The sequence below is a fragment of the Streptomyces sp. NPDC088124 genome (genome assembly GCF_040685895.1).
Lineage (GTDB): Bacteria > Actinomycetota > Actinomycetes > Streptomycetales > Streptomycetaceae > Streptomyces.
Genome location: NZ_JBFBJB010000036.1, coordinates 1 through 96,246 on the forward strand (window position 1 = coordinate 1; position 96,246 = coordinate 96,246).

Annotated in this window: 81 protein-coding genes and 6 pseudogenes; 33 read left to right on the forward strand and 54 right to left on the reverse strand. The window is 69.4% G+C overall.

Going from position 1 to position 96,246, the window contains the following annotated elements:
• Positions 1 to 138 precede the first annotated feature (138 nt).
• The 4 genes from AB0P17_RS27175 to AB0P17_RS27190 form a co-directional block, all read right to left on the reverse strand.
• Positions 139 to 318, reverse strand: a complete 180-nt coding sequence (locus tag AB0P17_RS27175; RefSeq protein WP_365814555.1) for a hypothetical protein — start codon at positions 316 to 318, stop codon at positions 139 to 141.
• 233 nt (positions 319 to 551) lie between these two features.
• A complete protein-coding gene (locus tag AB0P17_RS27180) occupies positions 552 to 794 on the reverse strand; it encodes a hypothetical protein (protein WP_365814556.1) in 243 nt (80 codons plus the stop codon).
• A 281-nt stretch (positions 795 to 1,075) separates the two neighbouring features.
• Positions 1,076 to 2,722 carry a glycoside hydrolase family 13 protein gene (locus AB0P17_RS27185; protein WP_365814557.1) on the reverse strand — a complete coding sequence of 549 codons (1,647 nt, stop codon included), beginning with the start codon at positions 2,720 to 2,722 and terminating at the stop codon, positions 1,076 to 1,078.
• A gap of 53 nt (positions 2,723 to 2,775) precedes the next feature.
• Positions 2,776 to 5,115 carry a hypothetical protein gene (locus tag AB0P17_RS27190; protein ID WP_365814558.1) on the reverse strand — a complete coding sequence of 780 codons (2,340 nt, stop codon included), beginning with the start codon at positions 5,113 to 5,115 and terminating at the stop codon, positions 2,776 to 2,778.
• Between the two features lie 176 nt (positions 5,116 to 5,291).
• Between AB0P17_RS27190 and AB0P17_RS27195 the strand changes: the two genes are divergently transcribed.
• The 9 genes and pseudogenes from AB0P17_RS27195 to AB0P17_RS27235 all read left to right on the forward strand — a co-directional run bounded on the left by AB0P17_RS27195 (position 5,292) and on the right by AB0P17_RS27235 (position 13,982).
• On the forward strand, positions 5,292 to 6,341 hold the full coding sequence (locus AB0P17_RS27195) for a LacI family DNA-binding transcriptional regulator (RefSeq protein ID WP_365814559.1): 1,050 nt from the start codon (positions 5,292 to 5,294) through the stop codon (positions 6,339 to 6,341).
• On the forward strand, positions 6,338 to 7,936 hold the full coding sequence (locus AB0P17_RS27200; RefSeq protein WP_365814560.1) for an FAD-dependent oxidoreductase: 1,599 nt from the start codon (positions 6,338 to 6,340) through the stop codon (positions 7,934 to 7,936). The genes AB0P17_RS27195 and AB0P17_RS27200 overlap by 4 nt, the downstream gene beginning before the upstream one ends.
• A 71-nt stretch (positions 7,937 to 8,007) precedes the next feature.
• Positions 8,008 to 9,279, forward strand: coding sequence for a sugar ABC transporter substrate-binding protein (locus AB0P17_RS27205; RefSeq protein ID WP_365814561.1), 1,272 nt, complete (start codon positions 8,008 to 8,010; stop codon positions 9,277 to 9,279).
• 2 nt (positions 9,280 to 9,281) lie between these two features.
• Positions 9,282 to 10,247: a sugar ABC transporter permease gene (locus tag AB0P17_RS27210; RefSeq protein WP_365814562.1), complete on the forward strand. Its 966-nt coding sequence runs from the start codon at positions 9,282 to 9,284 to the stop codon at positions 10,245 to 10,247.
• Positions 10,237 to 11,079: a carbohydrate ABC transporter permease gene (locus tag AB0P17_RS27215; protein WP_365814563.1), complete on the forward strand. Its 843-nt coding sequence runs from the start codon at positions 10,237 to 10,239 to the stop codon at positions 11,077 to 11,079. Before AB0P17_RS27210 ends, AB0P17_RS27215 begins: the two co-directional genes overlap by 11 nt.
• 163 nt (positions 11,080 to 11,242) lie before the next feature.
• Positions 11,243 to 12,328 (forward strand): annotated as a pseudogene (locus AB0P17_RS27220) (DUF3592 domain-containing protein); the annotation flags it as partial.
• A 73-nt stretch (positions 12,329 to 12,401) separates the two neighbouring features.
• The gene (locus tag AB0P17_RS27225; RefSeq protein WP_365814564.1) at positions 12,402 to 13,265 is read left to right on the forward strand and encodes a DUF3592 domain-containing protein; all 864 of its coding nucleotides are present in this window, start codon (positions 12,402 to 12,404) and stop codon (positions 13,263 to 13,265) included.
• A 41-nt stretch (positions 13,266 to 13,306) separates the two neighbouring features.
• On the forward strand, positions 13,307 to 13,633 hold the full coding sequence (locus AB0P17_RS27230; protein WP_365814565.1) for a hypothetical protein: 327 nt from the start codon (positions 13,307 to 13,309) through the stop codon (positions 13,631 to 13,633).
• A 1-nt stretch (position 13,634) separates the two neighbouring features.
• The gene (locus AB0P17_RS27235; RefSeq protein WP_365814670.1) at positions 13,635 to 13,982 is read left to right on the forward strand and encodes a hypothetical protein; all 348 of its coding nucleotides are present in this window, start codon (positions 13,635 to 13,637) and stop codon (positions 13,980 to 13,982) included.
• Positions 13,983 to 14,228: 246 nt separating this feature from the next.
• Here AB0P17_RS27235 and AB0P17_RS27240 read toward each other — a convergent pair.
• The 3 genes and pseudogenes from AB0P17_RS27240 to AB0P17_RS27250 form a co-directional block, all read right to left on the reverse strand.
• Positions 14,229 to 14,636: pseudogene (locus AB0P17_RS27240) on the reverse strand (Tn3 family transposase); the annotation flags it as partial.
• A gap of 100 nt (positions 14,637 to 14,736) precedes the next feature.
• A complete protein-coding gene (locus tag AB0P17_RS27245; RefSeq protein ID WP_365814566.1) occupies positions 14,737 to 15,162 on the reverse strand; it encodes a hypothetical protein in 426 nt (141 codons plus the stop codon).
• Positions 15,163 to 15,426: 264 nt separating this feature from the next.
• Positions 15,427 to 15,618 (reverse strand): tyrosine-type recombinase/integrase, encoded by a 192-nt coding sequence (locus tag AB0P17_RS27250; RefSeq protein WP_365814567.1) that lies wholly within the window; start codon positions 15,616 to 15,618, stop codon positions 15,427 to 15,429.
• 268 nt (positions 15,619 to 15,886) lie between these two features.
• Here AB0P17_RS27250 and AB0P17_RS27255 point away from each other — a divergent pair, with 268 nt between their 5' ends.
• Complete coding sequence (locus tag AB0P17_RS27255; RefSeq protein WP_365814568.1) at positions 15,887 to 16,657, forward strand: hypothetical protein; 771 nt, start codon at positions 15,887 to 15,889, stop codon at positions 16,655 to 16,657.
• Here AB0P17_RS27255 and arr read toward each other — a convergent pair.
• The 5 genes from arr to AB0P17_RS27280 all read right to left on the reverse strand — a co-directional run bounded on the left by arr (position 16,654) and on the right by AB0P17_RS27280 (position 18,566).
• On the reverse strand, positions 16,654 to 17,067 hold the full coding sequence (gene arr / locus AB0P17_RS27260; protein WP_365814569.1) for an NAD(+)--rifampin ADP-ribosyltransferase: 414 nt from the start codon (positions 17,065 to 17,067) through the stop codon (positions 16,654 to 16,656). The two genes, AB0P17_RS27255 and arr, sit on opposite strands and share 4 nt — an antisense overlap.
• A 99-nt stretch (positions 17,068 to 17,166) precedes the next feature.
• The gene (locus AB0P17_RS27265; protein ID WP_365814570.1) at positions 17,167 to 17,310 is read right to left on the reverse strand and encodes a hypothetical protein; all 144 of its coding nucleotides are present in this window, start codon (positions 17,308 to 17,310) and stop codon (positions 17,167 to 17,169) included.
• Positions 17,311 to 17,496: 186 nt separating this feature from the next.
• On the reverse strand, positions 17,497 to 17,685 hold the full coding sequence (locus AB0P17_RS27270; RefSeq protein ID WP_365814571.1) for a hypothetical protein: 189 nt from the start codon (positions 17,683 to 17,685) through the stop codon (positions 17,497 to 17,499).
• A gap of 93 nt (positions 17,686 to 17,778) precedes the next feature.
• Positions 17,779 to 17,928, reverse strand: coding sequence for a hypothetical protein (locus tag AB0P17_RS27275; RefSeq protein ID WP_365814572.1), 150 nt, complete (start codon positions 17,926 to 17,928; stop codon positions 17,779 to 17,781).
• A 200-nt stretch (positions 17,929 to 18,128) separates the two neighbouring features.
• Positions 18,129 to 18,566: a VOC family protein gene (locus AB0P17_RS27280; protein WP_365814661.1), complete on the reverse strand. Its 438-nt coding sequence runs from the start codon at positions 18,564 to 18,566 to the stop codon at positions 18,129 to 18,131.
• Positions 18,567 to 19,373: 807 nt separating this feature from the next.
• Between AB0P17_RS27280 and AB0P17_RS27285 the strand changes: the two genes are divergently transcribed.
• Both AB0P17_RS27285 and AB0P17_RS27290 read left to right on the forward strand, forming a co-directional pair.
• Positions 19,374 to 19,706: a non-heme iron oxygenase ferredoxin subunit gene (locus AB0P17_RS27285; protein WP_365814573.1), complete on the forward strand. Its 333-nt coding sequence runs from the start codon at positions 19,374 to 19,376 to the stop codon at positions 19,704 to 19,706.
• A complete protein-coding gene (locus tag AB0P17_RS27290; RefSeq protein ID WP_365814574.1) occupies positions 19,703 to 20,305 on the forward strand; it encodes a helix-turn-helix domain-containing protein in 603 nt (200 codons plus the stop codon). The genes AB0P17_RS27285 and AB0P17_RS27290 overlap by 4 nt, the downstream gene beginning before the upstream one ends.
• 28 nt (positions 20,306 to 20,333) lie before the next feature.
• Here AB0P17_RS27290 and AB0P17_RS27295 read toward each other — a convergent pair whose 3' ends face one another.
• Both AB0P17_RS27295 and AB0P17_RS27300 read right to left on the reverse strand, forming a co-directional pair.
• The gene (locus tag AB0P17_RS27295; protein WP_365814575.1) at positions 20,334 to 20,900 is read right to left on the reverse strand and encodes a hypothetical protein; all 567 of its coding nucleotides are present in this window, start codon (positions 20,898 to 20,900) and stop codon (positions 20,334 to 20,336) included.
• A gap of 83 nt (positions 20,901 to 20,983) precedes the next feature.
• Positions 20,984 to 21,472 carry a hypothetical protein gene (locus AB0P17_RS27300; protein WP_365814576.1) on the reverse strand — a complete coding sequence of 163 codons (489 nt, stop codon included), beginning with the start codon at positions 21,470 to 21,472 and terminating at the stop codon, positions 20,984 to 20,986.
• Positions 21,473 to 23,054: 1,582 nt separating this feature from the next.
• Here AB0P17_RS27300 and AB0P17_RS27305 point away from each other — a divergent pair.
• On the forward strand, positions 23,055 to 23,258 hold the full coding sequence (locus AB0P17_RS27305; RefSeq protein ID WP_365814577.1) for a hypothetical protein: 204 nt from the start codon (positions 23,055 to 23,057) through the stop codon (positions 23,256 to 23,258).
• 15 nt (positions 23,259 to 23,273) lie between these two features.
• Here AB0P17_RS27305 and AB0P17_RS27310 read toward each other — a convergent pair whose 3' ends face one another.
• Positions 23,274 to 26,732, reverse strand: coding sequence for a glycosyl hydrolase (locus AB0P17_RS27310; protein ID WP_365814578.1), 3,459 nt, complete (start codon positions 26,730 to 26,732; stop codon positions 23,274 to 23,276).
• A 253-nt stretch (positions 26,733 to 26,985) separates the two neighbouring features.
• On the opposite strand from AB0P17_RS27310, the pseudogene AB0P17_RS27315 reads away from it, so the two are divergent.
• Positions 26,986 to 27,573 (forward strand): annotated as a pseudogene (locus AB0P17_RS27315) (PQQ-dependent sugar dehydrogenase); the annotation flags it as partial.
• 349 nt (positions 27,574 to 27,922) lie between these two features.
• On the opposite strand, the gene AB0P17_RS27320 reads toward AB0P17_RS27315, so the two are convergent.
• The 5 genes and pseudogenes from AB0P17_RS27320 to AB0P17_RS27340 form a co-directional block, all read right to left on the reverse strand.
• A complete protein-coding gene (locus AB0P17_RS27320; RefSeq protein ID WP_365814579.1) occupies positions 27,923 to 28,303 on the reverse strand; it encodes a helix-turn-helix transcriptional regulator in 381 nt (126 codons plus the stop codon).
• Between the two features lie 131 nt (positions 28,304 to 28,434).
• Positions 28,435 to 28,844 (reverse strand): annotated as a pseudogene (locus tag AB0P17_RS27325) (transposase); the annotation flags it as partial.
• Between the two features lie 77 nt (positions 28,845 to 28,921).
• Positions 28,922 to 29,158 carry a hypothetical protein gene (locus AB0P17_RS27330; protein ID WP_365814580.1) on the reverse strand — a complete coding sequence of 79 codons (237 nt, stop codon included), beginning with the start codon at positions 29,156 to 29,158 and terminating at the stop codon, positions 28,922 to 28,924.
• 139 nt (positions 29,159 to 29,297) lie between these two features.
• Positions 29,298 to 31,385 carry an ATP-binding protein gene (locus AB0P17_RS27335; protein WP_365814581.1) on the reverse strand — a complete coding sequence of 696 codons (2,088 nt, stop codon included), beginning with the start codon at positions 31,383 to 31,385 and terminating at the stop codon, positions 29,298 to 29,300.
• Between the two features lie 16 nt (positions 31,386 to 31,401).
• Entirely contained in the window at positions 31,402 to 34,452 is a 3,051-nt protein-coding gene (locus AB0P17_RS27340; protein ID WP_365814582.1) for a BTAD domain-containing putative transcriptional regulator, read from the reverse strand.
• Between the two features lie 348 nt (positions 34,453 to 34,800).
• Here AB0P17_RS27340 and AB0P17_RS27345 point away from each other — a divergent pair, with 348 nt between their 5' ends.
• Positions 34,801 to 35,232: a nuclear transport factor 2 family protein gene (locus AB0P17_RS27345; RefSeq protein ID WP_365814583.1), complete on the forward strand. Its 432-nt coding sequence runs from the start codon at positions 34,801 to 34,803 to the stop codon at positions 35,230 to 35,232.
• 41 nt (positions 35,233 to 35,273) lie between these two features.
• Here the strand turns inward: AB0P17_RS27345 and AB0P17_RS27350 are convergent, their stop codons facing one another.
• Positions 35,274 to 35,651 carry a hypothetical protein gene (locus tag AB0P17_RS27350; protein ID WP_365814584.1) on the reverse strand — a complete coding sequence of 126 codons (378 nt, stop codon included), beginning with the start codon at positions 35,649 to 35,651 and terminating at the stop codon, positions 35,274 to 35,276.
• Positions 35,652 to 35,809: 158 nt separating this feature from the next.
• Here AB0P17_RS27350 and AB0P17_RS27355 point away from each other — a divergent pair.
• Positions 35,810 to 36,289 (forward strand): annotated as a pseudogene (locus tag AB0P17_RS27355) (transposase family protein); the annotation flags it as partial.
• Positions 36,290 to 36,400: 111 nt separating this feature from the next.
• Here the strand turns inward: AB0P17_RS27355 and AB0P17_RS27360 are convergent.
• The 4 genes from AB0P17_RS27360 to AB0P17_RS27375 are packed head-to-tail and all read right to left on the reverse strand — an operon-like array spanning position 36,401 to position 40,689.
• A complete protein-coding gene (locus AB0P17_RS27360; protein ID WP_329826747.1) occupies positions 36,401 to 37,402 on the reverse strand; it encodes an aldo/keto reductase family protein in 1,002 nt (333 codons plus the stop codon).
• A 13-nt stretch (positions 37,403 to 37,415) separates the two neighbouring features.
• Positions 37,416 to 38,045 (reverse strand): 2OG-Fe(II) oxygenase, encoded by a 630-nt coding sequence (locus tag AB0P17_RS27365; RefSeq protein WP_365814585.1) that lies wholly within the window; start codon positions 38,043 to 38,045, stop codon positions 37,416 to 37,418.
• Positions 38,046 to 38,059: 14 nt separating this feature from the next.
• Complete coding sequence (locus AB0P17_RS27370; protein ID WP_365814586.1) at positions 38,060 to 39,718, reverse strand: MBL fold metallo-hydrolase; 1,659 nt, start codon at positions 39,716 to 39,718, stop codon at positions 38,060 to 38,062.
• Entirely contained in the window at positions 39,715 to 40,689 is a 975-nt protein-coding gene (locus tag AB0P17_RS27375; RefSeq protein ID WP_365814587.1) for a class I SAM-dependent methyltransferase, read from the reverse strand. The genes AB0P17_RS27370 and AB0P17_RS27375 overlap by 4 nt, the downstream gene beginning before the upstream one ends.
• A 144-nt stretch (positions 40,690 to 40,833) precedes the next feature.
• On the opposite strand from AB0P17_RS27375, the gene AB0P17_RS27380 reads away from it, so the two are divergent.
• A complete protein-coding gene (locus AB0P17_RS27380) occupies positions 40,834 to 41,397 on the forward strand; it encodes a histidine phosphatase family protein (protein ID WP_365814588.1) in 564 nt (187 codons plus the stop codon).
• Positions 41,398 to 41,642: 245 nt separating this feature from the next.
• On the opposite strand, the gene AB0P17_RS27385 is transcribed toward AB0P17_RS27380, so the two are convergent.
• The 12 genes from AB0P17_RS27385 to AB0P17_RS27440 form a co-directional block, all read right to left on the reverse strand.
• On the reverse strand, positions 41,643 to 42,824 hold the full coding sequence (locus AB0P17_RS27385) for a phosphotransferase (protein WP_365814589.1): 1,182 nt from the start codon (positions 42,822 to 42,824) through the stop codon (positions 41,643 to 41,645).
• Positions 42,821 to 43,801 (reverse strand): HEXXH motif-containing putative peptide modification protein, encoded by a 981-nt coding sequence (locus tag AB0P17_RS27390; protein WP_365814590.1) that lies wholly within the window; start codon positions 43,799 to 43,801, stop codon positions 42,821 to 42,823. The genes AB0P17_RS27385 and AB0P17_RS27390 overlap by 4 nt, the downstream gene beginning before the upstream one ends.
• A 29-nt stretch (positions 43,802 to 43,830) precedes the next feature.
• Complete coding sequence (locus AB0P17_RS27395) at positions 43,831 to 44,796, reverse strand: hypothetical protein (RefSeq protein WP_365814591.1); 966 nt, start codon at positions 44,794 to 44,796, stop codon at positions 43,831 to 43,833.
• A 13-nt stretch (positions 44,797 to 44,809) separates the two neighbouring features.
• Positions 44,810 to 45,922 carry a radical SAM protein gene (locus AB0P17_RS27400; RefSeq protein WP_365814592.1) on the reverse strand — a complete coding sequence of 371 codons (1,113 nt, stop codon included), beginning with the start codon at positions 45,920 to 45,922 and terminating at the stop codon, positions 44,810 to 44,812.
• A 148-nt stretch (positions 45,923 to 46,070) separates the two neighbouring features.
• Positions 46,071 to 47,066, reverse strand: a complete 996-nt coding sequence (locus tag AB0P17_RS27405) for an NAD-dependent epimerase/dehydratase family protein (RefSeq protein WP_365814593.1) — start codon at positions 47,064 to 47,066, stop codon at positions 46,071 to 46,073.
• Positions 47,067 to 47,154: 88 nt separating this feature from the next.
• Complete coding sequence (locus AB0P17_RS27410; protein WP_365814594.1) at positions 47,155 to 48,177, reverse strand: aminoglycoside phosphotransferase family protein; 1,023 nt, start codon at positions 48,175 to 48,177, stop codon at positions 47,155 to 47,157.
• Positions 48,155 to 49,309 (reverse strand): hypothetical protein, encoded by a 1,155-nt coding sequence (locus tag AB0P17_RS27415; protein ID WP_365814595.1) that lies wholly within the window; start codon positions 49,307 to 49,309, stop codon positions 48,155 to 48,157. Before AB0P17_RS27415 ends, AB0P17_RS27410 begins: the two co-directional genes overlap by 23 nt.
• Complete coding sequence (locus tag AB0P17_RS27420; protein WP_365814596.1) at positions 49,306 to 50,190, reverse strand: glycosyltransferase family 2 protein; 885 nt, start codon at positions 50,188 to 50,190, stop codon at positions 49,306 to 49,308. Before AB0P17_RS27420 ends, AB0P17_RS27415 begins: the two co-directional genes overlap by 4 nt.
• Positions 50,187 to 50,858: an AAA family ATPase gene (locus AB0P17_RS27425; RefSeq protein WP_365814597.1), complete on the reverse strand. Its 672-nt coding sequence runs from the start codon at positions 50,856 to 50,858 to the stop codon at positions 50,187 to 50,189. The genes AB0P17_RS27420 and AB0P17_RS27425 overlap by 4 nt, the downstream gene beginning before the upstream one ends.
• Before the next feature lie 27 nt (positions 50,859 to 50,885).
• Positions 50,886 to 52,250 carry an FAD-dependent oxidoreductase gene (locus tag AB0P17_RS27430; protein WP_365814598.1) on the reverse strand — a complete coding sequence of 455 codons (1,365 nt, stop codon included), beginning with the start codon at positions 52,248 to 52,250 and terminating at the stop codon, positions 50,886 to 50,888.
• 111 nt (positions 52,251 to 52,361) lie between these two features.
• On the reverse strand, positions 52,362 to 52,517 hold the full coding sequence (locus tag AB0P17_RS27435) for a hypothetical protein (protein WP_365814600.1): 156 nt from the start codon (positions 52,515 to 52,517) through the stop codon (positions 52,362 to 52,364).
• 192 nt (positions 52,518 to 52,709) lie between these two features.
• A complete protein-coding gene (locus tag AB0P17_RS27440) occupies positions 52,710 to 53,966 on the reverse strand; it encodes a nucleotide sugar dehydrogenase (RefSeq protein ID WP_365814601.1) in 1,257 nt (418 codons plus the stop codon).
• A 267-nt stretch (positions 53,967 to 54,233) separates the two neighbouring features.
• Between AB0P17_RS27440 and AB0P17_RS27445 the strand changes: the two genes are divergently transcribed.
• On the forward strand, positions 54,234 to 54,782 hold the full coding sequence (locus AB0P17_RS27445; RefSeq protein WP_365814602.1) for a hypothetical protein: 549 nt from the start codon (positions 54,234 to 54,236) through the stop codon (positions 54,780 to 54,782).
• An 11-nt stretch (positions 54,783 to 54,793) separates the two neighbouring features.
• On the opposite strand, the gene AB0P17_RS27450 is transcribed toward AB0P17_RS27445, so the two are convergent.
• From AB0P17_RS27450 to AB0P17_RS27485, 8 genes are all read right to left on the reverse strand, one after another.
• Complete coding sequence (locus AB0P17_RS27450; protein WP_365814604.1) at positions 54,794 to 55,090, reverse strand: hypothetical protein; 297 nt, start codon at positions 55,088 to 55,090, stop codon at positions 54,794 to 54,796.
• A 92-nt stretch (positions 55,091 to 55,182) separates the two neighbouring features.
• Complete coding sequence (locus tag AB0P17_RS27455; RefSeq protein ID WP_365814663.1) at positions 55,183 to 55,383, reverse strand: transposase; 201 nt, start codon at positions 55,381 to 55,383, stop codon at positions 55,183 to 55,185.
• A 243-nt stretch (positions 55,384 to 55,626) separates the two neighbouring features.
• A complete protein-coding gene (locus AB0P17_RS27460) occupies positions 55,627 to 57,654 on the reverse strand; it encodes a condensation domain-containing protein (protein WP_365814606.1) in 2,028 nt (675 codons plus the stop codon).
• 346 nt (positions 57,655 to 58,000) lie between these two features.
• A complete protein-coding gene (locus tag AB0P17_RS27465) occupies positions 58,001 to 59,146 on the reverse strand; it encodes a glycosyltransferase (RefSeq protein WP_365814609.1) in 1,146 nt (381 codons plus the stop codon).
• Between the two features lie 432 nt (positions 59,147 to 59,578).
• Complete coding sequence (locus AB0P17_RS27470; protein ID WP_365814611.1) at positions 59,579 to 60,691, reverse strand: nucleotidyltransferase family protein; 1,113 nt, start codon at positions 60,689 to 60,691, stop codon at positions 59,579 to 59,581.
• Between the two features lie 58 nt (positions 60,692 to 60,749).
• On the reverse strand, positions 60,750 to 61,928 hold the full coding sequence (locus tag AB0P17_RS27475) for an acyl-CoA dehydrogenase family protein (RefSeq protein WP_365814613.1): 1,179 nt from the start codon (positions 61,926 to 61,928) through the stop codon (positions 60,750 to 60,752).
• Complete coding sequence (locus AB0P17_RS27480) at positions 61,921 to 63,210, reverse strand: type III PLP-dependent enzyme (RefSeq protein WP_365814615.1); 1,290 nt, start codon at positions 63,208 to 63,210, stop codon at positions 61,921 to 61,923. Before AB0P17_RS27480 ends, AB0P17_RS27475 begins: the two co-directional genes overlap by 8 nt.
• The gene (locus AB0P17_RS27485) at positions 63,207 to 64,730 is read right to left on the reverse strand and encodes an AMP-binding protein (protein ID WP_365814617.1); all 1,524 of its coding nucleotides are present in this window, start codon (positions 64,728 to 64,730) and stop codon (positions 63,207 to 63,209) included. Before AB0P17_RS27485 ends, AB0P17_RS27480 begins: the two co-directional genes overlap by 4 nt.
• Before the next feature lie 356 nt (positions 64,731 to 65,086).
• Here AB0P17_RS27485 and AB0P17_RS27490 point away from each other — a divergent pair, with 356 nt between their 5' ends.
• The 4 genes from AB0P17_RS27490 to AB0P17_RS27505 all read left to right on the forward strand — a co-directional run bounded on the left by AB0P17_RS27490 (position 65,087) and on the right by AB0P17_RS27505 (position 71,938).
• Entirely contained in the window at positions 65,087 to 65,332 is a 246-nt protein-coding gene (locus tag AB0P17_RS27490) for an acyl carrier protein (protein ID WP_365814619.1), read from the forward strand.
• A 535-nt stretch (positions 65,333 to 65,867) separates the two neighbouring features.
• Positions 65,868 to 67,613 (forward strand): ABC transporter ATP-binding protein, encoded by a 1,746-nt coding sequence (locus AB0P17_RS27495; RefSeq protein ID WP_365814621.1) that lies wholly within the window; start codon positions 65,868 to 65,870, stop codon positions 67,611 to 67,613.
• Positions 67,610 to 69,463 carry an ABC transporter ATP-binding protein gene (locus tag AB0P17_RS27500; protein WP_365814623.1) on the forward strand — a complete coding sequence of 618 codons (1,854 nt, stop codon included), beginning with the start codon at positions 67,610 to 67,612 and terminating at the stop codon, positions 69,461 to 69,463. Before AB0P17_RS27495 ends, AB0P17_RS27500 begins: the two co-directional genes overlap by 4 nt.
• 1,062 nt (positions 69,464 to 70,525) lie before the next feature.
• A complete protein-coding gene (locus tag AB0P17_RS27505) occupies positions 70,526 to 71,938 on the forward strand; it encodes an MFS transporter (protein ID WP_365814625.1) in 1,413 nt (470 codons plus the stop codon).
• A gap of 12 nt (positions 71,939 to 71,950) precedes the next feature.
• Here the strand turns inward: AB0P17_RS27505 and AB0P17_RS27510 are convergent, their stop codons facing one another.
• From AB0P17_RS27510 to AB0P17_RS27525, 4 genes are all read right to left on the reverse strand, one after another.
• Entirely contained in the window at positions 71,951 to 73,882 is a 1,932-nt protein-coding gene (locus AB0P17_RS27510; RefSeq protein ID WP_365814627.1) for a GAF domain-containing protein, read from the reverse strand.
• A gap of 135 nt (positions 73,883 to 74,017) precedes the next feature.
• Positions 74,018 to 74,914, reverse strand: coding sequence for a 3-hydroxybutyrate dehydrogenase (locus tag AB0P17_RS27515; protein ID WP_365814629.1), 897 nt, complete (start codon positions 74,912 to 74,914; stop codon positions 74,018 to 74,020).
• A gap of 187 nt (positions 74,915 to 75,101) precedes the next feature.
• Positions 75,102 to 75,716, reverse strand: a complete 615-nt coding sequence (locus tag AB0P17_RS27520) for a dihydrofolate reductase family protein (protein ID WP_365814631.1) — start codon at positions 75,714 to 75,716, stop codon at positions 75,102 to 75,104.
• A 30-nt stretch (positions 75,717 to 75,746) separates the two neighbouring features.
• Entirely contained in the window at positions 75,747 to 76,085 is a 339-nt protein-coding gene (locus AB0P17_RS27525; RefSeq protein ID WP_365814633.1) for a cupin domain-containing protein, read from the reverse strand.
• A 225-nt stretch (positions 76,086 to 76,310) separates the two neighbouring features.
• On the opposite strand from AB0P17_RS27525, the gene AB0P17_RS27530 reads away from it, so the two are divergent.
• The 5 genes from AB0P17_RS27530 (at position 76,311) to AB0P17_RS27550 (ending at position 83,452) form a co-directional block, all read left to right on the forward strand.
• A complete protein-coding gene (locus AB0P17_RS27530) occupies positions 76,311 to 77,792 on the forward strand; it encodes an NCS1 family nucleobase:cation symporter-1 (RefSeq protein ID WP_365814635.1) in 1,482 nt (493 codons plus the stop codon).
• A 26-nt stretch (positions 77,793 to 77,818) separates the two neighbouring features.
• Complete coding sequence (locus AB0P17_RS27535) at positions 77,819 to 78,544, forward strand: aspartate/glutamate racemase family protein (RefSeq protein ID WP_365814637.1); 726 nt, start codon at positions 77,819 to 77,821, stop codon at positions 78,542 to 78,544.
• Between the two features lie 97 nt (positions 78,545 to 78,641).
• Positions 78,642 to 80,360: an enoyl-CoA hydratase-related protein gene (locus AB0P17_RS27540; RefSeq protein ID WP_365814639.1), complete on the forward strand. Its 1,719-nt coding sequence runs from the start codon at positions 78,642 to 78,644 to the stop codon at positions 80,358 to 80,360.
• 194 nt (positions 80,361 to 80,554) lie between these two features.
• Positions 80,555 to 82,084: a glycine betaine/L-proline transporter ProP gene (gene proP, locus AB0P17_RS27545; protein WP_365814665.1), complete on the forward strand. Its 1,530-nt coding sequence runs from the start codon at positions 80,555 to 80,557 to the stop codon at positions 82,082 to 82,084.
• A gap of 177 nt (positions 82,085 to 82,261) precedes the next feature.
• Positions 82,262 to 83,452, forward strand: a complete 1,191-nt coding sequence (locus AB0P17_RS27550; protein WP_365814641.1) for an alginate lyase family protein — start codon at positions 82,262 to 82,264, stop codon at positions 83,450 to 83,452.
• Positions 83,453 to 83,552: 100 nt separating this feature from the next.
• On the opposite strand, the gene AB0P17_RS27555 is transcribed toward AB0P17_RS27550, so the two are convergent.
• The 3 genes and pseudogenes from AB0P17_RS27555 to AB0P17_RS27565 all read right to left on the reverse strand — a co-directional run.
• Positions 83,553 to 84,401 (reverse strand): aminoglycoside phosphotransferase family protein, encoded by an 849-nt coding sequence (locus AB0P17_RS27555; RefSeq protein ID WP_365814643.1) that lies wholly within the window; start codon positions 84,399 to 84,401, stop codon positions 83,553 to 83,555.
• Positions 84,402 to 84,735: 334 nt separating this feature from the next.
• Entirely contained in the window at positions 84,736 to 85,704 is a 969-nt protein-coding gene (locus AB0P17_RS27560; RefSeq protein ID WP_365814668.1) for a recombinase family protein, read from the reverse strand.
• Positions 85,678 to 86,049: pseudogene (locus AB0P17_RS27565) on the reverse strand (recombinase family protein); the annotation flags it as partial. The pseudogene AB0P17_RS27565 and the gene AB0P17_RS27560, both read right to left, overlap by 27 nt.
• A 128-nt stretch (positions 86,050 to 86,177) precedes the next feature.
• Here AB0P17_RS27565 and AB0P17_RS27570 point away from each other — a divergent pair.
• Positions 86,178 to 86,510 carry an antibiotic biosynthesis monooxygenase gene (locus AB0P17_RS27570; RefSeq protein ID WP_365814645.1) on the forward strand — a complete coding sequence of 111 codons (333 nt, stop codon included), beginning with the start codon at positions 86,178 to 86,180 and terminating at the stop codon, positions 86,508 to 86,510.
• An 85-nt stretch (positions 86,511 to 86,595) separates the two neighbouring features.
• Here AB0P17_RS27570 and AB0P17_RS27575 read toward each other — a convergent pair whose 3' ends face one another.
• Positions 86,596 to 88,824, reverse strand: coding sequence for a 2Fe-2S iron-sulfur cluster-binding protein (locus tag AB0P17_RS27575; protein ID WP_365814647.1), 2,229 nt, complete (start codon positions 88,822 to 88,824; stop codon positions 86,596 to 86,598).
• 111 nt (positions 88,825 to 88,935) lie between these two features.
• Between AB0P17_RS27575 and AB0P17_RS27580 the strand changes: the two genes are divergently transcribed.
• From AB0P17_RS27580 to AB0P17_RS27590, 3 genes are all read left to right on the forward strand, one after another.
• Positions 88,936 to 89,556, forward strand: coding sequence for a TetR/AcrR family transcriptional regulator (locus tag AB0P17_RS27580; RefSeq protein WP_365814649.1), 621 nt, complete (start codon positions 88,936 to 88,938; stop codon positions 89,554 to 89,556).
• A 127-nt stretch (positions 89,557 to 89,683) separates the two neighbouring features.
• On the forward strand, positions 89,684 to 90,064 hold the full coding sequence (locus AB0P17_RS27585; RefSeq protein WP_365814651.1) for a hypothetical protein: 381 nt from the start codon (positions 89,684 to 89,686) through the stop codon (positions 90,062 to 90,064).
• A gap of 5 nt (positions 90,065 to 90,069) precedes the next feature.
• Positions 90,070 to 91,413 carry a caspase family protein gene (locus AB0P17_RS27590; RefSeq protein WP_365814653.1) on the forward strand — a complete coding sequence of 448 codons (1,344 nt, stop codon included), beginning with the start codon at positions 90,070 to 90,072 and terminating at the stop codon, positions 91,411 to 91,413.
• Between the two features lie 63 nt (positions 91,414 to 91,476).
• Here the strand turns inward: AB0P17_RS27590 and AB0P17_RS27595 are convergent, their stop codons facing one another.
• Positions 91,477 to 92,793 carry an MFS transporter gene (locus tag AB0P17_RS27595; RefSeq protein ID WP_365814655.1) on the reverse strand — a complete coding sequence of 439 codons (1,317 nt, stop codon included), beginning with the start codon at positions 92,791 to 92,793 and terminating at the stop codon, positions 91,477 to 91,479.
• Positions 92,794 to 93,125: 332 nt separating this feature from the next.
• Between AB0P17_RS27595 and lanL the strand changes: the two genes are divergently transcribed.
• Positions 93,126 to 95,867, forward strand: coding sequence for a class IV lanthionine synthetase LanL (gene lanL / locus AB0P17_RS27600; protein ID WP_365814657.1), 2,742 nt, complete (start codon positions 93,126 to 93,128; stop codon positions 95,865 to 95,867).
• Between the two features lie 10 nt (positions 95,868 to 95,877).
• Complete coding sequence (locus tag AB0P17_RS27605) at positions 95,878 to 96,033, forward strand: VenA family class IV lanthipeptide (RefSeq protein WP_365814659.1); 156 nt, start codon at positions 95,878 to 95,880, stop codon at positions 96,031 to 96,033.
• Positions 96,034 to 96,246 lie beyond the last annotated feature (213 nt).

Genomic DNA, 96,246 nt, shown 5'->3' on the forward strand with positions numbered 1-96,246 from the left:
GCGTGGCCCGCCGTCGTCCTGGCCGCCACCTTCCTCGTCAACATCGTCAGGGCCTCCCAGCCCGGCGTCTACTCCAGCGACATAGCGAGTGCAGGGCGCGGACGTTCGCGCCCTGCACTCGCTCGTTGGCCGCGGCGATCAGCTCCGGTGCGCTCGGTGCAGCTTCGCGGCACAGGCCGGAACGTCGGGAACGACGTCGAGGCGGCCGGTGTCCGCGTCGAACGCCACGGCCCTGGCACGCCCGGCGAGTTCGGGCACGGCCGCGGCGAGGATGCTTCCGCCGGCGGCCGGGGCGACCATGCCGCGCTCAGTGATCATCCGGCTGATCACAGCACCGAGTCCGAGCGGCTCGCGGCCGTCCCGTCCCACGGCGACGCCCGCGCGCCGCTTCGGCTTCGTGAGGCGGGCGCCGTCCTGCTCAGGATCCCGGGGTCGGGTGGGAACTCTTCGTTGTGCGGTCCGGACCAGTAAGTCCGCCGCGTGCGCGGAAGGGGTATCTCCACCAGCTTGCCGTCGTGGATCATCCACAGCGCAGACAGTCGTCCTCCTCGTCATGGATCAGAACCTGCACCGTCTCCGGCCGGGGGCCACGGCAAGGACTCCAGGTGTTTCAACAGCCCGGATCTACCGCGTATCCGCACGAACTCCGCACCCCAGCCGAACCCCCAGTTCCCGCCGGGCCGCATCTCGAAGAACTCCCTGTTCCAGGTGCGCGTGTCGTCGCGCCGCGTCAGTGGCTCCATGACCTCATCAGCGTCCTGCGCCAGCACGATGACCTCAGCAATTCTGCTCATGCCGGGATACGACCGTGAACCACGGATGTACCCGCAACTGAGATCTGCTGCGGGCGGAAATCTCGTACTGGGTGGGAGAGGAGGCCGTGCTCGATCTGCCTGGCGCCAGCGTCCGGCCTGTGCGGCTCCTGCCGACCGCAAGCGCCGGGCCCGTACGACCACTGTCAACCGGGTATCGCGGTTCGCGCGGACAGGATCCGCTCGGCACGAGTTCGTCAGGGCCTGTCCGGATGGCGGGGCGTGCGGCCGGACAGGCCCTGGGGATTTCGGGGTGTGGCTCGCTACACGGTGAGCCAGGCTGTCTGGTCCGGGGCCAGTCGGTTGTCTTCGACGGGACCGCTCGTCAGCAGGGTCGATGCGTGTTCGGGCAGCTGGTAGGGCTCGGTCGAGAGGTTGACGACGCACAGGAAGCCGGGCGTGCGGTGGAAGGCGAGGACTCCGGCGGGGGTGTCGTCCAGCCAGGTCAGGGGGGAGTCGCCGAGGGCCGGGTGTTCGCGGCGCAGGCGGAGGGCGGCGCGGTAGAGCTCCAGCATGGAGTCCGGGTCGCCGTTCTGGGCCTCCACGGTGCGCGGCGCCCAGTCGGCGGGCTGTGGCAGCCAGGGCGCGGCGATGGCGTCTTCCGCGCCCGCGGGGGCCTGGGGGCTGAACCCGTACGGTGTGGCCCGTCCGGACCAGGGGATCGGGACGCGGCAGCCGTCGCGGCCTCGGTCGGTGTGGCCGGAGCGTTCCCAGACGGGGTCCTGGAGGACGGATTCGGGCAGGTCCTCCACCTCGGGCAGGCCCAGTTCCTCGCCCTGGTAGACGTAGGCGCCGCCCGGCAGGGCAAGTGTGAGCAGGGCTGCCGCGCGGGCGCGCCGGGTGCCCAGTTCGAGGTCGGCGGGGCCGGCGGGGACGTAGGACTCGTTGGCAACCCACTTCTTCGCGGCCTTGCGGCCGTAGCGGCTGGCGTGGCGCATGACGTCGTGGTTGGACATGACCCAGGTGGCCGGGGCGCCGACGATGCCGAGTGTCGTGAGGGTGGTGTCGATGACGGCGCGCAGGTCCCTGGCGTCCCACTCCGTCATGAGGAAGTCGAAGTTGAAGGCGGTGTGCAGGCCGTCCTCGCGGACGTAGGCGGCGAGCCGTTCGGGGGTGTCCGTCCATGCCTCGGCGACGAAGGCGCGGTCGCCGGAGTACTCGTCGGCCACCTTGCGCCAGGCGCGGTAGATGTCGTGGACCTCGTCCCGGTCCCAGAAGGGGTGCACGCCGCCTTCGTGGTCGGCCAGGTCCGGCAGTCCGGGGTCCTTGACGAGGCCGTGTGCCACGTCGATGCGGAAGCCGTCCACTCCACGGTCGAACCAGAAGCGCAGCACGGACTCGAACTCGGCGTGGACGTCGGGGTGTTGCCAGTTGAGGTCCGGCTGCTGCGGGGTGAAGAGATGGAGGTACCACTCGCCGTCGGGCACCCGGGTCCAGGCCGGGCCGCCGAAGCGGGAGTCCCAGTCGTTGGGCGGCAGAGCGCCGTCCGGGCCGCGTCCGGGGCGGAAGATGTAGCGCGCGCGTTCCGGGCTGCCGGGGCCTGCCGCCAGCGCGTCCTGGAACCAGGCGTGCCGGTCGGAGGAGTGGTTGGGGACGAGGTCCGCGATGATGCGGATCCCGTGCGCGTGCGCCTCCTCGATGAGTCGCTCCGCCTCCGCGATCGTGCCGAACAGCGGGTCGATCTCGCGGTAGTCGGCCACATCGTAACCGTGGTCAGCCATCGGGGACTTGTACCACGGGTTGATCCAGAGTGCGTCCACGCCGAGAGACTTGAGGTAGGGCAGCCGGGAGCGGATGCCGGCGATGTCGCCGACGCCGTCGCCGTCGCCGTCGGCGAAGCTGCGGATGTAGACCTGGTAGATGACGGCGTCGTGCCACCAGGGAGTGGTGGCGGTGGTGGTGGCGGGCACAGTGTTGTCGCTCCTTGGTCGATTCGTGTCGGACTCGGACCTGTCGGTGTGTCTCAGGCGGACGTCGGCAGGCGGTGGTGACCCTGGCTGTCCGTGCTCGGTGCGAGGCCGTGGTAGATTCGGGGCGCGCCGTCGAGTGTCAGCGTCGCGCTGCCGTCGGTGACCGGGATCCGGGTGGCCTGTCCGATCGAGTCCACCTGCCGTACAGCGGTCGTGGCGGCGACAACGAGCGGGGTCTTGGTCGGCCAGGGGTCGGTCCACACCTCGGGGGCGGGGAAATGCCAGTCGGTGCGCCGGCCGGCAGTGTTCAGCAGGTAGCCGTCGGCCCGGTTCCACAGCACGACTGCGGGGCCGTCGGGCGTGTCGAACCACAGGCCGAACGTCTGCGGGTCGGTGAAGGTCAGCCAGCCCCGGAAGGTGGCCCGGTCGAACGTGCGGGCCGCGGTCGCGTAGGCCAGGAGCGACGGCTTCGGGCTGAGGTCGCGGTTCATCAGGCCGTAGTGGTACTCGACGTTGTCCGGGTCGGCGACCTGCGGCATACCGAGCACGCTGTCGTGGAACTGGTACCAGCACACGCCCCGGATCCCCTCGGCCTTGGCCAGGGCGAGGGTGAGCAGCACATTCTCGGCGGCGTGCCGGTAGGTGTCGTGCCACCAGCTGTTGGGCTTGGTGGGCGCGTATGCCTCGGTCAGCCAGATCTCCTTCTCGCCGTGCTCGGCCATCAGCGCCTTCAGCTGTCGCAGGCCGCCGTAGAAGTTCCAGTAGGTGCCTTCGGCACCGGTGGTCCAGTCGTCGCCCGGCGGTATGTGGTCCGGGGTGAAGTTGCCGCGTCCCGGGTGGTAGGCGAAGGCGTCGATCAGGTCCCAGCCGCCGGCGGCGATGAAGTTCTCCACCCAGGGCTTGTCCATGCCTGCCAGTCCGTTGTTCATCAGCTTGACGGTGTCGCCGGTGGCCGCCCGCCGGTCGTAGACCGGCTGCAGTGCCTTGTCCAGGTACGTCTGCGCGGCGTCGCCGCTGTTGAAGGGTCTGTTCAGCTCGTTGCCGACCTCGAAGTAGCCGGCGCCGGCAGCGACCGCCACCGCCAGTTTGTCCGCGGCCCAGGTGGCTGCCTCGGTGTCGGTGGCGTCCAGGGACGGCTGGAGTTCGATGTTGTGGCGCATTCCGCGGGCGTCGAAGGCGGCGGGCGGCAGCCCGGGGCCGCCGTCGTAGGAGATCCGGACCAGGCTGATGCCTGCCTTCTGCCACAGGTCCAGTACGGCGTCGGCGCTCGGCCGCTGCAGCCACGGGTAGTTGGCCACGGCGAACATGCTGTCCGTGCCGGCCTGGTAGTCGAAGGCGGGCAGTACCGCGAGGTTGGTCCGGGCGAACGCCTCGTCGTCGCCCGATCTGACGACCACTTCGGCCAGAGCGATCCCGCCGGCCGGCGCGGTCAGGGTGAAGGTGTGCTGCCAGGTGCCGGCCGCGGCGACGCTGCCCGGCACGGTGGTGGCGGCCAGCGTCGCGCCGTCGAAGTCGCGCACCCACAGCTCCAGGTCGACCGACTTGGCCGCGCCGCCGTTGGCCACCAGGGCGGTGAGTTCCATCTGCTCGCCGGCCGACTCGTACAGGTTGAAATCGCGGTTCGTGGTGAGTTCGAGGCCCAGCTCGCGGCCCCGGCCTATGGTGGCGGTGGCGGACGGGCGGGTCTCGGAGAAGAAGAAGTCGGCCCGGCTGGTCCAGCCGCCGGCCGCGTCGACCGCGCCCGGCGCGTGCACCCAGGTCGCGTTCGTCCATGCCTGGCGGGACCGGTCCAACAGGAACAGGCCGTGCAGCGCGGTTGACCAGGTGGAGGTGTGGGCGACGCCGAGGGTGTCCTCGTACGGGATGCCGCCGCCCGTGTCCCGGACCCATTCGGTGATCGGAATGTAGTCGTCGGGCGCGGTCGGCGCCTGGATCGCCCGGCTGAACAGGAAGCCGTCCGGGAGCAGCGTGTCCGCCCCGGTGACGTGCCACTCCAGCGCGGCATGGGAGGTGGTGACGCTGAACCAGCCGGTGACGGCGGTCGATCCGGCAGCGGCGTCGAAGGTGTAGTCCATGCGGATCGCCGGCGTTCCGTCCGCGAGCGCGCTCAGGGTCGGGGTGCCGCCGGTGGACACGTGGATGCCGGTGACACTGTCCTTGACCTGGAACTTCGACCCCGCCGACCGGGTGACGCCAGCTGCGTCGCGGATGGCGAGCCTGCCGCCCACACTGGCCAGGAGGCTGATGCCGCCGGCGGCCAGGGTGACGTCACCGCCGGCGGCGTGCGCCGCGATGGGGGTCGACTCGGCGACGAGCACGACGCCGGCGGCGAGGGCCGCGCCGAGGAAGCCCCGGCGGTTGAGGGGGGTTCGGGAGAAGGCTTCGGAGTTCATGGTCTGCTCCTGTCCAGCGCTGGGCTGCGCACGCTGATAATGCCTATCTTCAACTTGATGAACGCCACGTTTCCAGGCCGCTACCTCGGTGTCAACAGACGCTTGTCTGTGCGATCCCTCGTGCGTTACGGTCATCGCCAGCAGATGAAGTTAGGCATTATCACAATGGAGGAGCGATGTCGTCGAGACCTCGCCGTGTCACGCAACGCGAGATCGCGGAGCTGGCGGGCGTCAGTCAGACCACCGTGTCGGTGGTGCTGAACGACCGCGACGGCTCGAACGTGCGGGTCCCCGAGGCCACCCGGGCGCGGGTCAGGCGGGCCATCGAGCAGCTCTCCTATGTCGCGGACCCCGCGGCCCGCCGGCTCGCCGGGCTGGACAACCAGATCATCGGCGTCTTCACGTATGAGGCCGCGTTGTCCCCCGAGAGCATGGACTTCTACGGTCCGCTGCTGAACGGGATCGAGCGGGCCGCCGAGCAGATCGGGTGGGACCTGCTGTTCTTCACCTCTTCGCCGGTCGAGAAGGGCACCCGGAGCCTCTTCCACCCCAAGACCCGGCTGCGGCTGACCGACGGCTGTGTGCTGCTCGGCCAGCAGATGGCCGCGTCCGAGCTGGAACGACTGGTCGCCGAGCAGTTCCCGTTCGTCGCGATCGGCCGCCGGGACGAGACCGCCGCCACGGTGCCGTACGTGGCGATCGACTACACCACCCCGGCCACCGCGCTGATCGACCGGGCGGCGGCAGGCGGGCACCAGCAGGCGCTGTACGTCCACCGCGGCCGCGACACCCCGACCGCGCGGGACCGGCGCGGCGCCGTCGAGGGCGCCTCGACGGCGGGCACGCTGGCCTTCCTGCTGGTCGGTGAGGAGAGAATCGCCGACCTGCCCCGACTGGCGCGGGCGACCGGCGCGACCTTGATCATCGCGGAGGACGCGTTCCTGGCGGAGGACGTCGCGCACGCACTGTCCGGTGCCGGGGTCGCCGTACCGGACGAGGTCTCGCTCGCCGCGCTCGGAGAGGTGCGCGGCCATCGGGTGGACGGCCGGACCTTGGCGGGCTTCCACGTGCCCAGACCACAGCTGGCGGCCGAGGCACTCGATCTCCTCCAGCTCCTGATCGGCACGGACCCGCAGGAGTGGGCCGCTCTGGACCGCGAACGGCTGCTGGTCGCCGAGGTCGAGCCGGGGGACACGATCGTCACACGAACGGAGTCTCCGTCATGACCGACCGGATCACGGCCGAGGTGGCGATCATCGGCGGTGGACTCGGCTCCGTCGCCGCGGCGCTGGCGCTGCTGCAACGCGGCCGCCGCGTGGTGATGACCGAGGAGTACGCCTGGCTCGGCGGACAGCTCACCTCTCAGGCTGTCCCGCCCGACGAGCACATCTGGGTGGAGCAGTTCGGCGTCACCGCGCGCTACCGGGCGCTGCGGGAGGGCATCCGCCGCTACTACCGCAACCACTACCCGCTGACAGCCGCCGCCCGCACCGACCCGGAACTCAATCCGGGCCGTGGCCGGGTGAGCAAGTTGTGCCACGAACCGCGGGTGGCCCACGCGGTGATCACCGCCCTGCTGGCGCCGTACCGGTCGGCCGGGCGGCTCACCGTCCTGCAGCCCGCGGTGCCCGTCGCGGCCGAGGTGCGCGACGCGGTGGTCCGTACCGTCACCGTCGCGGACCCGCGCACCGGCGCCGAGACCGTGATCACCGCCGAGTATGTCCTCGACGGGACCGAGACCGGCGATCTGCTGCCGCTGACCGGGACCGAGTACGTCGTCGGCGCCGAGGCGCGGTCCGACACCGGTGAGCCGAGCGCTCCCGAGGCCGCGGATCCGGGCAATGTGCAGTCGATCGCATGGTGCTTCGTCTTCGATCACGTCGCCGGTGACCACACCATCGCCCGACCGGACGACTACGACTTCTGGCGCTCCCTCGAACTGCCCTTCTGGGGCGCGCCGATGCTCTCCTTCACCGCGCCGAACCCCCGGACCCTGGTGCCGGAGGACCGGACGATGAACGTCAACCCGGTCGGCGATGCCACCGGGGACCCCCGGTTCGACGCCGGCGACCGGGATCTGTGGCAGTTCCGGCGGATCGCCGCCCGGCAGAACTTCGCCGACGGCTTCTACGACAGTGACATCGTGCTGGCCAACTGGCCCCAACTGGACTACGTGAGCGGCTCGATCATCGACACCGACGACCGCCGGCTCCACCTGGACGCGGCGAAGGCGCAGTCCCGTGCCTACGTGTACTGGCTGCAGACCGAGGCGCCCCGCCCGGACGGCGGTCGCGGCTGGCCAGGGCTGCGGCTGCGCGGTGACCTGGTCGGCACCGCCGACGGGTTCGCGCAGGCGCCGTACATCCGCGAGTCCCGGCGGATCAGGGCGCTCACCACCGTGCGCGAGCAGGACATCTCGGTCAAGGCCCGGGGGGACGCCCGACCGGCCCGGTTCGAGGGCTCGGTCGGGGTGGGGATGTACCGGATCGACCTGCATCCCTCCACGGGCGGCGACAACTACATCGACGTCGAGTGCGCGCCGTTCGAGATACCGCTGGGCGCGTTGGTCCCGGTGACCACCCAGAACCTGGTGCCGGCCGCCAAGAACATCGGTACCACCCACATCACCAACGGCGCCTACCGACTGCATCCGGTCGAGTGGAACGTCGGTGAGTCGGCCGGGGAGTTGGTGGCGTACTGCCTCGAACTCGGCCTGAGCCCACGGCAGATCGCGACGGACGACCATCTCGTCGACCGGCTCCAGAGCAGGTTGACCGCGGCCGGGATCGAACTCCACTGGCCGCAGATCGCCGGCTACTGATCCCCCTCCCGGCAAGCTCTGCCCCAACCCGCAGGCGCGGCCACGCGCCGAGAACACGAAAGACGCACACCATGAGCAGAACGAGAAAGCTGGTCGGCGCTCTCGCGCTGACGACGGCCCTGACACTGACGGCGGCCTGCGGCTCTTCCACCGGCGGGTCCGGGGGTTCCGATGCCAAGAACGTCAAGCTGCGCATGACGGTCTGGACCTCGAACCAGGACCAGCTCAAGCTGTTCGACACGATCGCCGCCGCCTACCGCGCCAAGCACCCCGAGGTCTCCTCGATCACGTTCGAGAGCCTGCCCTTCGAGGACTACAACACCACCCTCACCACCCAGATCGCCGGTGGCAACGCGCCCGACCTGGCCTGGATGGGCGACCTGTCGAGGGACCTGATGGCCTCCGACGCGCTGGTCGGCCTGACCGACAAGCTGAAGGCGACCCCCGGTTGGCGGTACGACGACCTGGAGGCAAGCGCGACCAAGGAGTTCAGCCGGAACGGCACGCTGTACGCGTACCCGTTCTCGACCTCGCCGTACGCGCTGTACGTCAACACCGACCTGCTGGCGAGGGCCGGGCAGAAGACCGACCCGAAGAATCTGACCTGGGACCAGGTCGCCGCCGCCGGCGCGGCCGTCCACGCGGACACCGGCAAGGCCGGATTCGTCGTCCGGGACTTCGACTACACGTCGTGGAACATGCTCGCCACGGTGTGGACCGGCTTCGGCGCGTCCGCCTGGAGCGAGGACGGCAGGACCTGCGAGTTCACCAGCCCCGAGATGCAGAAGGCGTTCACCTTCCTGCACGACGCCGCGTTCAGGACCCAGGCCATGCCCGGCCCCGGTACGACGGCCGACTTCTTCGCCGGCGACGCCGCCTTCACCGTGGCCCAGGTCTCCCGCTCCTCTCTGCTCACCGACACGTTCAAGTACGCGCTGTACCCGCTCCCGGCAGGACCGGCCGGCGAGTACTCCGTCATCGGCCAGGCCGGCGTGGGCGTCCTCGCCGCGGGCAAGCACAAGACCCAGGCCACCGACTTCCTCGCCTACCTGACGAATCCGGCGAACTCCGAGAAGCTGGCGCAGTTCTTCCCGCCGCCGCGCACGTCGATGCTCACCGGTGAGAAGCTCGCCGCGAACAACAAGGTCCTGACCACCGCGCAACTCCAGGCCGCCGTGGTCGACCAGCTACCGAACGCCGTCACCCTGCCCAACCACACCAACCCGGCCGAGATCGCCCAGAAGGGCAAGACCGCGCTGGACGCCATGTGGAAGGCCGACGCGGACGTCCCCGCCGTCCTGAAGTCGGTCTGCTCCGCGATCGACCCGCTCCTGGCCAAGTGACCATGGCCGGCCTCACGAAGACCCGCACGAGGGCACCGGACACCTCCCGGACGCCGGCCACGGCCGGGAACACCTCCGGACCGCCGTTCTGGACGTCCCGGCGCCGGGACGTGCTCGCGGGCTACCTGTTCATCGCGCCGCAGCTCGCCGGGGTCCTGCTGTTCGTACTGATCCCGGTCGGGCTGGCGATCTGGTACAGCCTCAACGACTGGAACGTCTTCTCCGGCGAGCAGACCTTCGTCGGAGTCGACAACTACAAGGCCCTGGCCGACGATCCGCAGCTCCCTTCGGCACTGCGGGCGACCGCCGTCTTCTGCGGCGGGGTCGTGGCCCTGAACATCGGCCTGGGCCTGCTGCTCGCCGTACTGCTGAACCGGCGGTTCCGCGGCGCGACCTTCTTCCGCACCCTGTTCTTCTCCCCGGTCGTCGTCTCCGTGGTCGCCTGGACCCTGGTCTGGGGTTTCCTGCTCCAGGACAACGGCGGTATCAACGGAGTTCTCGGCGCGGTCGGCATCGACGGCCCGAACTGGCTCCAGCGCGGCGACACCGCGATGCTGTCGGTGATCGTCACTCAGGTGGTCCGCAGCGTCGGCGTCAACATGGTGCTCTTCCTGGCCGCCTTGCAGGGCGTGCCGGCGCAACTGTACGAAGCCGCCCGGCTCGACGGCGCGGGAAGCCGGGCGATCTTCACCCGGATCACCCTGCCACTGATCTCCCCCACGGTGCTGCTGACCGCGATCATCACCGTCGTCGGAGCCTTGCAGTCTTTCGCGCAGATCGCGGTACTGACCAGCGGTGGCCCGGAGTTGAGCACCACCGTGCTCGTGTACTACGTCTTCCAGCAGGCGTTCGAGTTCAACCACATCGGTTACGGCTCGACGCTGGCCCTGATGCTGTTGTCCTTCGTCATGCTGCTGACGCTGGTGCAGTGGCAGTTGCGCCGTAAGTGGGTGTTCCATGAGGAGTGAGCCGCGTCCCGTCCTCCGGCGGGTGTTCCTGCTGACCGCGCTCGGTGTCCTGGCGATCCCGTTCATGGTGCCGACCGTCTGGATGGTGGCGGCCTCGGTGAAGCCGCTGCCGGAGATCTTCAAGTCCCCGCCGTCACTGTGGACCAGCGACCCGACCCTGTCCGCGTACAGCGAGGCGTTCAGCTTCCAGCCGTTCGCCCGGCAGTACGTGAACAGCGTCTACATCGCCGTCCTGGTCACTCTGATCACACTTCTGGTCTCCAGCCTCGCCGGGTACGCGTTCGCCCGGATCCGCTTCCCCGGCGCGAACGCCCTCTTCCTGGTGGTGCTGGTCGGCCTCCTGGTGCCCAGCGAGGTGACGATCGTGCCGTTGTTCCAGATGTTCAAACAAGCCGGGGTGATCAACACGCACTGGCCGCTGATCCTGGTCACCGCGCTGGCGGGACCGTGTGTCCTGGCCACCTTCATCATGCGGCAGTTCTTCATCGCCCTTCCGGCCGAACTGGAGGAGGCGGGCCGGCTGGACGGTCTCGGCCGCCCCGCGATCTGGTGGCGGATCTGCCTGCCGCTGGCCAGGCCCGCGCTGTCCGCGGTCGCGATCCTGACGTTCCTCACCTCGTGGAACCTCTACCTGGAACCCACCGTCTACCTCACCTCGCCGGAGCTGTTCACACTGCCGCAGGCCCTCACCCGGTTCACCGACTCTTACGGCGCCGAGATGTGGAACACCCAACTGGCCGCCGCCACCATGACCGTCCTGCCGGTCCTGACCGTCTTCGTCATCGCCCAACGCCAGTTCGTCGAGGGCCTGGCCCACTCCGGCCTCAAATGAGTCCGGAACGGCCCCTGCCCAGGCACCGGCCCCTGCCCAGGCACCGGGCCCGGACCCCGGCGCCGGGCCCGCCCACTCGCTGCGTGGGGTCGTTCCCAGCAACCCCGGAGGCAGACACTTGGAGATCCGTCGGCCGTCACCCGACCCCGACACCGTCACCCCCATGACGGTCACCACTGGCGCCGCGCCCCCCGCACGGAACACACCCCTCGCCCTCGCCCGAGGGGTCCTGACGGGTGGTGTGATCGGGGCGTCACTGGCCGCTCTCGTCGTCGGCGCCATCATCGAGAAGTGGCCGCTGTTCGTCACCGGACTGGCTCTGCCCGCGACCTACGGCCTGGTCATATTTCTCGCCGGTGTGCCGAGACGGGCCCGGGAGGCGGCGATCGTGCCCCGTACGGCGCTCGCGGTGGTCGAGAGCGTGGAAGCCGTCGGAGGCGAGGCGACCAGCGACGTGGCGGTGCGGTTCGTCTCGACGGTCGCGCCGGACGACGCACCCGCGTACCGCGTCGCGTTCACACAGAGCATCAACCTCGCGGACCTGCCCGACTACCGGGCGGGCGCCGTCGTAGTGGTCCGGTACCCGCCGGACCGGCCGTGGCGGGCGAGGATCGTGAAGCGGCCGACGCCCCAGTGGGAGGAGCGGGCGGCCGGAGCCCGCCTCGACCCGGCGCCCGGGCCGGTCCTGGTGAGCGAGCACCCCGAGAGCCGCGCCGTCGGCTTCGTCACGCTGCTCGCCCTTTTGCTCGCCGCGGCCGGTGTGGTCCTGCTCTTCCGCGCCGACCTGTTCGACGAGAACGCCTCCGCACAGCCGCCGTCCTCCACCCGGCCGTCGGTCTCCTCCTCTTCGTCGACCACGGTGGAGTCGTCGGCCTCCGGCACGGTCGCCCTCGGCCCGCACCAGTCGTTCCTCGACAAGGGCGAGCTGCGCGAGGCCGCCGGCTCGCTCACCCAGGGCGCAGACGGACGCGCGGCGCTCACCGTCGTCGTACAGGACCGGCTGCTGTCGGTCGTGTACGTGCCCACCGGCTCAAAGACCCCGGCGTTCGACCCCGGCTCCCTGCCCTACGACCGCTTCCCCGCCCTCGTCAAGGAAGCGCAAAGCAGCCTGGGCGCGGGCTCGCCGGGGACCTGGCAGCTCACCGTCGAACGCCTCACCGGCTCCCTCACCATCAGGGTCAGTGTGACAGGCACCGGCGGAACGGCCTCATTGGAGGCAAACGGGGACGGCAAGGTGACCCGGCGCGCTGACGGACGCCGCGCCGGCCGCATCTCACCGAGGAAGCGATCTCACCGAGGAAAGGGAAGAAAAGGGAAGCCGCATGGGCCTGCAGGGATATCTGGCGCCGTGGTGCGCGGTGTTCGGCACCGTCGCACTGGTCGGCTACGTCCGGTCGCTGGCCGGAGTGACCGCGGCCCAGCGGGCGGTCCGGGTCCTGGGGCGGATCGAGCGGGTCCGCGAACCCAGGCACGGAAGCTCGCAACGCGACGGGATACCCGTGGTCGTCTCCTTCCAGGACCCCTCCAGCGGTGAGGAGTTCACCGTGACGAACGACGATGACCACGGGGAGAGCATCACGGCGGCCTGGACGGGCCGGGAGATCGGAGTTCGCTACCCGCGTGGAAGACCGCACGCCTACCAGTTCTTCACCGGCGACCTCGGGGCGGGCCGACGCGGCCTCGGGTGGCCGAACTTCGCGCTCTTCCTGATCTACGTCGGACTGGTGGTCTTCGCCGCGATCGACTGGAGCTGGCCATGGGCCCTGATCGGCTTCGGCGTGCCCTGGACCCTGTCCGGCGTGTGGTACATGCCCCAGAGCGCACGCGCCGTACGCCGCCGTATCGACGCGCTGACCTCCCAGCCCCCCGTTCCGGGCCGAGTCATCGCCGTACTCACGGACACCAGCACCGACAGCGAGGGCGGCACCGTCACCAGCCACACGCCGGTCATCGCCTTCACCACCCACCAGGGCACGGCTGTCACCGCCTACTGCCCCCGCGACCTGCCCGACCCCACCAACTCCCACGGCCGCCAGGTCACGATCCACTACGACCCCGACGACCCCGCCGTCTTCACCCCGAACCTCGCGGCCGAAGACCGTTCCCGCCTGCTCGACATCACCTGCGGCACCGTGGCGTTGCTCCTCGGCGTGGCGGCGACCGTCGTCGGGGCGGCGCTGTTGTGACACCCGACGAGCGATGGAACGCACCGGAGGACTCTTTCCCCATGGATCCCCTCACGTTCGACTACGAGAACCTGCATGTGCGCGTGGACCGAGGGGTGTTCGAACTTTTCCGGCCGCACAACCTGGAGACCACGCTACGGATCCCGCTGCCGTGGCTCGGGGTACTGGTGTACTACAGGAAGCCGGGCAAGCCCGGCGAGCTGATCTTCGGCGGTGTACGCGATCCGCGCGCCGCCCTCTACGGCACCCACCTGGCCTCCTTCGGGTACCGCTCCACCGAGGCGGTCCGGGTTCCCCGCAGTGACGAGCCGTTGTTCCGCGCGTACTTCACCGAAGTGGCCGCTCTCGCCGACCGGCCGGTGATCTGACATGGAACCACTGGTACTCGAACACGGCGATGTGCGTCTGCGGGTCGATCACGGCCTCTTCGAGGTGTTCCGGCGGGGCCGCACCACCGGCTCCTACCGGGCTCCGTCGAGCTGGCTCAAGGTCCGCAGCGCGGCCCGCAAGAGTGGCGTGACCCGGCTGCACTTCGGCAACATCGCGCACATCGACGAACCGCTCTACGCGCCCGAGACTCAGCCCGGACAACTGCTCGCGACCATCGAGATCCCGAACACCGACGAGCCCCTCGACCGCGCAGGACGTAGACGTAGGCGGCCTCCAGCAGTTCCTCCCGGCGGGGAGGGGGAGGGGTTTGTCTGGTCGTACTGCTGACGGATCAGGCCCCAGTCGATCGTCTTGGTCAACAGCACCGGAGCCAGGTTCGGCCACTTCTCGTCCTCCCCGGCCGCCGGCCGGTACAGGCGCGCCGAGCCGACGTTTCCTCAGCCAGGGCAGCAGGTGGAACCCGGGCATGTGAGAAGGAACCCGACGATGGAGGCGCCGTGCGTGTCGGTGTACCCGTCGGTCGATCTCCACGTCTGTGGGGTGCCGCAGCACACCCTCGATCATCGCGGCGACCTCGGAGGCCGAGCAGGATTTGAGCTGGCTGTGGACGCACAGTGACTTCCTCACGACGTGCCAGTAGATGAGCACGCCGGGGCCGCGGTGCCGCTGATGCCACTCGATCATGAAGTTGCCGGACCAGGAGCCGAACTTCTTGGAGTCGCTCGCACACACGGTGCCCTCGCCCCACCACGCCGCATCGCGGGCGGCGAAGGCGGCGTTGACCAGCCGCACCGGCGCCACGCGGAGATTGGTCCGGTTGACGAACAGGTGCCGCACCCTGCGCGGGACGGCCTCGCTCTCACCGTGCTTGCCGCTGACCGCGACCCGCTTGATGCCCATGTTCGTCCTCAGCGCGAACGGCACCAGCCGCAGTCGGCGCCACAGCACCGCCTTCGGCACGGCTTCCCTGGTGGCGACCAAGGTGAACTCGTCGGTGAAGCCGGTGGCGAACTCGGCCTCCTTGAGGATGTCGATCAGGTCGATGGTGCCTTCTCTGAACTGCGATGGAGAGCAGGATCAGTCAGTAGTGCCCCTGCTCGCGGGTGAGTTCGCGGTAGCCGCGGAAGTCGAAGAAGCGCAGACCCTCGATCACTGCTCCAGACACGATTTCCGGCAGGGTCCACGGGTGGGCGGTGTAGTCGTCCGTCGCCACGCCTCCGCGTTCAAGCAGCAGCGCGATCAGCTGGTGAACCTCTGCGGTGCCGTCGATCCGCCCGGAGATATCGACCTGCACCGCCCACGTGGGGTGATGCCCGACGGCCGCTTCGAGAATCGTCATATCCTCGGGATCCCAGTCGGAGAAGAGGCAGCCGGTCTGCTCGTCGTCGATGTCGATGTAGAGGTTGCCGTCCAGAGTCCACGGATCGCGCTGCTGAGGCAGGTGCCGATCGAGTGCGGCGATGGTCTCGGCCCTCTCACCTGCGGGGAACACGAACACTGTGCGCATGAGCTGGAGCGTAGGCAGTGCAGCCTTGCGGAGGCCATGGATTTTCAGCGATGGTGCCGGCTCGTCGATGTGGTGGTGTGGTTGGAGATGTACGACAATCATCTGATCAGAGCTACGATCTGCGGTTTTGCCGCCATTGGCCCTCCGAAGTCGCACCGAACCAGCACCGGGAAATCTCGTGCCGGGTGAGATACGAGGCCGCGCTCGATCTGCCTGGCTGTGGGGCGTGATGACAGGTACCAGAGATCGTCACTCACCGTAGCGCTACCCGCGCCACCAGCGCCACTGGGTGATCCGGGGGTCGTGATGCCCCAACCACTCAGCCATGTCCGTCACCGGAACACCCTTCGACAAGCCGGCGGAGGCGAAAAGACGGCGAAGCCAGTGTGTCGCGATCCTCCGCGAGATGCTCGCCGCCTTCTTCGCGTTACACCACAGCCGGTCGACGGGGAGCACATGAGGATGTCGGTGCGCCGCGCAGGACGGTCATGACGGTGGGGGTGCGGTGGCTCTGAACCTGGCTGGCATCCTCGGCCGTCGGGATCGATCACGGGCCGGTCGCGGTGCGGCCGTGCGCTCCGGAAAGAAGGGCAATCCTGACGGGAAAAAGGGCAGACCCATGTCAACGCCTCGTAAAACATGATGAGTTGAAAGAGACCTATGCGACGATGTCGTCTCCGCCAGTCGCTGCGAAAATGTCGGCACGTCACAAACGGAGTTTTCCATGCAGAAGGTCATCGACTACATCGAAGAACATCGGAAAACGTACGAGAACCACGCATTCTTCACTCGCCTGCTCACCGACGAGTCGCTCCCCGGAGAAAAGCGTCTGGCGTGGGGGCCCAGCGTGGTTCCCTTCATCATGGGCTACTCCGACCTGAACAAGTACGTCTTCCGCAAAGACGAAGGCAATGCCCGGCCCGATCAGCTGCAGGCCCTTCTGAATGCGCACACGTACGAAGAGGACTTCCACTGGCAGTGGATGCTGACCGACCTGGAGAATCTGGGGGCGGACAGCAGCATGTCCCTGTCGGACGCCACGCGGGTCCTGTGGAGTGCAGACTTCAGCCACTCTCGACGTCTCTGCCTGGAACTGGCCGCGCTCGCCGCGGGCGCCCCCACGTACGCCGTTTTCGCGATGGTCGAGTCCATCGAGGCTGTCTCCATCACGATCTTCACCCACTGCCGGGGAATCGCCCTGCGGGACGGTCGCGAATGCGAGTTTTTCGGCACCAAGCACTACCTGGCGGAGGCGTCACACAGCATAAAGTCGCCCGAGGTGGAAGAGAAAAGCCTGCCGTCCCTCGACGACGCACAGCGCGAGGAAGCCAAGCGAGTGGTGGACCGCACGTTCTCGCTCTTCGACAACTGGTCCGGCTCGCTCCTGCACTTCGCTCTCGAAAGCGGGGACCACGAGCGCACGTACGAGAGAGTGATCCAGGAGAGCAAGGACCTGCTGCCGGAAGCCGAGGCGGTGGCCGCAGCCGCCTTCTAGTAGTTGATGATTTCGGCGCTGTCATCCATGCGGATTGCAGCCAGCCGGTCTCGCCACACCTGGAGAGCTTCGGGTGTCTGTCGCGTCCAGTCGGTGACCTCACCAACGATCCGGAGCGGTTCCCTGCTGCGATAGGAGCGGGTGGGGTTGCCAGGGAACTTCTTGTCGGTGACGTTGGGATCGTTCTCGAACTCCCCGGCCGGTTCGACGACGTACACTCGCGGGGCTCCGTCGCCTGCGGCGAGTTCGGCGGCGAGACCCGCGCCGTCGCGCAACGCGGTGAAGTAGATGTGGTTCATCACGATTTCGGGCCGGTAGTTGGAACGGAAACCGGCGGTGAGGTGATCTCCGACCCGCAGCTCGGCCTTTGTGCCGTGAAAGAACGGCCCCTCGTCCAATACCTCGTCCATCGCCACAGGTTATCAACTCAGGCAGTCGTGACGGCCAGCCGTCCAGGACGGCTCGGACACCGTGATCACACCAGCCACAGCAAGATCATTTAACCCTGGTCAGTAGTTACGGGACAGCCCTTGCCGGTCGGCCCGCGCCGCCAGCCGTTCGATGTTCCGCAGGGACTGGTGCAGGTCGACGACTGCGAAGGGGGCTGGATCGGCCAGTGTCCGCACGGTGGCCGGGGGCAGGGCTGTGTTCACAGGGTTGGGTCCCGCATCCGGGCCTCCAACATGCGTGTGTTGGCCGGCCCGGCCCAAAACCAGCGGCAGCACGGACGAGTGGAGCCGCGACCGGGCGGCGCAACTCGGGTCACAGCAACTGCCCGTTTCTGCCAGAGGCCTCCAAGTCCGAAACGACACGAAGCGAGAGAGGGACCCAGCGCCGTCCTAGGAGTCGTCGCTCAGCAGTTTGGAACACAGACCGTGCCGGCTGCCCCGGGCCGCCCGGGCGCGTTTCGGGGCGCCCGAACGCAGAGACTCCAACCGTGCCGTTGCCTCGGCGGCTTCCAGGGATGCCTCGCCGTCGATGCTGAACAGTTCCTTCAGCCCTACGCCCTTGGTCTTCTCGGCGACCACCAAGAGCTTCCGGCCGTAGACACGCTCAGACTGTGCCGGGTCCAGCAGCCCGATATTGTCCCCGTAGTCCTTCCGCGCCTTGTAGGCGTCCGTTCAGGACTCGCGTGAGATGGAGTCCGGATCGATCTTCGCGGCCAGCTCGTCGCAGTTTGTCACGCCGAAGAGGGCAAGCAGGGCTACCAGCCGGACGGACTCCGGCACCTGGCGGCCACCGGAATCCCCCGCGAACTGTTCTGCGCGCACGACCGGGGTAGACCCGGATGGCGAGACGCCGAAGCGGCCGTGCAGGTACCAAGAACCGCGTTCGAGCGGGTCACTCGGCACGCCGGGCTCGCGCGGGAGGTTCGCCTGCCCTGCCGGAGAGGCCGGCACCGGCCGCCGGGCCCCAGCACACGGAGAGACCCGAAGGACAGGGCCGGCCTCTTGCCAACTGGGTGGACCCGTCAGGGACGCGAGGGGTCTGCCGCCTTGTCGGGGGATGTCAGGGCGGCGAGGAATTCGTCGGTGTAGGTGACGGTGAGGAATTCCATGTAGTGGCCGTCAGGGTCGTGGACGTAGACGCCGCGGCCCCCTGCCAAATGGTTGACAGCCTGCGGCTGCTTGTGCTGCGGATCGGCCCAGTAGGGCAGGTCACGTTCCTGGATCCGGCCGAAGATGGCGTCGAATTCTTCTTCGGTGACACGGAAGGCATAATGGCTGGGGACCCACTCCTTGCCCGTCACGAGGTGTTCTGCGTAGTCCAGGGAAATCCCGTTGTCGAGGCGGACGACAGCGAACGGACCGAATGCCTTGGGCTCAGGTGTTCCCAGCAGGTCGGCTATGAAGCGGGCACCGGCAAAGCGATCGGAGCTGTGGACGATGGTGTGATCAAGCTGGGGCATGGCATTCCCTTTCTTTTTCGGGCAGGAAGTCGTTCTGGTTTTCCAGTCACCGAAAACGGTCGAATTCCACAGAGGGACGGCAGGGCAACGGTTGGCCGCCATTTCCGGCGCGTGGCACAGTTCCATCGTCCCATCCAGCGCGCTGAGACCATCCTTCTTGCCGGAAGTTTTTTCTCATACTTTTGGAGGAGGTCTCAGGTAGTACGTGCTTGACCGAAGGTATTACGTAGCACTCCAGCACGGTTTTGTGATCTGTCCAGCAGGTTCATCGAGGGCCACGTGGCGGCGGTGCTGGTGTACTGCCACTGCACCCCGCCGAGTCGGCTCAACTCGGTCGAACCGTCCCGCGATCCGGGCCATGACCAGGTCGGACGTGACCCGCCGGCGGACAGCCCGGACGGGCCGTTCTGTCACCCGTGCGGTCGGGGCAAGGGCTCCGTCCAGATGATCCCCGGGTGGCCCTCCTTTTTTCGTTACCGCTCTGGAGCCAGTAATCGGCACCACCCACTACGGAATGTTCGAGCAGACGTCGGGGTGGACCGCCCCGAACTCCGCGAGCCGGCCGGCGCCGACCGCTGGACCTGGCTCGCCATTGCCGCCCACAGCCCACGGTAGCCGTCATGACCAGCAGAGCTGCACTGTCTTTCCGGCCTCGAAATACCTTCGGTGCCGGCCCGCCCTCGTGGCGTCCTAGGACCATGTGCCGAGTGCGATTCGGGCCGGGGGCCGGTACCGGCAGTGGTCCGGGACATTAGCTTGGGTGATCAGCCTGGTCACCCCCGATCCTGGATGTATCCGAGGAGTTCGATGTCCATCAGCGGCTACACGTACCTCTGCCGGTTCGATGTGCTGGAGGAGGGTCTTCCCTGGCGGTTCGAGGTGGAGGGCGTGCCCGTCTCTCTGATCCTGAGCGAGAAGGAGATCTTCGCGATCCACGATGTGTGCTCGCACAGTGCCGTTTCGCTCTCGGAGGGCGAGGTGGAGGGGTGCACCGTCGAGTACTGGCTGCACGGCTCCCGCTTCGACCTGCGCAGCGGAAAGCCCCTCGATCCGCCGGCGACCCGGCCCGTCCCGGTGTATCCCGTGCAGGTCGAGGACGGATGCGTATACGTCGATGTCGTTACGCGGAATGATCGGTGACCGAGTCGCCGGACGGCCTCCCGGGCGAGCGGGCCGATGCCGCACGCAACCGGGTCCGGCTGCTGGAGGCGGCTGCCTGGCTGGTGGCCGAGCGGGGTGCCGAACACGTGACGATGCAGAAGGTCGCGCTGGTGGCCGGGGTCGGGAAGGGCACTCTTTTTCGCCGGTTCGGTGACCGCAACGGTCTGTTGCTCGCCTTGCTGAACGACGTCGAGGCGGAGTTTTACGAGGCCTACACCTGCGGGCCTCCGCCGCTGGGGCCGGGGGCGCCCGCGAGCGACCGGCTGACCGCGTTCGGATGCGCCCTGATCGAGCGCGTCGCCGACGAGACCGACCCGGGCCCGGCGCTGGGCCGCCAGGTTCCGAGCGAGCGGCGGCAGACCTCGTACTACGGCCGGGCGTTCCGCCACCACGTCCGGTCGCTGCTGCGGGAGGCAGGCGTCGTGGGCGATCACACCATGCTCGCCCAGGCCCTGCTCGCCTTCGTCGACCTGGAGACCCTGGATAACCTGCGCAATGACGACCAGGTCACCACCGAGCGCCTGCAGAGGACGTGGACGGATCTGGTAGGGCGGGTGACCGGAGCCGGCGAACGGTGAACGGACGCCCGTCTCCAGGGCACCGTTCTCACGCGGGGAGGACGCTCACGGCGTTCGTCCCGCCCATGGCCTCCGCCTCTGCGGTGTCCCGGGCTGTCCGGTGGATCACGACGTTGCCGAGATCCCGGGACAGGCGGGAGACGAGGGCGGCGAGCCCGTCGTGCCAGTCTGCCCGGGCGGTCGGCGGAGGGACGACGATCAACTCCAGTACGTCCGCCGAATGTGTGGCCGTTCCCTCGATGACGGCGCCGGTCAGGATCAAGTGGTCCGGTGCGGGGTGGAGGCGGGCCTGGGCCTCCTCGTGGACGTGGGCGATGACTGCGTCGCGCAGGTCCGACAGCTGATGCAGGGCTGCCCAGACGATGTGGCCGGGGACAAGACGTACGGCCTCGCCTTTGCGTCTGGGGGCGATGAGGCCGAGCAGGCCGAGGCGGAAGAGCGCCGCTTCCAGCTGGGTCGACGTCACCGCGGCGTTCTTGGACAGGTCCTCCAGTGCCAGCGGCCTGTCGGCGGCGGTGTGATGATCGACGAGGGCGGTGAGGAGCCGACCCGACGTTCCGGGAAACAGAGCGGACAGCGGGGTCCGGAAATTCATGTCCCGTCCTGGGTGAGGGTTCTCGCCGGCTTCGCAGGTGGTGGCATCGACGACGAAGCCGACGAGAGACTTGGAATTCTGAATTACCGGTGCTCGGTGATGTCGTAGATCCACTCGTCCGCGAGCGCAGCGGCGGCCTCGTGGAACTCCCCGAGCACATCGAGGAATCCGGTCCGCCCCCACAGGGCCTGCCCCAGAACAGTGACGCCCACGGCGGTGATGTGCACGGCCCCGGCAGGATCCCGACACGACGCCGCGCGCATCGCCGACGTATCTCCGCGGGCCCAGGCCCGCGTCGCCTCGGACACTGCGAACTCGTAGTGCGGCGGAGCCGAGACGGCGACCTCGTCGGCCCGCCGCACCAGGTCGTCCTGCCGCCACGGCCTGCCGGTCAGCTCCATGACGCTGATGGTGGAGCGCAACAGGCCGTTCAGGATGGTGTACACCTCCAGCGAGCCGCCTGTGTCCAGACCGTCCAGGGCCTCTCGGACCGCGACGGCGTCGTGCCCCACGTAGCCCCGGACAATGTCCAGAGCCCGGTCGCGGGAGGTCTTGTGCACTGTGCTGCTCATGTGAATCACCCTAGTGACGCCCGGAGGGGAAGGAATCGGTCTCCCGGCCCAGCAGACCTCGGAAGAAAGCACTAAGACCACCGGCAGTACGCACCGTCTCCCGGCGCGAGACGGTGCGTCCGTCTCGTCGCGGCTCCCTGCGGGCTGGCCGCCAGGCGCTCGTGGTCTGCCACGCCGAGCCCGGTAGTCCGTCCGCCGAGGCCCTCGCTCTGCTCGGCAGCGCTGTCGCCACCACCGGGGCGACGGCGGGTGACGCACTCGTGCCGCGGACCACTGACGAGCAGCGCCGAGGAGACGGCCGGCGGTTGACCCACCTGCCGACCGGGGCACCCACACGCCGGGGGCGGTGCAGGGGCTCCCGGGCTTCGCTTGAGGCGAGCCGGGCGAGCCCCAGGAACTCGCGGGCGGAACCGACGGCACTGACGGCGCCACAGCCACTGCGGCAGCCTGAGCTTGAGGGCGCTTCCCGCGCGAGCGTGGGTGAACCGCAGGCCGTGCTTGTCCCACGGCCAGCGGATGACGGGTCTCCTGCACGCCTCCATACAAGCACCCGGAACAGAGGGTCGGTAACTGCTACTTGAAGGCGCAATCACCTCCAACCGATCCAAATGATGGAACAGTTGAGCCCAATCAGCTCGTGTCGCCCGGGCAGGCACCCAGGAACTCAATCCGCTCACCCAAGCTCAGATGCAGACGCGCGGACAGCGGTGACGACCGGGACGTGCCAGCTGGTGTCTCCAGAGTCGCGGTGGCTGCGGTTCGTGAACTCCCGCTGGGGCCAGATGTTCCCCCCACGTGCCAAGGCAGGTTCGACAACCACTGGATCGTCGACTCCACGCCGGTGGCATACGAGCGCTCGCGCCCAACCGTGAAGCGGTCGGACATGGCCGACTGGGTTCGCTGGGTTGCGCCCACCAACTCAATCAGACCAAGATCCGGACCATTCCGAGTTCAACGGAGCGTAGTCAGCACCAAATCAGCACGGGAGTCAGCACCGCACCGTCACATCACCCTGAACTACGCGTCCCGGACGGCACTCGTTTCGACCACCACCGATCCCCCGAGCCGCCTCTCCACGAGTCGGCATGGTGGCTGCACGCATAGCTGCCCCTCGAACTGTGTTGCCCCGCCACATGTGCGCCTGACCTGCGGATTCCTACGGTGTGGCGACACGCAAACGTCCCCGTCACACCCCAGGAAGTGATGCCGATGTCGTCGCCCGCAGCCGCTCCACCAGCTCCGAACAAACTGAAGCGCATCGTCGCCGCCAGCCTCATCGGCACGACCATCGAGTGGTACGACAACTCATCCGATCAGAGCTACGAGCTGCGGTTTTGCCGTCGTTGGCCCTCCGAGGTCAGCACCAAACCAGCACCGGGAAGTCTCGTGCTGGGTGAGAGACGAGGCCGCGCTCGACCCGCCTTGCTGTAGGGCCTGATGACAGGTACCAGAGATGCCCGCGAACCAGGACAGTTCAGCCCCGTCCGCCAACGACGGGTACGGAAAACGGAGCGGACGGTCCGATCGGGGTCTATGGCGGTGGCCAGTGCGTAGGCGGCGTGGAGACCCCGACCAGCACCGAGTGGAACGAGTTCGAGCAACACTTCGACGCCAGGTCGGGGTCGCCGAGAAGGGGCTGCAGGAGGGCGGTAATCTCACGGACCTGGCCCTGGCCGACAACATAGAACTCGGGGTGGTCCTGCGCGATCCCACGTTGGTCAGGTCGCTCGTCGAGCACTTCCGCCGGCTCATCGCACCTGAGAACGCCCTCGTGCGCCTGGCCTGAGCTGACCGGGCCGCCTCAGAGCCTGTTGGGAGCGCGGGTGAGGGGGACCTCGACGCGGCGTTCGGGGTGCAGGGTCACCGGGCCCAGGAGGCCCGAGGCGGCCGTTTCGCCGCGGGCGTTGGCGCCCGTATTGGTGACCCGTACGCGTACGGAGTTGGTGCCCGCGCGCAGGGCGGTGGTGACGTCCGCGCGGTAGGGCGCCCACAGGCGGACGGGGAGCCGCACGCCGTTGACGGTGATCTCGGCCACGTCGCGCACCTCCCCGAGGTCCAGGTGCCAGAGGCGGCCGGACAGGGTGCGGGCTTCGAGGGTGACGTGGCGTTCGTACACGGCGGAACCCGAGTAGGAGGGGCGCAGGTCCGTCCAGGTGGCGAGTGGGCGGCTGGTGGGCTGTTCGCCGTCGCGGTCGAAGCGGAGGCTCCAGTCGCCGTCCAGCGGTATGGGGGTCAGCGGGTCGGTGACGGTGAGGGTTCCGGCGTACCGGCGCTCGCCGTGCCGGGCCTCGACCCGGACCGTCGCCGTCGTCGCGTGGGAGACGCGTACGGTGGCGGTCCCGCGGGCGGGGCCGTCGATCGTCACGTTCTCCACCGGTGCGCTCGACTCGACCGCGTGCGGGGGTGGTGTGGTGCGGGTAGGCGGGCGGAAGACCACGGCGAGCGTCGCCTTCGGTTCGAGCGTCAGGGGTACGTCCGTACCGGTCCCCGATCGCGTCGGCGCCGTGCGCCAGACGCCCGCCGTGGCGGTCTCCCCGGTGTCCGGGTCCCAGATCTCCGGTACGCCCAGGGCCGGGAACGTCGCGGTGAGCCGTACCGCCTCCGGCCGCTCGTTGTGCAGGAGGAACGCCTGCCGGCCCCCGCGTTCCAGACGCAGCACCCGGATGTCGGGGGTGGCGGGCACCAGTGTGGCGGCGGCCCCTCCCGACGCCGCCACTGTCGCCGCCGCCTCCGCCGGGTCCTTCGCGCGGTGTGTCCGGGAGGCCCGAACGCCGGAGAAGAGCCGGGCCAGAGCCCGTGTCAACTGTTCTTCCCTGCCGTCCGGTTCGCGCCGCGGCAGTTCGCCGATCGCCACCAGCACACCGCCGCCCTCGACGAAGGCGGTGAGTGACTCCACTGCTCCTACCGACAGCACGGGCGTGTGTGGCAGGACGACGATGCCGTACTCCTGGCGTCCGACCACCAGCCGGGAGCCTCGCGGCCGGGCGTGTTCGATCAGTGCCGGGTCCCGGTCCAGCGCGCCCTCGTCCAGGAAGTCGAAGTCGATCTGCACGTCCTCCAGGGCGTGGACGGCGGCTGTGAACTCCTCGTCGACGCGGCTCTGTTCGGGGCGGTCCTGGAGCGACTCCGCCGCCCGCTGCGGCTGAACGAGCGCGGTGCGGGCCCCGGCCGTGGCCCGGGCCGTCTCGACCAGCCGGCCGATCCACTCGTTGAGCGGCCGGGAGAGCTCCCACCACGGGTTGGCCGGCTGGAACGGCGGCGGGAAGACGATGTCGTTCCGGTCGGAGAACCGGGCGTGCAGCAGGACCTTGTTGACTCCGCGGACGACGAACGCCCCGATGATCTCGCGGGTCAGGGCCGGTGTCACGCTCCACCCCGTACCGCCCATGGCCTCCAGGTAGACGCGGGTGCGCCCCGTCTGATGGGCCGCGCTCGCGGGCCAGCGCGGCAGGATCCGGTGGTACCCGCGCCGGTAGTGGTCGAAGATCAGGTCGGTGCCCGGCACCTGCGCCCACTGGTGTGCGGTGTTGAGGTTGCCGGTGCTCTTGATCTGCTCGGCCGGGCCGTACTCGTCCCACAGCGGGTTGGAGATGACATCGAGCCCGCGCTCGCCCATCCACGCGCCGAGACGCCGGTAGTAGGCGGCGGAGAACCGGTTGGAGACCGCGCGCCAGAAAACGCCGCGCAGCCGGTCCCCCTGGTCGCCGAGGTCGTCGAGGACGGCGGACAGCACGATCCCGAGGCCCGCCTTCGGGGCCAGCCCGCTGATTTCGGCGGGAAGGCCCGAGGACCAGGGAGGCTGTCCCCAGCCGGCGTCCGCGGACGCCACGAAGGGCTCGTCGTCGGCGAATCCGCGTAGGACACCGCCCACGGCCCACGGGAATCTGCGCAGGTACTCGCCGGGCACGATGTCCATGAAGAGGTCCACGGCCTCGTCGTCGAGGAGGTCGAGGTAGTTCCGCCGGCTGCCGGTGGCGTCGGCGAGCGGCCGGGAGGTGTGGATGTCGACCTGCCACCGGCCGGCGGGGGCGGTCCAGACGCCGCCGGCGTGTACGGCGGCGGTGAGGTCGATCATCCTCGGGACCGTGTCGCTCCCGGTGGCTCCGGCGGGGCGGGCCGCCGCGGCGACCACCTCGCCGAGGGCGGTCGGCGTCTCGAACTCGCCTACCGCGGACTGGTCTTCGAAGGTCTGGGCGTAGAGGGAGGCGTCGGCCGGGTCGGTGACGGTGAGGCTGCCCCAGGAGGAGCGCTGGGTGGCGGCGGCTCGTACGCCGACGGTGCCGGTGGCGTACGTCGTGTCGCTCACCGGCGGGCGGGCGGCACCGTCCAGCGACGGTGTGATGACCGGGCCACGCAGGGAGAGTCGGAGTATGTGGTCGGCCGTGGCGTCGAACCCCGGCGTGGCGTCACCCCGGTGCAGCAGGGTGAATCCGCCGTCCCGCTGCCGCCAGATGTCGAGGCCGCCATCCGCGCGCAGGTCGGCCAGGTAGCCGTTGAGGTCGTCGGAGCAGCGCACCAGCAGACCGGCGGTGGCCCGCTCGACACGGACGGTGGCGGTGACCGTGCAGTCGGCCCAGTCGGCGCCCTCCTTCAGGACGCGGACACCGTCGTACGCGGCGGCGTCCGCGATCAGCCGTCCGCCGGCGACGGACAGCGCGCGGGCGGCCAGTGGGACGACCGTCCCGCCGGTGACCTCGACACTGCTCCGGACCAGGTTCTTGGCCCGCAGGTCCGGGCGCGGCGGGTGGACGCGGTCGCCGACCCGGCCGCCGTTCACCACGAACCCGCCCGCCCGGCCGCTCGGGAAGAAGTCGTCGTCGAACAGCCACAGTCGCATGTGGTGGCGGTCGGCCTCGCGGAGCGTGTGCTCGATGATGTCGAACCATGCCTCGGTGAAAAACCTGGGGCGCAGGGCCGGGGTGTCGAAGGGGAAGACCAGGACTTCGGTCACTCCCTTGTCCCGCATGTCCGCGAGGTCGCTGTCCACGAGGGCGGGGGTCACCGTGCCGTTCCAGAACCAGAGGATCAGCGGCATGCTGTCCGTACCGGGGTGCGCGAACCGGGCGGGCGAGTAGGCGCCGGGGCGGTCGGAGGTGCCTGGCCGGTCGGCGGCGTCAGGGACGGTGGAAAGGTCCGCCGGACCGCCCGGCTCGGCGGCGTGCGCGGACCCCCAGGAGGTGGCCGCACCGGTCGCCGCGGCCGCCGCTGCCGCAGCGCCGAGTTGGAGAACGTGTCTGCGGCTGTGCGGGCCGTCGTTCATCGAGTCTCCCTCGGCCGACCGCGTCCCGGCGGTTGCTGAAAGGTTTCAATGCTTCCGGGGACGCTAGGGCAGCCTTCCGCCCAGCGTCAATGACGTGGACGGCTGGATGGGAGACGTGTTCCAAGCCAAACCACCCCTGCCCCCCTATCCCCGTCCATGGCCAGTGGCACCAATCACCCCACCCAGATTGCGTGCGACTCGGGCGACACCCGCACAACTCCGCCCGAGCAGCCGCGGGCCACCTCTCCATCCGCTGCCCCAGGAGGGCCACGTACACGTTCGCACCAGAAGCTCGGCGATCATCGGCACCATCTGTCCCGTCGCTTCGGCCCTGACCACGGCGTCCGCCGACGAGCGGGCAGCCCCACGCGGTGCGGCGGAGGTCGTGCTGAAGGAAGTGGCCACGGCCCAGAACCCCGTCGCCGGTGCCGCCGGACCCGGCGGCACGGTCTGGGTGGCCGAACACGCGGGCACCGTACGGGTTCTGGACGATCAGGGGCTCGGCGAGCCCGTCCTCGACCTATCCGACGAGACCACCACCGACGGCGAACGCGGCCTGCTGGGCGTTGCGTTCGACAAGGGGTTCGCGCACTTCTACATCTCGTTCACGAACCTCGAAGGCACCAGCACCGTGGACGAGTTCGCCGTGCGGGACGGCGAACTCCAGCCGGACACCCGGCGCACCGTCCTCACCCAGACCCAGCCGTACGCCAACCACAACGGCGGCGACATCCGGTTCGGCCCCGACGGCTACCTCTACATCGCGTTCGGCGACGGCGGCGCGGGCAGCGACCCGCACGACAACGGGCAGAACCTCGACACGCTGCTGCGCATCGACCCGTTCGCCGCCCGCGGCCGGCTGCTCCAGGGTCTGGCCAGATGCATCCATTACGGCCTTTTGAACACAGCGTCCGTGCGGATGGCATACGTGCCTCCGAAGGTGCCGGGCCATTTCCCATGAAGGCCGAATACCCTTCGCCGGAAAGGAGACCCTGCACGACGTCATGTGCCGCCTTTTCAAGGTTATTGGCCGACAACGGCGCGGTCAGTGCGACATAGGCCCGGATGAACCAAGGGGCCTGGTCGAAGATGCCGGTAAGGACGAGCCCCGGGGGTCACGCAGACGGTGAGGCCGTGTGACATCGTTGTCGGTGGCTGATCGGATCTCCGGGCCACGACCGCCGCGAGGCCTACACACCGGCCTCGCGGCGGGCCGACGGCATCGGGACGCCGAACTCGGGCATCGGCTCGCCCGACAACGGGACGGGCCGGGGCGGGTGGTTCGGCCGGTCGGGCACGCGCATCCTGCTGCCGATGGCCACCCCCAACTGGAAGCGGTTGTCCACCCCCAGTCTGTCCATGAGCGAGCGGAGGATGTTCGTCACCGTGCGGGGACTGACGCCGAGCCGGCCGGCCGCGCTCGCGTCCGTGTGCCCGGCGAGCAGCAGTGCCACCAGCTTGCGCTGGCGCTCGTCCAGGGGCATGCCGGCGGCGAGCCTCTCCTCCAGAGTCGGCCGTACCGGGACGGACCGCTGTTCGCCGCCGGGCATCCGGAGGCTACTGCGGCGCACAGGTGTGGGGTTCGTTGGGCTACGCACGAGGCTCCTCTGGTCGGTGTGGTCGGATGGGGTGCAGCGGCCGGGCGCCGCCGTTGTCCGGTGAGTGGAAGCTGACCGAGAAGGTGACCGGAAGATGGCTGCTGTCAATAGTTGGCTCTCGACGGAGGGTCACTGGGAGCGAGAGGACGTTCACCTTTGCCGTCGCGGGGCATCGCGAACAGCACGTTGATCCGTTGTCGGGCCAGGCGGAGAAGCGCCTGCGTGGGGTTCTTCCCTCGGGTCCGGCCTTTGTCGTGATAAGTGCGGGAGGCGGGGTCGTGCAGGGCAGCGAACGCACACAGGCACATTGCGCGTTTGAGCTGCCGGTTGCCGCCGCGTGGTGCGTGTTCGCCGTGGATCGAGGTCCCCGACGACTTCGTGGTCGGGGCGACGCCGGCGTAGGCGGCGAGGTGGGCGGGGGTAGGGAAGCTCGTGCCAAGCCGACGGCGACCAGCAGCGTGGGGGCGGTCCTGACCGCGACCTCTGACATCGAGGTCAGGCCCCTGGCAAGAGGGCGGAGGAAGCAGTTCCTCCGCTTTGCGCCTTACTGTCCGACGTCGAAGCCGTCAGCGGTGTCACATCCGCCCTGAACTATGCGGACACGGTAGAAGGGTCCGCGACCTGTCGACGATCGTCTGTCTGGGGAAGTGTCTGCAGGCGCTGGCGGGTCCAGGGGTTGGTGTCGTCCATGATGCCGTCCGTGGCCGTCTGGGCGGCCGTGGCGGTGCGGAGGTGGGTGGCGGCCTCGGTGGGGGCCAGGACTACAAGGGCCGCGCCGATGGCGATGATGGCGGCGAGCTTCTTGGCGCGTACGTCGGTGTTCCTCATAGTGGCCTGCTGCCTCTTCCTGGAGTCCCTCGGGCGGTGTCGATTTCTGAGGGGAAAGTTAGAGGCCGCTGTAATCCCGCCGCTTTGACGGCGCTATCTCTGCCCGATAGGCCCCGGACATGCCGCCCCCTGCCAACGGCTACCAGGTCGTCGCAGGTCCGGAGGTGTTGAAGTGGGATACCGCGGCTTGTGCCCTGTAGGTCACCTCCTGTTCCCACAGATGCCAACACGCCCTCTCGATTCCTCGTTTCAGATAGCGGCGATAGGTGCTGAAGGACAGGGAGAACTCGCGGGCCACGGCCTGCTGAGTACTGCCGCCCTTCACGTACGTGGCCCAGACGACGGCTCGCTGCATCTTCGCCTTAGGGTCCTTGTCGATCGCCTCGATGGCCCCCACGATGAGTCGGCGCAGGTTCTCCTGGTCGCCGGGGCGGCTGGCGACGAAGGAGGCGTGCAGCAGCGGGTTGGTGGCCAGCCGTTCCCGCTGATGCCAGTCACGCAGCGCGTCGTGTACGGCGCGGTCGAAGGACGCCCGGGACAGCACACTGGTGCTCGGCAGGCTGGCGACTCCGGGCGTCCGCAGCCCGAAAAACATCCGGTCGTCCAGCAGGTCACTCCATTCGTCGCCCCGGTGAGTGCCCCAGTCGTGGGCGAAGAGACGCACCCGCTGCTCCGCGAGCAGGGGTCCGCGCGGGAGTTGGCGGAAGTCGGCGAACTCCAGGAGCCGCGCAGACTGCTCGTCCACGTCATTGACGGCGAGCATCGTCCACTCCAACTGTTGGTGTCTGAGTAATTTCCAGGTGACACGGGCGGCCATCCTGGCTGAGGTGGCGGTCAGTTCGGGTGCCCGCCTGCTGGCCAGAGCGAAGCGCACCAGGTGCACCTGTTGTCCGGGGCGCAGCTCGCGGCTCGCCGCGATGTGATCACGTGCGGCCGCGACGACGGGGTCGATCACCGTTTCGACCGCGTCCCAACGGTCGAAGCTCAGCACGCCCAGGACGCCGACGACGTCGCCGGTCCGCACCGACCGGTACAGGTGGAAGCCCGCGGCCTGCCGCCCCAGCCAGAAGTCGACGGCGGCGACGCGTCCCGTCCCCAGTTGCTCGTACGCGAAGTCGCGGACCGCTCGGACGTCGTCGGGGCCGCAGGGTGTCTCGTCCACCGCGTCGTCGTGCTCGTCCCATTCGAAGCCGGGAAACCTTCTTCCCCTGGTCTGGAGGTAGTTGAAGGCGCCAGCGGCTCGGAGCGAGGCGGGTTCGGGGCGATTGCGAATCACATGCTGGAGGTAGGTGCGCACCGACTTGTGCATGGAGAGGTAGGTGTCCGGTGCCCGCCATCTCAGATCGCGGTCCAGGGCCTCTGCCACGACGGGCAGCAGGCGCAGTCCGGCCCGCCGGCTGAGGGCGTAGGGCTGGTGGCGTATCCAGCCGAACAGTTCGTGCGCGTCGTCCGGCAGGAAGACGCGCAGGAGGTCCTCGGTGGTGTCGGGCACATGGGCGCAGATCTCCAGGGCCTGCCGGTGGACGGCGGACGGCACGGGGCCCAGCACCCGTTCCAGGAAGTCCTGCACGATCTCCGGGGAGGGCTGCCACTCGCCCCCAAACGGGGTGTCCTGGCCCTGGCCGACGAGCCGGAGCGCGAGGGGGTGGCCGTCGGCGAAGGCGAGCCGGGCCCTGCCCTGGGTGACCCGGCCGGGCGTGCTGTCCCGGAGCAGACGCGCCGATTGGGAAAGGGAGAGCCCGCCCAGGCGGTGCACCCGCAGGGTGTCGGCCCAGGAGGGGTCGGTCTGCCAGCGCAGGCTCGGTGGCAGGCGACCCGCGAACACCACCACCGACCCGGGCGGCAGCCGCAGCAGAAACTGGTCCCTGATCCAGTCGGCCAGCGGTTCGAGGCGGTCCACGGAATCGACGAGGAGGACCGGCGGGGCCGTTCCGGTCACAGGTACCGCGGCGCAGAACGCCTCCTCGGTGGGCTCGGTCCGTTCCCCGTCCACCTCGACGACGTCGCGTCCTCGTTGGGCGCCCTCCAGGGCGAAGTGTCTGAGCAGCGTCGTCTTACCGATGCCGCCGGGGCCGTGCAAGGCCAGGACCGCGATGGCGCCGGACGAGTCGTCGAGCGCTGTGCGGAAGGCTTCCAGTTCGTCCTGGCGGCCCACGAAGCGGCGCAGGAACGTCTGCTGTCGCGCGTGCAGGGGGGCCGCGGTGCCGGTGGGCCGCTGTCCCCTCACCGGTGCGGAGTGCGAGTCATCTTGCGGCCGGGGCATCGATACCGTCGGCGGAGCGGTGAGGGTACAGCCGCGCGGCGCGGGCGTGCTCCTCGACCATGCCGAGTCTGCTGAACACCTCCATCGCTTCGGCCAGCAGTGTGCCGGCCTGCCGTGCCCGGTCCGCGCGCAGCGACAGGGCGGCGAGGTCTACACGCAAGGAGGCGGCGCCCGCATGGTCCCGGATGCCCTCGCGCAGGGCGAGCGCCCGGTCGAAGAAAGCGGCGGCGTCATCGAGTTCGCCCAGGCCCATGTGGACCCGGCCGAGGTCGTGCAGCATGTATCCCTCGCCGATTACGTCGCCGTCCTCCAGGACCATGCAAAGCCCCTCGGACAGCACCTTGCGGGCCCCCTCGAATTGCTTCCGGTGCAGGAGGAGCTGACCCACGCGCTGGAGCACCCGGGCCTGTCCGCCGACGTAGCCGAGATCCCGCCAGATCCTCAGCGCCTCGTTCAGCTCGGCCTCCACGCGCCGGACGTCACCCTGCCTGAGCAGGATGACCGCCCGCTGGGTGAGCACGGTGGCGCGGGCCCACGGGTCGCCGCTGCGGTCGAAGTACCGCTGCGCCTTGTCGAAGAGAAGCATCGCCGAGATGTCGCGGCCGGTGAGCCGTGCCACGATGCCGAGGTCCCGGTGGCTCAGGCCGAGTCCCTTGTCGTGCCCCAGGTCCTCGAAGATCTCCGACGCCGTGGTCAGAGCCTTGCGTGCCTCGGGCAGGTTACGGCGGTTGAGGTGCAGCGATCCGAGGGAGGCCAGCAGTGCGGCCTGCCCCATACGGTTGCCGCGGCGGCGGACCACCGTCAGTGCCTTGCGATGGGTGCGGGCCCAGTGGTCGAGATAGCCGCGGGCCTCGTGCAACGGTGCCAGGTTCACAGCGAGTTCCCACGCATACTCGTCCTCGTCTTCCTGCGCGAGCCCTTCCACGGTCAGGCTGAGGTTCTCCAACTCGGTGTCCAGCCACTCCAGTGGCCGGGCGAGGACAGTGGAGACATGCCGCTCGGGCAGGTGCCAGTGCTCGGCCGAACCGGTGAGGTAGCGGGTGCCCAGGATGCGCCGCTGGGCCTCGGTGATCAGGGAGAGCCAGGCGCCGCCCACCCGGCGGACAGCGGCACCGCGCTCGCCGTCGTCGGTCTCGGCGGCCAACCGGTCCCGGGAGAACAGCCGGATGATGTCGTGGAAGGCGTAGCGCAGCTCTCCGCCCGCGTCGACGCCCGTGATGTCCAGCATCTGCACGTCGATCAGTGGTTCCAGGATGTCGGACGGGTAGGGGCCCGGCGTGCCGCCCGTCAGCGCAGCCGCCATCCAGCCGGGGAAGGTGGAGCCCTTGGTCAGGCTGAGCAGGCGCAAGAGTCTGCGGTCCGGCTCGGTGAGCCCGTCGTAGGTGAGCGAGAGGCTGGCTCGGACGGTCATCTCCCCGTAGGCCAGCTCGTCGAGGCGCCGGCTCTCGTCGGCCAGACGCCGCACCATCGACGCCAGCGGCCAGAACGGGCGTGCCGCCAGGCGCGCGGCTACGATGCGCAGCGCGAGCGGGAGTCTGCCCACGGCAGCGACGAGCTCCCTGGCTGCAGCCGGTTCGCCCTGCACGCGGTCGGCTCCGACAACGTTCCCAAGGAGTTCCAGCGAGTCCTTCTCGTCGAGGATGTCCAGGGTCACGCGGTGGGCTCCGGGCAGGGCGGTCAGCCGTGCCCTGCTGGTGATGAGGACACCACAGGAGCGGCTGCCCGGCAGCAGAGGTAAGACCTGCTCCTCGCTCGCGGCGTCATCCATGACGACCAAGATGCGTCTGTCGGCGAGCATGCTGCGGTAGATCTCCCCGCGTTCCTCCAGGGAGTCCGGGATGGCGGGCCCCGGCAGGCCCAGCGCGCGCAGGAAGCGGCCCAGGACCTCGCGCGGGTCGATGGGATCCGTCCGGCCGCCGTGGAGTCGGCAGTAGAGCTGGCCGTCGAGGAAGTGAGTGTCGGCGAGCCGGTGGGCTACCCGGGCGGCGAAGGTGCTCTTCCCGACGCCGGAGCGGCCGGCGACGACGACGATGCCCGTGGCCCGGTGCGGCACGGTACCGGTCAGCGCGGCCTCGGCCTCCGCGACGAGGTGTTCGTGGCCGACGAAGTCCGCGGTGTCGACGGGCAACTGACGAGGGACGGGGCCGCGCGCGGCGGCCGGCCGGTCCTCGCGGGGCTGCATGGAGTCCGCCTTCGCGGCGAGCAGGCCCGCGGTCCTTCCGGGGCCGGGGGCATCCGGCAGCCGCAGCTCCGGGTCCTCGGTGAGGATGGACCGTTCGAGGCGGCGCAGTTCCTCGCCAGGCTGGAGCCCGAGTTCGTCCTGGAGCAGCTTGCGCGCCTCGCGGTACACCTCCAGAGCTTCGGGTTGGCGGCCGGATCGGTAGAGGGCGAGCATCAACTGCGCGCGGAAATGCTCCCGCAGTGGATTGTCGTTCACCAGGCGGGCTATCTCGGCAATCACCTGGCGGTGGCGGCCCAGTTCCAGCTCCAGCTCCACGAACGATTCGGCAGCCGCCAGGCACTCCTCGTCGATGTGCTGGGCGACGCGGGCGAGCGTTTCGCTGGCGATCCCGTCAAGACACGGCCCCTGCCACAGGGCGACCGCGGCGCGCATCGAATCGGCCGCCTCGGCCGTCCTGCCCTGCCCTGCCAGCATATTGGCCTCGGCCACGGTCCGCCGGAACACGTCGAGGTCGAGCGCGGAGTCCTCGATCTGGAGCATATAGCCCGGCGGCCGGGTCACGATGGTGGCCTTGACGCCTGCGGCCGCCAGCGTCTTGCGCACCCGGGACACGCAGATCTGCACCTGGGTGCGGGCGGTTTCCGGCGGCTCCTCGTCCCACAGCAGCCGGATCAGGCGATCCCGACTCTGCAGCCTGCCGTTCTCCAGGAGCAGGGCGGCGAGCACCACCTGCTGCCGTCCCGCGGTGACGGGCACCGTCCGTCCGCCGCTTAAGACTTTCAGTGTCCCCAGCACCCGAAAGGCCGGTCCCGCGCTCGGGTTACGCGGCACGGGGTGCCCACCGGTCATGATCGCCTCCTTTGGCTCACCAGCTCACCACACGGCTGAACATGCAACTTTAGAGCGCGGACTCGGCGGACAACAGCTCTGACCAGTAGTTGGATAGCTGTGGCGGGCACGGTGACCGGGAACAGATCGCAGCGTCGCGCAAGGCGTCCGGCGGCCCGCAGTCCGGTCATGACTGCACGCCCGGACTGACCAACTGTGATCACTTTCCGAGCATAGGTTGACCACCTCCAGCCACCGAGATAACAGGACGATAGCGCCGAGTTAACGGAGTGCCGAAGGGTTGCCGGGCGGGGGCCTTCAGCGCCGTCGCACCATTGACACCGATGACGAAAGGTGGGTCTTCCAGTCATGAGACCCGACAGAATCCGCATATCGCCCACCAGCGGGACGGCGACGGCAGCAGGGGTGAGGCACGTGATGCTCACCTACCACTACCTGGATATCGGGGACACCGACGGGTACGCGTCCCTCACCGAGAAGGATCTGATCCTCGACCACCCCGGCGCCGCGCCCCACCGGGGCCGCGACGCGGTGGTCAGTCTGCATGCCGCGCAGGCCCAGCTGCTCAGGCGGCATGAGCTGACCGCGGTGGTGGCCGACGAAGACATGGTCGTCGCACTCGGCCGGGTGGTGCGTTCGGCGACCGGCGACGACGGCCGGGGCGTGCACAGCGCGGACTTCGCGGACGTGTTCACCCTGTCCGAGCAGACCCTGGTCAAAACGTGCCGCCGTTATTACTACGCCCTGCCACCGGGCCCATCGGGCCCGTTGTTCATCTGACACCGAGCCCTTGCCAACCTCACGTCGAGGCCGCGCGGTGATCAGCTGCGGTATGCGGCGCTGCTGTCGGTGATCGCCCGGAACAGCTCGCGAGCCCGCTCGCAGAACTGCTCGCCCTCCGCGATGTCCGGCTCGTCACCGTCTGCCGGCATCCGGGCCTGGAACTGCTCGGAGCGCAGCCCGCCGTAGCGGGCCCGCACCGCGGCGGTCACCGGCTGGACCGCGATATGCAGGTGCTTGCGCGCGTCGCGGCCGTGCGACCACATACAGACGTAGGTCTGCTCCGGCCGGCACAACGTCTCCACGACATGAGCGGTATCGCGCAGCAAGGGGCCGAGTTCCGCCGCCGCCGTGTCGTCGAGCTCCGCGATGGCCACGACGTGGTCCCGCGGGCCGACGACCAAGGTGCCGGGATTCATCGGACCGACGACGTGGTTCACCACCCACGCAGCGGTCTCGTGCAGGACACCCCCGGGCAGTTCCCGGCGCCCGGTCGGAAGGTCACACCCAAGACACGCCGTCACATCCACGCGCACCAGCCTGTACAGAGCTCGCAGCGATGATGTCGACGACCAAATCGAAGGCGTTCGTGATCCTGGACGGGACGCTGCTGCCGATCGACCGGATCGCCGCCGACCGGCCCTTCTGCTCCGGCAAATACAAGAGGCACGGCATGAACGTGCAGGTCATCGCCGATCCACACGGGAAGCTGTTGTGGGCCTCGGCCGCCCTGCCCGGCGCCGTGCACGACATCAAGGCCGCCCGAACCCACGGCATCATCGACGCCTTCACCGAGGCGGGCCTGGTCTGCTGGGCAGACAAGGGCTACCAGGGCGCGGGCGGCACCGTGCGGGTGCCCTTCCGCGGCCGGTGGGACCGGCCCGCGACAGGGCAGCGCGCGGTCAACGTCGCGCACGCCCGCATCCGCGCCCTCGGCGAGCAGGCCATGGCGACCTTGAAGACCTGGCGTCTGCTGAGGAAACTCCGCTGCGGCACCACCCGAATCGCCAGCCACGTCCAAGCCGTCCTCACCCTCCACCTGACCTGCTCGAACTGAGATTGGGCAAGGCTCACTGAGCAGTCCGGCGGGAAGTGCCCACGTGGGCGGGAGGCGACTGGGGGCACGGGTAGTGGCCGGGATACGGGGAGTTGGGACCGTAGGCGGCGTTCAGGACACGGCGGCCGGACTGGTCGTCAGGGCCGGGTCGGTGAGCGCTACCGGTGCCAGGACGGCGTCCACCGCGGCCTTGAGGTCCTCATCGAGGACGATGTCGCACGCCGCGGCGTTGCCGGCGATCTGCTCGGGTCCGCTGGCCCCGATCACCGCGGCCGCCACGTTCGGCTCCCGCAGCACCCAGGCCAGGGCCAGGACGGGCAGGGGCAGCCCCGCCTCCTCGGCCAGCGGCAGCAGCCGCTGCACGCGGCCGAGGATGTCCTCACGCAGCGCTTTCTCCATGAAGTGCCCCCCGAACCCCTTGGTATCGGTCGCGCGCGACCCGGTCGGCGGCGGTCGGCCGGGCAGGTACTTCCCTGTGAGGACACCCTGCGCCAGCGGGGAGAAGGCGAGCTGGCCGAGGCCCAGCTCCCGGCAGGCCGGGATCACCTCGGCCTCGATCACGCGGTGCAGGGCCGAATAGCGGGCCTGGTTGGACACCAGCGGCACCCGTAACTCGCGGGCGAGGCCCTGCGCGGCGCGGATCTCCTCCGCCCGCCACTCCGATACGCCGATATAGAGGGCCTTGCCCGCGCGGACCACGTCGGCGAAGGCCGTCATGGTCTCCTCCAGCGGGGTGCCGTGATCGAAGCGGTGGGCCTGGTAAAGGTCGACGTGGTCGGTGCCGAGCCGGCGCAACGAGACGTCGATCGTCTCCATGATGTGCTTGCGGGACAGTCCGCGCTCGTTCGGCCCGGGGCCGACCGGCCAGTACACCTTGGTGAAGATCTCGACCCCGGACCGCCGTTCGCCCGCCAGCGCGCGGCCCAGGATCTCCTCGCCCGCGCCGAACGCGTAACCGTCGGCCGTGTCGAAACTGGTCACACCGCAGTCCAGCGCCGACCTGACGCACGCGCGGGCGCGGTCCTCGTCGATCTGCCCGCCGTGGGTGATCCAGTTCCCGTACACCAACTCGCTGACGTGCAGACCGCTTCGGCCCAGCCGGCGGTGCCTCACCTCGTGTCCCCCCTCACGCCGCGCCGTCCGCCGCCGGATCGGTCCAGAAGTGCACGGTCACGGTCTTGCGCAGGACCGGTGCCGGGGCCCGCAGCAGGGACACGCCGTGCAGCGAACGGGCTGTCGTCTCAATGAGAACGCTGCGGTTGAAGGAGGGCATGATCCGGGCTGGGGACGCGCCGTCGACCGGTTCGCCCAGCTCCAGCCAGCCGCCGTCCTCCGGGCACCAGCCTTCGGTGAGATACGTGAACAACGAGTACCGGCGCAGCCGCCCGGTCTCCGGGTGCCGGTTGGAGCCGACGTGTGCCTGGTGCACGGCGCCGTGACCGGCGAGCCGGTAGCTGCCCCAGTCACCGTCCGGTTCCGTACGCAGCCCTTCCACCCCCGTCACCTTGCTGAGGATGGCGGCGAGGTCGTCGCCGAGCAGGGCCTCGCACAGGTCCCGCAGGGCCGGCCCGGCCAGCTCCCGGTCCTGGGAGTGCCAGCGCGGAATGCCCGGCTTCGCCGTCATCACGGCGGTGTCCGGGTAGGCGTCGGCGGCGGCGCGCAGGGCGTCGGCGGGAAGGATGCCGTTCCACACATAGTGCGGGAAGGGGTCGGCGCGGAAGCAGGGCTCGTGGGCCGCGTTCAGCTGCCGTTCCATGGCCGCGTAGTCGATCACTGGTGTGCCTGCCTTTCTCGGGGACGCCGCGGGGCGTCCTTCGGGGTGTCCGTGGAGAGGTCCGTGGGAAGGTCTGCCGACGAGTCCGGATCTGCCGCCGCTCCGGCCGGCGAGACGCCGAGTCGTGCCCGGCCGTTGGCGCAGGCGCCGTCCGGCAGGGCGAAGCGCCAGCCGTGCTGGGGACAGACGACCGCGTCCAGTTCCGGGTCGTAGTCCCCCGGGCCGAGCCGCGCGCCCAGATGGGGGCAGACGTCGGACAGCCGGTACGTCCCCCTCGGCGTCTCCAGCATGAACGTGCCGGCCGGGCGCTCGCCGCCCTGTGCCGTTTGCCGCAAGTACGCGGCGAGGTCGTCGGGATCGCTCCACCGCAGTACCGACATCAGTTCTTCGTTGTACGCGCCGATCCCGGGCCGCCAGGCGCTGAAACGGAACGAGAAGAAGAATTCCTCCCAGCTCATCCCCCCTTCCAGGATCTCCGGCAGGTACCGCGAGGACAGGGTGAAGCGGTAGTCGTGTGCGTCGATCTCCGGCCCGGTGCCCTCGCGCACCTCCAGCGACTGGAAGTCAACGAGCCAGAAGCCGCCCCCGGCGCCGCGCACATCGAAGGCTGCGACGGCGTCGACGGCACGGCACAGGCTCTCTCCGGCCGCGAACAGCGCCTTGAAGTGGGCGGCGAAGCCGTCGTAGAGGCTGTGCTGCGGCTCCGGGTACCCCGAGACCACCTCGGCGATGGCGGGGGCGCGTCTGTGGGCGTAGTCCGCGATGTAGGGCGCGAGGTTCTCCCAGTCGAATCTCCGTCGGATCTCCGGGTCGGCGGTCAACCGGCCCGTGGCCACGTCGAGTTCGTCACCCGGCAGCGGTGCCACGGTGCGCTCCGCCAGGCCCGGGTGGTCGTGGCTCAGCCACGCGAGCAGTTCGGGCGGCGTGGTGAACACCGAGGACTCCGCGAAGAAGTGCGGGGCCAGCTCCGGGTCGAGCAGCGCCGGCGGCCCGGCGAACGCGACCGCGCTGCGCGGGGCCAGGGCCTGCATGTAACGAGTCCACCGGCGCATGGAGTTGACCCTCTTGCGCCGGGCCGCCTCCACCTGTTCCGCGGCGGGGAAGGAGTAGGCGAACGGGAACCAGGTGGCGCCGGAGAACTGAGCCAGGACGACGTCGATGCGGGGATGGAACCGGCGGATGGTCCGCAACTGGTCCCGGTCCACCTGGCAGTCGTTCAGGTTGACGACGACCTGGCCGGTGACGGTGTCCTCGATGACGAGAGCCGAGTCCTGGTGCCGGGGGGTGGGCGAGTGTATCAGGCGCAGCCGGAGCGGGCCGGCCTGGAACACCTCCTGGTCGCCGAGGAGGACGGGCGCCGGGCCGCGCAGCCTGCGGACGAGCCGCTTCCAGGTGGGCAGCGGGTAGTCGGGCATCAGCAGCGTGACCGACGGGTCGAGCGCGTCGAGCACGTCGGCGTCGAAGTGGTCCTGGTGGTCGTGCGACACGTACACGTGGGTCGCCTCGTGCACGAGCGGAGCGCAGGAACTGTTGTCGGGCAGCTGGTGCCAACCCGACAGGAAGGCTCCGCCCTCGGAGAACCACGGATCGCAGACCAGTTTCACGCCGTCGGCCTCCACGAGGGCACCGGCGTGCCCGAGGAACGTGATCTTCATGGCTGCCTCCACGGAGGGGTTCGGTGGGGGGTGCGCTGCTTGCGCGCCGCGACGAGGTGCCGCGCGAGGTTGGGGTCGTCTGAGCTGCTGAAAGGACGTCCCCGTACGCATATGTCGAGTCCCTCGGCCGTGAGCGCGGCGGTGAGTTGCGCGGCGGTCGGGACGTGCAGCACGGAATGGAAGACTTCGGCCGGCCGGCCGCCGGGGCCGTCGTCCACCGCGATGAGGCGGTGACCGAGCAGGGCACCGTGCGCGGCGGTGAACCCCTCGCTGAGCAGCAGGTGCGGGCCGTCCCGGAACACCGAGCCGGTCCGGCGCCGGTGCACGCTCCGGCCTTCGTCGAACCCCGCGGTGCCGTCCTCGGTGAGCCGCAGGTCCAGGACGGCGATGCCGCCCGGGCGCAGCCTCCGCACCAATGAACCGAGCAGCTCTCGGAAGGCTTGCGGCGCGAAGAAGTTGGCGGCGTCGTAGGTGAGCAGCAGCGTGTCGCAGAGCGCCTCCCCTTGCGGGGCGGCGGCGTCCGTCGCGTCGCCGAGCACGAAACGGACGTGGTCCTGCCCGGCGAAGCGGCGCCGGGCGTGTTCGACCACCGCGGGGCCCGCGTCGACGCCGACGTACGCCGTCAGACCGTGACCGCCCAGCGCGGCCGCGTAGGCGCCGGGCCCGCACAGCGGATGGTACACACGGCCCGCTCGCCACCCGGGCAACTCGTGCCGCAGCCAGTCGAGTTGCTGCTCAATCACCGCCGGGGGGCGGGACGAGTCCGTCGTCGTGGTGTCGGTCTGCTCCCGCAGCAGCTGGGCGCTGAACTGCGGGTCGCCGTACGGCAGGGGAGGGAGCGCGGCGATACGGTCCGGCGGCAGGCCGGCGAGGTCGGGCAGCTCCGGCCAGAGGAACGGGGCGCCGTGCTCAAGGAATTCCCGGGCTATTTCCCGCGCACCGTGGTGCGCCGCTGTGTCGACCAATTCCATACCGACTCCGTAGCCTGCGGAACATGCCCGCCCTGAAATCCATTTCTGGTTCAGGTTCCGGGTGCCCGATCGGCGTGGTCAATCCTTTTGCGGATACCCGCTAATTATTGGACTCCGTCCGTCGGCCCAGGCATGATGCGCGCCATGTTCGCGAATTCATGCACCGTTGTGTTGGATCTGGTTCCGCACTGTTCCTCGTCGCCGCGCGAGGCATGGAGCGGGGACGACGATCTGCGTCCGCTGAGCGCCGAGGGAACACGGCAGGCGGAAGTCCTTGGCCAAGTCTTCACGGAGGGGGTCGACGCCGTCTACAGCAGCCCTTCACTGCGATGCCGGCAGTCCGTTGCCCCGCTGGCCGCCGTCGCCGGGGTCCCCGTGGTGACCGACGACCGGCTGAGGGAGGCGCGCGGGTTCGCCGAGCCGGCGGCCTGGACCGAGGGGGTCTACGCCCTGGTCGGCCCGTCGCTCGGCGGCGCGTGGGCGGCTGGCCGGGTCCTGGGTGCGCTGGTGGAGATCGCCGCCCGGCACGACGGCGGCCACGCGGTGGCCTGTTCGCACGGCGACGCCATCCCTGCCACACTGGCCTACCTGTCGGCAGCCCACGACTGCGCGCTGCCGCGGATCGTGGGCCGGGGCGCCTGGTACCGGCTGTGCGTGGAACGCGGCCGGCTCACCATGACCGGTATGCACTCGTCGGGCCCCGCCTGACGACCGGACTCCGGAGGCTCCCGAGGGCTTGGGCACGGCGTGCGGAGGACCTGCGTCCGCCGTGCGAGGTCTCCTGTCCGGCGGACGGAGAGCCCCGGCCGGAGAGCTGGCCTCGCCGGGCCGCCATATGGGGCTCCGTCCTCGCCAGGCAGTCCACCGGCCCTCACCGGGACCGGGCGGGATGGTGAGCCCGCCCTCGTCGGCGCCGGGCCGCCGCGCCCCCCACCGTGCTCGGGCCGCCACCCTCAAAGATCCCGCTGCGCCTCCTCCACCAGCGCCGTCATCACCGCCGCCCGCCGTCGCGTGCCGGGATCGGCGGCCGTCTCTGCGCGGTACGCGGCGTCCCTCGCGAGCAGCCGGTCGGCGAGCCGCACCACGGGCAGCCCGAAGTGGTAGGCGGCCACGAGACGGTAGGCGAGGACCACGTCCTCCGGGTCACACGGGCCCCCTTCCTCCGCCATACCTGCGGCGTGGCGCGTGGCGGCGGCGTCCCCGAGGGCGAGCGTGGCGGCGGCGTCCAGATCCGCGGCCACCGCCGACGACAGGACGAGGGTGGCCAGATCCTCACCGGCCGGTCCCAGCCCCGCCTGACCCCAGTCGATCGCGACCGTGCCCCGCGCAGTCCGGAACAGGTTGCGCGGTGTCAGGTCTCGGTGCACCAGCCCCGTCGGCAGGGACCGCACCGTCCGGACGGCCTCGGCGTGCCGGCGCGCCAGCGACCGCAGCGCCGTGGCGGTCCCCGGCCGGAACAGGCCGCGCACCGCCGGATCCGCACTCGTCTCCGCGTCGGCGACCCGTTCGATCAGGGCGAACCGCGCGTGCAGGGCGGCTTGTTCCAGGAACGGCCTGCACCACCACTCCCGGGACGGCGGCGGCCGCCGCAGCGAGCGGGCGTGGAACCCGCCGAGGAACTCGGCGGAGTCGAGCAGCTCACGTGCTGTCCAGGCCTCGCCGGGCGTCCCGTCGGCTCGCTCCAGCCACAGCCGGAGCCGGCCCCCGGGACCCGGCACGATCCCCAGACAGCGGACGGCCGTGAACCGGTCGGCGAGGGCATACGGGAGCGACGAGCCCAGTACCAGCGCCTCGCGCCGCCAGTAGGCCCAGTCCGCAGGACCGTCGCCGCCGTCGTCGATCTGCCGGCCCAGATCATGCGGGCCGGGCACCCAAGTGCGGTGCCGAACCTGTTTCAGCACCATCTCCCACGCGCGGTCGCCGCCGTCGCCCGAGGCCGTACCCCGCACCGCGTACAGCCCGTCGCTCGCCCTGCTCCAGCTCTCGTAGCAGATCGGCTCACCCGTCCAGCCGCTCACCTCGGCCGTGGGATCGCCCAGCAGCGTCCGTACGGGCTCGCGCAGGTCCTCGGTGGTGAGGTCGGGCAGCGGCCCCTGGTGACGGTACGGCGGACCCGGCACCGGTGCCGCCGTCACGCCGCGCGCCGCGCGTCGGCGACGGCGGCCCGCAGGTACCCGCGCAGTGGTGCGCTGGGCACCTGGTCGAAGCAGGCGAGGGCCGAGGAGCGGCCGACCTCCAGCGACTCCAGTTCCACCTCGAGGCGGCGCCGCAGCACGGCGGCGAGCTGAGAGTCGTCGTCCGGCGCCGGCTGGATGCGGGAGAGGTAGTGGATGACGTTCGCGAACGCGAGGGCCGCGTGCACGATCCCGAACACCGGACGGTCCTCGTTCTTCCACGGGGAGTGGAAGCGGGGGCCGTCGTCGGCGAAGGACACGCCCTCGGCGTCGAGGGACTCGTTCAGCCAGGAGTGCGTGGCCTCGTGCACGAGGGTCTCGCCCAGGCGCAGCGGTTCGTCGGTCCAGTTCAGGACGACGGTGCCGGGCAGGAAGTCGAACGTGTAGCTGCGGCAGGTCGCCCCGAGCGGTACGGCCTCGGTCCAGACGACGACGGCGGTGGAGGAGCGCAGCACCTCGCCGCCTACGGCGAGCGCGGCGTCGACTGCCTCGTTCAGGGTCCGCGCGATGCGCGCCCGCTCCGCCGCGTCCTGCTCGGGCGAGCTGCCGAGCAGGTACATCCGGCTGCCGAGGCGGTCGTCGTCCACGGCGTCGCAGTCCACCGCGCGCAGTACCAGGACCGGTCCGACGGCGGTCTGTACGGCCTCGGCCCGCAGTGCCGCCCGGTTCTGCCACAGGCGCACGGCCCGCCGGGCCCGGTCCGCGTCGCGGCTCCGCGCGGCGAGGCGCGCCTGTTGGAAGGCGTGGTGCAGGACGGCGTTGTCGAAGGCGTCCGGAGCCCCGTCCGGGCCGTCGAGCTCCGTGCCCGGCGCGAGACTGCGCAGGCTGGCGAGCAGCGTGCGCGCCCGCTCGGCACGGTGTTCCACCAACCGTGCGGTCAGCTCGGCCTGGAGCAAGGCGACGGACGCGGCCGCCTCGATGGTGTCGGCTTCGGTCATGATGGTCTCCGGTCCTTTCGGGGCAGTGGTCACCGTACGGCACTCGGGGCGGCCCACCGGTCGAGGTGTTCCGCCTTCTCGTCGTCCGTCAGCGGCCGGATCTCGCGGATGTAGTCGAAGGGGGACTTGACGGCGAACTGCCGCCGGTTCCAGCAGGGATAGGTGGTGCCGATCAGTTCGGCGACGATGCCCATGCCGACCGTCTCGCCGACCCGGCCCGGCAGTACGGCACGCAGCGCGCGAAGCCCGTCGAGGAGTTCCTGCCAACGGCGCGCGACGGGCTCCGGGGTGTCCTCGGGCCGGCGGGCGGCGAGCCGGTCGTACAGCTGGAAGGCGAGGGAGTCGGCGAAGATACCGGTCAGCCAGGCGCGGTCGGTCCCGGACAGCGGACCGCCGCGGGCGCCGACGACCTCCTCGGTGCGCAGCCACTGGCCCATCCAGGACGCGGCGCCCTCGCGCAGCAGCGCCTCGGCGCGGGACAGCGCGTCGGACCCGCCCGGGGAGAACCTGGCCACGTCGCACAGGTCGGCCGGTACGGCGGCGCCCGCCGCGTCACCGAGGACGACCGCCCCCACCGCGAGGTCAACGACGTACCGCAGGCCGACGCCCTCCAGCACCCGCACGGCGTCGCCCACCGCTGCCCGGTCCGGCGCGGTGGCCGGGGCGAGCCGCAGCCGGCCGCCGTCCTCGGGCACGCCGTGCAGGACTGCCAGACGCGGACCGTCCGGCAGGGGCAGCAGCGCGGTGCCCACCTCGGCGGGGTCGACGGCTATGTCCGGGGCGCCGACGAGACCCGCGAGGGCGCGGGTGAGCGGGTCGGGCAGTTCCGTGGTGTCCGGCGCCCCGGCACCGGCCGCCGCGGCTGCACGGCGGGCCCAGGCGGTGCTGTGCGGCTCGACCCACAGCAGGAACGAGTGGATGGCCCGGCCGTCCAGCGAGGCGTTCCAGCAGCGGTTCTGTGTCTCGTCGTCGTCGATGACGGGGAGGAGGAACATCGTGTTTTCCCTTTCAGACCGCTGCCGGGAGTGCCGCGGCCACATGGTCGATGACCTTGCGTCGGTAGTCGCAGTACTCCTCCTCGAACCCGGTCCCCTCGAAGCGGAGCCGGTCGGGAAGGGCGCCGCCGCGGCACGAGGCCTCGTGCGAGCAGCCCGCGCACTTGTCGAGCAGTGCGGACAGGTCCCGGCGCAGCCCGGGGTTGCTGTCCAGGGTGAGCAGTTCGTCCATTCCGGTCGCCGTGTCCACGGAACCCAGCAGCGCGCCGGGCATGCTCAGTTCGTCCGAGCTGCCGATGCGGCCGTCGGGGTAGAGCGTCACGACGAAGGGTTCCTTGCGGTCGCTGAAGCTCGTGTAGCTCGTGGGCAGCCCGGACAGCGACCGGATGACGCTGAAGAATGGCTCCAGCACGTACGCGCCGTAGGAGCGGGTCGCCGACCAGTGCTCGAACGCCTCGATCAGGAAGTCGGCGTACTCGTCGGGCGTCGTCGCCCAGCCGGGCATGCCGACGCCCTCTGGGTTGAGGATCTGGAGCGACTTGCGGTTCGGCGTCTGGTAGTCCTTGCTCTTCACGTTGAAGTCGAGGCACCCGGAGAGCTTGACGACCTTCACGGCCTCGAACTTGCTCAGCGAGTCCAGCACGTCCGCGGCCCGGCCGAGGATGCGGCGGGTGACGACGACGATGACACCGACGTTGCGGCCCCGGGCCGCCATCATGTCGAGCGCCTTGGTGACCTTGCGGTAGGTGGGGCGATCCCGGAAGTCGACGCGGTGCGCGTTGCCCTGCTCGTCCCCGTCGAGGCTGATGCCGATCTCGATGTCCGGCCATTCACGGTCGAAGAAGTCGAGCCACGCCTCGTTCAGGAGGATGCCGTTGGTCTGCATCGAGACCGTCACCGGGCCCTCGTAGGAGCGCAGTTCGGCGAACAGGTCGCCCATCTTGCGGCGGCCGATCAACAGAGGTTCGCCGCCGTGCAGTTCGACCGCCAGCGGCCGTCCGCCGCACAGGGTGAGGAACTCGCGCAGCACCTCCGGCTTCAACATGAGGGCGTTGGGGTACGGCTTGCGCCGCTCGTAGCAGTAATGGCAGTTGATATTGCACATTTCTCCGGGGAGTTTGAGCATTGCCAATATGGTTTCCCCGGGGGCCGGCAGCTGAAGTTTCATGGTGCAGTTCCTCCGTGCTGAATGTGTGGGGAAAGACTCTCGTGGCGGTGGAAACGCGTCAACGAAATGCCGTTCTTCTTGCGTGAACCCGCACGCGGCGAATTCGTCACCGGGTGGCGGTGACCGCCTCGGCGAACCGTGCCCGCGCCATCTCGCGCACCAGTGCCGCGGCGGACAGCCAGTCCGTCTCGCCGACGGCGGCGGTCAGCCGGTCCAGGCAGGGCACCCGGCCGGTCACGTCGGTGCGGCCGGGGAAGACGGACTCGTACGGTACGTGGACGGAGCCCGCCGTGCTGCGGGTGGCGTCGAGGACCAGGCGGGCGAGGCCGGCGATGGTCGTCTCGGTGCGGGAGCCGATGTTGAACACGTTGGCGCCTGGCCGCCACGCGGCCTCGGTGGCCGCGAGGTCGAGCAGGCGTCGGGTGAACTGGTCGATGTCGGTGAAGCAGCGACGCTGGCTGCCGTCGCCGTGGATGGTCAGCGGCTCCCCGGACCAGGCCTGCCGGAAGAATGTCGGCACCACCATGCCGTAGCGCCCCCGTTGGCCGGGGCCGACGACGTTGAAGGGCCGCACCGTGAGCACGGCCCGGTGCCGGGCGGCCTCGCGCCCCAGCCGTTCCATCTCCCACTTGCCGGTGGCGTAGCCCGGGCTGCCGCCGTCGTACGCCAGCGGGACGGCCCGGTCCACGGCCCGCTCCTCGCGCAGCTCGGCGCTGCTGTCGCTGAGACCGTAGACGGCGGAGCTGGATACCAGCACGACGGGTGTGTCCCCGGTACGCGCCAGGACGTTCGCCGTTCCCTGGCGGCCCACCTCGTAGGCCAGTTCGGCCTGTTGTGCCGCGAGCCGCATGCCGACGACGCCCGCGAGGTGCAGCACCAGACCCGTTCCGCGCGCGGCCTCGGCCACCGCGTCCGCGTCGAGCACGCTGCCGCGCACCAGGGTGGCGCCCGGGACAAACGCGACGGACTCGGGTCGGCCCGTCGTGAGGTCGTCCAGGACCCGGACGGGATGGCCCGCCGCGGCCAGGGAACGGACGAGCCGACTGCCGATGAAGCCGGCACCGCCGGTGACGAGCACGGGTGTCGAGGGGGTGGACCACATGTCGGTGTCTCCTTCGGGTGGGAAGCGGGGAGGGGCGGCCGAGGGGGATCGAGGGGTTCACGCAGGTGCGGGCGGGCGGCGGGGTGACTCAGCAGCGCCTGGCGCCGTCCGTGGTCCGCAGCAGCGCCCGCGCCCACCCCAGCAGCCGTGGCGCCCAGCCGGACCGCTCGTGCGGTTCCGCCGTGTCGGTGAAGTGCGTGTAGGTGACGAGCTGGTTGAACGCGGCGACCGGTTCGGCGAGCCGCCACACCTCCCGGCACTCGGCCGCCGGCATCAGTGGCGACCAGCTCGCGAAGTACCGGTCGAGGGCGCGGGATCGGACCCCGGGGTCCGGGCAGCTCCTGAGGGCCGCCGCGACGTCCAGGAACGGGTGGCCGACGGAGGCCTCCGCCCAGTCGAGGAACACGGTCCGGCCGGTCGCGGGGGTCACGCCCCAGTTGCCCGGGTGCAGGTCGCCGTGGACGAGGCTTTCGCCGGGCGGCGCCGTGGCCAGCGCCGCGCACAGTTCGGGCAGCCGGGCGCAGACATCGGCCAGCCGGACGGACTCGGATGCACTCAGCGGGTCCGGCAGTCCCGAGTCCGGGCCGAACAGGTCGCTCCGCTCCGACAGCGGCGCCAGGCCGGCCAGTGCGTGCCCAGTGCGCACCCAGCAGCCGGCGGCGGTGAGGTCGGTGGTCCGGCCCAGCCAGTCGCGCTGCACCGCGCCGAGGACGGCCAGGGCCCGGCCCCGTTCCGCGTCGGGCAGTTCCGTGCCCGGCCGCAGGGCGACCTCGCGGGTGCACCAGCCCTCGTCCGGCGGCCCGGGTGGCAGGACCTCGGGCACCAGACCGGGGTGACGGTCGGCCAGCAGGGCCAGCACCCGGCCCTCGTGCGCCAGGGACGGCAGCGACTGCTTGTGGAACACCGCGCCCCCGCTGGTCGGGCAACGCAGCACGGCCGACAGCGCCCAGCGTTTGACGTCCTCGACGGGCCCCGTGCGGCGCAGGCCCGCCGCGGACAGCCGGGCGTCGATGACCGCCACGGCACGCGGACGCCAGCCAGGCTGCCGCCAGGGGCGTACGGGAGCACTGGTGCCGAGGGGGCCGGGGTCAGTGCCGGAAGAAGCGCTCACCGGTCACGATCCAGCTCATGCCGTGGGCCGCACAGACGTCCCGCAGCGCGTCCGCATCAGTCGATCCGGCGGGCGTGACCAGCTGGGTGACGCCCCGGCGGGCCGCGATCTCGACGACCTCGACGAACGGGAAGTGGTTGTCGGCCGCCAGGGTCACCCCGGACAGCGGTGGCGTCGCGTTCCAGTCCGGTTCCCGGTCGGCGTCCCGGGGGTCCGCCAGCACCCCGGCGAACTCGGCGCGGACCGAGGGGGTCAGGTCGCCCTCGGCGAGCCGCGCCCGCCACACCGCGCGTTCCGCGGACCCCACGTCCTCCCGGAACCTGAGGCCCAGGACGTCCGGATGCCGGCGGCGCTGCCAGGTCCGGGCGCGGGCCGCGGCCAGACGGGTGCAGTCCAGGCGGTTCTGCTGCCCCATGCCGATGCCGATCGTGTTGCCGTCCACGACGAAGGCCATGGCGTTCGACTGTGCGTGCCGGACGGCCTCGACGGCGACGGCCAGGTCGTCCGCGCTGCCGGGCGTGCCGCACTCCGTACGCGTCCCGCCCGCGAACCCCGGCAGCGGTGCGGCCGAGCGCGTCAGCCGGAGCCCCGCCGTCTCGACCGACTCCCGCGCGCTCCCGCCGTGCCCGTTCCGCTCCTCCCCCTCGTGGGCGCGCAGCAGGATGAACCGACCGTGGTTCGAACGGGAGAGGCCGGCGAGCGCCTCGGGGGTGAAGTCCGGGGCGATGACCCCGATGGCGTTCGCGAACAGCGGCACGTGAGCGGCCGTGACCGGCTCGGACACCGCGACGAAGTCCCCGTAGGAGCACTTGGGCGCGGTGTTCCGGGCCCGTACGACGGCCCGGCCGAGGGCGCCGTCCGGCAGCGGCCCCTGGTCGTGGAGATCCTCCTCCCCCGGCGCGAAGGTCCCGCCGATCGCGACACCCGCGGGGGAGGTGTGCTTGAACGAGGCACAGGCTGCCACGCCGGTCCGCTCGCGCAGGGCCCGGACCGCTTCCCGGGCGCCGAGCGCGTCGAGCACGTTGATGTACGAGGGGCTGCCGTGCAGGAGGGTGAAGGGGGGCCGGTCCGGGACGACCGGTTCCGCCCAGGCGGTCTCGTGCGGGTTCAGCCCCCGGGACAGGGTGATCATGAAGACTCCGGCGCGGTGAGGGGGACAGGAGGCGCGGTTCGGGATCGGAGGGCGTCCAGGACCCCCGTCTGCCAGCCGAGTTCCCACACCAGGGCGGACAGGGCGGCGGGGGCGCCCGCGCGGGCGGCCGTGACCGGCAGGCGCAGCCAGTCCACCAGATGGCCCCGCCAGGTCACGGGGTCGGTACCGTGCGCGGCGAACTTGCGCCGCAGGGCCACGATGTCGTGCCCCTGGAACCTGCCCCGGCGGAACCTGCTGCGGTGTGTGGCGCGGATGCCGACCGACACGACGGTGTCCGCCACACCGATGGTGCGGCCCGCCAACTGGGCACGCCAGGACAGGTCGACGTCGGCGAGCGCGGGTAACCGCTCGTCGCAGCCGCCCAGTTCCTCGAACAGGCCCCGGGAGATACCCATCAGCCCGCCCAGCACATGCGGTTTGAACAGGCTCGCGGTCAGGATGTCGCAGAGCTGGTCGGGCGGTGTGCCGCGCAGTACCTCGGGCGGGTTGAGCCGCCGGTAGTCGATGCCGGCCGTGACCAGTTCGGCCCGGTCGAGCGCCGCCGCCATCGCCGCGACGTGGTCGTCGGCGATCTCGTCGTCGGCGTCCAGGAACAGCAGACGGTCGCCCCGTGCCGCGCGCGCGCCCGTGTTGCGGGCGGCCCCGGTGCCCCCGCGCACGGGGCGGGTCACGATGCGGGTGTCCGCCGGCAGGTGGCGGCGGTGCTCGTCGACGACGGCCGCGAGGGCGTCGGTCGAGCCGTCGTCCACGATCACCAGACCCCAGTCGGCGTCGGTGCGCTGCCGACCGAGCGCCGCGAGCTGCCGGCCCACGCAGTGCGCACCGTTGTGGCAGGGAATCACGACGTCCAGGCGGCTCACGAGGTCTCCAGCAGCTCGCGTCCGGGCGCGGCCACAGCGTCTTCCACGGCCCGGTACAGGGCGCTCATCCGGCCGTCCTCGTGCGCACCAGCGGTGTTGCGGAACACGTGCACCGGCGGCAGGTAGGGCGGCGGGTCGTCGAGGAGCAGCGCGCGGTACACCGTGCTGACCTTGTCGAGGGTGTAGCTGTTCTCGTAGTGCCGCATGCTCTTGCCGCGGGAGACGACGCGGTCGGCGGCCAGTTCGACGGGGACGTCGAGGTAGACGATCAGGTCGGGCAGCAGGGTGCCGTGCGCGTGGTGGCGATCCAGCGTCTCGCGGGCAGGGATGCCGTACAGCACATCCAGGTAGGCGGCGTCGCTGAAGATGTAGCGGTCCGACAGCACGGTGCGGTCGCGCAGCAGGTCGCCGATCGCGTCGGCCTGCAACTCCTTGTCGCGGAAGTAGGCCTCGGTGATCCGCCGGTGGCTGTGCCGGTGCGTCCGGTCCTCGCGGACGTCGATAATGACGCGTGCCGCCTGCGGATCGAGCCACGAGTGCTGGCCGATGCGGGACAGCGGCCGTCCCTGCGAGCGGACGTGTTCGGCGATGAGCCGTGCGGTCGTCGTCTTCCCGGATCCGTCGACGCCCTCCAGCGCGAGGAATCCGTGGTTCGTGGTGCTGGGCAAGGGAGATCTCCCTGTCTGTTGTCCGGGTCATGTCGTCGCCTGGGCCGCACGCCGCGCGGCCCAGGCGAAGGCCTCCTCCATGACCTGGGACATGGAGGAGTAGGTCCAGGTGCCGTAGCGGCCGAGCGGGGTGATGCCGAGGGAGGCGAGGTGGCTGGTGGCCTCGTCGGCGGTCTTCCGGGCCTCGTCGGTGAAGACGACGTAGCCGGGGTCGCTCGTGAACACCCGGGACCCGACGACCCGGCTGCCGGGGCCGAGCAGCTCGACCGTCCCGACCCCGCGCAGGACATCGGCCACCAGTGCGTCGTCCGCCGCGCGCGGCCCCTCGGACGGTTCGAGTACCTCGGCGAGTACGCCCCAGCCGTCGGCGGGTGCCATGTCCGGGTCGAACTCCGTCATGAAGACGAGGCGGGTGAACGGCACGTCCTCACGCGTGTAGTACCGCCAGTGCCCGGTGTCGCGCGGGCGCGGCCCTTGGACGGCGAGCGCCACCGACCGTACGCGGTTGCGGGGCAGCGCACGGCAGCGTTCGACGAGCGCCTCGGGCGTTCCGTGGCACAGCTCGACGGTGGCGGGCAGCGGGAGCGTGGAGACGCAGTCGTGGGTGTAGCGGAAGTCGGTGACGCCCTCGGGTGAACGGGTGCGCACGGTACGGGACTCGGGGTCGACGGCCGTGACGGTGTGCCGCAGCCGCAGGTCCCGGACGCGGCCGGCCAGCGCCTGCGAGAGCACCTCCATGCCGCGCAGTCCGCCGGGAGCGGGCCGCGGGTACCAGCCCCGCGCGTTGTAACCGTCCGCAGGGCGGGCCGAGTCGGCGCCGCGCTCGATCTCCGCGACGCTGGGCCGGGTCAGGTTCCAGTGGAAGCCGGACGCCGACAGCGTGCCGAGCGGACGCCGCCACAGCTTGCGGTTGTACGGGAAGAAGAACAGCTCGCACAGGGTGCGGCCGAAGGCGCTCAGCAGCAGTTCCTCGTAGTCGCCGGGAGCCGTGTCCCGCGCGTGCGCAGCTCGCAGGTCCGCCAGGCAGGCGGCGCGCACCTCGCCGGGCAGGCCGTGCAGGTTCAGCTGGACGGGGAAGCGGGTGGTGCCCCGGGCCGTCTCGACCCGGGCGTCCGGGGGGCACGGGCGCAGGACGTCACCGAGCAGCGCGCGGACGCGGGCCTCGACGTCGGGATGACTGAAGTAGAGCAGGTGGATGACGTGGTCGAACCAGTAGTCTCCGATGCGCTCGGTACGCACCAGGCCACCGGGCCGGTCCGCTGCCTCCACCACCACCGCGCGGTCACCGAGCAGGGAACCGGCTGCCAGTCCGGCCAGTCCACCGCCGAGGATCAGCACCTCGGTCTCCACTTCACGGTCCGCGGGGTCCGCCCACGGTGACGGGTCGAGCATGTGTGCCACCTCGCAGGGCCGACGGGACGGGCGCCGGGCCGCTGGAGCACGGCGGGCGCGGGGTCCCGGCGGACGGCTGCGGACAGCCGCCCGCCGGTGTGGCGCAGCGGATCAGACGGCGTCCGAGGTCTGCTCCGTGACGTGCTCCCAGGGCTTCACCGAGACCGCCGACGAGTGGGCGGTGTCCTTGGCGCTGACGGACTCCAGGTCATACGACTTCACGGCGTCGACGAACGCGGCGAAGGAGATCTCGTTCTTTTCGGACATGATGCTCCTCTTTCTTTTAATTCGAGGAATCCGTTGATTCCCTGGAACGAAATTAGCAGCGCCCGGACGGCCGGATCAACGAACTGCAGAGGCTTTTATTTCCGAAATCCGCAGCGCTGTTCTCCGGGAATGCGGAATGCCCGGACGGCGTCCTTTTCGCAAGGAGGCCGACCGAGTGGTCGTGCGACCGGGTCAGAGATGCACCACGCGCGTGCCGACGGTACGTCCGGTGGTGTCGAACAGCAGCGGCGCGGTGTCGGCGAGGGCGGCCAGGTCGTAGTCCAGGTGCGCTTGCAGCAGCACGACGAGGTCGGCTTCGGCCACCGCCGCGTCCAGCGACTCGACCCCGGCGACGCTCCGCCCGTGCAGACGCAGGGTGCGCAGATGAGGGTCGTGGAAGCGCACGAGGGCGCCCCGGTCCAGCAGGAGTTCGGCCACAGGCACCGCCGGTGAACCGCGGCCGTCGGCGATGTCCGCCTTGTAGGTCACCCCTAGTAGCAGCACACGGGTGCCGCGGACGCCGCGCCGGTCGTCGAGGAGCCGGGCGATGCGGTCGACGACGTACTCCGGCATCCGGTCGTTCACCTTCTGCGCCAGTTCCGGCAGTTGTAGCGGGAACCCCAAGGCCCGGCCGCTGAACGTCAGGTAGCCGGGGTCCACCGGGATGCAGTGACCGCCCACCCCCGGGCCCGGTCGGAACGGCTGGAAGCCGAACGGCTTGGTGGCCGCGGCGGCGACCACCTCCCACACGTCCACGCCGAGCCCGTCGCAGTACACGGCGAGTTCGTTGACGAGCGCGATGTTGACCTGCCGGTACGTGTTCTCCAGCAACTTGGTGAGTTCGGCCGCCGCCGGCGTGCTCACCGTCACCACCTTCTGCACCATGCGCTCGTACAGCGCGGTGGCGGCCTCGGCGCAGCGGGCCGTGACGCCTCCGACCACCTTCGGGGTGTTGTGCAGCCCGAACGCCGGGTTGCCGGGGTCGATCCGTTCGGGGGAGAAGGCCAGCAGGAAGTCCTCGCCGACCGTCCGCGAACCCTGCGCGAGGAGGGGCAGCACGACGTCGCCGGTGGTCCCCGGGTAGGTGGTCGACTCCAGCACCACCAGCCCTCCGGGGCGCAGCCGGGATGCCACCAGGCGCACGGCGTCCAGGACGGCGCTCAAGTCGGGCAGGGAGTCCCGCAGCGGCGTCGGCACGCAGATGGTGACGGCGGCCGCGGCGGCGATCACCTCCGGATCGGAGGACGGGGTGAAGCCCGAGGTCAGCGCCTCGGCGATCTCCTGGTCTGAGATGTCGTCCACATAGCTGGTCCCGCCGGCCAGGGCGGCGACGCGGCCGGCGTCGAGGTCGTAGCCCGCGACCCGCATGCCGTTGCGGGCAGCCGCGACGACCAGCGGAAGTCCGGCGTAACCGAGTCCGACGACGGCCAGGTCATACCTTTCAGCCATGGCCCCGACTCCTTCCAGTACGGCGGAAGAGGATTCTGTGATCCGCCGTGGACGGCGGCACGTTCCAGCAGGATGACTGAGACGCCCGGCCCGCGGCCAAGGAATTGCGCAAATGCGTACGAAAGAAGGCGTCGGCCGTCTCTGGGCCCTGCGAGAATGCGAATTTCCGTGCCCCGCGGGAGAAGTGACGGAACGTTTCGTGGCATTTCGTCGTGAGAATCGCCGGACAGCATCCTGAATCCGTGGACCACGAACCGGGAGGGAATTGTGACAGGCCTCGAAGGGAGGACGGCGACGGGCGGGGGCTGCCGCGCGCTCGCGCACCGCCCCCGGTTCCCGAACGTCATGCCCGACGTCGACGAGTTCCTCGGCCGCTGGAAGGCGCCCGCCGCGCCCCGCCGCCCCACCCGGCTGCGCAGGAGCACGGACGGCAACATCAACACGGTCGGGCTCCCGGGCATCCACGAGGCGGACGACGTCCACTCCGGGCACCCCCAGTGGCGCGCCGCCATCGAGGACGGCGTCTGGACCCTGGTGGATACGCTCACCACGGGCGCCTGGCGGCTCGCCACGTATGACAGTTGCGAGGGCCACGCCTACCGCCCCGAGTCCCTCGCCCCCGGTCGGCGCCGGGTCGGCGTACTGCCCCGCTCCCCACGGGAGTTCACGCGGGCGGCGGCGGCCCTGTGCCGGGGTGCGCGCCGCCGCCCCGGCCGTTCGTTCCGCTGCGGCGAGGGCGTCGGTGACGAGCTCGGTGCGCATGTGGTCGGCGAGTGCCCGGCCGGCCGCGAGCGCCCAGCCGGCCAAGCGGCGTGAGCACAGGTCGGTCACGGTCCGAGACAGCAGAATTTCCCGCCGCCGACACTCAAGTACGTGATGTCGCCGACGTACTTGGTGTTCACTTTCTCGGCGGTGATCCTGGGGACGCCATAGATCCCGTCCGATTCCCGGTGAACCGTGCGTATCCGGGCAGCGAGCTTGGCGTCGGCGGCCTGGCGGGCGGCGCGGTCCGCGGCGGTCCTGCGCCAGTAGCAGAAGCTTGAGCGGGCGATGCCCAGGATGGTGCACAGCCGCTTCACACCGGGGCGGCGCTGGTGGTCGGCGACGAACTGGAAGCGGTTCACCAGCGCGTCTCCGTTGCGAAATACCGCGCCGTTCTGCCCAGGATGTCCGGCTCTTTTTCGAGTTCACGAACCCGCCTGCGCAAGGCGGCCACCTACACCGAGTCCGACTCCGGCGCGGCCGTCCGGGCCGCCGAGTGCGAGCCCGGACGCCGCCCGTCGGCGGCCCGTATCCAGGTGCGCAGCGTCTCGGTGCTGACCCCCAGATCACCGGCGACCGACTTGCTCGTCACCCCAGGCCGTGAGCGGTACAACGCGACCGCGACCGCTTTGAACTCCGGCGGATAAGGCTTCATCCTCACAGGGACTCCATTCTCCCCGATCCTCAAGATCCAGTGTCCACGGTGTCCAAGATCCGGGGTCAGCGCCCCCAAGAAGACGGTAGCTGACAGTTATTTGAGATACGGGCCCCTGCGGTGCCGGAGTACTGCCGTTGCACGTCGGCCGAATGGCCGGCCTCCTCCGCCAGGGTCCAGCCATCCTTGCGCTGCAGCGGAGCGACGTACCGCTGCAGTGTGGGGCCGTGTCCTATGTGGTGATCACTCGTCGCTCACCCGCTTCACGCAGAGCTCCACCACGGCTCGCAGGGGCCACGGCCCCAACAGATCGTCCGGGGTAGGGCCCTCGAATCCCAACTGGTTCAGATGCTTCATCACTGCCGGCGCCATGACGGCCCTTCCACCCTGCTGGATGTACGAGCAGTCCATGTCTACTGGGGCATCACCCAGAGCGATCTCCAGAGCTGCCGCAAGCGCTTCGTAGCCCGCTCCACCGGCCGGGCTCTCCGGGCTGACAGGGACATCCGCTGCACCTGCAGCGCTGTCGGACGCCGTGGACCCAGCAGCTGTCGGAGAACCGGACTCCGGCAACTCGTCGCACCACACGAACTCGTGCGGACACATCAGGTCCACGTTCTCACGCAGCGAGGCCAGGACGTGCGCGCGCACCTGGTCCTGCCTACTCGGGTCCCCGACGAGCTGAGCCACGAGGGTCCGACCCTCCGATGGGCGCTCTTCGACGCTGACCCGGGCAGCCTCGATTCCCTCCACCGAACTGACGATTTGCGCCAGCTTGGCTGTATTGACCCAGCTGTGATCGACGTGGGCCCACCCCTCGTCGTAGGACGAGGCCGGTAGTCCGAATCGCTCGACCACCTCCGCGACGGTGACCGTCGCCAGATCCGGCTCATTCGCCCAGGCAATGAGGAACTGCTCCATCGCTGTCAGCATGCTCTCGATCTGATCTTGCTCAATCACGGAACGGTGAGCGATGAGGTCTAGGTGCACCTCTCCGTTCAGCGCGGAGCTTCTGAGGCAAAGGTCGGTGTGCTCGTCGCGCCACAGGCACTCAAGACGCTTCATCGTGCTGCTCGGCTGCTCTCCTGCCGTCCGGTCTTCAGAGGCTGGACTACGCAGATTCTGCTCAAGCCGGTCACTGCAGTTAAGAACCGTGCCCACCCGGATCGACAGACCACGGTCTGCCTCGATCCTTGCCTTACGGTCCCGAAAGGCAAGGTAGGAGTATTGCGCGTGCCGAGTTGCAACGAGACTGCGCTGTCTGGTTTCGGCCATCACTTCGCTCATCGTTGCTTGCGAGAGGAGGTTTACCGAGAATAACGCCTCCTGGAAGAAGCAGCCAACGGACCGACGCACCCCCCGGAAGCGATTTGAGAAATTCATCATGAGGGTAGCGCCCGAGTTTCCGGACAGAGCGGAAATCGCTACAGCAAATATAGCAGATAGGTAATTCGTGGCCCTGAATCCTGAATTCCTTTTGGAAAGTTTTTGCAGTGCCGAAAAAAGGGCGGGCGACCGGAGAACTACCCGATGATAGTAACTCACGACATCCCGGTGCGGATCCATAAGCGTGGCGGAGCGAAATCGAGGGAATTGAGCGGCGGGCGAAGATGTCAGGATATTCTCACAATACCGCATGGCCCGCTCATGTGCAGGGGCGCGTACAGTCGATTGCTGCCGTGCGACGGCGAGTGGCTGAATGTTCACTTTCTGATCATCTGTCGAGGGTGAAATTCTCTCGCCAGAAACACTCAGATATCTCGTCAGTTCCGCCTTGATCTGCCCCATGCTGGCCCCGTCCACGGCGATATGATTCAGCACCAGGACGACCGTGGCCACGCGCCTATCCTTAAAGTTGAGACCTACCCTCAATGGAATTTCCACCGCCTGATCCATGGGCGGGGCGAAAAGAGCGTGGAAGACGGCATCAATGTCTTCGAGGTCATTACCGTCCCGACAGAACGGAATGGGAGTTTCGAACTGATCGAGCACCAACTGGAAAGGCGCACCGGACTGGTCTGTCGGGTAGATCGTACGTAACGCCTCGTGCCGATATATCAGATTCCGGATAGCAGCAATAACCAGTTCTTCCGGAACCCCCGGATCCGGCATTCGCAGAATCAATGGAATCTTTGCGCTGTCCACGATGGGAAGTGGCAGGTGGTACTGATACCAATACATCTCCTGTGACCACATCAGTGGTCCCCGGAGGCCGCCGCCTGGAGTCGGTGTCGTTTTATTTGTTTCCACAAAGGTTTGCCGTGAAGTCATCATACTCCTTCACCAATCCACGCAATGGGCCCGCGTATGAATTGCCACGCGATCAAGTGATAACAAATAAAAGCGTCAAAGTTGCCGCAGCCACGCGCTTAAATTCACGATCGACCAGAGCACCGTTGCCGCCTTGTTGGAACGACTCCTGGAAAGCTATCCGTCGGGTCGGCGGCAGCAGAGTTCGGCGCCGCCTGAAGAGCAGCTGTTGCATCATTGTCCACGAGTCGAGCCGACTGAAGTTTTCCCTCAAAACGGCCCTACGTCCTCGGCGATGAACGAGGGAAATCGGCCTTTCGTCCGGTTGCGCGCCGTCTGGTTTCCGTGCGGTAATCTTCATTCGGCGTTACGTGGTAATCCGCTCGATGAGTTGGCGCACTGCCTCGTTCGCTGCATGTGGAGTGTACCGCTCCTCATACAGGCCTCTGGCGTGCTCCGCGAGGGAGCGACTCTGGTTTCCGTCCACGAGCAACTGAGCTACCGCGTGAGCGAATGCCTCGACGTCGTCCTCAATTCGAAGATGCACTCCGTTCTCGGCCCTCAGCCCCTCACACCCGACACTTGTCGAGATGACAGGGACACCACTGGCAAACCCCTCAAGGATCTTGATCCGAGTGCCGCCGCCCACGCGTAACGGAGCGATCATTACGTGCGCCCGGTCAAGATAAGGCCCCATGCGCGGCACTTCACCGACGACTTCTACACCAGGCGTCGATCCGAGATCTCTCACGGCCTGCGAGGGCTTTCCGACCAGCAGCAATCGGGCTTGTGGGCACCTATCACGGACGCGCGGCAGAATATCTCTGACGAACCAGATCGCCGCGTCCTCATTAGGCGGCCATTCATGCCACCCCTGGAAAAGAATTGTGTCGCCTTCACCGTAGGTTCGGTTCCTCCGCTCTTGGCCGGCTCCCTCATCACGCATATAGGTGTTAGGAACCACCGTGCTGTTATCGAAGGCGAACTTGACTGCGTCCAGCTCGCTGGTGAAAACCAGCATGTCGGCTGCTGCGGCTACCTCGGCATGTGCGGCCCTAAGGCGATTGATTTCGGACTGTTGCGCCTCGAGCTCAACAGTGTCCAATTTGCTTCGGTTCGGACTCTCCCCGAGACGCAGCCAGCGTTCCAGAATCACATCTTCCAGGTCATCAACATCCACCACGGCTTTTCCATGGGTCAGGCCGCCGGCGATGTGCCACAAGCGTTCTCTGTCGTACCAGACCACGTCGTACGACTCGTCGCCTGCCCACTGCGGCAAGGCTTCCGTGAGTAATGCTCTGTTTCGGGGAGTGTCGTAGGTGTCCTCCAGGGAGAGGACCTTGCGGAACGGGCCAACCGGTGGGTCGGTCTCGACAGGTGGCGCCCCCTTGAAACGAAACACGATCAGATCGACAGTCCCGAGCCTGGAAAGGGCTTCGGAAGCGGCCCTGACGCGTCGGGCCCCTCCCGTGGCCGCCCAGGGCCGCGTGCCGGTAATTACTAGAAACCGCATTACTTGCGCTCCTGGTGACGAAGAGAGTTTTGGTCGGTGGGGTTCAGATCACACACAAAGCATGACCGGTGCGTGCTGCTGCACTGGTTACCACCCATCAAATGGAACTCAACCGGCAACCCCTTCAGTACCCTTATTTTGACTCATCCACTCCCCCAACGGATCCTGATACGCTGCCGGCAACACCAACCCCGGGGGGAGGTCTCCCATCCCAATGAGAATCCGTCATCGTCATGTCGATTTGGTCGGATGGCACTTCGCGATTGAGAGATCCTGCCAGGCTCACAGAAGGTCCTGTGCCCGGACTCCCGCGATAACTCGTCGAATCGGTCACTGCCCTCAACGAATTAGCTCAATCGGATCGAGTGATCACGCTGAGACTTCTGGCGCACAAGATCAACACTCAAATTCCGGATTGGTCAGCGGGCTGCACTACAGGCTCAGTGGGCGACGCAGGCGTTGTGCCATGGTGCCCGGAAAGACGCCGGAAGTGCCATCCGGGATCATGGAGGTGGCGAGCCACTCCGGGGTGGCCTCGAATTTCAAGTCCAGCTCTGCGGTAACCTCGGAGCCGAACAGCGCGTCAGTGTGGGCGACTACCCAAGCCGTCGGCTGAGTCAAGCCGAATCGCTTAATCGTGTGGTTGATTTCGGCGCGATCGGCAGGGCGAAGCCGATGCCATTCGGTGACCACATCACCGAACTGGGACAGCGTCAACGGCTTGCGTGAAGCGATGCGAGTGAGCCATCCCTCACGGAACAAGTGGAGGCAGGTGAACAAGAAGGCGTACTGCGGCATGAGAGCGTACAGCTGCTTCCCAGGGCCGGTTTCGACGCTGCGCAGTTCTGTCAGAACCTCCTCCATGGGCACCTGCCAGGAACTGGTGTGCCAGGTGAGGCTGTTCGCGACGTCGACGGCGATGTAGGGGACCACCGGGTCAGGGCCGAGTCGGTAGTAGTGCGGAAGGTGATCCGGAGAAAGCTGATAGACGCGCAACGCTGCCTTCGACTGCGGCACCAGGGTATGGGTGGTGGCATCGTAGCGGGAATGCCGGCTGTAGCCAGAAGCGGTGAGCACCTCGTCGGCCGTCTCACGGTGACGCGGGTGAATCATGAGGTCGATGTCGTCGAACAGCCGGGCACCGGAGCTTTCGTGAAGGGTGTGGTGGGCCACCACACCCTTGGTCCAAGCACCGGTGACGTTGGCATCACGGAGCACCCCGCCGAGGCGCTGTGCTTCTTCGGTCAAGATCGCTGCGCGATGCCGTCCTGCATTGCAGTGGATGTCCAACTGGCCGAGTAGCCGGTATGGAACCGCCCTGCGCAAGCCGTGGACTTTCAGGAAGTCGGCCAAGGCTGCCAGCAGGCGGTGACGTACCGCGTTCCCGATCAGTCCTTCGAAGTCGAAGCCCGGGGTGGCCAGGAGCGGCATGACGCGCTCCCGTCCGTCGGGGATCGCGCGGGCCGCTGCGACGGCGACCAGTACCTCCCAGATCGTGTCGGACATGTTCACCTGGGTCGGCCCTGCATCGAGGGTTGTGCTCATCGTGAATCCGATTCCTTTCGCTGAGGTCCCGTGAGCCTTCGCGGGCTGCGGTTATGTCTCACAGCAGTCGCACGGAGCGGTCGACCAGGCTGAGGATGCCGGTAGCGGTCCAGAGACGGTCGTTGGAGTAGTTGAGCGCGGCCGAGCGCAGATCGCGGAAAACGCGTTCGAGAGGGATGGGGGCGTCGGCGCTGTAACCAACGGACAGTCCGGCCAGCTGCACCATGCGGTCGACCGCGCGGAAAGTAAGCTCGGAGGCTGCGAGTTTAAGCGTGTTCACGTGGATGTGGAGATCTGGCCTATTGAGGCTGCGACCCCGCTCGCGCAGGGACTCGATCTCGTTACAGGTCCGCTCCAGGTAGGCGTGGACCAGTTCCAGATCAACCCGGATGCGGGCAATGCGCTCCTGAACCAGTGGTGAGCTGCGATCGACCGGAACGGTAGTGCCGATCTGCTGCAGCAAACCGGAAAGGGCCTTCTGAGCAGCGCCCAGCCAGCACGCGCTCCAGGCTAGGTGGCCCAACGGGATCATGCTGTCGTACGAGATCTCGCGGAAGCGTCCAGGCTGTCCGACCAGCCGGTCTCGGCGGACAGTTCCGTCCAAACGCAGAGCTCCGCTGGCAGTGGCCCGCATGCCTAGGGGGTTCCAGTCACCAATCCGGCGTATCGTCAAGTCCGCGCGGGTGGCATAAACCAGGGAGACCGCCTGGTCGGATGGGTCGGCACCGCCGCGCATCGTCACCAGAAACGCGTCGGCGTACTCGCCGCCGGTAACCACCGGGGCGGTCCGACCTAGGGCGAGGATTTCTTCGTCGGGCGCGCCGGTCAGGGTCTCGTCGACCGACATCAGATGGCTGCCGCCGGTGCCGGTGGTGACCGAGGCAAGGTAGATCTCACCAGAGGCGATCCGCGGTAGGACTTCTGCCTTCAGGTCCGAGCTGGCGTGCCGGACCAGGCAGTCGACCTGCTGGCAATGCATCGCCCAGATCAGTGCTGTGGACATACAGGCACCGGAAAGATCTTTGGCAATGCTGACCAGCCCGTTCAGGCTGCCGCCCATGCCGCCGTATTCCGTCGGGACGAGGTAGCCCATGTAGCCGTTCGTCCGTAGTGCCGCCATACTCTCGATGGGGAAGCGCGCCTCGCGGTCGACGTCGCGGGCATGGCGGCCGAGAAGCTCCATCAGAGAGGCAGGGGCGGCGGTCGGTGGTGGTGCGGGGCTGTCGGCTTCAGTCACGGAAGGTCACTTCCTGGGTGCGTAGTTCGAAGCGGCCTGTGGCGACTATGTGGTCGCCGTCGAGCACGACTTCAGCGGGAGGAGTACGGCTGAGGAAGCCCAAGAGGCTTGCGGTAGGGCCGTAGGCACCCGTGTTAGGAACCGCCAGTACCTGACCGGGGTGGAGGTACGGGGCGTCAATGGCGGGAGCGAGTACGTCGAGTGGCGTGCACAACGGGCCGACCAGGGTCACCGGGGTGGTTGAGCTGAGTTCAGGGGAAGCCGTTCCCGCATCGACAGGGATGGGGACGATGCTTGGCGGCCGGAGCCGGCCGAGTCCTGACATTCCGCCGAGGACGTTGACGCCGGAATCCAGCACGGCGAAGGTGCGATCACCACTCCGCTTGACATCCAGAACGGTGGTAAGCAGGGTTCCGGCGGATGCCGTCAGGGCCCGGCCGGATTCGAAGACCACGCGCGTGCCATTGCGGCGCCGATCGGGGAAAGCTGTGTCCAAGACCGCATCGACGGCTCCCTGCAGATAGGGATGGCGAGGCAGGGCTCCAGGGCGAGCGAACGGGGCGGGGAATCCTCCGCCGAGGTCGAGCACGTCAGGCGTAAATCCTGCACGCCCGGCTATTGCGGCGATAGTGCGAACGGACTGCTCGAACTCGGCAGCCAGTGCCGCAGGGGCTGCAATATTGGTTGCGCAGAAGGTGTGCATACCCACTGGCCGGACTCTTCCGAGCGGTCGCAGCAACCGATCGAGAGCCTGGATGTCGGTGTGATCGACGCCGAAGGCGCTGGGGCGACCGGTCATGCGGAGGGATCCACCGGTGCTCCCCCGCGGGCTGTTGATCCGTATCAGGTAGCCGGCCGTGGTGCCAGTTCGCGAGCATGCCTCGGCGAGGCGCTGCCGGTCAGTGACGGACTCGACCGAAAACAGCCGCACCCCACGGTTGAGTGCTTCCTCCACTTCTTCCGGGGTCTTGCCCGGTCCGGTGTACAGCACGTTGTGCGCTGGGCAGCCGGCAGCCAGTGCTACAGCCAGCTCGCCGATCGAACTGACCTCCGCCCGTGCGCCTAGAGCGACCAGTTGAGCTACCAACCGTGGATGCGGATTAGCCTTCAGGGAGTAGAACAACTCCGAGCCGACCGGCAGGTCATCCCGGAGGGCGGCGAAGGACGAGCGCACGACGGCCAGATCGTAGACGTACGCGGGGGTGCCGACGTTCTGGATGATCTGCGCCAGATGGCGCCTGATCGACGCAGGAATTCCCGATCCGGTAGAGGGCTCAGTCATGGCTGCATCCATGTGGTTCGGCGGAGTTCCGATGCGTCGACCTTGCCGTGCGCGGTCAGAGGGAGGCTGTCGAGCACGATGCAGCAGTCCGGGGTTCGCTCGGGGCCGAGTCGCTCCCTTACCCCGTTGAGGATTTGACTCGGTGTGAGCGCGGTTACCGCCCACACTGTCAGCCGACCGTCGGGGCCGGGAGGTAGGGCTGCCCCAGCCTCGACGCCGGGGATGTCCGTGAGGACGACCTCGAGTTCTGTGGTGCTCATTCGCCACCCGCGATGCTTGAATATGTCGTCGTCGCGTCCCATGAAGTACAACCTGCCGGCGTCGTCGAGCTTGCCCCGGTCCCCGGTGAACACCGCCTTGCCGTGGCCGTCCGGTGAAGGCCGGAACCTTCGTGCGGTCTCGGCCGGTGCGCGCCAATATCCGCCCATCACATGTGGCCCGGCCGAAACAATCTCGCCCGCTTTGCCTGGGGATAGAGGTAGTGCTGCGGAGTCCACGATGAACAGCCGTGTGCCGGGGAGAGCGCGTCCGACGCTTTCAGGGCTGACCAGGTCCTCGTCCGGGGCTGCCACCGTGATGCGCTTGCACTCGCTCATGCCGTACATCAGGACGATGCTGGCCTCGGGGAACGCCGTGCGCAGCTGCGCAGTGTGGGCCGGGGTCAGCGCTGCTCCGGTGTTTGTGAACAGTCGAACGTGGGTCGGTCTGGGGTCGCGCCGGGCCAGTCGAGTGAGAGTCTGGGCCAGTGCGGGAACGACTGGGACGACCGTTGCCCGTGCGGCTCGCATATTTGCCAGCTCACGGGCGGATAGCTCCGCGGTCGGCACGACGAGTTCGGCACCTGCCAAGGCGCACAGGAATAGCTGGTAGAGGCCATAGTCGAATGAGACCGGGAGCCGGTTCCATACGACGTCGCCAGTGCGGTAGCCCACTCGTTCAGCGATAGCTCGCACGGCGAACAGGACCGCAGCATGCGGGCACACGATTCCCTTCGGGCGGCCGGTGCTGCCTGAGGTGTAGAGCAGCAGAGCCGGGTCCGCGCCGTCGATCTGCGCTGCCAAGGGGGCGGGAGTAACCTCGCCGTGCAGGTCGGCGGGCCTCAGGACGGCAGCGCCAGCCTGCTCGACTGCGGTGGCTGACAGCCCGTCCGCGACGACAACGACCGGATCGGCGTCCTGGATTAGCCACTCCAGCTCGTAGGAGGTCGCATTGTTCCGGGCCGGGACCAGGATCGCTCCGAGTCGCAGGACTGCCGAGAGTACGGTGGCGAATCTGGGACCGGGCGCTAGGGACACCATCACTCGGTCACCCCGTCCGACCCCGGACGCAGCCAGTTTTCCGGCCGCCCGCCGGCCGGCCAGGTCGAGCTCGGACCAGGTGAGCGAGTCCTGGTCAGTGGTGCGGACCGCAGTCCGCGAGGCGTGGGCTCGCGCCGTGAACTCCAGTAGGCCGACCAGGTTGGTGTAGGCGTGGGGAGCGGGGCGAAGTGCTACGGCCTCGGCGGGTGGCGGGACAGTCATTGCGTCACCTTTCGGAAATCCATAACGCCCATGATCTCCACTCTTCTGACGGTTGTTTTGTGCAGTCGCACCAGGTAGGAGAATCTCCCGGTCCACACTTACATTGTCGACTGGTGAGCCGACTGTCTCTCGATTTGCTGATATGCGCAAAAATTGACGCTGGAGCAGGTTGCACGAAGGCTCCTCAGGTGTAGCATGTCGGCTAATCGGCCGGCTCTGGAACGGCGCACTCCACCGATCTCGCGCGTAGGCGAACACTCGCCGTTCCGACCGAACCCTTGGGCGCTATATTCGCTTTCCCCAGGAATGCCCGCCGACTTTCCGAGCCGCCAAATAGAATCGAGAGGTAGGATTTCATGGAGCAACCGGAGATCGCAAATGCGGTTCGAGAGGTGGTTCGTGAAATCGCCCCCGACATACCCGAGATGGAAGAAAACATATCATTGAATTCTCTGGGTCTTGATTCGCTGGGCAGCGTGGAACTCACCCTTCGCTTGGAGGATCGTTTCGGCGTGGTCTTCGAGGATGACGAGCTGGCCTTTGAGAATTTCGAGAGTGTTGCGTCTATCGTCGACCTACTGTCGGCGAAGACCGCTGCTTGAGAACTCATACTTCGATCACGAATGCGCCGTTTTCGGTCCCCTGGCGGAGCGAGATGCCGGTCGCAGGGAAACCATGCAGTAACTGTTCAAGAGTTTTGGGGAGATTCGACGGGTATCTACACGTCATCGCAAGCCTCGAATCCGAGGCTGTCAGCCCGTCCCTCGGTTACGGCTCTGTTTGCTGCCGGCAGTATCGTTGGTACGGTTCGCGCGCGGAATGACGCCGCATGGATGAGGCTGCCGATGGCCACATCCGGCTGAAAGCGATTTTCGACGCCGAGTAGGTTCATTGAGGGCGCATCTGAGAAACGATGCGACGATGAAATACCCACGACCCGAGACAAGAATTCCGCGATTTTGAACATCAGGGGGGCAGATGGCGCAATTCCGTGTGCTCTCTTCACGGATATCCCTCGTCAGATCCTTACTTACCGACCGTCTCCACCTTGTGCAGCTGTTCGTCGCAGACCGTCGCGCCGGTGGTCTCCTGGCCTTGGTCCACCTGTGGTCAGCGGCGGTACCCGCCCTTACCGCGGTGGCCACCGGCTGGCTGGTAACCGGACTCACCGGCGCCGCCACCGGGCGGGAGACCGCCTCGGCAGTGGCGTGGCCGCTGGTCGCAGTGTCCTCGCTACTGGTGGCCGACGAGATCCTCACCTCACTGAGCGGGACCCTCGAGCAGTACACCGCCGGACGCCTCGACGCGCGAATACGGCGCCGGGTGCGCCGTCTGGCCATGACGCCGTCGAGTATGGCGCATCTGGAGGATCCGGTCTTCGCCGATGATGCTGCCCGTGCATCGGATGTCGGTGAGGGCCGGGTCCGCTCACCGGGGACTGCGGCGGTCGGTCAACTCCGCCTGGTTTTCCGTTTTCTGGGGGCGCTGGGATCCTCCGCCGTGATCGCCCTGACTTTCTCCCCGTGGCTCGCCGTCATCCTGCTGGTGGTATGCATAGTCAACCGGGCGCTGATACGGCGCTGGTGGGTGTATCTGGCCGAGGTGCGAGACGAGCGCGAGAGCATGCGGCGCCGCGCGGAGTACTGGAGCGAGGTCGCCTCGATGGGGCCGGCTGCCAAGGAGGTCCGTCTCTTCGGCCTGCAAGAGTGGGTGGTGCAGCGGCACACCCGCGAACTGCTGGCCTGGGCGGAGACGATCTGGTCGGCGCGCCGAGGGGTCCTACGCCAGCAGGGCTGGATCGCCCTGCTGGCAGCGATCGCCGCCGGCGCCGCGCTTCTCCTGCCAGGACTGGCTGCCGCGCGGGGCACCCTCCCCGCCAGCGAATTGATGACCGTGATCGTTGCCGCATGGGGCGTCTTCCAAATCGCCGCTATGGGGCGCGAAGCATTCGACATCGAGTACGGGCTCGGCGCGGTCCGGGCGCTGGAGCGTCTGGACACCACCTACCGCGGGATCGCCACGCCCGCCAGGACCGGAGCCCAGCGGTCCGGTGAGCCGTCGGCCACCGCGGGGGAAGTTGCCCCGGCGGCCCTGCGCATCAAGGGGCTCGTCTTCGCCTACCCCGGCAGCCGGCAACGGGTCATCGACAGTCTGGACCTGACCGTCCGTTCTGGTGAGGTTCTGGCGCTGGTCGGGCACAACGGCGTCGGCAAGACCACGCTGATCAAAGTGCTTGCAGGCCTCTATCTCCCGACTGCCGGACGCCTGCTGGTCGACGGACAGCCCCTGGACGCGGCGCGAGTGGCGGCGTGGCGCAGGCGCGTCGCGGTCGTCTTCCAGGATTTCAACCGCTATCCGCTCACGCTCGCCGACAACATCGCCCTCTCCGCGCCCGAACACCGCCACGACAGGGAGGGAATCCGCGCCGCCGCACGCCGCGCCGGTATCGACGCCCTCGCCGAGGAGTTCACCGACGGCTATGACACCGTGCTGAGCGCCGATCGCACCGGCGGCACGGATCTTTCCGGCGGCCAGTGGCAGCGCGTCGCGATCGCGCGCGCCGTCTTCGCCGTCGAGCACGGGCGCGACCTACTGGTCCTGGACGAGCCGACGGCCCACCTGGACGTCGAGGCGGAGGCCCGTTTCTACCGCCAGGTCGTCGCAGAGGTCACAGGGGCGACCGTGCTGCTCATCTCACACCGGCTGTCCACGGTGCGTCAGGCGGACCGGATAGTCATGCTGGAAGCCGGACGGGTCGCCGAGCAGGGCAGCCACCGCGAACTACTGGAGAACGGCGGCGAGTACGCCCGCCTGTTCCGGCTCCAGGCCTCCCGCTTCACCGATACCCAACAGCACAGCGGCGGGAAGGAAGCAGCACGATGAGCACGAAGAGCTCGATGGGCGTGGGGAGGACCGGATCCGGCACCCTGCTCACCGCACGCCACACCTTCGCCTTGTCTTGGCGCGCCGACCCCCCTGTGGTGAGCGTGATCATCGGCCTCTCTCTCGCCCAGGCGGGGGCGGTCGCCGCCACGGGCCTGAGCCAGCGCTGGGTCGTCGACGCGACACAGAGTCCCGGCGGGCAGCCGCTCGGTGCCTTGGCCCTGGCCGTCCTGATCGGGGTGGCTGCCCACATGACCGCCGCGGCTGGCAACCGCACCCGGTACAACTACCAGCACGACCTCACCGACCGCGTCGACCTCGAAGTCAACCGGGAGATCCTCACCGCCACCGCCTCCATCCCCACCCTTGAGCACCTCGAACGCCCCGACTATCTCAATCGTTTGGAGCTGCTGCGCCGCCACACCAGCGCGCTGGCCGGCTCCTGTTGGGCCCTGACTGACACCGGGATCGCCGTGATTGGCGCCGGGCTGTCACTGTGGCTCCTGATCGGCGTCCACCCCGCCCTCGCCGCCCTGGCGTTACTCGCGCTCCCCCCGCTGTGGGCGGCTAAGCGCGCCCAGCGCAGCCTCGCCGGCGCCCGTACCACCACCGCCGAGGACCAGCGCTTGGAGGAGCGGGTCCACCGCATGTTCCTGGCACCGGAGTCGGGCAAGGAAATCTACCTGGCCGGGGCCGACGCCGTCCTGGACGAGACCGCCCACGCCGCCCGCACACGCGTAGTCAACGCCGTCCTCAAGGCCCGACTCGGAGCGACCGGCTGGCAGCTCACCGGCTGGGTGTGCTACGCCGCCGGGTTCATCGCCGCTCTCGTCCTCACCGTCTCGCTAGTCGCCCGGGGGACGGCTTCGCTTGGGGATCTCATGCTGGTCATCACACTGGGAACGCAGCTGCGTTTCCAGATCCACGCCACCGTCTCCGGCTTCTCCCGCATCGCCGAGGCCGGCCACGCCACCGACCACTACCTGTGGCTGTCGGCCTACGCCCGTCGGCAGCGCCCCACCGGCGCCGGCCGAGCCCCCTGCAGGCTGGAGCACGGCATCCGGATGCGCGACGTTACCTTCACTTACCCTGGTTCGCACGAGCCGGTCCTTTCCGGAGTGAACCTTACGCTGTGGCCTGGATCCACAGTCGCCGTGGTCGGCGTGAACGGCGCAGGCAAAACCACCCTGGTCAAGTTGCTGAGCGGGATGTACGCACCCACCGCCGGGCAGGTCGAGGTCGGCGGCATCCCGCTCGGCGACCTGGACACCACGGCCTGGCGCCGCCGTCTCACCGGCGCTTTCCAGGACTTCGTCCGCTTTCAGCTGCCCGTCCGTCACACGGTGGGGATCGGCGAGCCGGACGCAATGGACGACCGGGAAGAGGTGGCCCGCGCGGTGCGTGAAGCGGGGGCCGACCCGATCATCGCCCGGCTGCCCGAGGGTCTGGACACCCAACTGGGCACCGTCTACGGGGGAGCGGAACTCTCCCAGGGGCAATGGCAGCGCCTTGCCCTGGCTCGCGCCCTGATGCGCCGGCACCCCACGCTACTCGTCTTGGACGAACCCACCGCCGCCCTCGACCCGCAGGCCGAGCACGAGCTTTACGAGGTGTTCATGCGGCAGGCGGGTGCGGACCCGGGCCGGATCACACTGCTGGTCTCTCACCGCTTCTCCACGGTGCGGGGAGCCGACCACATCGTGGTTCTGGACGGCGGCCGCGTTACCGAACAGGGCACCCACGTCGAGCTGATGGCTGCAGGCGGCCGCTACGCAGAGCTTTACATCACCCAGGCCGCCGCCTACCAGGAGAAGGACAGCCGATGGGATGAGCCAACTCTTGACGTGTGAGATGGGTGCGGCTCTTGGCTCATACAAGATTTCGGAGTCGTTGTTCGCCCAGAGATTATCGTCTGGGCTTCTCTCCGGAGTTGGAGAGCTGCCATGGTCATCGGCGTACATCCGTCGGCGACCTGGTGATCCTTGTATGGGCCAGTGCCGGACACCGCGACGCGGGAGAAGACGGGAATGAGAGTACGCGCAGGTCAGCGCCATTCAAGCACCCATCACAGCAGGTAACGAAGCTGCCCAGCCTCTTCCGCGACATTTGACCGGCTGATCGGTCACGGCTCCCTCTTACTTACTGTCCACCGCGTCGACGTCGAAGTGGAGCCGGTCGGCGATCTGGAAACGGAAAGCGCGGGAAGCGGGCCAGGCGACGACGGTCTGGAGGAACGGGAGGGCGTCGAAGCCAGGACGTTCTGCAGCAGAGACAGGAGTGTGTTGAGCGCGTGAGGCGCCAGATGGACGGAGCAGCCCCGCCCCGAACGGTGCCGGACAGTATCTCGTCCCGACAAGATCCGGGCCATGCCCGGGCCGACGTCACGGACGAGCAGCCCATGGTCCCCATATGCGCAGGTCAGCGACTCACCGCCTCTGCACCACCAGCAGACGAAGAATCTGCTGGGACGAACGCCCACCACGCGCCGGCGTAACGCCTCGTCCGTGCCGCGGAGCCGAGTGGCAGAGCCGGGTCGGCCTCGCGGTCAGGTCGCCACCACGCAACGGCCCCGAGCCGGTCAGCCCCAAGATGTCCTATTTCAACGGAGCGTAGTCAGCACAAAGTCAGCACGGGAGGGGTGAACACGGTTGATGACGTGTGCTTTTAGTCAGCACCAAGTCAGCACGGGAGTCAGCACCGCATGGCCAAATCATCCTGAACTACGCGTTCCTGGCAGCACTCGTTTCGGCCGCCTTCGTGCTCCTGAACCTCCCTTCCGTGAGCCGGCATGGTGGCTGCACGCATAGCTGCCCCTCGAACTGTGTTGCCCCGCCACATGTGCGCCTGACCTGCGGATTCCTACGGTGTGGCGACACGCAAACGTCCCCGTCACACCCCAGGAAGTGATGCCGATGTCGTCGCCCGCAGCCGCTCCACCAGCTCCGAACAAACTGAAGCGCATCGTCGCCGCCAGCCTCATCGGCACGACCATCGAGTGGTACGACTTCTTCCTGTACGGATCCGCAGCGGCCCTGGTGTTCAACAAGCTGTTCTTCCCCGACTCCGATCCGCTGGTCGGAACACTGCTGTCGTTTCTCACCTATGCCGTGGGGTTCGCCGCCCGGCCGCTCGGGGCGTTGGTGTTCGGCCACTACGGGGACCGGATCGGGCGCAAGAAGCTGCTGGTTCTCAGTCTGCTGATGATGGGCGGGGCGACGTTCGTCATCGGGCTGATGCCCACGCATGCCACCATCGGTACGGCCGCTCCCGTGCTGTTGACCGTGTTGCGGCTGATCCAGGGGTTCGCACTCGGCGGTGAGTGGGGCGGGGCCGTGCTGCTGGTGTCGGAGCACGGGGACGCCGAGCGGCGTGGGTTCTGGGCCTCGTGGCCGCAGACCGGGGCTCCGGCCGGACAATTGCTCGCCACCGGGGTGCTCTCGGCGCTGACCGCACTGCTCTCGGAGGACCAGTTCGTCGCGTGGGGGTGGCGCATACCGTTCCTGCTCTCCGGTGTTCTGGTGATCGTCGGCCTGTGGATCCGGCTCTCCGTCGACGAATCCCCGGTCTTCAAGGCCGCGTTGGCCCGGGCCGCGGAGCGCGGGGCCGCGGCCGGCGGGGCCGAGTCGGAGGCCGAGAAGATGCCACTGGTCGCCGTTCTGCGGCACCACTGGCGGGACGTACTGGTGGCGATGGGCGCGCGCATGGCGGAGAACATCAGCTACTACGTGATCACCGCGTTCATCCTGGTGTACGCGACGAACTCGGCGGGGCTGAGCAAGCAGACCGCACTCAACGCCGTACTCATCGCCTCCGCCGTCCACTTCGCGGTCATCCCCGCGTGGGGCGCGCTGTCGGACCGTATCGGCCGCAGGCCCGTGTACGTGATCGGCGCGGTCGGGGTCGGAGCCTGGATGTTCCCGTTCTTCGCCCTGATCGACAGCGCGAGCTTCGGCAATCTGATCCTCGCCGTCACCGTCGGACTGGTGCTGCACGGTGCGATGTACGCGCCGCAGGCGGCCTTCTTCTCGGAGATGTTCGCGACCCGCATGCGCTACTCGGGCGCGTCGATCGGCGCGCAGTTCTCCTCCGTCGCGGCAGGTGCGCCGGCGCCGCTGATCGCGACGGCGCTGCTCGCCGACTACGGCAGCTCGACGCCGATCGCCCTGTATGTCATCGCCGCCGCGCTGATCACTGTCGTGGCCATCGCGTGTGCGCGGGAGACCCGGCACCGCGATCTGGCGGATGTCGACGCCGATCCCGCGCGGCCGGGAGCGCCCGCGGCGCGACAACAGGCCGACGCCGACTCCCGTACACCCAGCGCCTGAGGCGTCCGCCGTTCAGCGGATGACGGCGTCGGACATGGCGTGCAGGCGCAGGGCCAGTTGTATCTCCAGGGCCCGGGCCGGTGACTGCCAGTCCGCGCCGAGCAGCCGGGCGACGCGTTCCAGGCGTTGGGCGACCGTGTTGACGTGGACGTGCAGTTCGTCCTTCGTACGGGCCGGGCTCATCCCGGAGGCGAAGTAGGCCCTCATGGTGCGGACCAGGTCGGTGGAGCGACGCAGGTCGTAGGCGATGACTTCGCCGATGGTGCGGTGCACGAAACCCTCGATGTCCCGGGCGTCGGCGAGCAGCAGCCCGAGGAAACCGAGGTCCTGGGCGGCGGCGCCGTCGCCCGCGCGGCCGAGCAGCCCGAGGGCGTCGAGGCACCGCCGGGCCTCCGCGTACGCCTCGGCTATCGCGCCCGGCCGCGCGGCGGGTGACTCGACGACCGCGGAGGCTCCTACGGTGACGGGCTCGCGCAGGGCCCCGCCGAGCTGCTTGGCCGTACGGCGGGCGAGACCGGCGGCGGTGTCGTCGGGGGCGAGCGGCAGGAGCAGGACGGTGCCTCCGTCACGCGTGGCGGCCAGTCCCTGCCCGGTGGCGGCGAGATGGGAGGCGGCGGACCACAGCCTGCGCCGGTCGGCCGTCTCCCGTTCGGTGGCTCCGGACGCGCCGGGGGCGGGACCGTCGACCCGGGCGGCCAGCACCACATGCGGCGCGTCGAGGTCCGCGTGGAGCCGGACGGCCCGCTCGCGCAGCAGGCGGGGGTCGCGGTCGGGGGCGTCGAGGAGGTCGTCCAACAGCTCGCCCCGCACCCGCTGCTCGGCCTCTCCGGCGGAGCGACGGGCCAGCAGCAGCAGCGAGGTGACCATGGCGGCCCGCTCCAGGGTGCGCTGGTCGACGGAGTCGAGACCGGGATGACCGCGCAGGACGAGCGCGCCGAGCAGCTCACCACCGGCCCAGACCGCGGCTCCCCAGACCTCGCCGTGGCGGGTGGCACGGCCTTCGGTGCCGGTCAGGTCCAGCGCGGTCACGGAAGGGGAATCCGGCCCGGCGAACTCCACCGTGCCGTCGAGTACTTCGGAGAGGGCGCTCGCCACGTCATGGACCCCGCCTCCGCCGAGGACCAGTTCGGTCAGCCGGTCGTGCACGTCCGAGGCGCGCTCGATGGCCGCGCTGTGTTCCTTGATGATCTCGTTGGCCCTCTCCAGTTCCGCGAGCGCCGAGCGGGTCTCCCCGAGCAGGTTCGCGGTGTCGATGGCGACCGCCGCGTGGGCGGCGAACGAGCCCAGCAGCGATATCTGTTCGCGCTCGAAGACCCGGGCGTGGCGGTCCGCGGCGAAGAGCACCCCGATGACCTGACTGCCGAGCATGAGCGGCACACCGAGGATGGCGACCAGCCCCTCGTCGCGTACGCCGGAGTCGATGGCCGCGGTGTGCTGGAACCGCGGGTCGTCGAAATAGCTGTCGGTGACGTACGGCCGCGCGGTCTGGGCGACGAGCCCGCCCAGCCCCTCCCCCATCCCGAGCCGCAGCTGCTGGAAGCGGGCCGCCACCGACCCCTCGGTGACTCTCATGTACGTGTCTCCCGCGGCCGGGTCGTTCAGGCACAGATAGGCGACCTCGGTGCCGAGCAGGGAGCGGGCGCGCTGCACGATGGCCCGGAGCACGGCGTCGAGATCACGCAGTCCGGCGAGGTCGTGCGCGGTTTCGAAGAGGGCCGACAGCTCGGCCTCCCGGCGCCGCCGCTCCGCCAGCTCGGCCCGTACCTTCAGGGCGAGCCGCTTGGCGTGCTCCAGCGCGGCCAGCACCTCCGGGCCCCCGCCGTCCGCGCGGGCCAGCAGCACGGGCCGGTCGTACGCCTCCGCCGCCGCGCCGCGTGCGAGGAGTTCCAGGTAGGAGACCTGATCGTGGTGGGCGACATGGGAATTGGGCTGCGGCTGGGACATGGACACAGCATGACCTGTCATGCGGCCGGCCGCGCCGGCCTGTGGACAACGGAAGCGATACGGAGCGTGGCTCCGGCGACCGGGCGAGCGTGCGTGCCGGGCGGCGCGGGTGTGGAGGGATCCGCCGGGCCGGACCTAATGCGCGGTCCAGCCCCCGTCGAGCGTGAGGGACGTGCCCGTGATGAAGGACGCCTGCGGGGTGCAGAGATAGGCGACCGCCTCGGCGACCTCGGCCGGTTCCAGGAGACGTTTCAGGGCGGAGTCCTGGAGCAGGACGTCCGCGACGACCCGCTCCTCAGGGATCCGGTGCGTCCGCGCCTGGTCCGCGATCTGCCGCTCGACCAGTGGCGTACGCACATAGCCGGGGTTGACGCAGTTGGAGGTGACCCCGTGCGAGGCGCCTTCCAGGGCCGCGGTCTTGGAGAGTCCTTCGAGGCCGTGTTTGGCGGCCACATAGGCCGACTTGTAGGGGGAGGCGCGCAGCCCGTGCACGGAGGAGATATTGACGATCCGGCCCCACCCGTCGGCATACATGTGGGGAAGCGCGCCCCGGATCAGCCGGAAGGGCGCCTCCAGCATGACGGTGAGGACGGTGCGGAAGACATCGGGCGGAAAGTCCTCGATGGGGCGGACCAGTTGCAGCCCGGCGTTGTTGACCAGGATGTCCGCGCCCTCGGCCGTCGTCTCCGCGGCGTCCAGGTCGGTCAGGTCGAGGACCCGCGTGTCGAAGGCCCCCGCGACCCCGGCGCCTTCCGCCTCTCCGGCCAGGGACGCCAGCCCCTCGCCGTCCCGGTCCACCGCTCTGACCCTGGCCCCGGCCGCCGCGAGCCGCAGCGCGCAGGCGCGGCCGATACCGCTCGCGGCGCCGGTGACCAGGGCGACGCGGCCCTCAAGATCGAGCGCGACGGAAGCGGGCCCGCCGGGAGAGGCGGCGACACCGGTGGTGGCGGGACCACTGACGGCCGGGCTGCTGCCGGTGGTGCGGGAGCCCGTCGTACGCGGAGAAGGACCTGGTGTGGTGGGGGCGGTCATAGTGCGCACCCTAAGCAGCGCCGGGAGCCCCCACCGATAGGGTCAGCGCCCATACTTCACCGTGGATGGGTGGGTGCGAACCATGTGAGCGCATCGGCGAGCGCCCGCTCCGCGCCTCGTAGAAACCCGCTCCCGCACCGGGCACCCTCGGCGGACCGCCGGTGCCGCCCGTCACGTAACGACGCCGTCAGAGGATGTCGTAGCTCAGGTGCGTCACGGTCGATGTCGGGATCACGCTCCGCCGCACCAGCGTGCGCGGCGCTCCACCGGTGAACAGTGGGGTCCCGGCGCCCAGCACGACCGGCGCCAGGTGCAGGGACAGGGTGTCGACCAGCCCGGCGTGGAGCGCCGAGGCGATCGTGGCGCCGCCGCCCATGAGGACGACGTCGAGGTTCTTGCCGCTGTCCGACGACGCCGCCTCGGCGCGCTCGCGCGCGGCGGTGACGGCGTCCGGCAGACCGGTGGTGACGAACGTCCAGTCGAGACCGGTGAGCCGCACCGACGCCGGTGGTGAGCTGGTCACGACGACGAACGCGGGCCTGCCGACCTCGCCGGCGCCGTAGCCGGACGTGTCGTCCCAGCCGTCCGGCCCGTCGACCACGTCGAAGAGCCGGCGGCCGAGGACGACGGCGCCCGAGCGGGCGGTCCCCTCTCGCAGGAGCCGGCGGTCGTCCGGGTCGCCGGAGAACGCCCAGGTGTGCAGGGCCTCGCCCCCGGTGCCCAGACCATTGGCGGGGCCGGGGTCGGGTCCGGTGACGAAGCCGTCGAGGGAGACCGAGATGTCAGCGATGATGCGCGTCATGTCAGGTAGGACTCGACGCGCGGCCGGAACTCATCGCCGGTAGCGGATCTCCAGCATCAGGCAGCCTCCGGTCGTCCGGTACGGGCCGTGTTCCATGCCCGGGGGCCGGGAGGCGAACTCCCCGGCACGGAAGGTCTGGTCCAGGGTCAGATCGTGCAGGTCGCCTTCGAGCAGATAGACCTCCTCGACCCACTCGTGCCGGATCACACCGGAGAGCGAGGTGTCAAGGCCGGGTTCCCAGCGCACGAGCCGGGTCAGCACCTCCGGATCGGCCTCGTCCCTGCTCAGAATCCTCTCCACGGTTCCTGGCTGTGGCCCGTCGTGCCACTGCATGGTGTCCGGTGAAAAGAATTCCCGCTCGTTCTTCATGGCAGTGACTTTCTGTAAGCAGTGAGGGCCGGTCCAGCACAGCGTAGAGCGCGGGTGCCGAGCCCCCGGTCTCCGGAGGGGGTACGGGACCGGCCGATCACACTCCCTGCTCCCGAACCCTTGACGGTGGGGGTGCCGAAAACTACGTTCTCCTTCACGGAAAACAGTTTCCACTTTGTGGAAACTTCAAGAGTGCGCCCACTTCTCTCTCCCCCGGAGCTCCGTATGACTGCTACGGCTGACCGACCACGCGTGGACTCCGGCGACGGTGTGAGTTCCGGCCTGTACACCTACGATCTCGCTCCGACGAAGAGGGAAGGGCGCCGCTGGGGCGCCTACAACGTCTTCACACTCTGGGCCAATGACGTGCACAGCCTCGGAAACTACGCGTTCGCCATCGGCCTCTTCGCCCTCGGGCTGAACGTGTGGGGCATCCTGGCCGCCTTCACACTCGCCTCCATTCTGCTCTTCCTCCTGCTGACACTGTCCGGCTTCATGGGGCACAAGACGGGCGTCCCCTTCCCCGTCATGGGCCGCATGGCGTTCGGTGTCAAGGGGGCGAGGATTCCGGCGGTCGTCCGGGGCGTTGTCGCCATCGCCTGGTTCGGCATCCAGACCTACCTCGCCTCCTCCGTTCTGAGCGCGCTGCTCATCGCGATGTTTCCCGGCCTGCGCCCCCTGGCCGCGAACTCCCTGCTCGGCCAGTCGACCCTCGGCTGGATCACCTTCCTCGCGTTGTGGGTGCTCCAGGTCCTCATCGTGAGCTACGGCATGCAGATGATCCGGCGGTACATGGCCTTCGCGGCGCCCACCACACTGATCACCATGTGTGCCCTCGCGGTCTGGATGTTCGTCCGCGCCGACGGCTCGATCTCGCTCTCCATCGACGAGCCGCTCATCGGCGGCGCGATGTGGATGCAGATCCTGCAGGGCGCCGCGCTCTGGGTGGTGATCTACGGAACGTTCGTGCTCAACTTCTGCGATTTCACCCGGTCCGCCAAGGACCGCGGCTCCATCGTCCGCGGAAACGTGACCGGCATCCCGGTGAACATGCTCTTCTTCGCCGTCATCGTCGTGGTCCTCAGCGGGGCACAGCTCAAGCTCGACGGGCACGTCATCACCAGTCCCACGGACATCGTCCGGACGATCCCGAATATGTTCCTGCTGGCCACGGCATCGCTCGCGCTCATAGCCCTGACCGTCGCGGTGAATCTGCTGGCCAACTTCGTGGCACCGATCTACGCGCTGATCGACCTCTTCCCCCGCCGGCTGAACTTCCGCCGGGCCGGCCTGGTGAGCGCGGTCATCGGTCTGGCGATCCTGCCGTGGAACCTCTACGACAGCCCGGTCGTGGTGAACTACTTCCTCGGTGGGCTCGGCGCCCTGCTCGGGCCGCTGTTCGGTGTGATCATGGCGGACTACTGGCTGCTGCGGAAGTCCCGCGTGAACGTCCCCGACCTCTACACCGAGGACGCCCAGGGCGATTACCACTACCGCCGCGGCTACAATCCCCGGGCCGTCGCGGCCTTCGTCCCCAGCGCGGCGATCGCCGTCACCATGGCCCTGGCGCCCCTCTTCCACTCCGTGGCCGGGTTCTCCTGGTTCATCGGCGCCCTCCTCGCCGCGGCGGTGTACGCGGCCATCGCCGACCGCACCTCGCCGTTCCGGGACGTGGACGGCGAGTCCATCGCCGTCGCCGCCGAATGAACCACCGAGCAGCAGAAGGACGAGCCATGCGCATCCTCGTTGTGAACGTCAACACCACGGCGTCCATCACCGACTCGATCGGCAGGCAGGCAGCCGGTGCGGCATCGCCCGGCACCGAGATCATTCCGCTGACTCCCGCGTTCGGGGCGGAGTCGGTCGAGGGCAATTTCGAGAGCTACCTCGCGGCCGTCGCCGTGATGGAAGCCGTACGCGCCCACCCGGAGCCCTTCGACGCCGTGATCCAGGCCGGGTACGGCGAACACGGCCGGGAAGGACTGCAGGAACTGCTCGACGTTCCGGTGGTCGACATCACCGAGGCGGCCGCGAGCACCGCCCAGTTCCTCGGCCGCAGCTACTCCGTCGTCACGAGCCTCGACCGTACGGTCCCGTTGATCGAGGACCGTCTCCGTACCGCCGGACTGAGTGCCCGGTGCGCCTCCGTGCGCGCCAGCGGACTCGCCGTACTCGATCTGGAGCGGGACGAGGCGGCCGCCGTGGACGCCATCGTCGAGCAGGCCGCCCGCGCGGTGGAGGACGACCGGGCGGAGGTGGTCTGCCTGGGCTGCGGAGGCATGGCCGGCCTCACCGAACGCGTCGTCGAACGTACCGGGGTCCCCGTAGTCGACGGGGTGACCGCGGCCGTGACGATCGCCGAGTCCCTCGTCCGGCTCGGCCTGTCCACCTCCAAGGTGCGCACCTACGCGTCACCCCGGCCCAAGAAGATCCTCAACTGGCCGCCACCGGCGCGCTGACACCGAGTGCCACCGCGGCGTCCGTCCGGTGCAATCCGGCCGCGACGCCCGGCGTGGTTCCTCCGGCCCGGGGGAAGCGCGGTGAGGATCGTGCGCCATGAACATCCTCCTCGTCGCCAGCGCCTTCAACAGTCTGTCCCAACGGGTGTACGCCGAACTGTCCGACCGGGCCCACCGCGTGGACGTCGTGCTCGCCACGCACGGGGACGACGCGGTCCGCGAGGCCGTGCACGAGGCGCGGCCCGAGCTGCTGATCGCCCCGATGCTCAGGACCGCTCTCCCAAGGGACGTGTGGGCGGCCCGTACCTGCCTGATCGTCCATCCCGGCCCGCCCGGGGATCGTGGTCCCTCGTCCCTCGACTGGGCGATCGCCACGGGTGCGACACGGTGGGGTGTGACCGTGCTCCAGGCAGAGGAGGAGATGGACGCGGGTGACATCTGGGCGACGGTGCCGTTCGACGTGACGCCGGGCGGCAAGAGCGGGCTGTACCGCAACGAGGCGTCCGACGCGGCGGTGGCGGCGGTCCTGCTGGCCGTCGAGCGATACGCCGGCGGCTCCTACAAGCCCCTGCCCCAGGACGATCCCTCGGTGGACATCGTGTGGCGGGACGTCTTCCGGCAGGAGCGCCGGCGGATCGACTGGCGGCGGGACGGCACCGAGGTGGTACTGACGAAGCTGCGCGGAGCCGACTCGCGCCCGGGCGTGCTGGACGCGCTCTTCGGCGATGAGTTCTTCCTGCACGGCGGTCACCCGGAGGACCGGCTGCGCGGACGCCCGGGGGATGTCCTCGCGACCCGTGCGGGCGCGGTGTGCCGGGCCACCGGCGACGGGGCGGTGTGGATTCCCGAGCTACGGCCCCGGCGCCGGCCCGGCGGTCCGGCGACGTTCCGGCTCCCCGCCGCCCTGGTGCTGGGCGAGCGGCTCACGGGGGTGCCCGAGGTGCCCGCGCCGCTGGAACTTCCCCAGCGGCGCCGCACGTGGGCGGACATCCGCTACCGGCACCACCATGACGTGGGCTTTCTGCGCTTCGGTTTCCCGGGCGGCGCCATGAGCACGGACCAGTGCCGACGGCTGCTCGCGGCCTACCGGTTCGCGCTGACCCGGCCCACCCGTGTCCTGGTGCTCGGTGGCACCCGCGACTTCTTCTCGAACGGTATCCACCTCAACACCATCGAGGCCGCGGCCGATCCCTCCGCCGAGTCCTGGGCGAACATCAACGCGATGGACGACCTGGTCGAGGCGGTGCTCCGCACGACGGACCGGCTGGTGATCGCCGCACTCGGCGGCAACGCGGCCGCGGGAGGCGCCATGCTCGCCCTGGCGGCGGACGAGGTCTGGTGCCGCACGGGCGCCGTCCTGAACCCGCACTACCGGCTGATGGGGCTCTACGGGTCCGAATACTGGACCTACTCGCTCCCCCGCCGGGTCGGCCCCGGAACGGCGGAGCGGCTCACCACGGAGGCACTGCCGGTGAGTTCTTCCGCGGGTGCCGGCATGGGCCTCGTGGACCGCCTGGTCCCGGTATCCCCGTACGGCTTCTCCGCCGAGGTGGAGCACATGGCCGCAGCGCTGGCGACAGCACCCGATCTGCCGGAGCGTATCGCGGCCAAGCGGGCGAGGCGGGAGCGGGACGAGAGCGTCCGACCCCTGGCCGACCACCGCCGCGACGAACTCGCCCGCATGCACCGGATCTTCTTCGACCCGACGGCGCCGTACCACAGGCTGCGCTCGGCCTTCGTCCGCAAACTCGCCGGCGGACCCGCCCGGCCGCTCGCGCGCCCCGAACACGCCGAGGCCGCCACCGCCGCGCCGTGACCGCCCTCGGCGCGACCGGACCGGGTGGGACACGCGGTCCCCGGCGCCGTTCCCGCAGGCCGGGAGCGTCAGGGGAATAATGCGTCACCTCACATGTGCCCTGTGGACGGGATGGCATGAGGACCGGACACCGCAAGAAGCCACCCCGGCGGGGCGGCCGGCCGGGCGGGGCAGGCAGCGCCGCCACCGACCGGCTGCTCCGTATCCTGCTGCGCCGGAGCAAACAGCCGCTCAGCGCCGAGGACGTGACGGTCACCGACCGTCCCGAGGTGCGCAGGGCGGTGTCCGCGGCGGCCCTCGGCAACACCATGGAGTGGTTCGACTTCGGTGTGTACGCCTATCTGGCGGGCACGCTCGGCAAGGTCTTCTTCCCGTCGAGTTCGCCCGCGACCCAGGTGGTCTCCACCTTCGCCACCTTCGCCGCGGCCTTCCTCGTGCGCCCGCTGGGCGGGCTGGTGTTCGGCCCGCTCGGCGACCGCATCGGCCGTAAGCGGGTCCTCGCGGCCACCATGATCATGATGGCGGTCAGCACCTTCGCCGTGGGACTGCTGCCCGCATACGCCACCCTCGGCCTGGCCGCGCCGCTCCTGCTGCTCCTCTGCCGCCTGGTCCAGGGCTTCTCCACCGGCGGCGAGTACGCGGGTGCCACCACCTACATCGCCGAGTACGCCCCCGACAGACGGCGCGGATTCCTCGGCAGCTGGCTCGACTTCGGCACCTTCGTCGGCTACTCGCTCGGCTCCGGCCTCGTCACCCTCCTGACGGCCCTCCTCGGGAACGACGGCATGGTGCAGTGGGGGTGGCGGCTGCCGTTCCTGGTCGCCGGACCGCTCGGTCTCATCGGCCTCTACATGCGGCTGCGGCTGGAGGAGACCCCCGCCTTCCAGCAGGCGGCCGAGCAGGCCGAGCAGGCGAGACAGCAGTCCGGCGCGGAGGACCCCACCGAGGACGCCCGGCAGTCCGGCAAAGGACGCCTGAAGGAGATCTTCACCCGGCACTGGGAAGCCGTCCTGATCTGCATGGGGCTGGTGCTGCTCTACAACGTCACCAACTACATGGTGACTTCCTACCTGCCGACGTTCATGGCGGAGACCCTGGGAGAGGACCCGCTCACCGCCCAGCTGCTGATCCTGGGCACCATGATCGTGGTGGTGCTCACCATCACCACCGTGGGCCGGACCTCCGACCGCTGGGGCCGCCGCCCCGTGTTCATGGCGGGCAGCATCGCGCTGATCGCGCTCGCCGCGCCCGCGATCCTGCTCATCAGGGCCGGTGGCATTCTGCTGCCCGCTCTCGGCTGTCTGATCCTCGGCCTGCTGCTGGTGTGTTTCGCCGGAACGTCCGCCTCGACCCTGCCCGCGCTCTTTCCCACCCGGCTGCGCTACGGGGCTCTGTCGATCTCCTTCAACATCTCCGTCTCCCTCTTCGGCGGCACCACTCCGCTGGTCGTCTCCAGCCTGGTCGAGGCGACGGGCAGCACGATGGTCCCGGCCTACTACCTCATGGCGGCCGGGGTCGTCGGACTGATCTCCACGCTCTTCCTGCACGAGACGGCGGGCAAGCCGCTGAAGGGCTCCGGGCCGATGGTGGAGAGCGAGGAACAGGCCCAGGAACTGGTGGCCCGCAGCAGGACCGAGGCGGGCCGTCGGGCGAGGGATGTATGGATCCGGCTGCGCCACCCATGGGGCCACCACACCACGCACGGTGACGGCGATGCCCGCTGACGATCGTACGAGCGTCCTCCCGGGACCTGTCCGTCGGTCCGCCCGTCCGCCCACATCCGTCTTCTCCCGGAATAGTTGCGCCATGTATTGACATGTCCACGAAACCCCTTTACGGTCCGGACCAGCTCGTCCGTATTGAGGAACTGTGTTCTCATTCGTGAATCGAGGGATCGTCGAATGACACGAACCAGAACCGCGCTGCTCAGCGTGCTCGCCCTGCTGGCCGGACTGCTGAGCCTCCAGCTCACCGGCCCCGCCCCGGGGGCGACGGCCGCGCCCGCCGCCTTCACCCACCCCGGTGTGCTGGTGAGCCGGGCGCAACTCGACTTCGCCCGGTCCAGGGTGCAGGCCGGCCAGCAGCCCTGGAAGGCCGCGTACGACGGCATGATGGCCAGTTCGTACGCCTCGCTGTCGCGTACCGCCAAGCCGCGGGCCGTCGTCGAGTGCGGCTCGTCGTCCAACCCCAACTACGGTTGCACCGACGAGCGTCAGGACGCCATCGCGGCCTACACCGACGCGCTCGCCTGGTACTTCACCCGGGACAGCCGGTACGCGAAGAAGTCGATCGAGATCATGGACGCCTGGTCCGCGACCATCACGGACCACACCAACAGCAACGCCCCGCTGCAGAGCGGCTGGTCCGGGTCGACGTGGCCGCGCGCCGCCGAGATCATCAAGTACACGTACGACGGCGGCTGGCCGGGCGCCAACCGCTTCGCCACCATGCTGCGGGACGTGTACCTGCCCGAGGTGATCAACGGCGCGGCGACCAAGAACGGCAACTGGGAACTGGTCATGACCGAGGCGGCGATCGGTATCTCGGTCTTCATCGAGGACCGCGCCGCCTACGACAAGGCCGTCGCCACCTACCTCGCCCGGGTCCCCGCGTACGTCTACGTGAACGGTGACGGCGACCTGCCCCACCCGCCGGCGGGCAGCAGCATCGACACGAGCGCCGAGATCATCACGTACTGGCAGGGGCAGAGCACCTTCACCGACGGCCTCTCGCAGGAGACCTGCCGCGACTTCGGCCACACGGGCTGGGGCATCGCCTCGATCGCGGACATCGCGGAAACCAGCCGCATCCAGGGCCAGGACCTCTACCCGAAGATCCAGGAGCGGCTGCGCCACGCGCTGGGCTTCCACACGTCGTACGAGAACGGCACCGCCGTGCCGTCCTGGCTGTGCGGCGGCTCCGTGAGCACGGGGCTCGGACGGGTCACGGAGGTCGGTTTCAACGCCCTCAACAACCGCCTCGGCATCGCCATGTCCAACACCCAGAAGTACACCGAGGCACACCGGCCGTCCGGCACGGACAACTACTTCAGCGCCTGGACGACGCTCACACACGCGAGCAACCCCAACTGACCTCTTGGTCACGGCCTTCGTCCTGACCGGTGGGCCTCGCCGGCACGCGCCGGTCGGGCGAAGGCCGTCCCGGCGTCCGGAGAACATCCGGGCCGGGCGATCAGCCGCGAGGGTCGCCACCGTCGCGATCGAGTGCTGCCCGGATCCGCGCGAGCCACTCCGTGCCCAGCCGGCGCCCGTCGGGGAATTGGTCTCCCCGGTCCCAGCGCCATGTGGTGATCATCGCCAGCATGAGGATCCGGCACTCGCGCAGCAGGTCGTGGTCGACGCCGGGATAGTGCGCGCCGACTTCTTCGGGGGCATGGGCGAGGTCGAACTCGACAGGCCCACGGCAACATGTCTCGAAGTCTATGAACAGCGGGCCGTTCCTCGTGGTGAGCACGTTGCCCGGGTGCGGCTCGCCGTGCAGCAACTGCTCGGCGCCGCCGCGCTCGCCGATCGCTCGTCCCAGGTTCCGCAGCGTGTCGCCGAGCAGCTCCCGGTCCGCGTCGGCGAGCGCCGGAGTGCGGTCGCGGTCGGCCACGAGGCGCTGGGCCTCCTCGACCCGGTCCGTGAAGCGCGGGGCCGGGACATCGAGTCCGCGCATACCGGCGTGCAGCCGCTTGAGCGCGTGGGCGTAGTCGGCCGGTGGGACCTCGCGGGTCACGGGTTCGTAGTGGGTCCACAGGGTGACCACGAAACCGTCACGCTCGTAGACGCCTGGTGCCACCCGGGGATCGAGAGCGGCCACCGGACACCCGGACGCCGCGAGCCGCTGAGCAACCTCGACCTCGAACCGCGCGACCTGGTGCGCCGCGGGTGCCACCCGGGCCACGACGTCACACGGCAGCAGGCGCAGCGTGAGCTTGTTCGAGTCATGGAGGACGATCACGTCGTCGACGGTCAGGCCGAGCGACGAGGCGGTCGACCTGGCCGCGGCCACCGCACGAGAAGCCTCTGACGCCTGCATCGTCGCGCGGCCCCTCTCCCGTGAGCACCGGTGAGCACTGTCACCACTCCCCGAGCGGTGAGCCCACGCACCCTACCAAGTCGCCGATGGCGGAACCGTGTTCTCACCGGCACGCCCGAGCCGCTCCTCGCCTCCCACCCGTCGTGCGGCAGGATGGGGTCCATGTAGTCACATGGGATGCCCGCCTTGCTCACCTCTCGTGGCGGGGGGAGAGGTGAACCATTAACGTATCCACTGACAACGCCTCCAGAAGCCGCACACGCCCCCAGGAACGCCGAACGGCCCGCGACCGGAGGGGATACCGGCAACGGGCCGCGAACGGCGCTCGGGTGACTCAGAGGGCCTCTCCCTCCGGCGACTCCGCCCACTTGATGATCACTCGGTCCAATGTGTTCGCATTGCGCCCCCGGCCCACCGACTTGGTGATCCTTACCGTGTCAATGAACAGCGCCAGAAACTCTCGTTTTCTCTTGAGGTCCCAACTCGCCCAGGTAGACCCCTCTCCGATCGGGTCCCCGTTCGGACTGGTCCACTCATGCGGAATGTGGATGCTCTGGACTTCCGCTGAATCGAGTTGGGCAAGCCTCTCTGCCGTCCGCTGCTCATGCGCGGAGAGTCGGGCCATGGACTCCTGGAACATCTGTGTTCCGGTCGTGTCGTCGTACACCCCCGCCAGGCGGTCCGCGTGCAGGATGCGCCGCGATTCCCTTATGTGCTCCAACTCTGCCCGAACAGCGGTACGTTCAGCCTCTCGCTGAGAGGTTTCGCCCTGGTGGGCGAACCGTCGGGATGCCTCCGCCAGCCACTCAAGGCCTTCTGGATCGTCCGGGGTCATGGCCATGAGACGGGCCCACACCCGGCCCGCCGTCACGTTGTCCGTCGCCTCCTGGCCGTCAGCGTCCCGAGTCGCCTGTACGCGCCCCTGCCACTCGATCGCATACCCGGCAAGACGTGGGTCCCTGAGTACGCGCAGCACTGTGGACGACACCCAGGAAGGGCGCTCCACCGCTTCAGAGGTTCCCCGGGCACGGCGCGCTGCGAGCCGCTTCACACCCGACTCACCCAAGCTCGCTGCCTTGGTCGGCACCGCATCCTCGTTGAGCCGCTTGGCGATCTGCGCCGCAGACATACCGTCCGCCGCCCACTTGGCCATGTCACGGACGTACTGGGCCTCCACGGGATCGGGGACGAGCCGGATGACCGACAGCTTGCCGTTCGTGCGGCGCTTCGTCGTGAAGCCGTACGGAGCGATTCCCGCCACGTGGCTGCCCGCCCGCCGCAGCGTGTCTTTCGTCGCCGACACGTACGCGGACTTCATGTCGGATTCCTGCTGCGCGAGACCCGCGATAATGGCCAGGATGCCGACCCCGACCGGGGTGGACGTATCGAGATACGGCTCTTCAACGCTCACCAGTCGGACGCCATACGACTCCAGCTCGTCGATGATTCGCATGGCTTCGAGAGCCCCGCGCCGAGTGAGCCGGGACAGCGAGAAGATGATCACGGCGTCCACGCGCCTGGCCCGTACAGCGGCCATCATCTCTTCGAAGCCGGGGCGGTGGACGCTCGGGTCCCAGCCCGACTTGCCCACGTCCTCGAAATGCCCCGAGTCGTTCCACCCCTTGGAGGCGATCAGTGACGCGCACCGCTCATGCTGGGCATGGGCGAACCCTGGGAGTCGTCTTCACGACGCTTTGACTGCCGTATGTAGGAGACTGCTCGCACGTGATCAAGGCTAGGTGTAGCGCCTGGCCTGTACTTTCTGAGAGGTGCCATGTGTCTGGCGTAGTAAAGATCAACGTACTGACCGTCCCCTCCGAGCAGCGCGAGACGCTGGAGAAGCGCTTCGCCTCCCGTGCCCACGCCGTCGAGAACTCCGACGGATTCGAGTGGTTCGAACTCCTCCGCCCCGTCGAAGGCACCGACCAGTACCTCGTCTACACACGGTGGCGGGACGAGGCGTCCTTCCAGGCCTGGATGGAAGGCCCCATGAAGGCGGCTCACCAGGGCGGTGGCGCGGACGGCGGTGAACGTCCCAAGCCGGCCGCGAGCGGGTCCACCCTGTGGTCCTTCGAGGTCGTGCAGCAGGCAGCGCCGAAGGACGCGTAGCACGGCTCCGCCCCGCCCCGCTCACCGTCCGACCGACCGGCGCCCGCGCCGGTGGCACGGCAGGCGGGGCGGGACCGGTCCGTGGTCACGGGTCCGCGATGTCGAGGGTGACCTCCGACAGCGGGCAGCCCACGCACGTCAGCACATAGCCGTCGGCTCTCTGTCGTGGTGTCAGGCAGTTCGGCTCGTTCTGCGCGACCTCTCCGCCGCGCAGCCGCACCCTGCAGTCGCCGCAGTTCCCCACCGTGCAGGAGTGCGGCATCGGCAGCCCCGCGGCGAGTCCCGCGTCGAGGAGGGTCTGGCCGGGCTCGACCACCACCGCGCCGACCGGTTCCCCGTCCTTCTCTACGGTCATCCGCCGCGGCACGGTCGTCGCGGTCCCGGTGTCCGCCCCGCCGGCGTAGCGCTCGTGGTGGACCGCCTCGTCCGGGACCCCGAGCCCGGCCAGGACACCCTGGACGGCGTCCATCAGTGGTTCGGGGCCGCAGACGAAGTAGTGGGCGTCCGGGGACGGCGACAGGCCGGTGATCCAACGACGCACGCCGGCCGCGTCGAGCCGGCCATCCGCGCGGGTCAGGACGTGGGTGACCGAGAGCCGGTCGGGACGGTCCTTCGCCAGCCGGGTCAGCTCGCCGGAGAAGATGATCTCCTCCGCGCTGCGGCTGCTGTAGAGCAGCGCGATCCGGTCACGGCCCGCACGGACGGCGAGCCGCGTCCGGATCATGCTCATCATGGGCGTCACACCGCTGCCCGCCGCGATGAGCACGGTCTCGCCCGGGGGCCGCGGTCCGCCGTGGAAGGACCCCGACGGGCCGCGCACCGCGAGGCGGTCCCCCGCGCGCAGACCCTGGTGCACGTGGGTGGAGAACCGGCCGCCCGCGACGTGCTTGACGGTGACCTCCAGCCGGGACGCCCCGGGCGCCGACGAGGCGGAGTAGGCCCGCCGCACCGGGCGGCCGTCGATGTCGGCGACGAGCGTGAAGAACTGGCCGGGCCGGAACGCGAACGGCCGCGGCTTCCCGTCGGCGTCCTCCAGTACGAGAGTGACCGCACTCGGTGTCTCCCGGCGCACCTCGGCGACGCGTACCTCCCGCAAGAGGGCCCCCGGTGCGCCGGCGCCGGCGGGCCGCCGCCGCGGGAGGCCACGCCGCCGGCCGGCCGTGCCGGTCCCGGTGTCCTCGTACCCCTCCTCGCGCAGTCCGGAGCGGTAGGCGCGGTTCATCACCAGTCGCAGCAACCGGTCGATCCCCGGGATCGCCCCGACGGCCTTGAGCAGGAACGCGGGTGGGCCGCCCGCGGCTCTCGACGTGTTGGCGGCGAGGTGTTCTCCCGCCATGGCCATCAGGTCCGGTGCCGTGGCGCGGTCGAGGTGCGCTCCCGGAGTCCACAGCCGTGCGCGCGCCACGGCGTCGTTGCCGGTCACCTCGGCGTGCTCGACGTCGATGAGCAGCGCCAGGTGCGGGGGCATCCCGCGCAGCGCCATCGTCTCCAGCAGCGCGGGGTCGTCGGTGATCGCGCCACGGCCGCGGACGTGCAGCACACCGCTGCGCCCGGGGACGAGCGCGGCGAGGGAGAGCCGGTCGTCCCGCAGCAGATTGTGGAGCGTGTCGGCGCGCTTGTTGCCCTTGCGGTCCGGGATGACGAGCGTACGGCTGTCCAGGATCCGTGCCGCCGCCCGCCGGTCGCCGCGCGGACTCGTATCGCTGCCGCCGGAGGAGTCCCAGGTGGACAAGGCGAGGAACGGTGCCGTGGCCAGGAACTCGGCGACGCCGGGGCCGCGCAGGGGTCCGTCTCCCGCGAGCTCGGTGGTGGCCGGGGCGGTCGTGGCGGATGGGGTGGGCGGCTGCCACAGGCGGGACCGGAGGACGGCCTGCGCGCAGTGCACGTACGCCTCCTCGATGCCGACGGTCGTCTCCGCGCCCTTCCGCGCGGTGACCGAGCCGTTGACGCGCAGGATCTCCCCGACGCCGGGCAGGAGGAAGAAGAGCGAGACGGGACCGTACGGATCGCCGGGTCCTGGCAGGGAGAACGAGATCCGCGTGGGCGAGTCGACGCGGGCGAACCCCGGCCTGCCGCCGATGAAGGTCGTCCTGGCGGTGCCGTCGGCGTCCCGGTAGCCGAGGGCCGCGACCGGGCACCGGGCGAGGACGGTCCGGCAGCCCTCGTCGAGTCCGCTGATCTGTTTGAGCATGACCACCGGAGCCGGGCGGCCGACGGTCGCCTCGACCTCGTCCACCGTCGTCAGCCGGCGCGGGGGGCCGGGCCGCTGTGCTTGCTCCGTGCGCGTTGCACTCAGCCGGGAGGGTTCCTTCACGGGGCGCCACCCGTATCGGGCGCGGCAGTGTCTTCGCAGTTCATGGCAGTATTGTGAGCAATAGCTCAGCTCTCTGGCTACTCGCTTTTCGTGCCCGAGGAGGCTTCCCCCATGCCGTCAGCCGACCGCCGGCTTCAGCCACGTCGCAAGCCTCGCCAGGTGCGTGCCGAGCTCACCCGGGAACGGATCCTCACCGCCGCTGCTCACGTTTTCGCCGAGTACGGCTACGCCGCCGGCACCACCAACCGCATCGCCGAACACGCGCGTGTTTCCATCGGATCGCTGTACCAGTACTACCCGAACAAGGACGCCATCCTGGGCGAGTTGCTGATACGGCACATCGACCGCGGTGTGTGGAGGCAGGCCGACCAGCTCGATCTGTCCGCCGGGGGCCTGGAGACGACGGTGCGGGCGCTGGTCCGCGACGCGATCGACAACCACCGCGACGATCCGAAGCTGCTGCGGATCATGATCGAGGAGGCGTCGCTCTCGCAGGAACTCATCGACGCGGTCGACCGGCACGGAAAGAAGCGCAACGAGCAGGTCCGCGACATCCTCGCCCGGCATCCGGACGTCCGCGTACAAGACCTCGACACCGCGACCGAGTTGATCCTGTTCACGGTGGAGGTGAATACGCACCGGCTCATGGCCGACCCGCGGAAGGTCCCGGTCGAGACGTTCGAGAACGAACTGGTGGACATGGTCACTCGTTATCTGCGCGGCGATCAGTAGCCGCTCACCCGCGCGGTCCGCCCCCTTGGCTCGTCCGCATCGGAAGGCGGCGGGGGTGGACGTCCGCGCCTCGAAACCGTCGTCGGCAACGTTAGCGGGCCGGGGGACAGCTGGCATGATGGCCGGCATGACCCAGGCGGATACGGCGACTCCCGAACTGGAATTGACGGTGTCCGGCGACGATGCCGAGACGCATCTGCTGGCACTGCGCGACTGGCTGGCGCTGGAAGACGTCCTCCGTGGCCGTCTGGCGTTGCGGCAACGCGCGCCGGAGCCCGGTCACATGGGAGTAGCCCTCGACGTGGTGGCGGTGGCACTGGGGTCGGGCGGCGCCGGAGCCGTGCTCGCCCGGTCGCTGTCGACCTGGCTGATCCAGCGCCGTGCGGATGTCAAGGTGTCGGTCGTCTCGGCGGACGGCCGCCGCGTCGAGGTGGATGTGCGCCGGGCAGCCGATCCCGAGCACGTCATCGGTGAGGTCGTGGCCCTGCTCGACCGATCCCGCGACTGAGGCCGATGCCGGACCCGTGGATTCCCGACGGACGAGCCTCGCGGGCCGTGCTGATCGGCGTACCCGCCTACAGTTCCGCGGACCTCGCGGAGATACCGTCCGTACGGAACAACCTCACCGCCTTGCGGGAGGTCCTGACCGGGGAGCACGGTCTGCTCCCCGCCGAGCACTGCCTGGTCCTGGGAACCCAGGACCAGCCGCTCGACAAGGCGGCACTCGGGAGCGCGATGGCCGGGGCGCGGCGTGAGGCCACTGATCTCCTGTTGGTCTACTACACAGGCCACGGGCTGCTGGACGAGGACGGGTTGCTGCACCTCGCCCTGGCCGACGCGGAGCCCGACAACGTCGCCTACACCGCCGTACCGCTGGAAGTCGTCAAGCGTGAACTGTCACGCGCCCGCGCCGGAGCCAGGGTCCTGATACTCGACTGCTGCTTCTCCGGCCGGGCCGTGGCGGCGATGAGCACGCCGGACAGCCTCGTCGCCGGCCAGCTCGACGTGACCGGTACGTTCACCCTCACCTCCACGACCGCCACCGCTCCCTCGCACGCGCCGCCGGGCGCCACGTACACCGCCTTCACCGAAGCCTTGCTGGGAGCGCTCCACGCGCCGGGCCCGCTCACCCTGGACGCGATCTACGCGTACGTGGACCGCGATCTGGCCGGGCGGGGACTGCCCCGTCCGCAGCGCCGTTCGGTGAACGCCGCCAGTGACCTCGTTCTGGTCATGGGCCCCGTCGAGGAACATCCGGTGAGCCGGCAGCCCGAGGGCCCGTCACACGTACGCTTCGCCAAGAGGACAAGCCCCGCCAGACGCCGTTGGTTCGCCTGCCTGAGCTCCGTGTTGGTCCTCCTGGCCGGCGGGCTCGGTTACGCCGTGGAGCTTGAGCCGAGCGCTGTGGCAGGTGCCGCCGTCCCGGAACTGTTGCTGCTGCTCCTCGCCTGGGGAGCGGCCACGGCGGCGCGGGAGAAACCGTGGGTTCTCACGGTCGACGGGACGGGACTGACCCTGGAGCTCTACCGCACCGCATGGCGCATCCCGTGGCAGGACATCGACTATCTCGGTGTGCTGCGCCAGTTCACCTACCGGATGGGCAGCTCGGGCAGCAGCAGAACCGTGTCCCGGATTCTGGTGGTCCGCCCACGCCCGACGGCCGCACGGCCCGACAATACCTCCGTGCTGCCCGCCGACTACCCGGAGCTGCGAGACTTCGGTTACATCGGGATCTGCCAACTCAGCTCCGTCGACGCCGATCCGGTGGTGCTGCGCCGGGCCGTGGAACGTCTTGGCGGGCCCCTGTTCCGTTCACATCGCGAACTCATCGACATGGATCCCCGGTTTCCCGCCTGATCTTGTCCGGGACCCGCCTGGTCCTGTCCGAGACCGGTCGGACGGCCCGGAACGAACGGGCCTTCACCCGGTGTCTCCGCGCGGAGACCGGGTGCGGCCCGGTGTCCGCTCCGGTTCGCGGGGGCGCGCCGGCGCCCGGCGGGGAAGCAGCAGCGGGGTCGCCAGGAGGAGGACGCCGGCCAGGCCGATGGCCGTACGCGGGCCGAGCAGGCTGCCCAGGACGCCCCAGAGGGCGGTCAGGAGCGCGGTCGCGGCCTTGGTCGTCACCATCCAGGCGGACAGGGTGCGGGCGGCCCGGTCGGCCGCGGTGCGTTCGAGGCGGTAGGTGGCGGAGACGGGGTTGAAGAGCCCGCAGCAGAAGATGAGTCCGAGCTCGACGCCGATCACCAGCAGCAGCCCTCCGGTGCCCGGTCCCAGGAAGACCAGGCCGACGGGCCAGACCGCGCGCAGCGCCCCCGCCACGACGAGGACCTGGTGCTGTCCGAACCGGGTGGCGAGCGGCCGGGCCAGCCACGAACCGAGCAGCCCGCCGATCGAGGGCACCGCGAAGGCGAGACCGTACTGCCAGGGGGTGAATCCGAGGTCGCCGAGCATCAGGACGGCCAGCAGCGGCTGGGCGGCCATCACCAGGCCGTTGAACACGGCGGTGTTGAGGAACAGCGGTCGCAGCGTCGCGTCGGCGAGGATGTACCGCCAGCCGTCGAGCAGGTCCCCGGCCCGCATGGGCGCCGCGTCCCGGCGCTCGGGCCGCGGTTCGTGCCCGCCGATCGCGCGGATGCCCAGGGCCGAGAGCAGGTAGCTGACCGCGTCGGCCACCACCGTCGCCAACGGGCCGAGGAGCCCGATCGCCGCGCCGCCCAGCGGCGGTCCGATGATCGTGGTGGTCCAGGCCGTGGACTCGAACCGGGCGTTGGCGACGAGCAGGTCCTCGGCCGGCAGCAGCGTCTTCAGGTACGCGCCGGAGGCGGCGCGGAAGGTGATGTCGGCCGCCGCGACGACGACCGAGACCAGCAGGAGCTGAAGGAAGGTGAGCACGCCGAGCGCGTACGCGGCGGGGATCGTCAGCAGCGCGGCGAACCGCACCAGGTCCATCGCGATCAGCACCGGCCGCTTGCGGCGGAACTCCACCCACGGGCCGAGCGGCACCGCCACGGCCGCGCCCACCGCGGCCCCCACGGAGGAGAGGGCGGCGACCTCGGCGGGTCCGGCGTCCAGCACCTCGATGGCGATCAGCGGGAACGCGCCGAAGGCGAGCCAGGTGCCGAGCGCGCTGGCCCCGTACGCCCCCCAGAGCCATCCGAACCGCCGCCCCAGCCGGTGACCGGGCCGATCTCCCGGCCGGTGTCCGGGCAGCCGTCCCGGCCGTTGCCCGCTCCTCATGCCTGACGCTCCTCGCCGCTCACACCGCGCCACCGGTCCGCGGCGCAGGAGCATCAAAGCGAGCCTCGCGGCCCGGGATCAAACAACCGCGGAGCCGTCGGCCACAACGGCGGGTTGTGTCCCGGAGTGCCGGCGTTCCTCGGGCGCCCGGCCTCCAGTGCGGGTGTCCGTGCGGGTATCCGTGCGCCTCTCCCGCGCCGGGCGGCGCCGCCCGGCGGGAGAACAACACGCACGCTCGCTGATTCCAGTGATGCCGACCGGGCTCGTGTTGTCCGCCCATGTGACATGGGCACGTTCGGAACCAGCGGTTCCCACCGTTGAGAGGGACACTCATGACGAGCCACGCAACCCAAGCCGAGCTGGAAAGCCTTCTCCGTCACGCGCTGCACGCCACGGGTACGGGGGCGCGCTGGACCACCGATACCGACGAGATGTGGTGCCGCGCCGCCCCGCGGTCGGGCAACCGGCGGGAACAGGGCTGGAAACTGCATGTGTCGGCTACGGCCGCCTCCGCCCCGACGGTCCTCGCGAAGGCACTGGACGTACTGCTGCGGGACGAGTCGGCGTTCAAGTTCGCCCGGTCGGTCGACCAGGTGAGTGCGCTCAACTCCCGTGCCACGCCCCGGGGAAGCTCGGGCAAGTTCATCACCGTCTATCCGTGCTCCGACGCCGACGCGGCCCGGCTCGCCCGGGAGTTGCACCGGGCCACCGCCGGACTGGCCGGGCCCCGGATCCTGTCCGACCAGCCGTATGCCCCGTACAGCCTGGTGCACTACCGCTACGGCTCCTTCGTCGGGCGGCGGCGGCTGTCGGACGAGGGCCTGCTGGTGTGGTTCATCGAGGACCCCGACGGCAATCCCGTGGAGGACAAGCGCACCGGCCGGTATTCACCGCCGCCTTGGGCGGTCTCCCCGTTTCCCACCGCGGTTCCCGTTGCGTCGCGCACGGCGGACACGGCGAGCGGTCCGGTGCTGCTGGGCGGCCGTTTCGCCGTACGGGAGGCGATCCGGCACACCAACAAGGGGGGTGTGTACCGGGGTACGGACGTCCGCACGGGCGTCCCCGTGGTGATCAAGGAGACGCGGCCGCATGTGGAGGCCGACGCCTCCGGCCGCGACGTCCGCGACTGGCTGCGGGCCGAGGCCCGGACGCTGGAGAAGCTCAAGGGCACGGGGCTGGCGCCGGAGGCGCTGGCGCTCTTCGAGCACGGCCGGCATCTGTTCCTGGCGCAGAGCGAGGTCCCGGGTGTCAGCCTGCGCACGTGGGTCGCCGAGCACTTCCGCGACACCGGAGGCGAGCGCTACCGCGTCGACGCGGCGGCCACGGTCGCACGTCTGGTGGACCTGGTCGCGGCGGCCCACGCCCACGGCTGTGTCCTGCGGGACCTCACACCCGGCAATGTCATGGTCACCCCGGACGGCGAACTGCGTCTCATCGACCTGGAACTGGCCGTCCTGGAGGACGACTCCCCCTTGCCGACCCGGGTGGGAACCCCCGGCTTCAGCGCCCCCGAGCGTCTGGCCGACGTCCCTGTCTCCGCGACGGCCGACTACTACAGCCTCGGCGCCACCGTGTGCTTCGTCCTGGCCGGGAAAGTACCGAACCTGCTGTCCGAGGAGCCGGACACCAGACCCGCCGAGGAGCGGCTCGCCGCCTGGCTGACCGCCTGCGCCGGGCCCCTTCAACTGTCCGACGGCGTGGTGGAGATGATCCTCGGGCTGATGAAGGACGATCCCGCCGAACGCTGGTGCCCGGCGCGGGCCCGCGCGGCTCTCCGGACGGCGGCCCCGGTACGGTCCGGGTCCCGCCCCGCGGGCCGCCCAGCACGGCGGGACGACCCGTACGACCCGTACGACCCGTACGACCCGTACGACCCGTACGACCCGTACGACGCGGTGACCGGGATCGTGGACCACCTCGTCGAGTCGATGACCCCGGCCGACGACCGGCGGCTGTGGCCCGTGTCCACCCTGGCCGGGGAGACCGGCCCCTGCACCGTGCAGCAGGGCGCGGCCGGCGTCCTGGCGGTACTGACGCGGTACGGCGAACTCACCGGCGACCCCCGCCTGCCCGGGCTGGTCTCCACCGCGGGCCGCTGGATCGCGGACCGCACCGACACCCGCTCCACCCGCCCCGGTCTGCACTTCGGCGGCCGGGGTACCGCCTGGGCGCTGTACGACGCCGGACGCGCCGTCGACGACCGGCGGCTCATGGACCACGCGCTGGCGCTGGCGCTGGCACCGCAGCAGTCCACGCCCCACCACGACATCACCCATGGCACCGCGGGCAGTGGAATGGGCGCCCTCCACCTGTGGCACCGCACCGGTGACCCGCGCTTCGCCGAACTGGCCGCCGACGCCGCCGACCGGCTGGCCTCCGCCGCACGGCGCGAACCGTCCGGAGTGAGCTGGCCGGTTCCCGCGGAAGCCATTTCCGCGGAGGCCGGCAAGAGCTACCTCGGCTTCGCCCACGGGGCGGCCGGCATCGGCTGCTTCCTCCTCTCCGCCGCGGTCGTCACCCGGTGCCCCGCCCACATGGAGCTGGCGGTGGAGGTCGGCGAGCACCTGCTGGCCCACGCCGTACGCGTCGGCGAGGCGGCCCAGTGGCCCGCCCAGACCGCGGATGTGCCCACGGCCCCGTACTGGTGCCACGGCGCGGCGGGCATCGGCACCTTCCTCGTCCGGCTGTGGCAGGTCACCGGTGACGACCGGTTCGGCGACCTCGCCCGGCGCGGCACCCGGGCCGTCACCGAACGCGCCTCCCGCGCCGCCCTCACCCAGTGCCACGGGCTGGCGGGCAACGGTGACTTCCTGCTCGACCTGGCCGACGCCACCGGCGATCCCGCCTACCGCGCCACGGCCGACGAACTGGCCCGCCTCATCGTCGCCGAGCGGGCCGAGCGCCGCGGCCACGTGGTCTTCCCCAACGAGTACGGGGAGATCTCGGCCAGTTGGAGCGACGGGTCCGCCGGAATCCTGGCCTTCCTCCTGCGGACCCGTCACACCGATCCCCGGCACTGGACGGTCCAGCTGCCGGTCCGAGCGGCAGGAAGTCTGCCGCCACCTCTGAGATAAGGAGAAAGTCATGGAGAACCAGGACCTCGAACTGCTGGCCCAGCTCCACGCCCTTCCGGAGACCGACCCCGTCGGGGCCGACGGAGCGCCGTTCGCCGCGACGTGTGACTGCGTCGGCCTCCTGACGCTGCTCAACACGATCTGTATCGGCATCAGCTGCGCCTAGTGCCGCGACCGGCAATGTTTGCCCCGAAGGAGCGTCGTCCAGGGCGTGCGATCGCAAGGCGGCCGGAAGTCCTCGCAGCGGAGCTACCAGGACTTTTGGCCAACGCCGCGAGCGTGCGTGCTGGGCGGCGCGACGGGGCAAAGCTTGCCGGGAGGAGCACCTAGGTCGGGCAGCACCAACCATCCGGCCGGTGGCTGTCCCGGGACAGCCACC

Excerpts from the sequence above, each read along its gene's own strand:
- AB0P17_RS27175 (WP_365814555.1), bottom strand. The coding sequence starts at position 318 with ATGATCACTGAGCGCGGCATGGTCGCCCCGGCCGCCGGCGGAAGCATC.
- AB0P17_RS27180 (WP_365814556.1), bottom strand. The coding sequence starts at position 794 with ATGAGCAGAATTGCTGAGGTCATCGTGCTGGCGCAGGACGCTGATGAG.
- AB0P17_RS27190 (WP_365814558.1), bottom strand. The coding sequence starts at position 5,115 with ATGAACTCCGAAGCCTTCTCCCGAACCCCCCTCAACCGCCGGGGCTTC.
- AB0P17_RS27195 (WP_365814559.1), top strand. The coding sequence starts at position 5,292 with ATGTCGTCGAGACCTCGCCGTGTCACGCAACGCGAGATCGCGGAGCTG.
- AB0P17_RS27200 (WP_365814560.1), top strand. The coding sequence starts at position 6,338 with ATGACCGACCGGATCACGGCCGAGGTGGCGATCATCGGCGGTGGACTC.
- AB0P17_RS27205 (WP_365814561.1), top strand. The coding sequence starts at position 8,008 with ATGAGCAGAACGAGAAAGCTGGTCGGCGCTCTCGCGCTGACGACGGCC.
- AB0P17_RS27210 (WP_365814562.1), top strand. The coding sequence starts at position 9,282 with ATGGCCGGCCTCACGAAGACCCGCACGAGGGCACCGGACACCTCCCGG.
- AB0P17_RS27215 (WP_365814563.1), top strand. The coding sequence starts at position 10,237 with ATGAGGAGTGAGCCGCGTCCCGTCCTCCGGCGGGTGTTCCTGCTGACC.
- AB0P17_RS27225 (WP_365814564.1), top strand. The coding sequence starts at position 12,402 with ATGGGCCTGCAGGGATATCTGGCGCCGTGGTGCGCGGTGTTCGGCACC.
- AB0P17_RS27230 (WP_365814565.1), top strand. The coding sequence starts at position 13,307 with ATGGATCCCCTCACGTTCGACTACGAGAACCTGCATGTGCGCGTGGAC.
- AB0P17_RS27235 (WP_365814670.1), top strand. The coding sequence starts at position 13,635 with ATGGAACCACTGGTACTCGAACACGGCGATGTGCGTCTGCGGGTCGAT.
- AB0P17_RS27245 (WP_365814566.1), bottom strand. The coding sequence starts at position 15,162 with ATGCGCACAGTGTTCGTGTTCCCCGCAGGTGAGAGGGCCGAGACCATC.
- AB0P17_RS27255 (WP_365814568.1), top strand. The coding sequence starts at position 15,887 with ATGCAGAAGGTCATCGACTACATCGAAGAACATCGGAAAACGTACGAG.
- arr (WP_365814569.1), bottom strand. The coding sequence starts at position 17,067 with ATGGACGAGGTATTGGACGAGGGGCCGTTCTTTCACGGCACAAAGGCC.
- AB0P17_RS27280 (WP_365814661.1), bottom strand. The coding sequence starts at position 18,566 with ATGCCCCAGCTTGATCACACCATCGTCCACAGCTCCGATCGCTTTGCC.
- AB0P17_RS27285 (WP_365814573.1), top strand. The coding sequence starts at position 19,374 with ATGTCCATCAGCGGCTACACGTACCTCTGCCGGTTCGATGTGCTGGAG.
- AB0P17_RS27295 (WP_365814575.1), bottom strand. The coding sequence starts at position 20,900 with ATGAATTTCCGGACCCCGCTGTCCGCTCTGTTTCCCGGAACGTCGGGT.
- AB0P17_RS27300 (WP_365814576.1), bottom strand. The coding sequence starts at position 21,472 with ATGAGCAGCACAGTGCACAAGACCTCCCGCGACCGGGCTCTGGACATT.
- AB0P17_RS27310 (WP_365814578.1), bottom strand. The coding sequence starts at position 26,732 with ATGAACGACGGCCCGCACAGCCGCAGACACGTTCTCCAACTCGGCGCT.
- AB0P17_RS27330 (WP_365814580.1), bottom strand. The coding sequence starts at position 29,158 with ATGAGGAACACCGACGTACGCGCCAAGAAGCTCGCCGCCATCATCGCC.
- AB0P17_RS27340 (WP_365814582.1), bottom strand. The coding sequence starts at position 34,452 with ATGACCGGTGGGCACCCCGTGCCGCGTAACCCGAGCGCGGGACCGGCC.
- AB0P17_RS27345 (WP_365814583.1), top strand. The coding sequence starts at position 34,801 with ATGAGACCCGACAGAATCCGCATATCGCCCACCAGCGGGACGGCGACG.
- AB0P17_RS27350 (WP_365814584.1), bottom strand. The coding sequence starts at position 35,651 with ATGAATCCCGGCACCTTGGTCGTCGGCCCGCGGGACCACGTCGTGGCC.
- AB0P17_RS27365 (WP_365814585.1), bottom strand. The coding sequence starts at position 38,045 with ATGGAACGGCAGCTGAACGCGGCCCACGAGCCCTGCTTCCGCGCCGAC.
- AB0P17_RS27370 (WP_365814586.1), bottom strand. The coding sequence starts at position 39,718 with ATGAAGATCACGTTCCTCGGGCACGCCGGTGCCCTCGTGGAGGCCGAC.
- AB0P17_RS27375 (WP_365814587.1), bottom strand. The coding sequence starts at position 40,689 with ATGGAATTGGTCGACACAGCGGCGCACCACGGTGCGCGGGAAATAGCC.
- AB0P17_RS27380 (WP_365814588.1), top strand. The coding sequence starts at position 40,834 with ATGTTCGCGAATTCATGCACCGTTGTGTTGGATCTGGTTCCGCACTGT.
- AB0P17_RS27390 (WP_365814590.1), bottom strand. The coding sequence starts at position 43,801 with ATGACCGAAGCCGACACCATCGAGGCGGCCGCGTCCGTCGCCTTGCTC.
- AB0P17_RS27395 (WP_365814591.1), bottom strand. The coding sequence starts at position 44,796 with ATGTTCCTCCTCCCCGTCATCGACGACGACGAGACACAGAACCGCTGC.
- AB0P17_RS27400 (WP_365814592.1), bottom strand. The coding sequence starts at position 45,922 with ATGCTCAAACTCCCCGGAGAAATGTGCAATATCAACTGCCATTACTGC.
- AB0P17_RS27405 (WP_365814593.1), bottom strand. The coding sequence starts at position 47,066 with ATGTGGTCCACCCCCTCGACACCCGTGCTCGTCACCGGCGGTGCCGGC.
- AB0P17_RS27415 (WP_365814595.1), bottom strand. The coding sequence starts at position 49,309 with ATGATCACCCTGTCCCGGGGGCTGAACCCGCACGAGACCGCCTGGGCG.
- AB0P17_RS27430 (WP_365814598.1), bottom strand. The coding sequence starts at position 52,250 with ATGCTCGACCCGTCACCGTGGGCGGACCCCGCGGACCGTGAAGTGGAG.
- AB0P17_RS27435 (WP_365814600.1), bottom strand. The coding sequence starts at position 52,517 with ATGTCCGAAAAGAACGAGATCTCCTTCGCCGCGTTCGTCGACGCCGTG.
- AB0P17_RS27440 (WP_365814601.1), bottom strand. The coding sequence starts at position 53,966 with ATGGCTGAAAGGTATGACCTGGCCGTCGTCGGACTCGGTTACGCCGGA.
- AB0P17_RS27455 (WP_365814663.1), bottom strand. The coding sequence starts at position 55,383 with ATGAAGCCTTATCCGCCGGAGTTCAAAGCGGTCGCGGTCGCGTTGTAC.
- AB0P17_RS27460 (WP_365814606.1), bottom strand. The coding sequence starts at position 57,654 with ATGACTTCACGGCAAACCTTTGTGGAAACAAATAAAACGACACCGACT.
- AB0P17_RS27465 (WP_365814609.1), bottom strand. The coding sequence starts at position 59,146 with ATGCGGTTTCTAGTAATTACCGGCACGCGGCCCTGGGCGGCCACGGGA.
- AB0P17_RS27470 (WP_365814611.1), bottom strand. The coding sequence starts at position 60,691 with ATGAGCACAACCCTCGATGCAGGGCCGACCCAGGTGAACATGTCCGAC.
- AB0P17_RS27480 (WP_365814615.1), bottom strand. The coding sequence starts at position 63,210 with ATGACTGAGCCCTCTACCGGATCGGGAATTCCTGCGTCGATCAGGCGC.
- AB0P17_RS27485 (WP_365814617.1), bottom strand. The coding sequence starts at position 64,730 with ATGACTGTCCCGCCACCCGCCGAGGCCGTAGCACTTCGCCCCGCTCCC.
- AB0P17_RS27490 (WP_365814619.1), top strand. The coding sequence starts at position 65,087 with ATGGAGCAACCGGAGATCGCAAATGCGGTTCGAGAGGTGGTTCGTGAA.
- AB0P17_RS27500 (WP_365814623.1), top strand. The coding sequence starts at position 67,610 with ATGAGCACGAAGAGCTCGATGGGCGTGGGGAGGACCGGATCCGGCACC.
- AB0P17_RS27505 (WP_365814625.1), top strand. The coding sequence starts at position 70,526 with ATGTCGTCGCCCGCAGCCGCTCCACCAGCTCCGAACAAACTGAAGCGC.
- AB0P17_RS27510 (WP_365814627.1), bottom strand. The coding sequence starts at position 73,882 with ATGTCCCAGCCGCAGCCCAATTCCCATGTCGCCCACCACGATCAGGTC.
- AB0P17_RS27515 (WP_365814629.1), bottom strand. The coding sequence starts at position 74,914 with ATGACCGCCCCCACCACACCAGGTCCTTCTCCGCGTACGACGGGCTCC.
- AB0P17_RS27520 (WP_365814631.1), bottom strand. The coding sequence starts at position 75,716 with ATGACGCGCATCATCGCTGACATCTCGGTCTCCCTCGACGGCTTCGTC.
- AB0P17_RS27525 (WP_365814633.1), bottom strand. The coding sequence starts at position 76,085 with ATGAAGAACGAGCGGGAATTCTTTTCACCGGACACCATGCAGTGGCAC.
- AB0P17_RS27530 (WP_365814635.1), top strand. The coding sequence starts at position 76,311 with ATGACTGCTACGGCTGACCGACCACGCGTGGACTCCGGCGACGGTGTG.
- AB0P17_RS27535 (WP_365814637.1), top strand. The coding sequence starts at position 77,819 with ATGCGCATCCTCGTTGTGAACGTCAACACCACGGCGTCCATCACCGAC.
- AB0P17_RS27540 (WP_365814639.1), top strand. The coding sequence starts at position 78,642 with ATGAACATCCTCCTCGTCGCCAGCGCCTTCAACAGTCTGTCCCAACGG.
- AB0P17_RS27550 (WP_365814641.1), top strand. The coding sequence starts at position 82,262 with ATGACACGAACCAGAACCGCGCTGCTCAGCGTGCTCGCCCTGCTGGCC.
- AB0P17_RS27555 (WP_365814643.1), bottom strand. The coding sequence starts at position 84,401 with ATGCAGGCGTCAGAGGCTTCTCGTGCGGTGGCCGCGGCCAGGTCGACC.
- AB0P17_RS27580 (WP_365814649.1), top strand. The coding sequence starts at position 88,936 with ATGCCGTCAGCCGACCGCCGGCTTCAGCCACGTCGCAAGCCTCGCCAG.
- AB0P17_RS27585 (WP_365814651.1), top strand. The coding sequence starts at position 89,684 with ATGACCCAGGCGGATACGGCGACTCCCGAACTGGAATTGACGGTGTCC.
- AB0P17_RS27590 (WP_365814653.1), top strand. The coding sequence starts at position 90,070 with ATGCCGGACCCGTGGATTCCCGACGGACGAGCCTCGCGGGCCGTGCTG.
- AB0P17_RS27595 (WP_365814655.1), bottom strand. The coding sequence starts at position 92,793 with ATGAGGAGCGGGCAACGGCCGGGACGGCTGCCCGGACACCGGCCGGGA.
- lanL (WP_365814657.1), top strand. The coding sequence starts at position 93,126 with ATGACGAGCCACGCAACCCAAGCCGAGCTGGAAAGCCTTCTCCGTCAC.
- AB0P17_RS27605 (WP_365814659.1), top strand. The coding sequence starts at position 95,878 with ATGGAGAACCAGGACCTCGAACTGCTGGCCCAGCTCCACGCCCTTCCG.